At 47.2% G+C, this 115,343-nt stretch carries 105 protein-coding genes, 3 tRNA genes, 4 pseudogenes and 1 riboswitch (1 of these 113 running past the window's edge); of the genes and pseudogenes, 98 read left to right on the top strand and 14 right to left on the bottom strand.

Features of this window, described 5'->3' with window-relative positions; translation table 11 throughout:
• The 12 genes from AC4EVX_RS03805 to AC4EVX_RS03750 form a co-directional block, all read left to right on the top strand.
• On the top strand, positions 1-1,090 hold the final stretch of the coding sequence (locus AC4EVX_RS03805) for a hypothetical protein (protein WP_490159595.1). The gene continues 1,577 nt to the left of window position 1, outside the view; 1,090 of the gene's 2,667 nt are visible here — the last part of the coding sequence; its start codon lies off the left edge, out of view; its stop codon occupies positions 1,088-1,090.
• An 11-nt stretch (positions 1,091-1,101) separates the two neighbouring features.
• On the top strand, positions 1,102-1,509 hold the full coding sequence (locus tag AC4EVX_RS03800) for a hypothetical protein (protein WP_177977908.1): 408 nt from the start codon (positions 1,102-1,104) through the stop codon (positions 1,507-1,509).
• Between the two features lies 1 nt (position 1,510).
• On the top strand, positions 1,511-2,923 hold the full coding sequence (locus AC4EVX_RS03795; RefSeq protein WP_177977907.1) for a hypothetical protein: 1,413 nt from the start codon (positions 1,511-1,513) through the stop codon (positions 2,921-2,923).
• 31 nt (positions 2,924-2,954) lie between these two features.
• Positions 2,955-3,197, top strand: a complete 243-nt coding sequence (locus tag AC4EVX_RS03790; RefSeq protein WP_177977906.1) for a hypothetical protein — start codon at positions 2,955-2,957, stop codon at positions 3,195-3,197.
• Between the two features lie 112 nt (positions 3,198-3,309).
• Positions 3,310-3,627, top strand: a complete 318-nt coding sequence (locus AC4EVX_RS03785) for a TrbC/VirB2 family protein (RefSeq protein WP_177977905.1) — start codon at positions 3,310-3,312, stop codon at positions 3,625-3,627.
• Positions 3,628-3,639: 12 nt separating this feature from the next.
• Positions 3,640-3,966, top strand: a complete 327-nt coding sequence (locus AC4EVX_RS03780) for a hypothetical protein (RefSeq protein ID WP_177977904.1) — start codon at positions 3,640-3,642, stop codon at positions 3,964-3,966.
• A gap of 359 nt (positions 3,967-4,325) precedes the next feature.
• Positions 4,326-5,093: a M15 family metallopeptidase gene (locus AC4EVX_RS03775; protein WP_490159594.1), complete on the top strand. Its 768-nt coding sequence runs from the start codon at positions 4,326-4,328 to the stop codon at positions 5,091-5,093.
• 126 nt (positions 5,094-5,219) lie between these two features.
• Positions 5,220-5,477 (top strand): type II toxin-antitoxin system HicA family toxin, encoded by a 258-nt coding sequence (locus AC4EVX_RS03770; RefSeq protein WP_490159593.1) that lies wholly within the window; start codon positions 5,220-5,222, stop codon positions 5,475-5,477.
• On the top strand, positions 5,477-5,980 hold the full coding sequence (locus AC4EVX_RS03765; protein ID WP_490159592.1) for a type II toxin-antitoxin system HicB family antitoxin: 504 nt from the start codon (positions 5,477-5,479) through the stop codon (positions 5,978-5,980). Before AC4EVX_RS03770 ends, AC4EVX_RS03765 begins: the two co-directional genes overlap by 1 nt.
• 6 nt (positions 5,981-5,986) lie before the next feature.
• Positions 5,987-6,406, top strand: coding sequence for a hypothetical protein (locus AC4EVX_RS03760; protein WP_490159591.1), 420 nt, complete (start codon positions 5,987-5,989; stop codon positions 6,404-6,406).
• 367 nt (positions 6,407-6,773) lie between these two features.
• Positions 6,774-6,908: a hypothetical protein gene (locus AC4EVX_RS03755; protein WP_490159590.1), complete on the top strand. Its 135-nt coding sequence runs from the start codon at positions 6,774-6,776 to the stop codon at positions 6,906-6,908.
• 656 nt (positions 6,909-7,564) lie between these two features.
• Positions 7,565-9,700 carry a glycogen debranching protein gene (locus AC4EVX_RS03750; protein ID WP_490159589.1) on the top strand — a complete coding sequence of 712 codons (2,136 nt, stop codon included), beginning with the start codon at positions 7,565-7,567 and terminating at the stop codon, positions 9,698-9,700.
• Positions 9,701-9,927: 227 nt separating this feature from the next.
• Here AC4EVX_RS03750 and glgD read toward each other — a convergent pair whose 3' ends face one another.
• Positions 9,928-11,070 carry a glucose-1-phosphate adenylyltransferase subunit GlgD gene (gene glgD, locus AC4EVX_RS03745; RefSeq protein WP_177977901.1) on the bottom strand — a complete coding sequence of 381 codons (1,143 nt, stop codon included), beginning with the start codon at positions 11,068-11,070 and terminating at the stop codon, positions 9,928-9,930.
• Positions 11,064-12,272, bottom strand: coding sequence for a glucose-1-phosphate adenylyltransferase (locus tag AC4EVX_RS03740; RefSeq protein ID WP_177977900.1), 1,209 nt, complete (start codon positions 12,270-12,272; stop codon positions 11,064-11,066). The genes glgD and AC4EVX_RS03740 overlap by 7 nt, the downstream gene beginning before the upstream one ends.
• Positions 12,273-12,658: 386 nt before the next feature.
• Between AC4EVX_RS03740 and AC4EVX_RS03735 the strand changes: the two genes are divergently transcribed.
• The 13 genes from AC4EVX_RS03735 to AC4EVX_RS03675 all read left to right on the top strand — a co-directional run bounded on the left by AC4EVX_RS03735 (position 12,659) and on the right by AC4EVX_RS03675 (position 27,161).
• On the top strand, positions 12,659-13,522 hold the full coding sequence (locus tag AC4EVX_RS03735) for a DMT family transporter (RefSeq protein WP_490159588.1): 864 nt from the start codon (positions 12,659-12,661) through the stop codon (positions 13,520-13,522).
• 384 nt (positions 13,523-13,906) lie between these two features.
• Positions 13,907-15,631 carry a bifunctional lysylphosphatidylglycerol flippase/synthetase MprF gene (locus AC4EVX_RS03730; protein ID WP_490159587.1) on the top strand — a complete coding sequence of 575 codons (1,725 nt, stop codon included), beginning with the start codon at positions 13,907-13,909 and terminating at the stop codon, positions 15,629-15,631.
• A gap of 45 nt (positions 15,632-15,676) precedes the next feature.
• On the top strand, positions 15,677-16,510 hold the full coding sequence (locus AC4EVX_RS03725) for an alpha/beta fold hydrolase (RefSeq protein ID WP_177977898.1): 834 nt from the start codon (positions 15,677-15,679) through the stop codon (positions 16,508-16,510).
• 93 nt (positions 16,511-16,603) lie between these two features.
• Positions 16,604-16,921, top strand: coding sequence for a hypothetical protein (locus AC4EVX_RS03720; RefSeq protein ID WP_177977897.1), 318 nt, complete (start codon positions 16,604-16,606; stop codon positions 16,919-16,921).
• 189 nt (positions 16,922-17,110) lie between these two features.
• The gene (locus AC4EVX_RS03715) at positions 17,111-18,481 is read left to right on the top strand and encodes an MATE family efflux transporter (protein WP_490159586.1); all 1,371 of its coding nucleotides are present in this window, start codon (positions 17,111-17,113) and stop codon (positions 18,479-18,481) included.
• A gap of 121 nt (positions 18,482-18,602) precedes the next feature.
• A complete protein-coding gene (locus AC4EVX_RS03710) occupies positions 18,603-18,875 on the top strand; it encodes an acylphosphatase (protein WP_177976847.1) in 273 nt (90 codons plus the stop codon).
• 95 nt (positions 18,876-18,970) lie between these two features.
• Entirely contained in the window at positions 18,971-19,987 is a 1,017-nt protein-coding gene (locus AC4EVX_RS03705) for an alpha-hydroxy-acid oxidizing protein (RefSeq protein WP_490159585.1), read from the top strand.
• 292 nt (positions 19,988-20,279) lie between these two features.
• Positions 20,280-20,780 carry an acetolactate synthase small subunit gene (ilvN, locus tag AC4EVX_RS03700; RefSeq protein ID WP_177976846.1) on the top strand — a complete coding sequence of 167 codons (501 nt, stop codon included), beginning with the start codon at positions 20,280-20,282 and terminating at the stop codon, positions 20,778-20,780.
• 171 nt (positions 20,781-20,951) lie between these two features.
• Positions 20,952-21,974, top strand: coding sequence for a ketol-acid reductoisomerase (ilvC, locus tag AC4EVX_RS03695; RefSeq protein WP_308450588.1), 1,023 nt, complete (start codon positions 20,952-20,954; stop codon positions 21,972-21,974).
• Between the two features lie 299 nt (positions 21,975-22,273).
• Positions 22,274-23,857 carry a hydroxylamine reductase gene (gene hcp / locus AC4EVX_RS03690; RefSeq protein ID WP_177976850.1) on the top strand — a complete coding sequence of 528 codons (1,584 nt, stop codon included), beginning with the start codon at positions 22,274-22,276 and terminating at the stop codon, positions 23,855-23,857.
• A gap of 77 nt (positions 23,858-23,934) precedes the next feature.
• Entirely contained in the window at positions 23,935-24,267 is a 333-nt protein-coding gene (locus AC4EVX_RS03685; RefSeq protein ID WP_177976849.1) for a cupin domain-containing protein, read from the top strand.
• A gap of 468 nt (positions 24,268-24,735) precedes the next feature.
• Positions 24,736-25,716, top strand: a complete 981-nt coding sequence (locus tag AC4EVX_RS03680; protein ID WP_177976844.1) for an NAD(P)-dependent oxidoreductase — start codon at positions 24,736-24,738, stop codon at positions 25,714-25,716.
• A gap of 131 nt (positions 25,717-25,847) precedes the next feature.
• Positions 25,848-27,161 carry an aminotransferase class I/II-fold pyridoxal phosphate-dependent enzyme gene (locus AC4EVX_RS03675; RefSeq protein ID WP_177976843.1) on the top strand — a complete coding sequence of 438 codons (1,314 nt, stop codon included), beginning with the start codon at positions 25,848-25,850 and terminating at the stop codon, positions 27,159-27,161.
• 116 nt (positions 27,162-27,277) lie between these two features.
• Here AC4EVX_RS03675 and AC4EVX_RS03670 read toward each other — a convergent pair whose 3' ends face one another.
• The 3 genes and pseudogenes from AC4EVX_RS03670 to AC4EVX_RS03660 form a co-directional block, all read right to left on the bottom strand.
• A complete protein-coding gene (locus tag AC4EVX_RS03670) occupies positions 27,278-27,445 on the bottom strand; it encodes a hypothetical protein (RefSeq protein ID WP_308450563.1) in 168 nt (55 codons plus the stop codon).
• 30 nt (positions 27,446-27,475) lie between these two features.
• Positions 27,476-28,198, bottom strand: coding sequence for a GTP pyrophosphokinase (locus AC4EVX_RS03665; RefSeq protein ID WP_490159584.1), 723 nt, complete (start codon positions 28,196-28,198; stop codon positions 27,476-27,478).
• Between the two features lie 80 nt (positions 28,199-28,278).
• A pseudogene (locus AC4EVX_RS03660) lies at positions 28,279-28,617 on the bottom strand (response regulator); the annotation flags it as partial.
• Between the two features lie 484 nt (positions 28,618-29,101).
• Between AC4EVX_RS03660 and AC4EVX_RS03655 the strand changes: the two are divergent.
• The 25 genes and pseudogenes from AC4EVX_RS03655 (at position 29,102) to AC4EVX_RS03535 (ending at position 56,564) form a co-directional block, all read left to right on the top strand.
• Positions 29,102-30,175 (top strand): TRAP transporter substrate-binding protein, encoded by a 1,074-nt coding sequence (locus AC4EVX_RS03655; protein ID WP_490159583.1) that lies wholly within the window; start codon positions 29,102-29,104, stop codon positions 30,173-30,175.
• A gap of 86 nt (positions 30,176-30,261) precedes the next feature.
• Positions 30,262-31,356 (top strand): tryptophan--tRNA ligase, encoded by a 1,095-nt coding sequence (gene trpS, locus AC4EVX_RS03650; RefSeq protein ID WP_177977276.1) that lies wholly within the window; start codon positions 30,262-30,264, stop codon positions 31,354-31,356.
• 41 nt (positions 31,357-31,397) lie between these two features.
• Positions 31,398-31,621: riboswitch (cobalamin riboswitch) on the top strand.
• Positions 31,622-31,975: 354 nt separating this feature from the next.
• Entirely contained in the window at positions 31,976-33,007 is a 1,032-nt protein-coding gene (locus AC4EVX_RS03645; RefSeq protein WP_490159582.1) for a sirohydrochlorin cobaltochelatase, read from the top strand.
• Positions 33,008-33,290: 283 nt separating this feature from the next.
• Positions 33,291-34,274: a hypothetical protein gene (locus AC4EVX_RS03640; RefSeq protein WP_177977278.1), complete on the top strand. Its 984-nt coding sequence runs from the start codon at positions 33,291-33,293 to the stop codon at positions 34,272-34,274.
• Between the two features lie 117 nt (positions 34,275-34,391).
• Positions 34,392-35,594 carry an ABC transporter substrate-binding protein gene (locus tag AC4EVX_RS03635; RefSeq protein WP_490159581.1) on the top strand — a complete coding sequence of 401 codons (1,203 nt, stop codon included), beginning with the start codon at positions 34,392-34,394 and terminating at the stop codon, positions 35,592-35,594.
• Between the two features lie 112 nt (positions 35,595-35,706).
• Positions 35,707-36,747, top strand: a complete 1,041-nt coding sequence (locus tag AC4EVX_RS03630; protein ID WP_490159580.1) for a FecCD family ABC transporter permease — start codon at positions 35,707-35,709, stop codon at positions 36,745-36,747.
• A 194-nt stretch (positions 36,748-36,941) separates the two neighbouring features.
• Complete coding sequence (locus tag AC4EVX_RS03625) at positions 36,942-38,066, top strand: ABC transporter ATP-binding protein (protein ID WP_490159579.1); 1,125 nt, start codon at positions 36,942-36,944, stop codon at positions 38,064-38,066.
• A gap of 213 nt (positions 38,067-38,279) precedes the next feature.
• Positions 38,280-39,173 (top strand): SseB family protein, encoded by an 894-nt coding sequence (locus AC4EVX_RS03620; protein WP_490159578.1) that lies wholly within the window; start codon positions 38,280-38,282, stop codon positions 39,171-39,173.
• A 117-nt stretch (positions 39,174-39,290) separates the two neighbouring features.
• On the top strand, positions 39,291-40,205 hold the full coding sequence (locus AC4EVX_RS03615) for a patatin-like phospholipase family protein (RefSeq protein ID WP_490159577.1): 915 nt from the start codon (positions 39,291-39,293) through the stop codon (positions 40,203-40,205).
• A gap of 331 nt (positions 40,206-40,536) precedes the next feature.
• Positions 40,537-41,943 (top strand): L,D-transpeptidase family protein, encoded by a 1,407-nt coding sequence (locus AC4EVX_RS03610; RefSeq protein WP_490159576.1) that lies wholly within the window; start codon positions 40,537-40,539, stop codon positions 41,941-41,943.
• A gap of 178 nt (positions 41,944-42,121) precedes the next feature.
• A complete protein-coding gene (locus AC4EVX_RS03605; protein ID WP_490159575.1) occupies positions 42,122-44,089 on the top strand; it encodes a L,D-transpeptidase in 1,968 nt (655 codons plus the stop codon).
• A gap of 68 nt (positions 44,090-44,157) precedes the next feature.
• Positions 44,158-46,005: a VanW family protein gene (locus AC4EVX_RS03600; RefSeq protein ID WP_490159574.1), complete on the top strand. Its 1,848-nt coding sequence runs from the start codon at positions 44,158-44,160 to the stop codon at positions 46,003-46,005.
• Between the two features lie 249 nt (positions 46,006-46,254).
• Entirely contained in the window at positions 46,255-47,208 is a 954-nt protein-coding gene (locus AC4EVX_RS03595; protein ID WP_177977286.1) for a transporter substrate-binding domain-containing protein, read from the top strand.
• Between the two features lie 247 nt (positions 47,209-47,455).
• On the top strand, positions 47,456-48,253 hold the full coding sequence (locus tag AC4EVX_RS03590) for an amino acid ABC transporter permease (RefSeq protein ID WP_308450580.1): 798 nt from the start codon (positions 47,456-47,458) through the stop codon (positions 48,251-48,253).
• Positions 48,254-48,997 (top strand): amino acid ABC transporter ATP-binding protein, encoded by a 744-nt coding sequence (locus AC4EVX_RS03585; RefSeq protein WP_308450581.1) that lies wholly within the window; start codon positions 48,254-48,256, stop codon positions 48,995-48,997. It abuts the gene before it with no gap.
• A 178-nt stretch (positions 48,998-49,175) separates the two neighbouring features.
• Positions 49,176-49,364 (top strand): winged helix-turn-helix transcriptional regulator, encoded by a 189-nt coding sequence (locus AC4EVX_RS03580; RefSeq protein ID WP_490159573.1) that lies wholly within the window; start codon positions 49,176-49,178, stop codon positions 49,362-49,364.
• A gap of 63 nt (positions 49,365-49,427) precedes the next feature.
• A pseudogene (locus AC4EVX_RS03575) lies at positions 49,428-49,859 on the top strand (NifB/NifX family molybdenum-iron cluster-binding protein); the annotation flags it as partial.
• A gap of 446 nt (positions 49,860-50,305) precedes the next feature.
• Positions 50,306-51,901: pseudogene (locus tag AC4EVX_RS03570) on the top strand (AAA family ATPase).
• Between the two features lie 123 nt (positions 51,902-52,024).
• Complete coding sequence (locus AC4EVX_RS03565) at positions 52,025-52,450, top strand: N-acetyltransferase (RefSeq protein WP_490159572.1); 426 nt, start codon at positions 52,025-52,027, stop codon at positions 52,448-52,450.
• A gap of 132 nt (positions 52,451-52,582) precedes the next feature.
• On the top strand, positions 52,583-53,167 hold the full coding sequence (locus tag AC4EVX_RS03560; RefSeq protein ID WP_490159571.1) for a flavodoxin family protein: 585 nt from the start codon (positions 52,583-52,585) through the stop codon (positions 53,165-53,167).
• A 237-nt stretch (positions 53,168-53,404) separates the two neighbouring features.
• Positions 53,405-53,815 (top strand): IS200/IS605 family transposase, encoded by a 411-nt coding sequence (gene tnpA / locus AC4EVX_RS03555; protein WP_490159570.1) that lies wholly within the window; start codon positions 53,405-53,407, stop codon positions 53,813-53,815.
• Positions 53,766-54,944 (top strand): annotated as a pseudogene (locus AC4EVX_RS03550) (RNA-guided endonuclease TnpB family protein). Before tnpA ends, AC4EVX_RS03550 begins: the two are co-directional and overlap by 50 nt.
• A gap of 173 nt (positions 54,945-55,117) precedes the next feature.
• Positions 55,118-55,597 (top strand): pyridoxamine 5'-phosphate oxidase family protein, encoded by a 480-nt coding sequence (locus AC4EVX_RS03545; protein WP_490159569.1) that lies wholly within the window; start codon positions 55,118-55,120, stop codon positions 55,595-55,597.
• A gap of 14 nt (positions 55,598-55,611) precedes the next feature.
• The gene (locus AC4EVX_RS03540; RefSeq protein ID WP_308452053.1) at positions 55,612-55,974 is read left to right on the top strand and encodes a VOC family protein; all 363 of its coding nucleotides are present in this window, start codon (positions 55,612-55,614) and stop codon (positions 55,972-55,974) included.
• Between the two features lie 83 nt (positions 55,975-56,057).
• Positions 56,058-56,564: a GNAT family N-acetyltransferase gene (locus tag AC4EVX_RS03535; protein WP_308452054.1), complete on the top strand. Its 507-nt coding sequence runs from the start codon at positions 56,058-56,060 to the stop codon at positions 56,562-56,564.
• A 194-nt stretch (positions 56,565-56,758) separates the two neighbouring features.
• On the opposite strand, the gene uxaC is transcribed toward AC4EVX_RS03535, so the two are convergent.
• Entirely contained in the window at positions 56,759-58,174 is a 1,416-nt protein-coding gene (uxaC, locus tag AC4EVX_RS03530) for a glucuronate isomerase (protein WP_490159568.1), read from the bottom strand.
• 69 nt (positions 58,175-58,243) lie between these two features.
• Positions 58,244-59,293, bottom strand: coding sequence for a LacI family DNA-binding transcriptional regulator (locus AC4EVX_RS03525; RefSeq protein WP_490159567.1), 1,050 nt, complete (start codon positions 59,291-59,293; stop codon positions 58,244-58,246).
• 440 nt (positions 59,294-59,733) lie between these two features.
• Here AC4EVX_RS03525 and AC4EVX_RS03520 point away from each other — a divergent pair, with 440 nt between their 5' ends.
• The 6 genes from AC4EVX_RS03520 to AC4EVX_RS03495 all read left to right on the top strand — a co-directional run bounded on the left by AC4EVX_RS03520 (position 59,734) and on the right by AC4EVX_RS03495 (position 66,909).
• Positions 59,734-61,218 (top strand): UxaA family hydrolase, encoded by a 1,485-nt coding sequence (locus AC4EVX_RS03520; protein WP_432628923.1) that lies wholly within the window; start codon positions 59,734-59,736, stop codon positions 61,216-61,218.
• 90 nt (positions 61,219-61,308) lie between these two features.
• The gene (locus AC4EVX_RS03515) at positions 61,309-62,076 is read left to right on the top strand and encodes an IclR family transcriptional regulator (RefSeq protein ID WP_177978022.1); all 768 of its coding nucleotides are present in this window, start codon (positions 61,309-61,311) and stop codon (positions 62,074-62,076) included.
• Positions 62,077-62,254: 178 nt separating this feature from the next.
• On the top strand, positions 62,255-62,905 hold the full coding sequence (locus AC4EVX_RS03510; protein ID WP_177978021.1) for a bifunctional 2-keto-4-hydroxyglutarate aldolase/2-keto-3-deoxy-6-phosphogluconate aldolase: 651 nt from the start codon (positions 62,255-62,257) through the stop codon (positions 62,903-62,905).
• A 272-nt stretch (positions 62,906-63,177) separates the two neighbouring features.
• Complete coding sequence (locus tag AC4EVX_RS03505) at positions 63,178-64,209, top strand: PfkB family carbohydrate kinase (protein WP_177978020.1); 1,032 nt, start codon at positions 63,178-63,180, stop codon at positions 64,207-64,209.
• 308 nt (positions 64,210-64,517) lie between these two features.
• The gene (locus AC4EVX_RS03500) at positions 64,518-65,546 is read left to right on the top strand and encodes a sugar kinase (protein ID WP_490159624.1); all 1,029 of its coding nucleotides are present in this window, start codon (positions 64,518-64,520) and stop codon (positions 65,544-65,546) included.
• A 100-nt stretch (positions 65,547-65,646) separates the two neighbouring features.
• Positions 65,647-66,909, top strand: coding sequence for a diphosphate--fructose-6-phosphate 1-phosphotransferase (locus tag AC4EVX_RS03495; protein WP_177978018.1), 1,263 nt, complete (start codon positions 65,647-65,649; stop codon positions 66,907-66,909).
• 416 nt (positions 66,910-67,325) lie between these two features.
• Here AC4EVX_RS03495 and AC4EVX_RS03490 read toward each other — a convergent pair whose 3' ends face one another.
• Positions 67,326-67,742 carry a DUF5684 domain-containing protein gene (locus AC4EVX_RS03490; protein WP_490159566.1) on the bottom strand — a complete coding sequence of 139 codons (417 nt, stop codon included), beginning with the start codon at positions 67,740-67,742 and terminating at the stop codon, positions 67,326-67,328.
• A gap of 327 nt (positions 67,743-68,069) precedes the next feature.
• Here AC4EVX_RS03490 and AC4EVX_RS03485 point away from each other — a divergent pair, with 327 nt between their 5' ends.
• From AC4EVX_RS03485 to AC4EVX_RS03455, 7 genes are all read left to right on the top strand, one after another.
• Positions 68,070-69,509, top strand: coding sequence for a cell wall-binding protein (locus AC4EVX_RS03485; protein WP_177978016.1), 1,440 nt, complete (start codon positions 68,070-68,072; stop codon positions 69,507-69,509).
• A 367-nt stretch (positions 69,510-69,876) separates the two neighbouring features.
• Positions 69,877-70,092 (top strand): FeoA family protein, encoded by a 216-nt coding sequence (locus tag AC4EVX_RS03480; protein ID WP_177978015.1) that lies wholly within the window; start codon positions 69,877-69,879, stop codon positions 70,090-70,092.
• Between the two features lie 82 nt (positions 70,093-70,174).
• On the top strand, positions 70,175-70,399 hold the full coding sequence (locus AC4EVX_RS03475; protein ID WP_177978014.1) for a FeoA family protein: 225 nt from the start codon (positions 70,175-70,177) through the stop codon (positions 70,397-70,399).
• 64 nt (positions 70,400-70,463) lie between these two features.
• The gene (gene feoB, locus AC4EVX_RS03470; protein WP_177978013.1) at positions 70,464-72,644 is read left to right on the top strand and encodes a ferrous iron transport protein B; all 2,181 of its coding nucleotides are present in this window, start codon (positions 70,464-70,466) and stop codon (positions 72,642-72,644) included.
• Between the two features lie 133 nt (positions 72,645-72,777).
• Complete coding sequence (locus AC4EVX_RS03465; protein WP_177978012.1) at positions 72,778-72,969, top strand: hypothetical protein; 192 nt, start codon at positions 72,778-72,780, stop codon at positions 72,967-72,969.
• Positions 72,970-72,985: 16 nt separating this feature from the next.
• Positions 72,986-73,150, top strand: coding sequence for a hypothetical protein (locus tag AC4EVX_RS03460; protein WP_177977994.1), 165 nt, complete (start codon positions 72,986-72,988; stop codon positions 73,148-73,150).
• A 100-nt stretch (positions 73,151-73,250) separates the two neighbouring features.
• Complete coding sequence (locus AC4EVX_RS03455) at positions 73,251-73,613, top strand: cation transporter (protein ID WP_177978011.1); 363 nt, start codon at positions 73,251-73,253, stop codon at positions 73,611-73,613.
• A gap of 231 nt (positions 73,614-73,844) precedes the next feature.
• Here AC4EVX_RS03455 and AC4EVX_RS03450 read toward each other — a convergent pair whose 3' ends face one another.
• Positions 73,845-74,687, bottom strand: coding sequence for a MerR family transcriptional regulator (locus AC4EVX_RS03450; protein ID WP_490159565.1), 843 nt, complete (start codon positions 74,685-74,687; stop codon positions 73,845-73,847).
• Between the two features lie 295 nt (positions 74,688-74,982).
• Between AC4EVX_RS03450 and AC4EVX_RS03445 the strand changes: the two genes are divergently transcribed.
• The 6 genes from AC4EVX_RS03445 (at position 74,983) to AC4EVX_RS03420 (ending at position 79,658) form a co-directional block, all read left to right on the top strand.
• Positions 74,983-75,573: a DUF3793 family protein gene (locus AC4EVX_RS03445; RefSeq protein ID WP_177978009.1), complete on the top strand. Its 591-nt coding sequence runs from the start codon at positions 74,983-74,985 to the stop codon at positions 75,571-75,573.
• 37 nt (positions 75,574-75,610) lie between these two features.
• On the top strand, positions 75,611-76,039 hold the full coding sequence (locus tag AC4EVX_RS03440; RefSeq protein ID WP_490159564.1) for a flavodoxin: 429 nt from the start codon (positions 75,611-75,613) through the stop codon (positions 76,037-76,039).
• A gap of 408 nt (positions 76,040-76,447) precedes the next feature.
• Positions 76,448-76,717 carry a transcriptional repressor gene (locus AC4EVX_RS03435; RefSeq protein ID WP_308451125.1) on the top strand — a complete coding sequence of 90 codons (270 nt, stop codon included), beginning with the start codon at positions 76,448-76,450 and terminating at the stop codon, positions 76,715-76,717.
• Positions 76,718-76,958: 241 nt separating this feature from the next.
• Positions 76,959-77,345 (top strand): metal-dependent transcriptional regulator, encoded by a 387-nt coding sequence (locus tag AC4EVX_RS03430; RefSeq protein ID WP_177978006.1) that lies wholly within the window; start codon positions 76,959-76,961, stop codon positions 77,343-77,345.
• Between the two features lie 118 nt (positions 77,346-77,463).
• Positions 77,464-78,693 (top strand): CobW family GTP-binding protein, encoded by a 1,230-nt coding sequence (locus AC4EVX_RS03425; RefSeq protein WP_490159563.1) that lies wholly within the window; start codon positions 77,464-77,466, stop codon positions 78,691-78,693.
• Between the two features lie 14 nt (positions 78,694-78,707).
• On the top strand, positions 78,708-79,658 hold the full coding sequence (locus AC4EVX_RS03420) for a TIGR03943 family putative permease subunit (RefSeq protein WP_490159562.1): 951 nt from the start codon (positions 78,708-78,710) through the stop codon (positions 79,656-79,658).
• Positions 79,659-79,772: 114 nt separating this feature from the next.
• Here AC4EVX_RS03420 and arcC read toward each other — a convergent pair whose 3' ends face one another.
• Positions 79,773-80,711 carry a carbamate kinase gene (gene arcC / locus AC4EVX_RS03415; protein WP_490159561.1) on the bottom strand — a complete coding sequence of 313 codons (939 nt, stop codon included), beginning with the start codon at positions 80,709-80,711 and terminating at the stop codon, positions 79,773-79,775.
• Between the two features lie 233 nt (positions 80,712-80,944).
• On the opposite strand from arcC, the gene AC4EVX_RS03410 reads away from it, so the two are divergent.
• From AC4EVX_RS03410 to AC4EVX_RS03360, 11 genes are all read left to right on the top strand, one after another.
• Positions 80,945-81,784, top strand: a complete 840-nt coding sequence (locus tag AC4EVX_RS03410) for a CPBP family intramembrane glutamic endopeptidase (RefSeq protein WP_490159560.1) — start codon at positions 80,945-80,947, stop codon at positions 81,782-81,784.
• Between the two features lie 14 nt (positions 81,785-81,798).
• Complete coding sequence (locus tag AC4EVX_RS03405; RefSeq protein ID WP_177978001.1) at positions 81,799-82,818, top strand: glycosyltransferase family 2 protein; 1,020 nt, start codon at positions 81,799-81,801, stop codon at positions 82,816-82,818.
• 96 nt (positions 82,819-82,914) lie between these two features.
• Positions 82,915-82,987: transfer RNA gene (locus AC4EVX_RS03400), tRNA-Val, on the top strand.
• Positions 82,988-83,004: 17 nt separating this feature from the next.
• A tRNA-Met gene (locus AC4EVX_RS03395) sits at positions 83,005-83,078 on the top strand.
• Between the two features lie 239 nt (positions 83,079-83,317).
• Positions 83,318-83,971: a phosphatase PAP2 family protein gene (locus tag AC4EVX_RS03390; RefSeq protein ID WP_177978024.1), complete on the top strand. Its 654-nt coding sequence runs from the start codon at positions 83,318-83,320 to the stop codon at positions 83,969-83,971.
• A 139-nt stretch (positions 83,972-84,110) separates the two neighbouring features.
• On the top strand, positions 84,111-85,037 hold the full coding sequence (locus tag AC4EVX_RS03385; protein ID WP_177978000.1) for a YegS/Rv2252/BmrU family lipid kinase: 927 nt from the start codon (positions 84,111-84,113) through the stop codon (positions 85,035-85,037).
• Positions 85,038-85,173: 136 nt separating this feature from the next.
• Positions 85,174-85,710, top strand: coding sequence for a 2-C-methyl-D-erythritol 2,4-cyclodiphosphate synthase (ispF, locus tag AC4EVX_RS03380; protein WP_177977999.1), 537 nt, complete (start codon positions 85,174-85,176; stop codon positions 85,708-85,710).
• 198 nt (positions 85,711-85,908) lie between these two features.
• On the top strand, positions 85,909-87,318 hold the full coding sequence (gene cysS / locus AC4EVX_RS03375; protein ID WP_177977998.1) for a cysteine--tRNA ligase: 1,410 nt from the start codon (positions 85,909-85,911) through the stop codon (positions 87,316-87,318).
• 113 nt (positions 87,319-87,431) lie between these two features.
• Positions 87,432-87,881 carry a Mini-ribonuclease 3 gene (locus AC4EVX_RS03370; protein WP_177978023.1) on the top strand — a complete coding sequence of 150 codons (450 nt, stop codon included), beginning with the start codon at positions 87,432-87,434 and terminating at the stop codon, positions 87,879-87,881.
• Entirely contained in the window at positions 87,878-88,618 is a 741-nt protein-coding gene (gene rlmB / locus AC4EVX_RS03365) for a 23S rRNA (guanosine(2251)-2'-O)-methyltransferase RlmB (protein ID WP_177977997.1), read from the top strand. The genes AC4EVX_RS03370 and rlmB overlap by 4 nt, the downstream gene beginning before the upstream one ends.
• 178 nt (positions 88,619-88,796) lie before the next feature.
• Positions 88,797-89,744 (top strand): L-lactate dehydrogenase, encoded by a 948-nt coding sequence (locus tag AC4EVX_RS03360; protein WP_177977996.1) that lies wholly within the window; start codon positions 88,797-88,799, stop codon positions 89,742-89,744.
• Between the two features lie 6 nt (positions 89,745-89,750).
• Here the strand turns inward: AC4EVX_RS03360 and AC4EVX_RS03355 are convergent, their stop codons facing one another.
• Both AC4EVX_RS03355 and AC4EVX_RS03350 read right to left on the bottom strand, forming a co-directional pair.
• Positions 89,751-90,725: a DUF4397 domain-containing protein gene (locus tag AC4EVX_RS03355; RefSeq protein WP_177977995.1), complete on the bottom strand. Its 975-nt coding sequence runs from the start codon at positions 90,723-90,725 to the stop codon at positions 89,751-89,753.
• 113 nt (positions 90,726-90,838) lie between these two features.
• Positions 90,839-90,911, bottom strand: a tRNA-Thr gene (locus AC4EVX_RS03350).
• A gap of 147 nt (positions 90,912-91,058) precedes the next feature.
• Here AC4EVX_RS03350 and AC4EVX_RS03345 point away from each other — a divergent pair.
• Both AC4EVX_RS03345 and pdxR read left to right on the top strand, forming a co-directional pair.
• Positions 91,059-92,753, top strand: coding sequence for a glutamine--tRNA ligase/YqeY domain fusion protein (locus tag AC4EVX_RS03345; RefSeq protein ID WP_490159559.1), 1,695 nt, complete (start codon positions 91,059-91,061; stop codon positions 92,751-92,753).
• 168 nt (positions 92,754-92,921) lie between these two features.
• A complete protein-coding gene (gene pdxR, locus AC4EVX_RS03340; RefSeq protein WP_490159558.1) occupies positions 92,922-94,340 on the top strand; it encodes a MocR-like pyridoxine biosynthesis transcription factor PdxR in 1,419 nt (472 codons plus the stop codon).
• 101 nt (positions 94,341-94,441) lie between these two features.
• Here the strand turns inward: pdxR and AC4EVX_RS03335 are convergent, their stop codons facing one another.
• Entirely contained in the window at positions 94,442-95,371 is a 930-nt protein-coding gene (locus tag AC4EVX_RS03335) for an alpha/beta fold hydrolase (protein ID WP_490159557.1), read from the bottom strand.
• A 323-nt stretch (positions 95,372-95,694) separates the two neighbouring features.
• Positions 95,695-96,417, bottom strand: coding sequence for a hypothetical protein (locus AC4EVX_RS03330; protein WP_490159556.1), 723 nt, complete (start codon positions 96,415-96,417; stop codon positions 95,695-95,697).
• Positions 96,418-96,741: 324 nt separating this feature from the next.
• Here AC4EVX_RS03330 and AC4EVX_RS03325 point away from each other — a divergent pair, with 324 nt between their 5' ends.
• The 16 genes from AC4EVX_RS03325 to guaA form a co-directional block, all read left to right on the top strand.
• Entirely contained in the window at positions 96,742-97,026 is a 285-nt protein-coding gene (locus AC4EVX_RS03325; RefSeq protein WP_308451111.1) for a co-chaperone GroES, read from the top strand.
• Between the two features lie 143 nt (positions 97,027-97,169).
• Positions 97,170-98,792 (top strand): chaperonin GroEL, encoded by a 1,623-nt coding sequence (gene groL / locus AC4EVX_RS03320; protein ID WP_308451110.1) that lies wholly within the window; start codon positions 97,170-97,172, stop codon positions 98,790-98,792.
• 220 nt (positions 98,793-99,012) lie between these two features.
• Positions 99,013-99,510, top strand: coding sequence for a DUF6106 family protein (locus tag AC4EVX_RS03315; RefSeq protein WP_490159555.1), 498 nt, complete (start codon positions 99,013-99,015; stop codon positions 99,508-99,510).
• Positions 99,511-99,829: 319 nt separating this feature from the next.
• The gene (guaB, locus tag AC4EVX_RS03310; protein WP_432628895.1) at positions 99,830-101,284 is read left to right on the top strand and encodes an IMP dehydrogenase; all 1,455 of its coding nucleotides are present in this window, start codon (positions 99,830-99,832) and stop codon (positions 101,282-101,284) included.
• Between the two features lie 173 nt (positions 101,285-101,457).
• Entirely contained in the window at positions 101,458-102,306 is an 849-nt protein-coding gene (locus tag AC4EVX_RS03305) for a sugar phosphate isomerase/epimerase family protein (protein WP_308451107.1), read from the top strand.
• 156 nt (positions 102,307-102,462) lie between these two features.
• Positions 102,463-102,912 carry a hypothetical protein gene (locus AC4EVX_RS03300; protein WP_490159554.1) on the top strand — a complete coding sequence of 150 codons (450 nt, stop codon included), beginning with the start codon at positions 102,463-102,465 and terminating at the stop codon, positions 102,910-102,912.
• Positions 102,890-103,858 (top strand): ABC transporter permease, encoded by a 969-nt coding sequence (locus AC4EVX_RS03295; protein WP_490159623.1) that lies wholly within the window; start codon positions 102,890-102,892, stop codon positions 103,856-103,858. The genes AC4EVX_RS03300 and AC4EVX_RS03295 overlap by 23 nt, the downstream gene beginning before the upstream one ends.
• Positions 103,859-103,959: 101 nt before the next feature.
• Positions 103,960-104,847 carry a diadenylate cyclase CdaA gene (gene cdaA / locus AC4EVX_RS03290; protein ID WP_490159622.1) on the top strand — a complete coding sequence of 296 codons (888 nt, stop codon included), beginning with the start codon at positions 103,960-103,962 and terminating at the stop codon, positions 104,845-104,847.
• On the top strand, positions 104,825-106,192 hold the full coding sequence (locus tag AC4EVX_RS03285; RefSeq protein ID WP_490159553.1) for a CdaR family protein: 1,368 nt from the start codon (positions 104,825-104,827) through the stop codon (positions 106,190-106,192). The genes cdaA and AC4EVX_RS03285 overlap by 23 nt, the downstream gene beginning before the upstream one ends.
• A gap of 55 nt (positions 106,193-106,247) precedes the next feature.
• On the top strand, positions 106,248-106,514 hold the full coding sequence (locus AC4EVX_RS03280; RefSeq protein WP_308451103.1) for an HPr family phosphocarrier protein: 267 nt from the start codon (positions 106,248-106,250) through the stop codon (positions 106,512-106,514).
• Positions 106,515-106,697: 183 nt separating this feature from the next.
• Positions 106,698-108,407, top strand: coding sequence for a phosphoenolpyruvate--protein phosphotransferase (ptsP, locus tag AC4EVX_RS03275; RefSeq protein ID WP_490159552.1), 1,710 nt, complete (start codon positions 106,698-106,700; stop codon positions 108,405-108,407).
• 127 nt (positions 108,408-108,534) lie between these two features.
• Positions 108,535-109,824, top strand: coding sequence for an O-antigen polymerase (locus tag AC4EVX_RS03270; RefSeq protein WP_490159551.1), 1,290 nt, complete (start codon positions 108,535-108,537; stop codon positions 109,822-109,824).
• Between the two features lie 64 nt (positions 109,825-109,888).
• On the top strand, positions 109,889-111,085 hold the full coding sequence (locus tag AC4EVX_RS03265; protein ID WP_490159621.1) for a pyridoxal phosphate-dependent aminotransferase: 1,197 nt from the start codon (positions 109,889-109,891) through the stop codon (positions 111,083-111,085).
• 228 nt (positions 111,086-111,313) lie between these two features.
• Entirely contained in the window at positions 111,314-112,378 is a 1,065-nt protein-coding gene (gene hisC, locus AC4EVX_RS03260) for a histidinol-phosphate transaminase (RefSeq protein WP_490159550.1), read from the top strand.
• Between the two features lie 53 nt (positions 112,379-112,431).
• On the top strand, positions 112,432-113,568 hold the full coding sequence (gene ytvI, locus AC4EVX_RS03255; protein ID WP_490159549.1) for a sporulation integral membrane protein YtvI: 1,137 nt from the start codon (positions 112,432-112,434) through the stop codon (positions 113,566-113,568).
• 401 nt (positions 113,569-113,969) lie between these two features.
• Positions 113,970-115,343: glutamine-hydrolyzing GMP synthase (gene guaA / locus AC4EVX_RS03250; RefSeq protein ID WP_490159548.1), on the top strand; the 1,374-nt coding region annotated here is incomplete at its 3' end.

Genomic DNA, 115,343 nt, shown 5'->3' with positions numbered 1-115,343 from the left:
CACGATCGACTATCGTCCCACGGATGCCAATGGAGAATCTTTAGCCGGAAAGAAATATCCTCTCTACAACTGGGCGAGTCATGCATATCGTGAAATTATCGTGGATGCGATTCCGGCGGCGGATTTCACACCGCACATTTCTGCCTCAAAGGGAAGTGTAGGCGATGTTCTTGCTCTTACAGCGACTTACACACCTTCCAATGCAAATGGCGGGCTGGGAATTACATGGAAGTCTTCAGATGCAAGTAAGGTCAAGGTAGAAGGAAGTACAGCAACAATCTTGAGCGGAAACGATGGTGATGTTGTAACGATCACGGGAACTCTGGACAATGGAACACAGCACAGTGTAACGCTTACGATTATTGTAAGCTCCAATCCGTATGCATCCTATTATGGCTACTGGGACTTCCAGAATGGTAGCAGCTCCAATACAACCACAATCAAAAATTTGGTTACCGATGCAGATGACAATATTCTGGAAGGTATTGACGGAAGTACATCCGGCTATCTGACAACGGATGGATTGACTTTGGCAGATACATCAGCACTTCGTATTCCGGTGGTGAGTGGAATGCCTGATGGTATTGAAATCGGGATTGACTTTACACTGACAGATGATTCTTACAGCAGTCAGACGCTAAAGAATCGCACGTTTGTGGCATTGGTCAAAGGAAGCGTGAATGAATTGTCATTCGGTACAGAGAAATACGGAGTCGCATGGCCTGCATTGAGAGGTGTTCCGTCCACAAATGCAGCAGAAACAGAGCTTGGTTGGAGATATGCAACGGATTCCGGCGGTACGTCTCTTGGAAACTCCGGAACGTGGATTGCGAGAAGTACACTGCATCAGAACCTTCGTCTGCGTTTAAGTGCGACCGGAACCGGTGAGTTCGCTATGAAGGCGAATACCGATTCAAATTGGCGAACATGGGCATTGCCGACGTATGGAGGAGAGAATATTGCCTACCCGCGCTTCCAGAAAATCAAAGAGGCCTGCGATGCAATTCTGATCGGAAACCGCGCAGACATGGCGCATGCAGCGCCGGGGGTAGTCATCCATAGTGTATATATCAAGGAATACAATGGATAAGAGGTGATGACATGGCAGTAATAAGAAATGCACAGGTAGAAATAGATGGGGAAAAGCAGACCTTTCCCCTTGGCGCCCTTGCGGAAAATATTGTAGAAAGCCAAGAGCGTATGTTTGTAACTGCAACAGAAAAGAACAAATTAAACGCACGCCCCATAGAAATCACATTGCGCGCAAACGGCTGGACATATGCGTCTGGAATGTACGCGCAGACTGTATATAATTCAGAAATACAGGCAGAAGCAAACTACATTTTGGCGCGCACTGCGCAGGTTTTTACAGTGGACACATACAAGACTTATGAGAAAGCCTATGGTTTTGTATCCGCTGGAGTAGCACAGGCACTGAATGGAAGTGTCACTTTCGTGGCGTATAAAAAGCCGGAGATAGATTGTAATATACGTCTTATGGAGGTATAAAATGGGATATGTTTTAATGGGTGGCGGTGGAAACAATGCCGATCTGGATGCAATTACAGCCACAAAAGGAGATGTGCGGGCTGGAAAAGTGATTGTGGATCAGGACGGAGAGCCGGCAACAGGAACTCTCACAGATCGAGGCGCGTGGAGCTATACAGGTCTCTCCGGAGGAGCAACGGTGAAAATCCCTGCGGGAATCCACGATGGCAATGGAACTGTTACGGCGGCAGTTCCGGCAGATCTCGAATCACAGACACCAGGAACGGCAACATCTGCTAAAATTCTTGATGGAGAGACTGCGTGGGTAAAGGGAAAACAGCTTATTGGTTCCATGCCAAATAAGAAGGCATGGAGTAATACTGGAGTCAAAGCCGGGGCAGTCGTTACAATTCCTGAAGGTTATCATAATGGATCGGGAAAGATCAAAACGGATAGTTTAGAGTCACAGACTCCGGGAACAGCAACTGCTCCCAAGATCCTTACCGGAGAGACTGCATGGGTGGAAGGCGAGCAGATCACCGGCACAATGCCAGACCAAACGAACAAAGATTCTTTGGGAGGAATTAATAGCAATTATCCAAATGTGGCAATCCACAAGGGCACCCAGCCACAATTTACTCAACCAACGGGCGCCAATGCAGAGCGCATGTTTGCGCTTCGCCCAGATCGTGGCTACTGGAATGGAGATACATATGTTGCCGTTCCAGTACAGAGCAAGAGCGTTACACCAGCGACAGCACAGCAGGTTATATCTGCGGATTCCGGGAAGATTCTGGAAAAAGTTACTGTAAGTGCGATTCCGAATCAAAAAAATTACGGATATGGCGGTTTTGGAGAAGGAACGGATTATTATTCCATTAATTGCCTCCCGGAAGGATACTATCGAAAGATCAGTACAGGAGATTGGGAACCTGAGGCGCGTATTTCTAAGGCTACACTCAGATCTGCTTTGGGAGTTGTAGCGGGGAACATCAAAAAAGGTGCTAAGATTGCAGGAATTACGGGGACATGGGAGGGATACATAAGCGATCCGGTAGATCTTTGGAAAGATGGCATAAACAACGATGGAATGACGTTCGACAGTAACTGGGGTACTTCTGGAACGATTTTGTGGACGGCTCAGAACTACGCTTATGTTGCAACCAAGAAAACATATAATCTCAAAAAGTACAGTAAACTTAAGATTTGGACTTGGTATGACAGTAACCGAACAACACCGGAATCCGGAAATGTTTCTTTGTTAATAGCCGGAAACATCCCGTTTGTAAAGGATATGTATACTGTTGGTCAAGATTTCAACAGAAGTTCGGCGGCTGCATGGACAGAATTTGACCTGTCAGGACTGGCTTGCAATGCACAATTAAAAATCCGAATCAGTTGTGGAATTAATATTTCGCACATTCGTTTGGAATAAAAATCAAAAGAAAGAGAAGGAGAAAAACACTATGGAAAACAAAAATGAGAAGTTGCACAGAAATTGCAAGGTGCATGATGCAGAGCACTGCGATATCAATGATCACGATAACCTGAATCCGGAGTTCGATGATTGCGGTCATCGCGTCGGCGGAGATGGTCCGGACATGCACCGCGATCCCAATAAGTATTCTTCAGGTCTGGATATGAGTGTTCGACCGAAGAACGCGAATAAGGATCAGCATCCAGAGCAGGGACCGGCATACAAAAAATAATATGTAAAAAGAAAGCACCCGATCACGAGCCAAAGAGATCCGGGTGCTTTTTGAATGCAAAAAACTTCTTTTGCAATATTATAGCATGCTTTGCGAAAGGAGGCAAACGAAAGTGGACGAAGCAGTAAAGGTAGAGCTGGAAAGACTCCGCGACGAAGACAAGCGCCAGAATCACCGGATCGAAGAACTAGAGAAGATCAGCACTACAATTCAGGAGCTGGCGATCTCTGTCCACACGCTCGCACACGATATGGCGGGGATGCTGGCGGAGCAGAAGGAACAGGGTAACCGGTTGGATGCGTTGGAATCAGCACCGGGGAAAAAGTGGAACTCGGCAATGGATAAGATCATGGATACCATTATTGGCGCGTTGGTTGGTGCAATGATGACCGGAGTGATCGTTGTGGTTGCCCAGCAGTATATCAGATAGGAGATGATAAGCATGGATATGAATGTAGCAATGCAGTATGTTATGTATGCTCTGGCACTGGTCGGAGTAATGGCGTGTGTAGTGTCCGTGATTACACAGGTCGTGAAATCATGGCCGGGACTGGAGAAACTTCCAACATCAATGGTGGTAATTGTGTTGTCTTTGTGCCTGTGCCCGTTGGCATATGGATTTTGGACATGGTATAGCCACAGTTCTTTTGAATTACCACTGGCGGGATTATGTGTTATTGCTGGTTTCTTTGTGGCACTGGTGGCTATGGACGGCTGGGAGAGAGTCTCGGAAATTTGGAATCGGACAAAGTATAGTAAGAACGAGTAGAAAATAAGTGGAATACTGACGAAAAATATGATATGATGTAGAAGCTGTCGAACCTCCAGCAGAAAGGAGGTGAGCCTTATGGTAGAAATCCTTCTCACGTTTCTTGCTCCTATCGTAGCAAATGTAGTTAGCTACTACATATGCAAATGGCTGGATAAGGACAAATAGGCAGCAACAGCCTAAAACGGAATAGCTCACCGTAACGAGCAAGAAAACCCCAGAGGCGGCCACCTCTGGGGTTTTTGTTTTGCCTTATGGAACCTTCTCACGTTCCTTAGCTACCTACATCATATTCTATTTTCTCAAAAATGTCAATATTCCAAAGGATTTCATAAAATAAAAGAAAAGAGGACAAGACTATGCGAGATATTGCATTATGTCACCCGCGCCTTCAGAAGCTGGCAGCAGAGCTGATCCAGAAGTGTGCGGAGCAGGGCTTAAAGATCAAGATCGGAGAGACATTTCGTACGGTGGCGGAGCAGGACGCTCTCTATGCGCAGGGGCGCACGAAGCCGGGAAAGATTGTGACGAATGCACAGGGGACGAGTTACAGCTCTTATCACCAGTGGGGGACAGCGTTTGATATCTATCGAAATGATGGAAGCGGAGCCTATAACGAATCCAGCAAGTTCTTCGAGCGCGTCGGAGCGATCGGAGTTGCTCTCGGTCTGGAATGGGGCGGAAATTGGAAGAGCATCGTGGACAAGCCTCATTTTCAGTTGCCGGACTGGGGCAGTAGTACGAGCGGGATCAAGAAGCTCTATAAGACTCCGGACGAGTTCAAGAAAACGTGGGTTCCAGAGAACGTCAAGACCGGTTGGCAACAGGAAGATGGCGGTTGGCGGTTCTACTACCGAGACGGATTGGGAAACTACGTCCGGAACAACTGGTACTGTGACAACGGGGCGTGGTATTGGTTCGACGGTGCCGGCATGATGGTGCACGATGTCTGGTATCTGTACAATGGAGGCTGGTATTATCTGGGCGATGATGGAGTGATGCGGACCGGGCAGGTGACGGTGGACGGCAAGTGGTACTGCATGGATTCAGATGGGCGTATGATTACGGAGCCAATTACCCTTACTCCAGATCAGGATGGCGCGCTCCATTATTTAGGTATGGTATAATCTCAAACAGAATATATATTAAATAAAGATTAGTTACAAACTTAAGAGAATAGAAATTGACAAATTTTGATTTGTGTTCTATACTGCAACTATAAAATAGTTGCAAAGAGGTGAAGGCCTAAGGGAATGGGAAAATTGGAAAAAGCAAAAGAACGCTTAAAACAGATACCGCGGGATTACACATATATAGAAGCAAGAAATCTTTTGATAGCATTAGAATTTGAAGAATGGAATAAAGGAAAAACATCTGGTTCAAGAGTACAGTTTTATCGAAAAAGAGACAAGGCGATTATTGATTTACATAAGCCACATCCGCAAAATGAAATGAAAATGTATGCGATAAAACAATTGATGGAAAAATTAACTGATTATGGAGATTTATGATGAAAAATATACTTGAATATAAAGGTTATCATGCTAAAGTTGAAATAGACTTAGAAGATAATGTTTTATATGGAAAGATTGAGGGAATCAAAGATTTAGTAAATTTTGAAAGTGAATCTATTGAAAACCTCGAGAGTGAATTTCATAGTGCTGTTGATGATTATCTTGAATTTTGCAAAGAAGTTGGAAAAAATCCTGAAAAAGAATACAGCGGAACATTTAATGTAAGAATCGACCCTGAACTACACAAACAATTATCAGTGATGGCCTTAAAAAATAATGAATCGTTAAATCGAATAGTGGAAAAGGCTTTAAAAGCGTATGTGGATGACACATCTCGAACAAAAATAACATCGATAGAACAAAAAATAAGTATATTGTCAGATGTATTAACAGTGCAAAAAAGCCATTCTAAAATTGTAAATTCAGGAATAACAAATCCTCCAAAAACTATGATAGCCAATAGTGCTGCTATGAAATGTCTATATTTTAATAATAGGTGAAATGCTATGATCAAAAACTTAGAAGAATATTTTTTACCAGAACAAACATATTTTTTAAACAGTGTTAATTATAAGATTTTAGATAATGCCTCTCAAGATGGAGAAATAAAATGTATTGATAATATCAATACAAATGTGACTGATGATGGGGTTAGAGTTATTTTTACTAGAACATTAAAATTCACACCAGAATCTGTATTTGAGCTTAGTGTATCATTTGGTACTATTCTAAAGTTTAATGAAAAAAATAAAGATGAAATAAAATGGAATGATATAAGTTTAGCTAAAGAATTTAAAGATAACGGAGCTTTTGTATTACAAAATTTGTTGAACAGGACCTCTCTTTTGATTGCTGAAATTACGGCGTCATTTGGACAAATTCCGATAATTATACCTCCGATAATTGGTTCAGAAGAATTGTCATAATCAAACAGTAAGCTTATTATTCAGATCAAGATAGTACACTTCAGATGCCAGGACTGGCGAAGTAGAACGTCTGGACAAGTCTGCGGAAGCGTAAGATATGTGTATTATTTGTACATAATAAGGAAGAAAACCTTGTAAAATAAGGATTTTTAGTTTCCGTAGAGGAAGCAGCTAAGGCTGGCAAGTTCTAAAAACAACGGATTTAAGCCGTTTATAGAGATGTAGGCGATGGAGTAGAGCTGGATGGTTCTACTCCATTTTTTGTTTTTATAGGAGACATTTCTGTTGCAGAAAAAGTAAAGATGAGTTGCGAGACATAGCGTATTGATTTTATATGAAAATAAAGGTAGAATATTTAGGAGTGGATATGGCGGAGATACGCAATGGTGAGATCTATGAGGCGACAGAAATAAAAGATGATTCGCGCTATTATGGAGTTCTTGATCACTCTGGAGAATGGTATGCTTATCCGAAAACGCTGTTTGAAATTATCTCAGAGTAATGATAGCTTGTGGGGATTGCATACAGAAAATAGAAGGATAAAAAAAGATGAGAGAGATTGTTAAGTTTGGGTTGAGTGCATTGTCATGTTTTTTCTTTGCACGCGCATTTTTTAATTTGATGAAAATTCTGAAATATTTGTATGAAAAGAAAAAGGAAAATAGCTAAACTGAGTGTAAGTATAGAGGTAATAAAAAATGTAATTATTATCGCAGTCTCATTGATTCTGGGATATATTGCGCGGAAAATCTTTGAAAAACGCAGAGATAAAAATGGGTGTGAGTAGGGATGTGAAGTATAGGGATGAAAGCAGAGTGGGGTGAAGCAGAAAAGCGTGCTCTGAATGAGAAATTGAATCATCCTCAAAAACTTGTAAAATGTCCGCGCTGTGGAAGTGAGCTTGTTTATGAAAAGCGAGGGAATTCCATTGCAGTAGAGTGCAGAACGGCTCGATGTATTTATGGAGGAATCAGAGGTTTGTAAAAAAGGCTTCTGATTCCTATTTTTTGATTTGCATATCGAGAAAGCACTGGTAATGCAGTCTTTCGTGGATCTTTCGGCAGAAACTTGCCCGCACTCTCATAAAATGATAAAATAGAGGCATGCAGTTATATGCTCTGTGAGCGTTGACTTCAATAAATGAGGGGAGACTGGTAAATGAAGATTCAGAATCGAGAGATTATCCTGGATTATCCGATTCGCAATGAGGTAATGGGAAAAATTGCGGGTTATCACGTAAGACCAGGACTATTTGACATTAACGGAGCGATGGTGCTCGAGTGTGGTGTAAATTTTACGATCCACACGAGAAACGGCACAAGTTGTGAGCTTCTGCTGTTCCATCGCGGGGAGGAAGAGCCATTTGCCGTGCTTCCATTTCCGGAGGAATACAAAATCGGTGATGTATATTCGATGATTGTATTTGGATTACAGCCGGAAGAGTTTGAGTATGCATATCGGATTGACGGACCAAACAATCCGAAAGCAGGTCTTCTGTTTGACAAGAAAAATGTGCTTCTTGATCCGTATGCACGTTGTGTTGTGGGAAAAGAGCGCTGGGGAGAGAAGAAGAGCCGGGATTACCATGCCTGCGTGGTGCGCGACAACTTTGACTGGGGAGATATGTCACAGTCAAAGCGGGAGATGAGTGATCTGGTGATTTATGAGCTTCATGTGCGTGGCTTCACGCGCCATCATTCTTCCGGTGTACGTCATCCGGGAACGTTTGAGGGTCTCCGGGAAAAAATCCCGTATCTCAAGAGCCTTGGAGTCAATGCGGTTGAGCTGATGCCGATCTTTGAGTTTGATGAGATGCTTAACTCGAGAGAGGTCGATGGAAAGACGCTGTTGGAGTACTGGGGATACAATACGGTTTGCTTCTTTGCCCCGAATGCGAGCTATTCGTCCACCCATGTGGATGGAACAGAGGGCAAGGAACTCAAAGAATTGATTCGTCTTCTGCATGCAAATGGAATCGAAGTCATCCTTGATGTGGTCTTTAATCACACCGCAGAAGGAAATGAGAAGGGACCTTCTTTCTGCTTTAAGGGAATTGACAACAAGATTTATTACATGCTGACGCCGGACGGATATTACTATAATTTTAGTGGTTGTGGAAATACGCTTAACTGCAACAACCCGATCGTCCAGAATTTGATCCTTGAGTGTCTGCGCTATTGGACGGTTCGCTATCGTGTCGACGGATTCCGTTTTGATCTCGCAAGTATTCTTGGACGAAATGAGGACGGTTCCCCGATGAACAATCCGCCTCTTCTGCGAAGCCTTGCCTATGATCCGATTCTCGGAAATGTTAAGCTGATCGCGGAAGCGTGGGATGCCGGTGGTCTGTATCAGGTCGGAAGATTCCCTGCAAGTGGACGCTGGGCAGAATGGAACGGACGTTACCGCGACACGATCCGCGGATTCTTGAAGGGAGATAACTGGGAAGCCTGGGATGCCGCATGGAGAATTTCCGGTTCCGGTGATCTCTATGGCGGAGTGGCTTCAGATGACCATGCCGAATATGCCGGATACAACTCCTGTGTCAATTTCCTGACGTGTCACGATGGATTTACGCTGTATGATCTCTACGCCTACAATGGTAAGCACAATGAGGAAAACGGGTGGGATAACACGGATGGAGCAAATGACAATCGTAGCTGGAACTGTGGAGCAGAGGGCGACACCGACGACTGGCAGGTCAACCAGCTTCGCATGAGAATGATCCGAAATGCCTGTGCGGTTCTGATGTGCAGTCGCGGTACGCCGATGTTCCTTGCCGGAGATGAGTTTGGAAATACCCAGTATGGAAATAACAATGGCTACTGTCAGGACAGCGAGATTTCCTGGCTTGACTGGTCGTTGCTTGACAAAAATCCAAATCTGTTTGAGTTCTTCCGTTACATGATCCGGTTCCGTCACGATCATCCGGTAATCCGCAAACGCCTCCCGGATGCGGTCTGTGGAATGGAGCCGATTCGCTCTCACGAGGCAGATGCCTTGCGCCCGGGAAATATCTCCCACGACACGAGAACGCTGTGCGTGAGCTTTGCGGGATATGACAAGGATAAGGGAAGAGACGATATGGTCTACCTTGCAGTCAATACCTACTGGGAGGATGTGACGATCACGCTTCCGGATACGCGCAGAGCAGGTTTCTGGTATCTGTATGTGAACACTTACGGGGATGAACAGGGACGCTATTGCTATTCCGAGCAGGAAGCAGTCCGGATTGAGGGAACATTTACGATGCGCCCGCGTTCTGTGGCAGTATTCTCAGTCAGAACCTACTAGAGAAGAAATTTTGTATAAAAGTCTGAGACTTCAGAAATATAAGAAAAAGAATCATAGAAATGTAGAATTATAAAGGCAAAAAACTATAAAAAATAAAATTATAAAAACATAAAAATATAAAAACAAAACCGCTGTGAACCCTCACACAAATGAGAAGTATGAGAGGACACAGCGGTTTTTTTATGATAAATCACATATAAACTGCGATTATCAGATCTTATTTGGTTTTACACCGTCTGTCTCTTGGGAATAAATACCTGGAAGTCTCTATTTCCCTTGAGCTCTTTTCCGGCGGAGATCGTCACGTTCTTATCGGTGATGACGTAATCAAGATCAGCACCAGCTTCAACAACGGTATCCTGCATCAGCACACAGTTGCGAACGCGGGCACCCTTTGCGATCCGAACGCCTCTGAAGAGGATGGAATCCTCGACATCACCCTCAATCACACAACCATCGGCAGCCATGATGTTCTTTGCATTTGCACCGTTGATGTATCGGGTCGGGTTATCGTCACGAATCTTCGTGTAGATCGGGTTAGCGGAGAAGAGGGCATCGACATTGACGTCGTCGAGCATCTTCATGTTTTCCTCAAAGTAGCTCTTCATATCGGTGATGCGGGCAACGTATCCGTCGTAGCGGTATCCCTGAATATTCAGCTTGTTGACCTGAGGAGCGAGAATGTCGCGCTCGAAGTAGATGTATCCGCGCGCAAAAGCAACCTCAATCTGCTGAATCAGAAGCTCTCTGCTGAGAATGTAGATGTTCATGCCAAAGTTCTGGATTCCCTGCTCCTTGGAGTTCATGTAGATATTTCTCACACGACCGTTCTCAATAGCAAAGGTGTAGTAGAGAACATCGTCTGTGATCGGAGCGGAGAGAAGACCTGCTGGGATCGGCTCTTCCTTGTAAGCGATCGTGACATCAGCACCGCTCTCAATGTGCTTGTTGATGAAATCCTTGAAGTCAAAGTTTGCAACCATGTTCGTATCTGCCAGGATGACATACTTCTCTTTCTGGCGCTTTAAGTGGCTTAAGATGTTGGCAAGAGCCTGTACACGGCCGTTGTAGACGGAAACACCGCGCTCAGCGTAAGGCGGAACGATGTTCAGACCGCCGTTCTTGCGAACGAGATCGTAAGCACGACCGGAACCCAAATGGTCCATCAGGGACAGGTAGTTCTTGCGGACAACAACGGAGATGTTGTCAATTCCGCAGTTTGCCATGCTTGACAGGATGAAGTCAACCAGACGATAACGGCTGGCGAAAGGAATGGAAGCCATCAGGCGTTCTGCTACGAGATCCGGAACCAGAGCGTCGTATGAGTTTGGAAAAATGATGCCCAGAGCATCAGAGTTAGAATTTACCATTGTTCTTCACCATCCTTTACATCGTTGTTGATCATCGCCTTAGGGCCGATCTTTGCGTTTGCGCCGATCTTCACGCCGGAACCGATGGTTGCCACATTCTTCTCATCGCCAGATGGCATGTCGCCGACTACCGCATTCTCGCCGATCTCTACATTCTCAGCGATGATGGCATGACGTACCACAGCACCCGAACGGATCGTGGAACCACCCATGACAACAGAATCCTCAACCACAGCACCCGGTTCTACCTTGACACCGGAGAACAGGATGGAGTGCTTGACACCGCCCTCGATCCGGCAACCGTCTGTGATCATGGAGTTTGTGACAACAGCATTCTTTGCGATCTTGTGACCGGTCATACCGCTGTTACGGCTGTAAATCTTCCAGTTCTCATCGAACAGGTTGATACCGCTGTGCTCCGGATCGAGCACTTCCATGTTTGCTTCCCAGAGAGACGGGATGGTGCCTACGTCTTTCCAGTAGCCATCAAAATGATAAGCGTACATTCTGCGTCCGTCACGCAGGAGATTGGGGATGATATTATTACCGAAATCATTCTCAGAATTCGGATCGGCCTCGTCCTCGATCAGATATTTGCGCAGGATATCCCAGTTGAAAATGTAAATTCCCATCGATGCCAGGTTGGACTTCGGGTTCTTCGGCTTCTCCTGGAATTCGGTGATGCGGTCGTTCTCATCTGCAACCATCAGACCGAAACGGGAAGCATCCTCCCACGGAACCTCCATAACCGCAACACTGAATTCAGCGTTCTTTTCCTTGTGGAAACGAAGGAAATCACTGTAATCCTGTTTGCAGATCTGGTCACCGGAAAGAATAATCACATACTCGGGATTATAGCGCTCAATAAACGAAATATTCTGGTAAATTGCATTCGCAGTTCCCTTGTACCAGTCAGAGCCGGATGCCTTCTGATAAGGCGGGAGCACATGAACACCACCATAGAGACGGTCAAGGTCCCACGGCTGTCCATTGCCGATGTACTCGTTGAGAACCAGTGGCTGATACTGGGTCAGGATACCTACGGTGTCAATACCGGAATTTACGCAGTTGGAAAGCGGAAAGTCGATGATACGATATTTTCCGCCAAACGGAACTGCTGGTTTTGCCAGCTTCTGGGTCAGGGCATAAAGCCGGGAACCCTGGCCGCCAGCAAGAAGCATAGCAATCATTTCTTTGGCCATAAAATTTATCCCCCTCAAAATATTCGTGTATTCTCAGCCGTGCAAATCTTCCATGAGCCGTGTCGCTCAATAAAATCCGTCTGCGGATGCCTGTTAAAAAGACTCTGAGAACACATCTGTATGCGCATTTTTTATTTTTTGGAAAAATCATAAAAAGATCGCGCATAATGAGAATCACTCATATACAAATTGTACCATAAAAACGCAAAAAAAGACAGATGTTTTGTTAAATACAGGAAAGAAAATTTGTGGTATAATGCGAAAAGAGTTACACGGGTATCCTGCGGGATTTGCGGTTTCCCATGTTTCAATCTGGATCCCACTTGAATATCGTAACTTAAAAAAGACAAACGTCTATAAAATTTAAGAAAAGAGAGAGTAAAAAGATGAATTCAAAATACAGAGGAATCTGTTGCATTGTGTTTTCGGCGTTTTGTTTTTCACTGATGAGTGTGTTTATTCGCCTGGCGGGAGATCTGCCGTCGATGCAGAAGAGTCTGTTCCGCAACCTTGTGGCAGTCTTCTTTGCGATTGGGATCATGAAGAAACAAAAAGTGGGATTTTCCGGTGACAAGAAAAATCTCGGTCTGCTCGTGATCCGCTCCATGTTTGGAACGATGGGAATTCTTTGTAACTATTATGCAGTCGATCACCTTGTGTTGGCAGATGCCTCAATGCTCAATAAGATGGCACCGTTTTTTACTCTGCTCTTCAGCTTTGTTCTGTTGAGAGAAAAGATCAGCCTTGTTCAGGGACTTGCAGTCGCAGGCGCGTTTCTCGGAAGTCTTCTGATTCTGCGTCCGACCGGGTTTGATCTTACGAGACTTCCGGCTTTTGTCGGACTTCTCGGTGGAATGGGAGCGGGAATCGCCTATGCGTTTGTGCGTCTGCTCGGAACGAGGGAAGAGAAGGGACCGTTTATCGTCTTTTTCTTTTCCGCCTTCTCGGTGCTGATTCTGCTCCCGTTTGTGATTATGGGCTATCACCCGATGCAGTGGTGGCAACTTGGCAGTCTGCTTCTGGCAGGACTTGCGGCGACAGGGGGGCAGTTTGGAGTGACGATGGCATACTGTTATGCGCCGGCGCGCGAGATTTCGGTCTATGATTACTCTCAGATCATTTTTTCGACAATCTGGGGGTTTCTGTTCTTCGGACAGATTCCAGACGCAATGAGTCTGGCGGGATACGTCATCATCTGTGCGATGGGAATCTGGATCTTTGTGTACAATAAGAAAAAGGCGCAGGCATAAAAAGCCGGGCACTTTGATAACAAAAAAGACGACTGCGAGAAAGGAAAAGGAGTTCCATTCTGCGGTCGTCTTCGGATTTCAAAGGGAGGAGCCGGCAACCCGTTGTTGCCGGCAATTATGAAAAAAATTTTATCAAATAGTTGGTAGCTTCATTTGATGATCTTAGTATATCGAGAAATTGTGAAAGAAGTTTAGCGGAAGTATGGAATGTTTGTAACAGATTTATGAATAAAAAATGAACGCGAGAGCAGGAGAAAAGGAGACAACAGGAAGACAATAAACAGATAAAAAACAGGAAGAGAACAAATTAGAAAGATAGTAAATTAGAGAGATAACAGACCGACCATATGGATGTGCAAAGATGACGAGAGGTGAGTGATAACAGTGAAGCAGACAATTCGGATCAAAGTAGAAAATGGAATGATTCTGTTTCTGGCGGTACTTTCCGTGATCCTGTTCGGGTTGACGTTTGTGCCGGCATGGACAGTGGAGTATCGGGTAATGACGTTTCTTGAGATGGGAAGAATGGTGCAGAGAGCCTTCTCTGTCATTCTGTTTTTCCTGTCGTTTCAGCTGAAAAAGCGAAAACATTCGGCGTGGAAGATCACCGTCTTTGTCCTGATCTTAAGTTTACTGCGCTGTATGGCAGAACTGACGGAGAGTCCGACGCATCGGATTGCGTTCGTGATCAATGGACTTTTGCTGATTGGATTTTGCGTTTTTCGGACGGATTTCTGCTGTCCGGCATCGAAGCGATCGGGACAGCAGGCAATGGTGCTGTTTGGTGTTTCGCTTGCGGGAATCCTGATCAATGCGGGACTTGGCTATCATTATCTGAAACTTGCCGTACAGCCAAATGGCGGGAGTGTTTCGTTCTGGCAGAGTCTCTTAGAGGGCGCAGGGATGATTTTCGGAATGAGCGTAAGTCCGGTCACAAGCCCATGGGCGCAGAGGGCAGAACCTGTGATTTTCTGGTTCAGCTGGGGCTGTATGCTCGCCTCGGTGCTGTATGCGGTGAGACCGTGGCTTGAGGCTCCGTCGGATGGCCGGGACATCCAGCATGCGCGAACACTTTTGCATTTATATGGAAAAAATCCCTGCTCATATCTGACGCTTGAGGAGGATAAGACACTGTATTTCGGAAAGAGTGTCGACGGCGTGATTCCGTATGGAACCGTGGATGATACGGTGATTGTCAACGGAGATCCTATCTGTGCCGACGAGAATTTCGGCACTCTGCTCGCAGAGTTTCGGGAGTTCTGCCAAAAGAGTGCCTACAAGCTGTTCTTTCTGGGTTTGACGGACGACTATTTAGAGGAGTATAAAAAACAAGGTTTTGGAATCGTAAAAGCCGGTGAGGAGGCGCGGTTTAAGCTCGCTGACTACGAGATTTCCGGAAAAAAAGGTGCAAAGATGCGCATGAATATCAATCATGCGACGAAAGCCGGAATCACGATCAAGGAGTATCGCATCGGGGAGCAGAGAGATCCTGAGATTGAGGCGGGACTGACTCGAGTCAGCGATGAGTGGCTTTCTGAGAAAAAGAGCGGTCTTTTGACATTTACGATGGGAACGGTCGGTCTGGACAATCCGATGGATCGCCGTTATTTCTATGCGCAGACGGAAGCCGGGAAAATCGTGGCATTTGTTGTCTTCGTGCCGTTCATGGCAGGAAATGGATATATGGCAGATGTGACCCGCCACGGAAACGATGCACCTGGTGGAGTCATGGAGACGATCATTTATCAGGCATTTCAGGCATTTAAGGAAGAGGGGATCGAGTATGGAAGTCTCGGCGTTGCTCCTCTGACCGGACTTGACGAAAAAAGTGCAAATCCGATCGAGAAACTGCTTCGCTTTATCTATGACAATCTGAATGCGTGCTATGGATTTCGTGATCTCTATCGGGCAAAAGAAAAGTACAGCCCGACCGAGTGGGTGCCGTCCTACTATGCATACCTGCCGAAAGTACCGACACCTGATATGTTTTATGCGGTGGTAAAGATTCAGAATCCCCAGGGAGTCATGGATTATGTGCGGTCATTTTTGAAAGAGCGTTTTCAGAGAAAACAAGACAAAAAGGAAGAGAGAAAGCAGGAGAGCAAATAACGAGAGAATCGATATCGTTGGCAATGGAAGGGAAGATGCAGAGCGATGGGGAAAGATGAGATGGAAGATGAGATGAGAAGCGGAAAGTTTGAGACGGATGACGCAAGAATCTATTATGAGGTGCACGGGAGCGGAAGACCGATCGTCCTTCTTCATGGGAATGGAGAGTCCCACAAAATTTTTGAAAAGTATGCGATCTGGTTTGAAAAAAGGGGATTTCAGGTGATTTTGATGGACAGCAGAGGGCACGGTCATTCCCTATTAAAGAGAACGTCGAGTCTGGAATTTACGACTCAGGATATGGCGGGCGATGTCCTCAAGCTGCTCTGCCATCTCGGAATTGATCAGGTCACGCTTCTCGGATTCAGCGATGGGGCAAACATTGCACTGGAATTTGCCTCCCTCTATCCGAAGCAGACGACGGAAGTGATTGCGGTCAGTGGAAATGCGAAGCCGTGGGGGATGCTTCTGCCGTATTATCTGTTTGTCGGTGCAGAGTATGCGGTTGCCGGAATCATGAGGGAATTCTGTCAGGATAAGAGACAGCGCCAGAAATTTGACCGGAGCAGAATGCTCAACGGCTTGATGTTTCACTCTCCGGATTTGACGGAGGAGCGACTGGGGAAGATTCAGGCACCAACGCTGTTGATTGCCGGAACGAACGATGTGATCCGAGTCTCACACAGCCAGTGGATGCAACGCCAGATTCCGGGAAGTCGTCTGGTTCTGTTAAAGAAGGCGCGCCATGTAGATTTCCTGCACAAGAGAGAGCGTTATCTGAGAGTGATTGAGAGATTCTTAAAAGAGGAAGAGGGTACAGTTATAAGACAGAATAATATAAGACAGGATACAGGAAAGAGCGAAGCAAAGGCCGTGTAAGAGATAGATGCGAGAAAAGACTGTGAAAAAAGAATATGAGAGCGAAGAGTATAAAAAAGAGACCGTAAAAGAACAGGAAAGGAAATGACGGGGATGAGAGAGAATAAGAGCAAAAAAATTGACCTTCATGGAGATATTTCCATCCCGTATTTAAAGAAAAGCCGATTTACTGGAAGTTTCCGGGGAATGCGTTACCTTCTTGAGAAGGCGGAGCGGACGATCGAGGAGGCACAGGGAGAGGAGCCTGCAAAGACAGAAAACGTAATCTGTGCAGTGATCTGGCCGGAACCGTTTAATTATGAGATCACAGCAGACGAAAAAAAGCACAGCCAGGATTTTCCGTTTACGACGGAGGGAATCTGGGAGGCGGTTGCGTGGCTTAATGAGGAGCATGAGGCAGGTCATTTTTGAGTAAATTCGTAGATCAAGGGAAAAAATCAAAAATTTACACAAAAGAGACAGGAAAAGCCAAAAAGAAAAAACAAAAAGAAAAGTAAGAGTAAAGAAGAGACTAAGAAAAAATATTAAGAAGAGACATAAGAAGAAATTTAGAAGAGACAGGAATAGGTAGGAGAGATGGGTGCGGAAAATAGAAAAGAGATGAAACTGGAAAATAATCTTGACACGGATGATGTGAAAGGGCTTGTCTGGAGACTGGCGATTCCGTCGATGCTCGCACAGTTTGTCAGTGTGTTTTACAGCATTGTGGATCGAATGTACATAGGAAATATTCCACAGATCGGAGAGAGTGCGCTTGCGGGAGTCGGGATCTGTGGACCGATTGTGACACTGATTTCCTCGTTTGCATGTCTGATCGGAATCGGTGGTGCTCCGTTAATGAGCATTCGCCTCGGAGAGAAGAATGAGCGCTCGGCGAGGCAGATCCTTGCAAACTGTTTCCTGATGCTTCTTATTTTGTCAGCGGTTCTGACGGTGACGGCGCTTGCGCTCTCAGAAAAGATGCTTTGGTGGTTTGGCGCGGGAGAGAGAACCTTCACCTATGCCTACCAGTACATCACAATTTACCTGATCGGTACGGTTTTCGCACTGATGACGACGGGTATGAATCAGTTCATTATCTGTCAGGGCTTTGCAAAGATCGGAATGAAGGCGGTCGTGCTCGGCGCGATTGCAAATATTGTGCTGGACCCGCTGTTCATCTTTGGAGTGGGGATGGGTGTGCGCGGAGCGGCACTTGCAACGGTGCTCTCTCAGCTTGCGTCCTGCACCTATGTGCTGATATTTCTTTTTGGAAAGCGGGTGCCGATTCGCATCACGTTCGGGAATTACAGCTGGAAGGTCATGAAGCGGGTCATTAAGGTTGGTGCATCCCCGTGCATCATCATTGCGATGGATAATGTGTTGATCATCTCGATGAACACGGTGATTCAGAGACTTGGAGGTCCGACGCAGGGTGATACGCTGTTGACGTGTGCGACGATTGCACAGAGTTTCATGTTGATTGTGACAATGCCACTTGGGGGAATCACGAGTGGAACGCAGACGATTCTAGGCTACAATTTCGGTGCAAAGCGTCCAGACCGCATCTGGAAGGCGCAACAGCACATTTTGAAGATGGCATTGGGCTTTACGACGATCATGTTTTTGCTTTCGCAGTTGGTGCCGGGGCTGTTTGCACAGATTTTTACGAGAAATCCGGAGTACATTGAGCTGACGGCAAGAGCAATCCGGATCTCGGCACTTGCAGTGATTCCGCTTGCGGTGCAGTACACGATTGTGGATGGATTCACGGGAATGGGAATCGCACATATCGCAATCAGCCTGTCGCTGTTTCGGAAAGGAATCTATCTTGCGGGGGTGTTTGTGATTCCGCTTCTGTTTGGCATCACGAATGTATTCTGCACAGAGCCGGTGTCAGATATCATTTCTTCTGTCGTGTCGACGACGGTTTATCTGCTGTTGTTTAAGCGGGTTGTCGGAGATCCCTCAGCGGCAAAAAAGGCAAAATAGAAAACAGAGAAGAGAACGATCGAGAGGAGTGAAAAGCGAAAGAAGATCAAGAAGATCAAGAAACAAAAAGAAGGTCAGGAAGCAAAAAACAGAGAGATGAAACAGAGAGGGGGAAGGTTTGATGAAAACGGTGAGAAAGCATTTCTATTTTTCCGGTCGCGTGCAGGGAGTGGGATTTCGCTATCAGGCGACGCGGATTGCGCGGGGACTCGGGCTTTACGGCTGGGTACAAAATCTCTGGGATGGTCGTGTTGAGATGGAAGTGCAGGGGTCAGAACTCATGGTCTGGGAGCTGGTACGGCGTCTGAGACAGGAGCCGTATATCCAGATCGAGGATGTAGAGTCAGAGGATATTCCACTCAAAGACGAAAAGGGATTTTACATGGCAAATTAAAGAGATCAAATAATTAAAGCGATCAAACAATCAAATGACTAATTTGAGTTGAAAGAAAAGCGGGTTAAAAAATAAAAATCAGGAGGATTTGGGCAATGTTGACAAAGAAAGAGGTGCTTCTTCAGGCGAGGACTTGTCTGGGAAAATACTGTAAAGGATGCGAGATCTGTGACGGGCGGGCGTGCAGAAATCAGATTCCGGGACCGGGAGCAAAGGGCGTCGGAGATACGGCAATCCGCAACTACGAGAAGTGGAAGGAGATCCGTGTGCAGATGGATACGCTCTGTTCAAATCGCCCGGCTGACACAACATTTGAGCTGTTCGGAAAGAAATTTGCGTTTCCGTTTTTTGCAGGTCCGGTAGGAGCAGTCAACCTGCATTACGGAGAGAAATATAACGATGCAACCTACAATGACGTTCTCGTTCGCGCGTGTGCAAATGCAGGAATTTCGGCATTTACCGGTGACGGAACAGACCCGAATGTGATGATCTCAGCAACGCAGGCAGTAAAGCGTGCAGGTGGAATCGGAGTGCCGACGGTCAAGCCGTGGGATGCGCCGACCGTAGCGCAGAAGATGAAACTTGTGCGTGAGAGTGGGGCATTTGCGGTTGCAATGGATGTGGATGCAGCGGGACTTCCGTTTTTGAAAGACCGCAATCCACCGGCTGGCGCAAAGACAGTGGAGGAGCTTGGTGAAATCATCCGCGAGGCAGGACTGCCATTTATCGTGAAGGGAATCATGACGGTGCGCGGGGCAAGGAAAGCGAAGGAGGCAGGTGCATCTGCGATTGTCGTGTCAAATCACGGTGGCCGTGTGCTTGACCAGTGTCCGGCGACTGCAGAGGTTCTTCCGGAGATCGCAGAAGTTGTCGGAGACTCGATGAAAATTCTGGTGGATGGAGGAATCCGAACCGGAGTGGATCTGTTCAAGGCGCTTGCGCTTGGTGCTGATGGTGTTTTGATCTGTCGACCGTTTGTGACAGCCGTGTACGGCGGAGCAGAGGAGGGCGTTGAGGAACTCATCATCCGTCTCGGCGCAGAACTGAAGGATACGATGGCGATGTGTGGGGCAGGAAGTCTCGCAGAAATCACGAGAGATATGGTGCGTTGATCGAAATGACAGTGGATTGCCATCAGAATCCGTTGCTGTTTGCGCAACGCGGGAACAGAAACCTATAACCCTCAGGAATATCATACATTCCATTTTGAGAGTTGACAAAAAGGTACATGATTGTTATCATAAGAATTACGAATTGCATGCGAGGTCCGATAGAAGATCGACAATATAAAAACAGAAGATTAATAGAAAGATTAATATAGGAAATCGATATGTAATGGGCAAGCTGAGAATCCGATCTGTATTGGCAGTCGGAATGTCAGTTGACAGGAAAGGGTGAGAGCCGATGGATAGAATTGTTTTATCATTGCTGGTAGACAACACTTCCGGTGTACTGAGTCGCGTTGCGGGTCTGTTCAGTCGCCGGGGATATAATATCGAGAGTCTGACCGTTGGTGTTACGGCAGATGAGCGCTATTCCAGAATGACGGTGGTTTCCTATGGAGATCAGAGTGTTTTGGAACAGATTGAAAAACAGTTGCGTAAGCTGGAAGATGTCCGCGACATCAAAGAACTCAAGCCGGGTCATTCCGTTTACCGGGAACTGATCATGGTAAAGGTTCGGGCGAATGCAAATCAGCGTCAGGCAGTCAATGCGATCTCCAGCATTTTCCGTGCGACGATCGTGGATGTGGGAAAAGATTCCCTCACTGTTATGCTGACTGGTGATCAGTCCAAACTGGATGCCCTTATCAACCTGCTCGAGGATTATGAGATTCTGGAGCTTGCAAGAACTGGTCTGACGGGCCTTTCGAGAGGTTCCGATGACATCCGTTATCTGCCGTAAGCGCAGAGCGGACGGATTTCGACGGAAATGTTGATGAGACACGGCGAGATCCATGAGAGATGTTAGCGAGAAGGAATGCCAAAGACGGACAGAGAGACGCCGGTATGAATCCTTTTGCTTATAAAATTTTAAAAGAATTTAGATTCATATGTATTTCCAAGGAGGAAAAGAATCATGGCAAAGATTTATTATCAGGAAGATTGTAACTTATCCTTACTGGAGGGTAAGACGATTGCGATTATCGGCTACGGTAGCCAGGGACATGCACACGCATTAAACTTAAAGGATTCTGGATGCCACGTTATCATTGGTCTGTATGAGGGAAGTAAGTCCTGGGCAAAGGCTGAGAAGCAGGGCTTTGAAGTTTATACCGCAGCAGAGGCTGCAAAGAAGGCAGATATCATCATGATCCTGATCAACGATGAACTGCAGGCAGATATGTACAAGAGAGACATCGAGCCGAACCTGGAAGAGGGCAACATGCTGATGTTCGCTCATGGTTTCAACATTCATTTCGGATGCATCAACCCGCCGAAGAATGTCGATGTAACCATGATCGCTCCGAAGGCACCGGGTCATACGGTTCGTAGTGAGTATCAGGCAGGTAAGGGAACTCCGTGTCTGGTAGCTGTTGAGCAGGATTACACCGGCAAGGCACTGGAGAAGGCACTGGCTTACGGCCTGGGCATCGGCGGAGCAAGAGCAGGTCTGCTGGAGACTACCTTCCGTACCGAGACTGAGACCGATCTGTTCGGTGAGCAGGCAGTTCTGTGTGGCGGCGTTTGCGCTCTGATGCAGGCTGGTTTCGAGACTCTGGTTGAGGCTGGTTACGATCCGAAGAATGCATACTTCGAGTGCATCCATGAGATGAAGCTGATCGTAGACCTGATCTATCAGTCTGGTTTCGCTGGAATGCGTTACTCCATCTCCAATACTGCTGAGTACGGCGATTACATCACTGGACCGAAGCTGATCACCGCAGAGACCAAGAAGACCATGAAGAAGATCCTGACCGATATCCAGGATGGTACCTTCGCTAAGGAGTTCCTGCTTGACATGTCTCCGGCAGGTCGTCAGGTACACTTCAAGGCTATGAGAAAGCTGGCTTCCGAGCATCCGTCTGAGAAGGTTGGTGCAGAGATCCGTAAGCTGTACAGCTGGAACAACGAAGATGATAAGCTGATCAACAACTAATCTGAGCTGTTCATCTGAGAACAAAAACGAATAAGAAGATTTCTTCTACATAGGGAAAAGAGAGAGGCTTTGCAGGCAATTGTCCTGTGGAGTCTCTTTTTTTTCTGCTTTGTAACAACCGTTACGGATTTTTGATGGATTTTCGAGTATCCTGTATACGAACAGAGGAGAATACAGAGTACGAAAGCGGGTACAAAAGCCAGTAAAAAGCGAGTACAAAAGCAAGTGCAAAGGCAAGTATAGAGACGAATCAGGAACTGGCGAGTCATCAGATATGGAGGAAATTTTAAATGAATAAAATGTTTTGTTTTCAGTGTGAGCAGACCGCAGGATGCACCGGATGTACAGGAAATGCAGGAGTCTGTGGTAAAAGTGCGAATGTCGCAAATCTTCAGGATGAGCTGACCGGAGAGCTGATCGGTCTGGCCAAAGGGTGTTTTCATCATCCGGGTGATGAGCACACGACCGAGCTGATTGTGGAAGCCCTGTTTACGACAATCACGAATGTAAATTTCAATGAAGAGACTGTAAAAGAAATGATTGAGCGCGTGCGTCAGGAGAAGGCGAGAATCTCCCCAGGATGCATCACCTGTGCTTCCCGCTGTGGCGACACAGATGTGTATGAGATGAAGGCGATCTGGGAGACAGATGAGGATATTCGTTCATTAAAGTCGCTGATTCTGTTTGGAATTCGCGGAATGGCGGCTTATGCCTATCATGCAATGGTACTTGGATACCGCGATGAAACTGTTGATCAGTTCTTTGTGAAGGCGCTCGCTGTACTCGGTTATGAGCTTGAGATGGCAGATCTGCTTCCGGTTGTCCTTGAGGTCGGAGAGGTAAATCTGGCATGCATGGAACTTCTTGATAAGGCAAATCGCGAGAGTTTTGGCGATCCGAAGCCGGTGACGGTTCCGCTTTCCGTTGAGAAAGGACCGTTTATCGTGATCAGCGGTCACGATCTTCTTGATCTGAAACTTCTGCTGGAGCAGACAAAGGACAAGGGTATTAACATTTACACGCATGGGGAAATGCTCCCGGCGCATGGCTATCCGGAATTAAAGAAATATCCGCATCTGAAGGGGAATTTCGGAACGGCATGGCAGAACCAGCAGAAGGAGTTTGACAACATTCCGGCTCCGATTCTTTTCACGACAAATTGCCTGATGCCGGTGAAGAAGAGCTATGCGGATCGCGTGTTTACGACGGAGGTTGTCTCTTATCCGGAGATGAAGCACATCGGAAAAGATAAGGATTTCACACCGGTGATTGAGAAGGCTTTAGAGCTTGGCGGTTATCAGGAAGATCATGAGATGACCGGAATCAATGGCGGAAAGCAGGTGATGACCGGATTTGCGCATGGAACTGTGCTCTCAGTTGCAGATCAGGTTGTGGAGGCTGTAAAGGCAGGAAAGATCAGTCATTTCTTCCTTGTTGGAGGTTGTGATGGTGCGCGTCCGGGAAGAAATTACTACACGGATTTTGTGAAAAATACTCCGGCAGATTCGGTGATTCTGACGCTTGCGTGTGGAAAATACCGTTTCAATGATCTCGATCTCGGAGAAGTGGCGGGACTTCCGCGCATCATGGATATGGGACAGTGCAATGATGCGTACAGTGCGATTCGCGTGGCAATCGCGCTTGCGGAGGCATTTGAGTGTTCGGTTAATGAGCTTCCGTTATCGCTCGTATTGTCCTGGTATGAGCAGAAAGCGGTCTGCATTTTGCTGACCCTGCTTCATCTTGGAATTGAAAATATTCGACTTGGTCCGACTTTACCTGCATTTATTTCAAAGAATGTGTTAAACTATCTGGTGGAGAACTATCATATTGCGCCGACGACAACCGTAGAGGAAGATTTGAAGGCATTGCTGGGTCGCTAAAAATCAGAAGAAAATCCGCCAGATGGTCCGGGTGGACGGTAAAGAGAGAAGTCAATAACAAAAAAGGAGAAGGTATGATGGAAGAGAGAATGAAGAACATTAACAAGGCAGAGGTTTTAAGCCTGAAAGAGATGATTGCATATCAGGAGGGTCAGGTAGTCAGCCGTACCCTTGCACAGAACGATGCAGTCAGCCTGACGCTGTTTTCTTTCTGGAAAGGAGAGGAGATCAGCACGCATGAGTCCGGCGGAGATGCGATGGTACAGTGCCTTGACGGTGTTGGACGGATTACGATTGATGGTGTCGAGTATGAGCTTCATGAGGGAGAGACGATTGTGATGCCGGCGCGCCATCCGCATGCGGTGTATGGAAAAGAGAATTTTAAGATGCTGTTGACGGTGATCTTCTAAAAATTTATAGATTTATAGATTTATTGATTTATCGAGGCGCCGACGACGAGTAAAGTCAGGCAAACGCGCTCTCGCTCCGGGTTCAACGTAGCGGTGCATAAGACCGTAAAGGACACGGTCTAAGCACCGACGTTTCACACGGGTTTGCCTGCACTTTCTCGTCTTACGTCGCCGGCTAGTATAGACGTATAGGCTTTAAGTATTTGCAAAAATATTTCCCGCAAGTAGAAAATCTATTGCTGTTTGCGCACTGCGTAACCGGTAACGAAAAATCTGCTTGCGGGATTTTTTATGATAGGAAATGAAGTGAATTTCTTTCAAAAGAGGAGCTGTCAATTTGGGGCTTCCTGTGGTACGATGAGATTGATGAGAAATAAAATTTAACATACACTGAGCATGCAGACAATGTGCTACGAGAGATGGTTCGAGGAATATGTCTGGGTGAGACAGGGAAAGGACAGATTTGTTATGAAAATACTGCTCTATGAGGTACGAGAGGACGAGAAGGCAGACATTGCCAGAATTGCAAAGGAGTTAAAGGTTGAGGTTGTGGAAACTGGTGAGGTGCCGTCTTTGGAGAATGCGGGGATGGCAGAGGGCTGTGACGGCGTATCAATTCTCGGTCAGGGCACGATCGATGTTCCGCTTTTGGATGTATGGAAGAAACTGGGCGTGGAGTGTCTTTCGACGAGAACGATCGGATTTAACCATATTGATGTGGCATATGCGAAGAGCATTGGCATTCATGTGTGCAATGCAAGCTATGAGCCGGACGGAGTGTCAGACTTCACGATTATGATGATGCTGATGTGTCTGCGCAATTACAAGCAGGCGCTCTGGAGAGGTCAGGTCAACGACTTTGCACTGAAAGGACTGATGGGGCGCGAGCTTAAGCACATGACAGTCGGTGTGATCGGAACCGGAAAAATCGGTGCTCAGGTAATCCGTAGTCTGTCTGGATTTGGCTGTCGGATTTTGGCAGTTGACCCTTATGAGAAGGAGGAAGTGAAGAAGTATGCGACCTATGTGGATCGCGAGACCGTTTACCGCGAGGCAGATATCATCACACTTCATCTTCCGCTGACACCGGAAAATTATCATATGCTCGACCGTGAAACGATTGCGAAGATGAAGGATGGCGTGATCCTGATTAACTGCGCGCGCGGAGAGCTTGTGGATATCGATGCGCTTGTCGAGGGCATTGAGAGCGAGAAGATCGGAGCACTCGGTCTTGATACTGTTGAGGGCGAGGAGGGAATCATCCACGAGGATCACCGCATTGATATTCTGAAAAACAGAAACTGGTTCTATCTGCACCAGTTCCGCAACGTCATTTTCACTCCGCATATGGCATTCTATACAGATACCGCGGTTCGCAGTATGGTGGATTGTGGAATCCGGGGAATCGTGCAGATGAAAGAGGGAACACCCTGCCGAAATGAGTTATAGGTTTAATCTATAACTAGAGATCTGTTTTTTTCTATTAGACAGATTCTGGAAAGTTTGTTATTATCTCCTTGTAAGTTGATAGGAAATAAAGGAAACAAAAAATAGACCTGAACTTGAGGAGGAAATCAATTATGAGTAAAAAAGCATACGCAGACAGAAATTTAAAGTTTGAAACCTTACAGCTTCATGTAGGACAGGAACAGCCGGATGCAGTGACCGACGCAAGAGCCGTTCCAATTTACCAGACAACCTCCTATGTGTTCCGCAACTGTGATCACGCAGCAGCACGTTTTGGACTGGCAGATGCAGGTAACATTTATGGTCGTCTGACCAACCCGACCGAAGATGTATTCGAGCAGAGAGTTGCGGCTCTTGAGGGCGGTGTTGCAGCGCTGGCAGTTGCTTCCGGTGCAGCAGCAATCAGCTATACCTTCCAGAATCTGGCACATGCAGGCGATCACATCGTAGCAGCAAAGAACATCTACGGCGGTACCTACAACCTGTTAGCACATACTCTGAGTGAGTACGGCATCACGACCACTTTCGTAGATCCGTTCAATTATGAGGAAGTAGAGTCAGCCATTCAGGATAACACCAAGGCAATCCATGTAGAAACCCTTGGAAACCCGAACTCCGATGTTGTAGACATCGAGAGACTCGCAAACATTGCACATGCACACAAGATTCCGCTGGTAGTTGATAATACCTTTGCAACCCCGTATCTGGTACGTCCGATCGAGTACGGAGCAGACATCGTTGTTCACTCCGCAACTAAGTTCATCGGTGGTCACGGAAGCACTCTCGGCGGTGTGATCGTAGACAGCGGTAACTTCGACTGGGAGGCAAGCGGAAAGTTCCCGTCCTTAACCGAGCCGAACCCGAGCTATCACGGCGTCAGCTTCACAAAGGCAGTTGGCAAGGCAGCATTTGTGACAAAGATCCGTGCAGTCCTGCTGAGAGATACCGGCGCAACGATCGCTCCGATCAGCGCATGGATTCTGTTACAGGGTCTTGAGACTCTGTCTCTGAGAGTAGAGCGTCATGTGGAGAACGCACTGAAGGTTGTTCAGTATCTGAACAAGCATCCGCTTGTAGAGAAGGTTCATCATCCGTCTGTATCCGATGATCCGGAACAGCAGGCACTGTACAAGAAGTACTTCCCGAACGGTGGTGGTTCGATCTTCACCTTCGAGATCAAGGGTGGTGCAGAGAATGCGAAGAAGTTCATCGACAATCTGGAGCTCTTCTCTCTGCTTGCAAACGTAGCAGATGTGAAGTCTCTGGTCATCCATCCGGCATCCACAACCCATTCTCAGCTGAACGAGGATGAGCTGGCAGATCAGGGCATTACTCCGGCAACGATTCGTCTGTCCATCGGTACTGAGAATGTAGATGATATCATCGAGGATCTGGATGAGGCATTCAAGGTAGTTGCTGAGGCTTAATTACTTAGATGAACTCATATCCGTGATGTTTGTTTAGTCTGTATGAAAAAGTATGTTATCGTTTTATCTGCATAAATAAATAAGCATTAAAAAGCGTTTCGCTCTGAGGGGATCCCTCAAAGTGAAACGCTTTTTTCGTTTGCGATGATGACACCCGAGCCACAGCTCTTTGTCTCCTGAAACTGGGTCGTCCACGGACCACTGCGCCCGAACATATCAAAGTATCGCTGAACCTCCTGAACAGAGACATTTGTGATTGCCACGATTGTAAGTGTCTGTGCCATTGTTGTTGTCTCTTGTGTATTGTGATCTTGTCATGGTGACGAGCTCCTTTCTGAGCAATTTGAAAAATTATCGTCGATTAAATCCCGAATCGTCTGCATCGAGAGATCGATCGAGGCGATTTCATCGGCGCATCGTTTGAGTTCACTGCGAATCAGTGCCTCGTGAGTGATTTCGTGCTTGTACTTGAGCTGGTGTTCCAGACTCGCCCAGAAATCGATCGCGATCGTTCGAAGTTGAATCTCGGCAAAGAGTCCGTCTCCCGGTCCGTCGACAAGCTGAAAAATCAGATGATAACTCCGGTAGCCGTTCGGCTTCGGATAGGAAATGTAATCTTTCTGGTTGATGACGTTGAATTCCGGGCGCTCACAGAGCCAGCGTGCAAGTGCAAATACATCATCGGAGAACGAGCAGATCGCCCGAATTCCGATTGCATCCCGGACATTCGTGAGAGCAGACTCGCAGGTAAGCGGATAGCCGTGTTTTTTGAGCTTGTTTTTCATGCTCTCCGGCGATTTGATCCGGGAAGTGCAGTAGAGAACAGGGTGATACTTGTTGTCACTCTGATTGCCGGGTCGTGTATTTCCAGGGTAAGACTCGATGATTTTTGTGAGCTGTTCGGCAGTCGCCTGCATTGCAGAAAGGCGATCCCCATAAAAAGAGTTGGTGTCCGCACGATCCAGATCAGCGTTTGTCCCTGTATTTGTTTCGGTGTTTGTCTTGGTGTTTCCTCCTGCATTTGTCTCTGCGTTCATCTTGTGTTCCCTTCTTTCAATCTTTTACTTTTATCAGGTCTTGCTGACGGGACAGCCTGGAATCTGCACGGTGATCGTCAGCGGATTCGGGCGAGAAGTTCTTTTGAGGCAAACGGTTTTGTCAGATAGTCATTTGCGCCGAGGTCAAGTCCCTCAACCTTGTCATCGATCTCGGAACGTGCAGTCAGAAGAAGTACCGGAATCTGGTTCTGATGAGAACGGATCTGTTTGAGGACGGTGAGTCCGTCCATTTTCGGCATCATGATATCGAGAACGGCGCCGTCGTAACGCCCACTCGCCAAGGCATTCAGCGCCTCCTCCCCGTCGTAGACAGCATCCGCCTGGTAGCCGTTTCTCTCCAAGATTGTGATGATTGCTTTAGAAAGCGAATGCTCATCCTCCGCAAGCAGTAGTCTCATCGTTCTCATCCTCCCGTTTGTTTCTCTCTTATAATGTTTATTTATAATGTTAATAATTTTAACTGATACGTTACTTAATCTTAAAAGGAGTCTGTGATATTCTTGTGGAAATTTTGTGGTAATTCTGTGTACCGTAGATGTGAATGGATTAACATGTGGATCGTTTGAGAAAGAGTCGTAAACTTGTTAAGATTATGTTATAACTCAGAGTGGATGTCCCCCCTCCTCTTTAGGTGGGGTATCACAAGTCTTCTCAGGAGGGGAGACAATCCCCTTCTGAGTGATACGCTCCGCGAGGGTGCAAAGCGCCAGTGGCGCTTGTTATGCACCGACCGCAGTGGAACGAAGATGCGCACTCTGTTTCATAAATTTTGGTGAAATTCTTTCAACATTTGGAAGCGTAGCATATCGGATTTATGGTATAATTGGAATCATTGACAAATGGAAAGAAAAAAGAAGTGTAGAAGCAGAAGGAGAAAATGTGGTGGAGAGGCAGGAAAACGGAGACATGCGGAGTGGGAGATGTGAAGGAAAGAAAATTTGCAGATTTGCAGGCAGAATTTTCGGCGCAGTCAGCCTGCTTGGCGCATGTGCACTGCTCGCATCGTGTGGGGCAAAGAACAGGGAAAATACAGCGGTTGTGCCGGATTTTGTGTTGACGTATGCGGAGAATCAGGCGGAGGATTATCCGACGACTCAGGGTGCCTACGAATTCGCAAGACTGGTCGAGGAGCGGACCAGAGGAAAAATTCTCGTTCAGGTCAATGCGGGAGCGGTACTCGGCGATGAGCAGTCGGTGATTGAACAGCTCCAGTTCGGCGGAATTGATTTCACCCGTGCCTCCCTCTCTTCGGTCGGAGAATTCATTCCATCCGTAAATGTACTCCAGATGCCATACCTCTACAACAGTGCAGAACATATGTGGAAGGTGCTTGAGAGTGAGATCGGAGACCAGTTCCTTCATAACTTTGAGGGATATGGTCTTGTCGGACTTTCCTGGTATGATGCGGGAGCGCGAAATTTCTATACATCAGAAAAGCCGATTCGGACACCAGAAGATATGGTCGGAATGAAGATTCGAGTGCAGGAATCGGAACTGATGAGCCGGATGGTGGAGCTGATCGGCGCAGAGCCGGTACAGATGGCGTTTGCGAGTGTCTACTCAGCGCTTGAGACCGGAAAGATTGACGGAGCAGAGAACAACTGGCCGTCGTATCAGTCAGAGCGCCACTATGAGGTCGCCAAATATATGACGGTTGATGAGCATGCGCGAGTTCCGGAAGTGCAGATGATCTCGGAGAACACATGGAAGAAGCTGAGTCCCGAGTATCAGGAGATCATCCGTGAGTGTGCGAAGGAGTCCGCACTTTATGAGAGAAAACTCTGGGAGGAGAGAACGAAGCGCTCACGGGAGATTGTCGAAAAAGCTGGTTGTCAGGTGATTGAACTGACTCCGGAGGAAAAGTCTGCATTTCAGGAAAAAATGCTTCCGCTTTACAATGAGTATTGTGGGAAATATATGGATCTGATCGGTAAGATTGTGGAAGTGGGAAAATAAAATAACATTTGATCTTGCGCATATTTTGAGTATAATAAATAAGTAATTAGATTAGAGGAACTTAGAGGAACAAGGAGAAGAAACGAATGGCAAATAAAATTATTTTAACCGGTGACCGTCCGACGGGAAGACTGCATGTTGGACATTATGTGGGTTCTTTAAAGCGTCGTGTGGAGCTTCAGAATTCAGGTGAATTTGATAAGATCTTTATTATGATCGCAGATGCACAGGCGCTGACTGACAATGCGGACAACCCGGCAAAGGTGCGCAATAATATCATGGAGGTTGCACTGGATTATCTATCTGTCGGAATTGACCCGACAAAGTCGAATATTTTTGTTCAGTCCTATGTGACGGAGCTGACAGAGCTGACGTTCTACTATCAGAATCTGGTTACGGTTTCGAGACTTCAGAGAAATCCTACGGTAAAGGCAGAGATTCAGCTTCGCAATTTTGAGACAAGCATTCCGGTTGGATTCTTCTGCTATCCGATCAGCCAGGCGGCAGACATCACCGCATTCAAGGCGACAACAGTTCCGGTTGGTGAGGATCAGATGCCGATGATCGAGCAGACGAAGGAAATCGTTCACAAGTTTAATTCTGTATACGGAGAGACTCTCGTAGATCCGCAGATCCTGCTTCCGAGCAACAAGGCCTGCCTGCGTCTGCCGGGTACCGATGGAAAGGCAAAGATGAGCAAATCCCTTGGCAACTGCATCTATCTGTCTGAGACCGAGGAGGAAGTTCGCAAGAAGATCATGTCAATGTACACCGATCCGAACCACATCCGCGTCGAAGATCCGGGTTGCATCGAGGGCAACACGGTATTTACCTATCTGGATGCATTCTGCAATGACGATCATTTTGCAGAGTATCTTCCGGATTACAAGAACCTTCAGGAACTCAAGGATCACTACCAGAGAGGTGGTCTTGGTGATGTGAAGGTGAAGAAGTTCTTGAACAACGTCATGCAGGAAGAGCTTCGCCCGATCCGTGCGCGCAGAAAAGAGTATGAGAGCCGGATTGAGGATGTTTACGAGATTCTTCGCGAGGGAACCCGTGTGGCAAGAGAGACTGCAAGCCAGACTCTTGCAGAGGTAAAACATGCGATGAAGATCGATTACTTCGAGACTTCGGAGTTCTTGGAGGAGCAGAAGGCAAAATTCTCTGCTGAGAAATAAGGATTGTCTTTTGTGACATTCCGTGATAGGATAGAGCCAATATCTGATTAAGAGTAGCCGGTGCTGTCTGTAAGGGAACTTGCAGACAGGTAAAAGGGAAACAGGTGAAAGACCTGTGCGATCTCGTCACTGTGAGACTGGAGCGAAAAGACCAGAAAGCCACTGATAGAAAATTGGGAAGGCGGTCTTTTGCGTGGGGAATGACTGAACAGATGGATTCCTCAAACAGTTGAGCCAGGAAACCTGCCGGATGCTGGTACAGGAAAGATTTTCCAGATCACGAGGAATTGATCGTACCGACCTGAATGCAGCGTGAGATATACAGACCAGCAAAATGCTGGGCTACATGTACAAGAGAGATAATATCAGAATGAGAAAAGCGATGCGGACAGGTTTCTGACAGATACAGCGGAACATTCGGTTTCGGCTGTCGGTTTGGAAACCGGAATGCAAGCGGATGAGAGAGCTGTTATTTTGTTCAGAATCATTTTTTGTGGGAAACTTTTTCCTGTCTATTTCAAGTTAGTTGGATAGAGAGCAGAGCCTGAGAGAACGAGGACAAGAATCGTTAAATATTCAAAAGGCTCAGGACTTGCAGAAAAAAGGGAGGAAGAAAAGAATGAAACTGAAAAAAATGGCAGCTTTATTTGCAGTAGCAACGACGGTGGCAGTGGTAGCAGGATGCTCAAGCTCATCTAAGGAGACTACGGCAGAGACGACCGAGGCGCAGACGAGTGCGGAGGAGACCACTGCAGAGGAGACGACTGAGGCAGAGACCGCAGAGACCGAGGAAGAAGAGGAAGAGAACTACAATACCGGTGATGCTTCCAAGGATAATCCGAGAAATCAGGATGAGATCGGCGAGGATGAACTGATGGTAGTCAGCTTCGGAACGAGCTACAATGACAACCGTCGCATGACCGTTGGTGCAATCGAGGATGCGATCGAGAAGGCATCTCCGGATTATTCCGTTCGCCGTGCATTTACGAGCCAGATCATCATTGACCATGTAAAATCCCGTGACAACGAGATTATCGACAATGTGACCGAGGCACTTGACCGTGCAGAGAAGAATGGCGTAAAGAGACTTGTGATTCAGCCGACCCATTTGATGAATGGTCTGGAGTACACTGATCTTGTCAATGAGGTTGCAGAGCGTTCTGACGCATTTGAGAAAGTATCCATCGGCGAACCGCTTCTGACGAGCGATGAGGACTTTAAGGCTGTTATGACGGCGATCACCGAGGCAACTGCTGAGTACGATGACGGCGAGACCGCTATCTGCTTCATGGGTCACGGAACCGAGGCTGATTCCAACCAGATTTACGCAAAGATGCAGGATCTGCTGACGGAGTCTGGATATGAGAACTATTTTGTTGGTACTGTGGAGGCAACTCCGAGCCTTGAGGATGTTCTTGCAAAGGTTCAGGCAGGCGAGTACAAGAAAGTTGTTCTTGAGCCTCTGATGATCGTTGCAGGTGATCATGCAAACAACGATATGGCAGGCGATGAGGATGGTTCCTGGAAGAAGACCTTCGAGGATGCCGGTTATGAGGTAACTTGTTTGGTAAGAGGTCTCGGTGAGCTTGAGCCGATCCAGCAGTTGTTCGTACAGCATGCACAGGCAGCCGTTGACAATCTGGCAAAATAAAAAGCGGGTGTCGCAAGATGGCACAAGAGATTACAAAAAATGTGATCGGAAAAAATTAGATTAGAAAAAAGTCAGTCGAAGAAAGACCGGGACCGGGAAAAAACTGGTTATCGGTCTTTTTTCTTCATGGATTCCTGTTGAATTCTTCTTGAATGGATCGCTTCTCTCACATTTCCAATTACAAGACATCGGCAAGAAGAATCGGATATGGCAGTGTTTGCGAGAGTAAGAGAAATTTTAAGGAAAATATAAAAATTGAGAAAAGAAAAATGAGGAGAATATTATGAGAAAGAGATGGATGGCAAAGGCAATTTTGATGTGTGCGACAGCAACCGTGCTTGCAACCGGATGTGCAAAAAATGATACGGCAAACAAGATGGAGCAGACGAGCGGGACAGCGAATGCGGAGAGTGATAGCAGTTTAGAGGAGACGACAGAGGCAACGGCGCAGAGTGAGAACGCAGAAGCTGCGGATGCGGGTGTAGCATCCGGGGATGAAACTGTGGAGGCAAAGGAAGTTGTCGAGGATGGCATGGAGCCGGTATCCGCAGATCAGCTCAAGGAAGGCACTTATGAGGTGACCGTTGATTCGAGTTCGAGCATGTTTAAGGTGACGAAATGTGAACTCACAGTCAAAGATGGAGCGATGCAGGCAGTTATGACGATGAGCGGAAGCGGTTACGGAAAACTTTATCTTGGAAAAGCCGAGGAGGCGGTAAAGGCTGAGGAGAGCGAGATGATTCCGGCAGAGACTGCCGAGGATGGTTCCTGCACATTTACCGTGCCGGTTGAGGCGCTTGATGCGGGAATTGATTGCAGTGCATTCAGCAAGAAAAAAGAGAAATGGTACGACAGAGAGATTGTTTTCCGCGCAGATTCCCTTCCGTCTGAGGCATATGCGGATGGAACGGTTGTGACGGTGGAGAGCCTTGGGCTTGCAGATGGAACTTACACGGTTGAGGTGAGCATGCAGGGCGGATCAGGAAAGGTTTCGGTTGAGTCCCCGACTCATCTGACGGTAAAAGATGGAGTTGCAACTGCAGAGGTGATTTGGAGCAGTCCGAATTACGATTATATGAAGGTAAATGATGTGAAATATGATCGAATCGGTCAGGTCGGAGAGGGAGACAGTTCCATATTTGAAATTCCGATTGCTGAGTTTGATCGCAAGCTGGCAGTGCTCGCCGACACGGTTGCGATGAGCCAGCCTCATGAGATTTCCTATACCCTGACTTTTGATTCTGCCTCCCTGCGACAGGAGAATTAATCAGGACAATCGGGAATGAGAAATTGTATGGACAATCATATAAAAAAGCGAATGAAAAGACGTATGGAAAAGCGTATGGAAAAACGAATAGGAAATTGCAGGGAAAAGGAAAGTTTCATGCAGAGAAGGTTATCGATTTTTCTAATTGTGCTGACGCTGACGATTGGAACGGGAATTGCTCTGACCGGATGTGCAAAGAATGAAGATGCAGGGTCAAAATCGGCGGAGCAGGGAGCAAGATCACAGGAAGGAAGCACAGGAGTTTCTCAGGACTGGGAGACGATGACGCTTCAGGAGACGATGAATCTGCGCTATGCGACTCAGTTTTCAGTGGAGAAATATGAGGGCGGGTATGAAAAAATTGTGATCGGGGATGCAGATACCTATCTTGTTGTGCCGGAACAGGCAGAAATCCCGCAGAATGTACCGGAGAGGGTGACCGTGATCTGCCGTCCGCTCTCGAATATTTATCTGTCGGCGACGTCCGCGATGGATCTTTTTCGCAGTCTGGATGCGATTGATCAGGTGACGCTTTCTGGAACACAGGAGAGTGGATGGTATATTGAGGAGGCAAAGCAGGCGATGGAGTCGGGGGCGATGACTTATGCGGGAAAGTACAGTGCGCCTGATTATGAGCTGATTCTCTCAAAATCCTGTGATTTGGCGATTGAGTCTACGATGATTACCCATTCCCCTGAGGTGAAGGAACAGCTTCAAAAGCTCGGCATTCCGGTACTTGTGGAGCGATCAAGCTATGAGAAGAGCCCTCTCGGACGCATGGAGTGGATCAAACTTTACGGTGTTCTTCTCGGAAAAGAGGAGGAAGCAGAAGCGTGTTTTGAGGAAAAAGCCAAAGAGGTGGAGCAGGTTGTCGCGGAGCAGGCTTCGGGGAAAACGGCGACGTTTTTCTACATCAGCTCAAACGGCTATGCAAATGTCAGAAAACCTGGAGATTATATCTCAGAGATGATCCGGATGGCAGGTGGAATTCCGCTTCCTCAGAATATCGAGGACAATGGAAATGCACTTTCCACGATGAATATGCAGATGGAGGCATTTTATGCAGAGGCAAAAGATGCGGACTATCTAATTTACAACAGCACGATTGATGGGGAACTTGAAAGTCTCTCGGAGCTTCTCGCAAAGAGTAGTCTGCTTTCTGGATTTAAGGCGGTGAAAGAGGGGCATGTGTGGTGCACCGGAAAAAATATGTTTCAGGAGAGTATGGGACTTGGAGATATGATTCTCGATATGCACCGGCTGTTTACGGAGGAAGAACCAGATCCGGCGAAGATGACGTATCTGCATCCGTTGAAGTAAGAATGTAGGCGAGGACAAAGTGAACGTGGAGTGAAAATGTGAATCGATGAGCGTGTGTAACGTCGCCCTTTTTTATAGAGATTAAATAAAAAGTGACAGAGGAGATAACGAGATGAAACATATACAAGCGAGTTATTCATCAGAGGACAAGCAGAAACTTCGGGTGCAGATTTCGTATATCAGTCTGTTGGTGCTTCTGATTTTGCTTGTCTTCTGGAATATCAATGCCGGGAGTGTTCCTCTTTCACTATCGGAGATTCTCGGAATTTTGCTTGGAAATGAGGAAAATGAGGTCGCCTGCCATATTGTTTGGGATATTCGTCTCCCGCGTCTTCTTTCGGCAATGCTTCTCGGCGGAATTCTTTCAGTATCTGGATTTTTGCTTCAGACCTTTTTTGCAAACCCGATTGCCGGACCGTTTGTTCTTGGAATTTCTTCCGGGGCGAAGATGGTTGTCGCCCTTGTAATGATTATCTTTCTTGGAAGAGGAATAGCACTGGGATCGACGGCTCTGATCCTCTCTGCATTTATTGGATCACTGATCTCAATGGGATTTGTTCTCGTATGTTCTGGACGCGTGCGTTCGATGGCGATGCTTGTAGTCTGTGGAGTTATGATTGGATACATCTGCTCTGCAATCACAGATTTTGTCGTGACGTTTGCGGATGATGCAAAGATTGTAAATCTTCACAACTGGTCGATGGGAAGCTTTTCGGGAATCTCGTGGGAAAATGTCAGGGTAATCACTGTTGTGACGGTGCTTGGTATGGCGATGGCAATGTTGCTTGCAAAGCCGATTGGGGCATGTCAGCTCGGAGAGGAATATGCGAGAAGTATGGGTGTTAACATTCGGAGATTTCGTGTGGAGTTGATTTTGCTCTCAAGTATTCTCTCTGCCTGTGTTACAGCATTTGCAGGACCGATTTCCTTTGTCGGGATTGCAGTTCCCCAGCTTGTGCGCCGGATTTTCGGAACGTCGAAACCGCTGTTTGTGATTCCGGGATGTTTCTTTGGTGGAGCAGGATTCTGTTTACTCTGTGATTTGATTGCGCGGACGATCTTTGCGCCGACCGAACTCTCAATCAGTACTGTGACAGCAGTCTTTGGTGCGCCGGTTGTGATCTGGATGATGGTGAAGCGAACCCACAATTAATATGGTTTGGTTGGGAAAATAGTAGATTGAGGTTGTGCCGATGGAGCGAAGCGAAAAAAGCAGAGCACAAGGTGAAAAAGGCGAAGCGAAGAAAAAGCAGAGTGTAAAGAGAAAAGGTGGAGCGTGAAAAGAAAAAATACAACGTAAGAGAAAGATAGGGCAAGATTTAAAAGAGAGCAGAAAGGCAGTTACGCATGGAAAAATCATCGAAGAGTCCAGAAAATAAAATTCAAACCGAACAGATGGCGGTCGGATACGGTTCGCGCCCGTTAATCTCGGAGATTGCGCTTCAGGTTCGAACAGGGCAGATCGTGACACTGATCGGTCCAAACGGGACCGGCAAGTCGACGATCTTAAAGAGCGTGATCGGTCAGCTTCCTCTGCTTGGTGGCGTTGTTTATCTCGACGGAAGAAAGATGAGCATAATGTCCGCGTCGGAGACGGCAAAAAAGATGGCGGTGATGATGACGCAGAAAGTTCGCCCAGAGCAGATGACATGTCGGGATGTCGTTGAGGCAGGGCGCTATCCGTATACCGGAAGATTTGGAATTTTGACGCAGGCAGACCGACAAAAAGTGCTGGAGGCGATGGAGCTTGTCCACGCAAAAGATCTCGCAGACCGGGAATTTGCCAGAATCAGCGACGGACAGCGTCAGCGCGTTCTTCTTGCACGGGCGATTGCGCAGGAGCCGGAAATTCTCGTGCTTGACGAGCCGACGTCCTACCTTGATGTCAGCCACAAACTCGAACTTCTCGCACTCTTAAAAGAACTCGTGAAAAGTCGCGGGATTGCAGTGCTGATGTCTCTTCATGAACTGGATCTTGCAGAGCGAATCTCGGACTATATTGTCTGTGTGGGGCAGGAGCGGATTGAGCGGTGTGGGACGCCCGAGGAGATTTTCACCGATCAGAATATCACGCAGTTGTATCAGATTCAGCGGGGAACGTTCTGCGCGCAGACGGGAACCGTGGAGCTTGAGCGGCCAGAAGGAGACGGGACACCGGAGATTTTTGTAATCGGTGGAGGGGGATCGGCAATTTCGCTGTATCGCCGTTTGCAGAGACAGAATTTACCGTTTTTTGCAGGCGTGATTGCAGAAAATGATGTGGAATATCCGATTGCGCGGGCACTGTCGGCAAATCTCATTTTCTCTCCGGCATTTGAACCGATCGGAGATTCAGAATTTGCACAGGCAGTGGAATGCTTGAAGACCTGCCAGAGAGTATTCTGTACCGTTGAGCGGTTTGGCACGATGAATCACAGAAACCAGGAATTGAAAGATCTGGCGCAGAGTCTTGGAATTTTGGAGGATTTTTGAGGTTTCCGCACGCAGAGACAGATTTTCTGAACGGTAACTTTTTGAAAAAAATGGAATCAGGGCGCCGGACAGAAAGGATTTACAAAGCAAACGAAACCTTGTATAATGAAGCCATGCGTCCATAAAGAAACATACCAAACACATCAGAGTAGAGATTGTGAACGGATAGAGATGTTGTGGATGTGATAAAATATGGAGACAGGGAGATTAGCTATGAGTGACGAGAAGAACGTGGAGATTACAGAAGGAAAAAAAGAGCTTCTGATCAGACTGACAAAAGAAGAGGGGGAATTCTTTATTTTGATGTCTGCTTGTACCAGAGCTCCTTATGTAGAGTGTGATCCGGAAACCTTTGATGATGAGGTTATGATTTATTTTGACGAGCAGAGCGCAAAGGCAAAGACCGAGGAGCTGGCACAGAAGAAGATTCCGACAACGGTGCTGAAACTGGCATCTAAGCAGATGCTTCTGTTCTTTACCACTCTGTATACAATGGGTGTCAATGCTCTTCATCTGAGCTTTAACGGAGAAGAGACGACGATGCAGATTCAGGAGATCGTGAAGAAAAGAGATCAGAAGGAAGCGCCGGATGGCTCTGTATGGGTGGAGAACCCACAGCTTCATCTGACTGCTGTTTATTTTGCACAGGAGCTTCGCAGACCGGCAGAGGAGGATACGAAGGAGCGCCTCAAAGAGCTTCAGGAGGAGATGCTCGCAGACTTCCGCAAGAGCAGTCTGATCTTTGCAATTCAGAAGGATACAAATGCAACTCCGATGATTAAGCTCAAGGACGGCGAGAAATACCAGCCGGTATTTACCGATGTCTTAGAGTTCCGCAAATTCTGTCAGGATGACAGTTTCCGCCCGGTTATTGTGAAGGCAGAACAGCTTCCGAAGGTTCTTGATAAGGATGCAAAGGGTGTTATCTTAAATATGCTGGGAGTAAACCTTCCGCTCCAGATCACCCGTCCGATTCCGGTTATGAATGCTGTTCCGGCAAATGATCCGGCAGTCCTTGCAAAGGCAGCAGCAGATGCGGCAGCTACCGCAATCCGCGAGGCAAATGCCGAGAAGTCTGAGAAGAAGGACGACGAGGAAGAAAAGTAAAATCCGTTATCGTTTGTGCAGGACCAACGCATGAATTGTAACGAAAATCAGGCTCTTTTCACTGGATTCATGCATATTCTTTCATGGGAACAGTTACGTTGATATGGAGGGGTATGCATGAAATGCTGTAAAGGAGTTTTTGAGGGCGGAGGCGTGCGCGGAATCGCTCATGTCGGAGCTGCCTGTGAGATGGAACAGGAAGGCTACCGTTTTGAGTCTGTCGCGGGTTCTTCCGCGGGGGCTGTGGTCGCTGCGCTGATTGCGTCCGGTTATGAGTGCCGAGAACTGAAAAGAGAGATGGAGACACTGAATTACCGAAAGTTTCGTGGGCGGGATATGGTGGATAACTTCGGGACAGTGGGAAAACTGCTGTCCCTTCTCTTTTCTCTCGGCGTGTACAACAATCGGTACCTCGAAAAATGGATGGAGCAGGTACTTTCCGAACGGGGAATTCGGACATTTGGGGATCTTCACCGAAGAGGCAGAAGGCTGATCATTCCGGTCAGCGATCTGTCGATGCGTCGACTTTTGATTTTTCCCGATGATTTGAGTCTCTTGGGTTTGAATCCGGAGACCTTTCCTGTCGCGAGAGCGGTGCTTGCAAGTTCGAGCATCCCGGTTTTTTTTGAGCCGGTCTCTCTGCGGGATGCAAGGGGACGGGAGCATCTGCTTGTGGACGGAGGATTGCTCAGCAATTTTCCGATCTGGGCAATGGAGGCGGAGGAAGATCCGAACTGTCCGACTTTCGGATTTCAGTTTCTTGACTGGAATGAGGAGGCGGGAGCAGACTACTGGCTGGTAAAACGCAACCTGCCCGATTATCTGAGAGCACTCGTCTCGACCTGTATGGAAGCAATCGACAACAGCATGCGCCCGGAGGAGGATCAGAGACAGATTATCTGGATTTCCACGACGACGGGAAGCGGTTCGCGGGAGAAAACGATCCATGCGACCGATTTTGATTTGACGGCAGAGGACTGTGAGGGCTTGTTTGCGAATGGAGTGCAGGCAGTACAGAAGTATTTTGGTTAGTGTACACGGGTAGGCATTTTCTGAACTGAAAATGCCGTATGATGCAGTGGTGGTAGCAGATTTTGCCGATTTGGAATGCGAAGCATCGGCAAAATCTGTTACTGTTTGCGCAAGGCGTAAACGGTAAAGTATTTTGCAAATGATTAAGATATAACATTATAATATCTTATTAAATTTGTAAGATTTCTGTCGATGCTCTTCACTTGACGGGAAAGTTGGAGGACTTTATAATAAGGATAACTGTGCAGGAGAAAATTGGCGGAGATCCCAAAAGACTTCTCAAGACTCAAAGGCTCCAAATTAAGGCACGGTCAGAAAGCAGGTTTTGGATTTGATAAAACGAAGATGGAAGACGAATCTTTGCCGGATCATTTTGACAACGGCGTTTGGGCTGGCGGTGTCGATGACGGCGATGGCGGACGATTCGGCATTTGTTTCAGGCACTTCGGTCAACGGGCTTGGAATCGGCGGTATGACGGTGGAACAGGCAGGAGAGCATATCAGCAGTTTCTACTCCAGCAAATATCAGTTGAAGATAAAAGAGAGAGGCGGAAAGGAAGAGACGATAAACGGAGCTGACATCGGATTTGCGGTGGGACTTCCGGACGGATTTCTTCAGACGATCCTCGATCAGCAGAATGCATCCGGACGCGCATTTGGACCGGATGTGGACAATTCCAATCGAACCGAGATGGCAAATACATTTGATGAGCAGGCACTGACTGACAAGGTGAATGCACTGAATTGTCTGAGCGGAAGCGGGATTGTGACGACGGCGGACGCTTATATTTCCTCTTATCAGGAGGGACAGCCGTTTGAGATCGTTCCCGAGGTAAATGGAAACAACCTTTACCCGGATAAGGTTCTTGAGGCAGTGAAAAATGCAGTCACTTCTGGAAATTCAGAGGTTGACCTGGAAGCGTCCGGGTGTTATTATGCAGTCACAGTCACAAAAGATGATGAGAGACTCAAAAATCTCTGCGATACTCTCAATCAGGTTCGTGAGATGAGCATCACCTACGTGATTGGAGATCAGAGCGAGGTACTCGACTCTGCGACAATCTGTTCCTGGATTACGGGAACGGCTGATGGTCAGATTCAGATGAATCGCGATCAGGTCGCAGGATGGGTACAGACGCTTGCAGGAAAGTACAATACTGCGGGAACAACGCGCACCTTCCACACGGCGACGGGGCGCGATGTGAGCGTGAGCGGTCCTTACGGATGGAAGATTGACCAGAATGCGGAGACTGATGCATTGATCGGTATGATTCGCACGGGACAGACGCAGTCGAGAGAGCCACAGTATGCACAGACCGCAGTCGACCATTCCGCACAGGAGTGGGGTACGACTTACGTCGAGGTGGATTTGACCGGACAGCATGTTTACATGACGAAAGATGGAAGCGTTGTCTGGGATGCACCGTGCGTAACCGGAAATGTCTCAAAGAATTATACGACTCCGGCAGGTCTTTACAGCCTGACTTACAAGGAGAGAGACCGGGTTCTGCGTGGGGCAAAGAAGGCAGACGGAACGTATGAATATGAGAGTCCGGTTTCCTACTGGATGCCATTTAACGGCGGAATCGGATTCCATGATGCGACATGGAGAAGCAAGTTTGGCGGTACGATTTATCAGAACAGTGGAAGTCACGGTTGTGTGAACCTTCCGCCGGAGAAGGCAAAACTTCTCTATGATCTGGTGTATAAAGGAATTCCGGTTATCTGTTATCAGTAGAGACCGGGTCAGGGCATATTCTTTGTCGCCGGATTTTAGAAACGAGACAGAGCGGGATTGCTATGGGGGAATCGACCTGTGGCAGTTCCGCTTTTTGGAGCGTTTTGTGCAATATGAGTTTTGCGCAGTATGAGATGAGAATGCAGAAACGAAGGATAGATAAAAAGGAAGAAGAGATATGACAGACCAGAATGCAGGCACAGCGGAGGAGATCAGTATTCGCGGAAGAAGTCGGAGACGGGGAAGCGTAAAGCCAGAACAGGGACATACAGAGAAGCATACGGAGAAGATAGAGCGCGAAGAACGGACGAGACGTCAGACAAAGAGAGGGAAACATGCAGAGCCGGAATCATCTGGTTCGGAATCAGCAAAGATGACGGCTCAGATCCTGAATCCGGAATGGTCGGAGGAGGAAGACATCTCAGAGGCTGCAGGAGAGCGCAGGCAGATGCGGGCTCGAAGTCGCAGAAGAGGAAGTCAGAATGAGGAAACTCGCAACCGTTTGGAAAACAGCAATTCAGGCACAGATAATTCGAGTGCGGATGGACAGGCACGCCAGAGCGTGAGAAGAAGTCGTACACGACAGAGTGAGCCGACCCAGGTGAATACATTTGAAGCCTCGGCGGGGGGAGCTGTTGCGGTGGAGATGCCCCGCAGGGGAATGTCGCGAAGCCGGTCAGCGCGAGAGGAAGCACTTCGCCGTGAAGCGGAGGCAATGCGTCAGGAGACTGCGGTGGCTGATGAGGAGAAGACCTCCTCGATTTCCGGAAAGGCTATTTTGAAGGGACTCGGGATTGTTGCAGGAATTGCTCTTGTTGTCGCAGGCGGTGTCTATGTTGGACTTGCCCAGAAGTATAAGACCGTCTACTTCCCGAACACACGGATTAACGGCATCGATGCCTCCGGTCTGACTCCGGATCAGGTGAAGGAGCAGATTGAGGCGGGAATCAACCAGTACACGATCACGATTCGCGAGCGTGGAGATCAGACGGAACAGCTGAGCGGACCGCAGATTGACCTTCACCCGGTTTACGACGGAACCCTTGAGAAACTGATTGAGGATCAGAATCCTTATGTCTGGGGAAAATATCTGCGAACAGACCGCATTTTTACAATGGATACGATCGTCGCATTTGATGAGACGAAGATGGACGAGGTTTTCCACAGTCTGTCATGTATGGATCCGGAACAGGTTACTGCGCCGGTTGATGCGCACCGATCAGATTATATCAGCGGAACAGGGTATCAGGTTGTCGAGGAAGTGCAGGGAAATACGCTTGATGAGCAGTCGGCTCTCTCTGTGATTTCTGAGGCAATTATCGGGCTGAACGATGAGGTTTCGCTCGAGGATGCAGATGTTTATCTGAAACCGGCAATCACGTCTGACAATGAAGATTTACAGAACAAGGTTGCAATGTGGAACAAATATGTGGGCGCGAAGATCACCTACAAGTTTGGAAGTGCGCGTCAGACGCTTGACGGCGATACAATCAACACCTGGCTGTCAGATGATGGTGAGGGCAATCCGGTTCTGAGTTCCTCAAAGATTGTCGAGTATGTGGCGCAGATGGCAAAGGAGAGAAATACCGCTTATCAGCCAAAGACGCTCAAGACCACGACGGGTAAGACCGTGACAATCAAGGGACCGTATGGATGGAAGATCAATCAGGACGCGGAGGCCTCGACCTTGAGAGGACTGATTGAGGCGGGAGAGAAGCAGGAGCGCGAGCCTCAGTATTCGCAGAAAGCGGCTTCCCATGATGGAAACGATTACGGAAGTACTTATGTGGAGATCAACCTGACTGCCCAGCACCTCTACTTCTACAAGGGCGGAAGCCTTGTTGTCCAGTCGGATTTCGTGTCCGGAAATGAGTCGAAGGGATGGAGCACGCCGGCCGGAGCTTATCCGCTGACCTACAAGCAGAGAAATGCAACGCTCAAGGGCGAGAACTATTCGACACCGGTTTCTTATTGGATGCCATTCAATGGAGGAATTGGTCTGCACGATGCTTACTGGAGATCAAGTTTTGGAGGAACGATCTACAAGACAAACGGATCTCACGGATGCATCAACCTTCCGCCGGCAGTTGCAAAGACGATTTATGAAAATATTTCCGCCGGAACTGCGGTGCTGTGTTACCACTAGAAATTTATTTTCTAAGTTTAGTGTTATGAGTTTGTTTGTATAGAGATTTTTTGAGGAGAGAAACAGTTATGAAGAGAGAACCTGAGCGTGAAGGCAAATTTCGGTCGTCTTATCAGGGACCGAAGGTGCGCACAAAGAAGAAAAAGAGACGTAGTTCATCCGCAGTTGTTCTGGCAGGTGGAGCTGTTGTTGTGATGGCAGTTCTGATTGTCGGAGCAGTTGTCAAGGGAAGAAGCGGTGCTTCTTCACCGAAGGCAGTGACGACGGCGGAGAGCGGTGCAGAGAATGCAGAGGCAAAGACCTGCACCGCGCTGACGGTCAATGGAATCGCGTTAAACGGACTGACGAAGGAGGAGGCACTCGCGGAGATCGTAAAGAGCTATCCGTGGGCGATCCAGGTTAAGCAGGATGAGGAGAGCGAGGAGACCGAGGCAGTTCCGGATCTCACAAGAGAGTGGATCAGCGAGTGCCTGACCGATATTTATCAGGACGGAGCAACCGGTGAGCGTGAACTCGATGAGACAAAACTTCAGGAGCTTGTCGCAGATCAGGTTGCAACCTATGCAGAAAAGTGGGATAAGCAGGCAAAAAATGCCGTGATTGACCGTTACGATTCAGCGAATGGACAGTTTCTCTTCAGCGATGGATGTTCGGGATTGAAACTCAATGAGGAAAAGATGGTTTCCGACATCATGAGCGCAGTGAAGAACGGTCAGTTTGATGCAGTTGTTCAGGCAGAGTTTGGTGACAATGTTCAGAAGCTCACGATTGACGAGGCGCGCCAGAAGTATACGACGCTTGCAACATTCACGACGGAGACGACGGAGAATGAGAAGAGAAACACGAACGTTCGTCTGGCAGCAGAAGCACTCAACGGCACGATTGTCCAGCCGGGAGAGGAGTTCTCGTTCAATGCCATTGTCGGACAGCGCACACCGGAAAAGGGCTATCAGGAGGCAGCTGCCTACAACAGCGGAGAGGTTGTTCAGGAAGTCGGCGGAGGCGTCTGCCAGATGTCGAGCACACTCTACCGTGTCGTGTTTCAGGCAGGAATGGAAGTCACTTATCGACGTTCCCATACCTTTGAGCCGAACTATGTGACTCCGGGACAGGATGCGGCAATCAGCTGGGATTATCCGGACTTCCGTTTTGTAAATACATCCGAGTATCCGGTCGGTATTCTTGCAAGTTATTCAAACCGCAAGGCGACGGTTTCTCTCTACGGAATCCGTGTCCTGCCGGAGGGAGAGACCTGGGATCTTGTGTCTGAGAAGACGGAAGAGCTTGACCAGCCGGACCCGGTTTATGTCGAGGATGTTTCCCTGAAACCGGGAACCGAGAAGACCGTGAAAGCCGGAACGAGCGGAAGTCGTTGGGTTACCTACAAGGTTGTGTACCAGAACGGTCAGGAAGTCTCAAGAACCGAGGATCACTCTAAGGTTTATCAGGGACATTCCGCGGAGATTCACCGCAATACCGCAGGTGAAACCGGATCTGCGCTCAATGAGAGTCAGAGTGCCGGAGGCAGTGTGACAAATTCTTCAAATTCCACGAGCTCAACGAATACGACGAACACGAATACGACTCAGGAGCGTTCGGGGACGAAGAAGGAAACCACAGCGAAGTCGACTGAGGCAACGAAGGAGAACATAAAGGAAACCACAAAGGCAAAAGCAGCCAAGGAAGAGACGAAGGCAAAGCAGAAGGAGACGACAAAGGCGGAGACGAAAGCGGAAACAAAAGCGGAAACAAAAGCTGAGACAAAGGCAGAAACGAAGGCGGAGACAAAAGCCGAGACGAAAGCAGAAACCAAGGCTGAGACGACTTCTGCTCCGAAGGAGCCACAGGCAGAACAGCAGGCTCCGGGATCTGCACCGATTTCTTCGGATGTGCCGATCGTTCCACCGCTTTCTTAAAGAAAAAAGGTGTTCCTGTGCATGGATAGGCATTTTCTAAACGGAAATGCCGTATGATACAGGAACAAAACGGTAAAAATTACCTACTAGATTGATATAAAAAGGAATTGACAAACGTTTTTTAGGGTTGTATGATAGGTACAGTCAAAAACGGATTAAGGATGAGGGCAAGGGGGTCCCCGGGGAAGGGGATTTTCTTGCTCTCATTTTAAGTCCGGAGAGTAACAGAACGTTGAGGAGGATACAATTATGAAAAAGAATTTAAAAGTTCTGACTACAACCGCAGTTGCAGTCGTGGCAATGGCATCTTTGAGTGCCTGTGGTGGAAGTGCGACTTCTGCTACGACAGCTGAGACAAAGGCAGAGAGTGCAGATGCAAATGCAGAGAGCAGTGAGTCCGCAGAGACAGAGAAGAGCGCAGATGCAAAGGATGCCAAGGCAGATTCCGCAGACAAGAAAGTCTTGAAGGTAGCAATGGAGTGCGCATATGCACCGTACAACTGGACTCAGCCGGACGATTCCAACGGAGCTGTTCCGATCGCAGACAGCAACGAGTACGCTTATGGATACGATGTCATGATGGCAAAGAAGATCGCAGACGAGCTTGGATATGATTTACAGATCGTTCGTCTTGACTGGGATTCTCTGATTCCGGCTGTTCAGACTGGTCAGGTAGACTGCGTCATTGCAGGACAGTCGATCACGAAGGAGCGTCAGGAAGCAGTAGACTTCACTGATCCGTATTACTATGCAAGCATCGTTACACTGGTAAAGGCTGGCGGAAAGTATGAGAATGCAACGAGCGTTGCTGATCTGGCTGGCGCAACCTGCACCTCCCAGCAGAGCACGATCTGGTACACCGTATGTCTCCCGCAGATTCAGGACGCAAACATTCTGTCCGCTACCGCAAGCGCACCGGATATGCTGATGTCCCTCGAGGCAGACAAGTGTGACATCGTAGTTACCGATCAGCCGACCGGTAAGGGTGCTCTGGTTGCTTATCCGGACTTCAAGATGCTTGAGTTTGGTGGCGGGGATGACGATTTCCAGGTAAGCGATGAGGACATCAACATCGGCATCTCCTTAAAGAAGGGCAACACCGAGTTAAAGGATGCCATCAACGGCGTTCTGGCTACAATGGATAAGGATGATTACGCAAAGATGATGGACGAGGCAATTTCCGTTCAGCCTCTGGCAAACTAAGGAATTTTGAAGTTTAAATTTTTGAAACTTTTAAATTTTGGAATTTTGGAACGAAGGTAGATGTTTTGACGGCTCTGACGGCGAAGAAAGTCCTGTGCGGACTTCTTCGCCTTGTGTCGCCTTTGAGTGACTGGTTTATTTCAGAAGAAGAGTTCGGTAAAACAGTTTCAGTAAAATGATTTCAATAAAACAAGTTTGGTAAAGTTGCAGAAGAAAGAAAGCAGGAAAGTAAGGAGCGAAAATTACTATGCCAACAGACTTTTTAGGCCGTGTGATGGTCGTATTTCAGCGATATGGAATGTCTATGTTGCAGGGTGCAGGCGTCAGCCTGAAGATTGCAATCGTGGGCACGATCGTGGGATGTTTGATCGGATTTGCGGTAGGACTGGTGCAGACGATCCCGATGGAGGAGAAAGATTCCCTCGCAAAGAAGATTGTTCTGCGCGTATTCAAATTTATTTTAAATGTATATGTGGAGTTCTTCCGCGGTACGCCGATGATGGCGCAGGCGATGTTCATCTACTTTGGACTCTTCCCGCTCATGGGAATCAATCCGACGATGACACAGGCAGCGTATTTCATCCTCTCGATCAATACGGGTGCATACATGGCTGAGACGGTTCGTGGCGGTATTCTCTCCGTCGATCCGGGACAGACAGAGGGCGCAAAGGCGATCGGTATGACGCACGTTCAGACGATGATCTACGTCATTCTGCCACAGGCACTGCGCAACATCATGCCCCAGATCGGCAACAACCTGATCATTAACATTAAGGATAGCTGTGTGCTCTCCGTAATTGGTGTCGCAGAGCTTCTCTACAAGACGAAGGCGGCAGCGGGTGCACTTTACATGAACTTTGAGACTTACACGATCACGATGATCATGTATTTCATCATGACATTTGCATGTTCCCGTCTCCTGCGTTGGGTGGAGAACCGTATGGATGGTGCAGACAACTATGACTTAGCGACGACAGATACGCTGGCACACACGAGCGGAATGTACAGCTACGGCGACAAGACAAAGAAGAAGGAGGAAGAGTAAATGGCATCAGAACATGTATTGGAGATCAGCCACCTGAGCAAATCCTTCGGAAAGCACGTCGTTTTGCGTGACATCGATTTCACGGTAAATACCGGCGATGTGACCTGTATCATCGGTGCTTCTGGTTCCGGAAAATCCACGCTTCTGCGCTGTGTCAACATGCTTGAGACTCCGACAACCGGTGAGATCCTCTACCACGGCAACGACATCACAAGCCCGGGCGTCAACGTTCCGGCATACCGTTCCAAGGTCGGCATGGTGTTCCAGAGCTTTAACCTGTTTAACAACATGACAGTCCTTGAAAACTGTATCGTCGGTCAGACGAAAGTTCTGAAGAAGAACAAGGAAGAGGCAAAGAAGAACGCGATGAAGTACCTCGAGAAAGTCGGCATGGCACCGTACATCAACGCAAAGCCACGCCAGATTTCCGGTGGTCAGAAACAGCGTGTCGCAATCGCCCGTGCGCTTGCGATGGAGCCGGAGGTTCTGCTGTTCGACGAGCCGACTTCCGCACTTGACCCGCAGATGGTCGGGGAAGTGCTTGCCGTTATGCGCACACTCGCAAAAGAGGGTATCACGATGATTATTGTGACGCATGAGATGGCATTTGCCCGCGATGTCTCGAGCCACGTTGTTTTCATGGCAGACGGAGTCATCGAGGAGCAGGGCAAGCCAGAAGAGATCTTCGGTAACCCGCAGAAGGCAAAGACTCAGGAATTCTTGAGCAGATTTATTCAGGGATAACTTATTCAGAAATAATTTATTCAAAAATAAAGATTTTTAATTGGACGGATAAGTTGGTTTTGGGTTCATGTATAAATTTGGGATTTATGCGTGAACCCTATTTTTGTGGCACAATACCAGGAAAATCATGCTGAAAAACTAATACTAGGAAATTTAATAGCCACTTACAAATTTGCTAATGGAAGATAAAATCGTTGATAGAAAGTCTTATGATGAGATTCCCCATCGCGTGGAATATTCGCTGACGCAAAAAGGAAATTCCATCGTCCCGATTTTACAGAGCAGTTGTCAATGGTCGGATATATTTTATAAAGAAGATGGGGAAAATGAGATGGTGCAGTGCCAAAAGTGCGACCATCGCAGATAAAAACGGTTTCGCAATTCAGATTTGTAGTTTAAAATAGTGGTGGAAGAAACAGAAATATTAATAGAAAAAGAAGGAGAAGGAAAAATGAGAATTGGAGTAACTTACGAAAATGGAGAAATCTTTCAGCATTTTGGACACACAAGCCAGTTTAAGCTGTATGAGGTTGAGAATGGGGAAATCAAAGAGACGCAGATCATCGATACGAATGGTCAGGGACATGGAGCCTTAGCTTCATTTTTGACGAATGCAGGTGTTGAAGTGCTGATCTGCGGTGGAATTGGAGGCGGAGCACAAAATGCACTTGCCAGTGCAGGCATTCAGCTGTATGGTGGCGTGAGCGGAGATGCAGACGAGGCAGTGAAACATTATTTAGCAGGGGATTTAAGCTACAATCCGGATGTGCACTGCACCCATCATGAACATGCACATTCCTGCGGAGAGCATAAGTGTGGGGAAGAGAAACACGGATGCACAGGAAATAGAGGAAAGTGCTAAGGGAGTAGATTGTTCACTTTATAACCAGTTGTTCAATCAGATTCTTCTTTTTCCATACTTTTCTCTAACTTTATCATGTTTGAATTTCTGAAATGAGAGAACCATCGAGTAAACAGGGAAATTACGCGTAGCAATAAAAAAATGTTAAGTGTAGTTTTTTCTGTTTTATTTTCAGGTTCTATGTCAACAGTTAGAGTGGGATTTTTTGAAACTGTAATAGTCGACAAAAGATAGATATTTTTTCAAAGAATCTGATATGTTTTGTTGTATCACGTTTAATGTTTTTATTGCTTGTGATGTGAAAATCATTAAGTATTTCTATCTTAATTAAATTGTTGATTGCTTCTAGGGAGGCATTATTAGTTGGAGTTCTAGCACAAGACATTAATGTTAAAATCAAGATATCTTAACTTTTATTTTGTTTAGCATAGAAAGGGGCGGTGAAGGTGGGGCAGTTTGTAAATCCCGGAAATGGTGCGTTTCAGGTTGCACTCAATTCAGAGATCTATGTGGATAAGACCGGATTGCTGGAATATACGAATAAGGTGATGGACACAACTGCAAAATTTATTTGCAACAGCCGTCCGAGATGATTTGGAAAGACGATCACGGCGGATATGCTGACGGCATACTATTGCAGATCCTGTGACTCAGAGAGGATGTTTTCGGGATTAGAGATCAGCAAAAGTCCGGAGTTCAAAAAATATCTAAATGCATATGATGTGATTCACTTGGATATTCAGTGGTGCATGGAGTCCGCCGAGGGAGCGGAACATGTGCTTTCGTATATTTCGGAGAGAACCATCGCGGAATTAAGAGAAATTTACTCGCGTGAACTTCCAGAAGAAATTCGTACTCTGCCGGAGGCATTATCTAAGATTCATATGGCGACAGGAAGAAAATTTGTTGTTATCATCGATGAATGGGATGTTCTGATTCGTGATGAGGCGATGAATCAGAAAGTGCAGGAGGAGTATATTAATTTTCTGAGGGGAATGTTTAAGGGTTCTCTTCCAACTAACTATATTCAACTTGCATATTTGACAGGAATTCTTCCGATCAAGAAAGTGAAAACGCAGTCGGCTCTCAACAATTTTGATGAGTTTACGATGTTGGATGCAAGTGTGTTAGCGCCGTATGTCGGTTTTACGGAAGCGGAAGTGTTGGAACTCTGTGAGAGATACGGAAGAGATTTTTCTCAGGTGAAGCGTTGGTATGATGGATATCTGCTGGGAGATTATCAGATTTATAATCCGGTTGCGGTTGTAAAGCTGATGACGAAGGGCGGACGATTCAAAAGCTATTGGTCGGAAACCGGAAGCTATGAGGTGGTCGTTCCACTGATTAATCAAGATTTTGATGGACTCAAAACAGCAGTTCTTGAAATGCTTGCGGGGACATCGGTGAAAGTTCAGGTAAAATTCTTTCAGAATGATACAGTGAACTTTAAAAATAAGGATGATGTCATCACGTATTTGATTCATTTGGGGTATCTTGGATATAATGAGCAGACACAGACGGCATTTGTTCCAAATGAAGAGATCCGTCAGGAACTTACAGTTGCAGTGGAGAGCACTCGCTGGAATGAATTTTTTGTGTTTCAGAGAGAGTCAGCAGAGCTTCTGGAAGCGACGCTTGAGATGGATGAGGAAGCTGTCGCAGAGGGGATCGAGAAGATCCATATGGAGTATGCATCTGCAATCCAGTATAACAATGAGAATTCTCTGAGCAGTGTGTTGACAATTGCATATTTGAGTGCGATGCAGTACTATTTTAAGCCGATTAGAGAGCTTCCTAATGGAAGAGGATTTGCAGATTTTGTCTTTCTTCCAAAACCAGAATATGTGCAGGATTACCCGGCTCTTGTCGTAGAGCTAAAATGGAATCAAAATGCACAGACAGCATTGGATCAGATTCGAGATAAGAAATATCCGACATCGATCGAGACGTATGCGGGAGATATTTTGTTGGTTGGGATCAATTACGATAAGAAGCGTAAAGAGCACCAGTGCCGGATTGAACCGTATATAAGAGAAAAGTAAAAAACTGAAAATGGTGGATGAATAAGATAGGGCTAATGTATAAACTTGAAAATTTGTACGTTAGCCCTGTTTTTTATGATATTATGAAAGAAATAATCGAAAATTGCGGAGACGGTGCCTATTATGATTCGAAAATTACAAAAAGCGGACATAAATAAAGTTGCAGATATATGGTTGGATACTAATATAAAAGCACATGATTTTATTTCTGCTCAATACTGGAAAAACAATTTTAAATTAGTAAAAGAAATGTTGCCACAGGCAGAGGTTTATGTGTATGAGAATGATAAAGAAATACAAGGCTTTGTAGGAATGAACAAGGAATATGTTGAGGGCATTTTTATTTCTGATAAAATGCAATCGCAGGGTATAGGTAAAATTCTGCTAAATTATGCAAAGGATAAAAGAAACAAATTACTCTTGAATGTATACCAGAAAAATGCACGGGCAATATCCTTTTATCAAAGAGAGGGTTTTAAAATTCAGTTTGAAAGTTTGGATGAAGCTACTGGGGAAAAAGATTATGTAATGGCATGGAAACGAAAATAGATTAAGCAAACATCTTTACTACAAAACAGCTTCATTGTCAGATAAAAAATTTTGCTTTTGAAGCTGTTTTATTTTATCTTCTTGTTATTGAGAACGAGAAATAGTAAAATAACAATAAAAACGGAGTGAGCCATGAAGAAAATACTGGTAATCTTGGGTGGGGGTCGTCCAAAGGGAAATACAAGGCAGTTGGTAGATGCATTTATGCAGGGGGATAGCGATGCCGGACATGAGGTAGAACTCATATCGCTTAATAAGATTGAGGTAAAAGGCTGTATCGGCTGTAATGCCTGCCGTTATGGAAAGCCATGTATCCAGAAAGACGGATTTAACGATCTCGTTCCGAAAATAAAGGAAGCCGACATGATTGCATTTGCATCTCCGTTATTATTTTGGACAATATCCTCTAAGCTGAAAGCATTTATCGAGAGATTTTATTGTATCGCAGAAGAAGATCCAAATCCGCCACTCGGTCGATATGAAAAATATCCGGTTAAGGATGCCGTCTTGCTGATGACTTCCGCCGATGATCTGTTCTGGACATATGAGCAGGCGGTATCTTATTACAAGTTTGCTGTGATCAATTATATTGGTTTTTGTGACAAGGGAATGTTGCTCGCGGGTGGATGTGGTGACACGAATGGAAGACCGCAGATTGATAAGACGAACCATTTGAGCGAGGCATATCAGTTTGGAAAAAACATTTATGCAGAGTAGTGGAGAAGCGCAGTAATTTTGATGGGAAGATGTCAGCAGAGCTGACCAGAATTACGCGCCAAGTCTCAGCGAGCGTCGGCTTGAATTTAACACACCGTGAGCAAGAAATCCCCCACCTCTAAACAAATGTGTAGGTGGGGGGATGAATTGCGAGATACACGGCGTTGACTTTTATTTTTGGTCATATTATAATCTTCTTATCATTCAGTCGTAATTGAGATAAGAGGTATTTATAAAATGAATCTTGACACGAATAATCATTCAGTATTTTTATTAAATTATCATCTGATTATGTGCATTAAGTATCGAAATAAAGTGATTGATAATCCGATTTCGAATCGCTTAAAAGAGATTTTTGAGTATATAGCACCGAACTATCATATCGAATTAGAAGAGTGGAACCATGATCTTGATCATGTTCACATTTTGTTTCGAGGACAGCTAAATACTGAAATCAGTAAATTTATTAATGCATATAAATCCGCAAGTAGTCGTCTCATTAAGAAAGAATTTCCTATGATAAGAAAGTCTTTATGGAAAGAGATGTTTTGGTCACAAAGTTATTGTCTGCTTACAACGGGAGGTGCAACCGTAGAAATTGTTAGAGAATACATCCAATCGCAGGGGAAAAAAAGGAAAAGCAAATAAAGCAATTAAATATCGACTGTATCCGACAAAAGAACAAGCAGAACTTTTTGCAAAAACATTTGGTTGTTGCCGAAAGGTTTATAATCTTATGCTTACGGATGAGAAAGAATCCTATGAAAAAACAGGAAAATTTGTGACGGTTACGCCAGTAAAATATAAAAAAGAATATCCATACCTGAAAGAGGTAGACAGCCTGGCATTAGCGAATAAGCAGTTGGATTTACAGGCAGCACTTCGGAATTGTTTTAGTAAGACGCGAAAAAAGAAAAATGGATTTCCGAAATATAAATCAGCAAAACATAGCAGAAAATCCTATACGACAAATAATCAAAAAGGGACGATTGCTTTGTATGAGAAAGAACTGAAATTACCAAAAGTCGGAAAAATAAAAGCAGTTATTCATAGAAAACCAAAAGAAGGATGGCAGATAAAATCCGCTACCATTTCACAGGAATCCGATGGAAGTTTTTTTGCCTCTGTTTTGTTTGAATTTGATCCGCCTGTTTGTGATTATGTAGCAGATCTGGAAAATGTGATTGGTCTGGATTATGCGTCAAATGGTCTGTATGTGGATCACAATGGTCAAATTGGAAGTAATCACAAATAGTATAGAGAAAGTCAGGAGAAACTTGCAAAAGAACAGAGAAAACTTTCTCGAAAAGTGGGGTCTAAAAAGAATGAAACAAAATCGAAGAATTATTTGAAACAATTGAAAAAGATCAATAAGATTCACAGACATATTGCCAATCAGCGTCTCGATCATTTACATAAGAAATCAACTGAGATAGCCAATCAGTATGATGTCGTATGTGTAGAAAGTCTAAACCTGAGAGCAATGTCGAATAAAGGATTTGGAAACGGAAAGGCGACGCTTGATAATGGATATGGAATGTTTCTTTCGATGCTTGAGTATAAATTATCCGATCGCAAGAAATATTTTGTGAAAGTAGACAAATGGTATCCAAGTTCCCAAATTTGCCATTGTTGTGGATATCAAAATCCACTGTTAAAAGACTTGAGAATTCGCGAATGGGATTGTCCAAACTGTAATCATCATCATAAAAGGGATATCAATGCTGCAATCAATATTCGAAAGGAAGGCTTACGAATCTTAAAAGAAAGCGCATAAACGATAAATGGGACATAGTAGGGATGGAATCAGCCCGAACTTAACGCCGGTGGACATTGTGTAAGACGTTTGGTGTATTTTGCTACATCGAACGCAGTAGTGGTTGAAGTAGGAAGCTCCGACTTCTTTAAGTCGGGGTAATTCACAATTTGACTGGATTGGAGGAAAAAAGAATGTTTCGAGAAATGCGTAGAAAGAAAAAGGAAATGGATAGAAGTCTGGCGGAGTCTCTTTTGGAAAAAAGCCGGAGAGGTGTCCTTGCGGTAAATGGGGATGATGGTTATCCATATGCGATTCCGGTCAATTATTATTATGATAGAGAGAATCAGAAAATTTATTTTCACGGGGCGCGTGAAGGACATAAAGCCGATGCTCTGAGGGCGAATGATAAGGTGTGTTTCACCGTTTACGGAAATGAGAAGATCAAAAAAGAAGAAGCCTGGGCGCCGTTTGTGCAGAGTACGGTTGTGTTTGGCAGATGCCATCTGCTTGAAACAGGTGAGAAGGCGATGACATTGTTAAAACAGTTGGCAATGAAATACTATCCGACGGAACAGCTGGTTGATGAGGAAATTGCCCGACTTGAAAAAGCAGTACAGGTTTTTGAAATTGAGATTGAACACATGAGTGGCAAAGAGATACAGGAGCGCTAGATAGGATAAATAAAATGAAATTAAAAAATATTTTGATTGTCGTGAAAGACATCGAAAGATCGAGACAGTTTTATCACGATCTGTTCGGGCTTGATCGAATCGTTGACAATGATGGAAATATGATCTTGATGGATGGACTTGTGCTTCAGGATGAGAAGATCTGGCGGGAGTTTTTGGGAAAAGAGGTCATCCCGAGAAACAATGCCTGTGAATTGTATTTTGAAGAGAATGATTTGGAGGCGTTTGTTGAAAAACTGGAACGATTGTATCCGGAGGTGCAGTATGTCAACCGGCTCACGGCGCACAGCTGGGGGCAGAAGATGGTTCGCTTTTATGATCTGGATGGAAATTTGATTGAGGTGAGAACGCCTGAATGAAGAAGGATAAGATTTCTAGGAACAACAAAGCAGATGAACGATGAGAATGGTTTAGAATTCGTGGAGGACATATAAATACAGAGATGCTTAAACTTGTTAAATACAGCGCAGAATTTACAACTCAGTTAATCGATATGATGGATGAATGGACGGCGACAAACGAAAAAATTGTTCCGTGGGCGATTTGCAGATGTGATTATCACAATACGGATCAATATATGGAAAGTCTTGGGGAAAATGCGGTACCTGAGGGATTTGTGCCGGATTCTACGTTCTTCTGTCTTGACACGGAGAGAAATATTTTTGTCGGTGCAGTTAATATTCGGCATTATTTAAACGATAAATTGCGTTTCAGCGGTGGACATATTGGCGATGGAATTCGTCCGAGTGAGCGCGGAAAAGGTCTTGGCACAGAGATGATTGCACTGGCTCTTGAGGAATGTCGGAAACTTGGAATTTCTGAGGTGCTGATGTGCTGTAAAAAAACCAACCTTGCCTCGGCAAGAACGATTGAGAAAAATGGCGGCGTGCTGGAAAATGAAGTACTGGATGATGGAGTTTCTGTCCTTCGATATTGGATAAAACTGTAATGAAAAATGGTAAAATTAAAACAGCTAACATCTTAGGGAAAAGAAAATAAAAAATAGAATAAAGACAGAAACAACCAAAAAGAACCCGCCCACCATCCAGGTGAACGGGTTCTTCTCTTTTGAAACGTCTTAATTTTTTTCGACAGTATTGACCGTATTAAGAGTATTTAACTTCTAAACTTACTCAATAAAACTTACTCAACAGTCTTTAAATCAAAACCAAAGTACTTCACTGCGTTGTTGTAGCAGATGCCCTTTACGATCTTCTCAAGAGCCTTCTGGTCATCCGGATACTCACCGTTGTCTACCCAGCTTCCGAGCAGTTCGCACATTACACGGCGGAAGTACTCGTGACGGGTGTAGGACAGGAAGCTTCTGGAGTCGGTCAGCATACCGATGAAGTTGCCGAGGCATCCAAGGTTTGCAAGGCTGGTCATCTGGTTGGTCATACCTACCTTGTGATCGTTGAACCACCAAGCAGAACCGTGCTGGAGCTTGCCTGCTGCGGAGGTATCCTGGAAGCATCCGATGATCGTGCCGATTACAGCGTCATCGTTCGGGTTCAGAGAGTACAGAATGGTTCTCGGGATCTCGTTGGTTGCGCTCAGTGCGTTCAGGAAGTCAGCGGTCTGAGCTGCCGGAGCGTAGTTGTTGATGCAGTCGTATCCGGTATCCGGTCCGAGCTGTTTGTACATGTAAGCGTTGTTATCGCGCTTGCAACCGTAGTGGATCTGCATAGCCCAGTCATACTTGTGATACTGCTTTGCAAGGAACATCATGAATGCAGTCTTGTACTTGAGCATCTCCTCCTGGGTAACTTCCTGGCCGGACAGCTTCTTTGCGATGATTGCATCGATCTCAGCGTCGGTTGCCGGAACGTAAACGATGAAGTCCAGACCGTGGTCAGATACGCTGCATCCCATGGAAGTGAAGAACTGCATACGATTGTCGATTGCGCTCTTTAAGGAAGCGAAATCCTTAACCTCAACACCGCTCACCTCAGACAGCTTCTGCATGTAGGAAGCGTACTCCGGCTTCTCGATGTTGGTAGCCTTGTCCGGTCTCCATGCCGGCAGAACCTGTACGTCGAAGGTCGGATCCTCTTTGATGACTTTGTGCCACTCAAGAGAGTCGATCGGATCATCGGTGGTGCAGATCAGGGTTACGTTGGAAGCCTTGATCAGGCTACGAACAGTCCACTTGTTCTTTAACTGCTCGTTACACAGGTTCCAAACTTCCTCAGCGGTATCTCCGCACAGATGTCCGGTGTAACCGAAGTAACGCTGTAATTCCAGATGGCTCCAGTGATACAGCGGGTTGCCGATCAGCTTCTCCATGGTCTCAGCCCATTTCTGGAACTTCTCACGATCAGAAGCATCACCGGTGATGTACTTCTCATCTACGCCGTTGGAACGCATCTGACGCCACTTGTAGTGGTCACCGCCGAGCCAAACCTGAGTGATGTTCTCGAACTTGCGGTCCTCAGCGATCTCTCTCGGGTTGATGTGGCAGTGGTAGTCGAGAATCGGCATATTCTCTGCGTAGTTGTGGAATAATGCCTGTGCAGACTCGCTTGAGAGAAGAAAATCCTTGTCCATAAACTGTTTCATTGGAAAAATCCTCCTTAAATGAATATAGTAGATAGATACAACTTACAACTTTTTAAATCCTAAAACTTTTTAAAATTTTGTTGTTGCTCTTTTTATCAAATCGGCGGCAATCGTAGTCCGACTGGGTACGTTGACACCGTTGAAAACGCCCATAAGGGTATTGATTGTGGCAGTGCAGAGTGCCTCCACCTTACTGTCGATCGAGGTAAGCTCCGGATCGGTACAGATCGCATATGTCGAATTGTTGTATCCGACAATGCTCAAATCGTCTGGAATCTTGAGATCTTGCATGTGAGCATACTTGATTGCGCCGACTGCAAGAGTGTCGTCCGAGGTCATCACGGCATCGAAGACAAGGTCATCCTTGGCGAGCTCAAGAAGAAGATCGCGGGCACAGATCACATCTTTCTCACACTGGTGGATGTATTCCGGTCGAACCGGAAGACCGTGTCCGGTGAGTGCATCGCGGTACCCCTTCATCTTGTTCGTTCCACTGAAGGAATTGCTCGTATAAAGGTAGACAATCTTTCGACATCCGGAGGCGATGAGCTGACCGGTTGCCTTGTGAACCGCCATGCGATCGTCGCAGACGGTGCTGTAAATGTTGTCTCCTTCGAGATAACCATTGACGAGCATGATCGGAATCTCCTGTGCGCCATCAATGATATAGGTATTGTCCTTGACTTTCGGTTCAATGAATTTAGAACCTGCAAGGATGATCGCGTCCACTTTCTTGGAACGGAGCAGATTGAAATACTGCTGTTTGGTCTCGAGAGAGTTGCCTGTACAGCAGAGAATGGAGTCGTATCCATTCACACGCAGTTCGCGTTCAAGGTAGTAGATTGCATGTGCGAGATATGGATCTGAGGAATCCGAACACATGATACCTATGGTTTTGATGGAGCCAAGCCCCAGTCCCCTTGCAAATACGTTCGGTGTATATCCCAGCTCGTTCATGACGGCGTGTACCCGCGCCCGGGTTTTTTCGCTGACATTGGGATTGCCGTTGAGAACCCGGGAGACAGTAGCGATGGACACTCCGGCTTTTTTCGATACGTCATAAATGTTCATCCGTCTTTCCTCCCTAGTTTTCTGTAAGTGCTTACAAGCTAGTACCATTATAACCGTCAAAATGAAATAATGCAAGTGGTTATGAGAGGTTTTATGGAATTTATTTGAAAAAAATTAAAGATTCCATCTTGACTTATAGGGAGAGTTTAGGTAGAATAATTGTAAGCACTTACAAAAACAAGGCGAGTGTCTGGATCTCTTGAAATGAGACCTTAAAAGATCTTAATTTGAGGAGTGCAGGATGACACCAAAGATGACACCGAAAGTATAAAGCTGAAAACATGAAATGAAAACATGAAAGCAGTAAAGCAGCAAAAAAGTGGTAAAGCTGGTAAAGCATTAAGGTGCTTTAAGGTACTAAAAAACATTAAAAGTAAGCAGCAAATTAAGAGGTAAAGAAGTAAAAAAAGAAGAAACGAAGAAACGCCAAAACAGAAACACGAAAAACAAAAAAGAAACACCAAAAGAGATAGATAAGGAGAAGAGTTATGCAGGATTTTATCAGAATCAATGAGAACGATAATGTCGCAGTTGCACTTCGTCCGATTGCGAAAGGCGAACAGCTCACGGTCGGTCAGTACAATGTGACGACGCAGGAGGATATCCCGCAGGGTCATAAGTTTGCATTAAAGCCGATCGAGCAGGGCAGTGAGGTTATTAAGTACGGTTTCCGCATCGGTTACACGAAGGAAGCAGTTCCGGCAGGTGGCTGGGTACATGTACACAACTTAAAGACCGCTCTGGGTGATCTGCTTGAGTACCAGTATCATCCGGTTGCTTCTACTTTGAAAGAGTCCGAGCATGCATATTTTGACGGATATCGCCGTACCGATGGAAAAGTCGGTGTAAGAAACGAGATCTGGATCATCCCGACCGTTGGCTGTGTCAACAGCATCGCACAGGCACTTGAGCGTCAGGCAAAGAAACTGATCGGTGGCAATGTCGAGGATGTCATTGCGTTTACCCATCCTTATGGATGTTCCCAGATGGGAGATGACCAGGAGCACACCCGTACTGTTCTGGCTGATATGATTCATCATCCGAACGCAGGTGGTGTTCTCGTTCTCGGTCTCGGCTGTGAGAACAGCAACATTCCGCTGTTAAAAGAGCAGTATATCGGCGAGTACGACGATCAGCGTGTGAAGTTCCTTCAGTGCCAGGACGTTGAGGACGAGCAGGAAGAGGCTATGAAACTGCTTGAGGAGCTGGCTGTCTATGTAAATGGCTTTTCCAGAGAGAAGATCGACGCAAGCGAGCTGATCATCGGTATGAAGTGTGGCGGTTCTGACGGTCTGTCCGGAATCACCGCAAACCCGACGGTTGGTGCATTCTCCGATCTTTTGATCTCCAAGGGCGGTACGACGATTCTGACTGAGGTGCCGGAGATGTTTGGTGCAGAGACCCTTCTGATGGATCGCTGTGCAACTCCGGAGCTGTTTGACAAGACCGTTCATCTGATCAACGACTTTAAGAACTACTTCAAGAGCCACAACCAGACGATCTACGAGAACCCGTCTCCGGGTAACAAGAAGGGCGGTATCTCCACTCTGGAGGATAAGTCCCTCGGATGTACCCAGAAGTCCGGAAGTGCTCCGGTTAAGGGTGTACTCGCATACGGTGAGCAGGTAAAGGAGAAAGGTCTGAATCTGCTGTCTGCACCGGGCAATGACCTCGTTGCTTCCACTGCACTCGCAGTATCCGGCGCACAGATCGTTCTGTTCACAACCGGTCGCGGAACTCCGTTTGCATCTCCGGTTCCGACTGTCAAGATTTCGAGCAACTCCAAGCTGGCTGGTCACAAGGAAAATTGGATTGACTTTAATGCCGGACGTATGGTAGAAGATAAGAGTAAGGAAGAGCTTGCACAGGATCTGTTTAACTATGTGCTGGCAGTTGCTTCAGGTAAGAAAGTAAAGGCAGAGGAGGCCGGCTTCCACGATATGGCGATCTTCAAGCAGGGTGTAACGCTGTAAGATTGTTACTTTATCATTGCTGTTTTATTCCAATGATAATCGATCCCGATTGATTGCTCCTGCCCCTGCCACAGAAAGGCGTGACAGAATATGAAACTGAATAGAACGACCCAGAGGACTGTCGAGATCCTCAAACTGGTATCAAAGAATCCGGAAGGCATCACTCTGGATGACATCTGTGAAAAATTGGAACTTCCGAAGACGAGTGCCTATGACATTGTGACGACTCTTGCGGAGATGGGAATGGTCAATGTGGACCGCGGTCAGAGACAGCGGTATACGATTGGTCTGACTGCGTACCGGATTGGAATCAATTATACCAACAACCTGGATTTTATCAGTGTGATTGAGCCAGAACTGCGCGCATTTGCGAAGGAAGTCGGCAAGACGGTCTTTTTCGGGGTGCGTTCTGATCACGATGTCGTCTATATCTGTAAGGCAGAGCCGGAGAATCCGATCATCACGACGGCGACTGTCGGAACGAAGAATCCGATGTACTGCACCTCGCTTGGAAAGGCGATCCTCGCGTTCAGTGATGAGGAGACGGTGCGTCAGGTGATCAACCGGATCAAATTCCGCCAGAAGACCGATCGGACGATCATGGACCGAGCGTCCCTGCTTGCAGAGCTTGATCGCGTGCGCCAGAACGGCTATGCGTTTGATGCGCGCGAGATGGAAGAACATATGGAGTGTGTCGGTGCGCCTGTCTTTGGACCGGATGGAAGTGTCGCAGGAGCAATCAGTGTATCAAGCCTGTACAAGCCGACGGAGAACTATGAACTCCTCGGAAAAATGGTCTCTGAAAAGGCACAGGAGGTCTCGAAAAGACTCGGTTTTATCGGTTCTGTGCGCAGGTAAAAATTCCCAGATACGGGCAGAATAGAAAAAGATAAGAAGTAAGACAGAAAAAGATAAAAATAAGTAGATTTCCTGTTGACAAATGGGAAAGAAACTATTAGAATTCAAGTATAGAAATCGCAAATGTGAAACGAATTCGCATATACGAATAAATGAAACCAAGAAAAGGAGAACTATCATGAAAAAAGAGCAGGTATTAGCAAGACTGAAAGAAGATTGTCTGGTAGCAGTTGTTCGTGCAAAGAACCTGGAGCAGGGCGAGAAGGTTGTTGACGCAATCATCGCCGGCGGAATCAACTTCATCGAGATCACCATGACTATGGACGAGGGCAACCCGGTTGACTTCATCGCAGCTATGGCTAAGAAGTACAAGGACAACGACAAGGTTGTAATCGGTGCAGGTACCGTTCTTGATCCGGAGACTGCAAGACAGGTTATCCTGGCTGGTGCAAACTACGTTGTAAGCCCGGGCCTGAACGTTGAGACCATCAAGCTGTGCAACCGTTACAGAGTACCGATGCTTCCGGGCGTTATGACTCCTACCGAGGCAATTACCGCTCTTGAGGCTGGATGCGACGTTATCAAGATCTTCCCGGGCAACATTGTAGGACCGGCAGCAATCAGCTCCTTCCGTGGACCGCTTCCGCAGGGCGAGTTCATGCCGAGTGGCGGTGTTGATGTAGACAACGTAGACAAGTGGATCAACGCAGGTGCATACGCAGTAGGTACCGGAAGCAGCCTGACCAAGGGTGCTAAGACCGGCGACTTCGCAGCAGTAACTGCAAAGGCTCAGGAGTTCGTTGCAGCAGTAGCAGCAGCACGTAAGTAATTTACATTTATAACACGTTTATAAATCGGTAAGATTTATTTATCTGAGATTCAGTATTCGTATTTGCGGATTATTCGATAAAGGATTTGGATTCACTTTGGATACCGCGCCTGCTCTGAGAAATCGGATCGGACGCGGTCATTCATGGGAAATCATCACAAAGCGAATTAGTATAAATCAATTAGTACAAAACAATTGGTTTAAAACAAAAAGAGCAATAAAGCAATAAAAAGAGTAATAGAAGAAAAAATAAAAAATAAGGAGACACAAAAATGGCAAAAGTAGTAACCATGGGTGAGATCATGCTGAGACTTTCCACCCCGAATAATGAGAAATTTATCCAGGCAGACGAGTTCGATGTAAACTACGGTGGCGGTGAGGCTAACGTAGCAGTATCTCTGGCTAACTATGGTCATGATGTAGATTTCGTTACCGCTGTTCCGTCCAACCCGATCGGTGACTGCGCAGTAGCAGCTCTGAGAAAGTACAATGTAGGAACCAAGCACATCGCAAGAAGCGGTGAGAGACTGGGTATCTACTTCCTTGAGACCGGTTCTGCAATGAGAGCTTCCAACGTTGTTTACGATCGTGCACACAGCTCCATCTCTACCGCTACTCCGGACGAGTTCGATTTCGACGAGATCTTCAAGGATGCAGACTGGTTCCACTTCACCGGAATTACCCCGGCTGTAAGCGACGCTGCAATCGAGCTGACCGAGGCTGCTTTAAAGGCTGCTAAGGCTCACGGCGTAACCGTATCTGTTGACTTAAACTTCCGTAAGAAACTGTGGTCTTCCGAGAAGGCTCAGAAGGTTATGACCAACCTGATGCAGTATGTTGACGTTTGCATCGGTAACGAGGAGGATGCAGAGAAGGTTCTTGGCTTCAAGCCGGGCAACACCGATGTTACCTCCGGTGAGCTGGAGCTGGCTGGTTATGTAGATATCTTCAACCAGATGGCTGACAAGTTCGGATTCAAGTACATCATCAGCTCCCTGCGTGAGAGCCACAGCGCTTCCGACAACGGCTGGTCTGCTTGCATCATGGATGGTAAGACCCGTGAGTTCTATCACTCCAGAAAGTACCGCATCGCTCCGATCGTTGACCGTGTAGGTGGCGGAGATTCCTTCGCTGGTGGTCTGATCTGCGGTCTGGTAGATGGCAAGAACATGAAGGATGCTCTGGAGTTCGCAGTAGCTGCATCTGCTCTGAAGCACACCATCCCGGGCGACTTCAACCTTGTTAGCCGTGCAGATGTTGACAATCTGGCAGGTGGCGACGGTTCAGGTCGTGTTCAGAGATAATTAAAGTTCACAGGGACTTTTAAATTCATTGGGGATTCCTTTGGAATTCACAGAGAGTTTTTGGGGTATTCGTTATTTTATAAATAAAAGATTGATATACTGACATCGTAGATAAATGGCTAATTTCCGTAACAGGAATTAGCCATTTTATCTATCAGAATTCTTCAGAATTCGTTTGATTTTTTGGGGATTCTTTTTGGACTCTTTCCAAAGTTCAGAGTTCTTTGTCAGATCATGAGTTCCATACACAGCAGAACAGAATACAGAACAGAATTTAAGAAAGCGCAAAAGCGCCGGAGGGCAAAATGATGGAGAACACAAGCGATTTTGATTTGCTGACACTTGGACAGGTGCTTCTTCGCCTGTCACCGCCAAACAATGAGCGTCTTGTTCGCGGAGATACCTTTATCAAGCAGGTCGGAGGTGCAGAGCTGAATGTGGCAGTTGGAGTTTCTCTGCTTGGACTTCACACCGGAGTCATTTCCAAACTTCCGTCTCATGATATCGGAACTTTCATGAAAGGAAAAATCCGTTCTTATGGCATCAGCGATGACTATTTCATTTATGATAAGTCACCGAATGCCCGTGTCGGAATCTACTACTACGAGAGTGGAGCTTACCCGAGAAAGCCGAAGGTTATCTATGACCGTATCGGAAGCTCATTCTACTCCCTCGACATCAGCGAGATCCCGGAGGATGTCTATACGGCAACGCGTTGCTTCCACACGAGTGGAATCACGCTGGCTCTCAGCCCGAAGATCCGGGAGACAACGATTGAGATGATCAAGCGTTTCAAGGCAACCGGAACGATTGTTTCGTTTGATGTCAACTTCCGCGGAAACCTGTGGAGCGGAGAGGAAGCAAAGGCATGCATCGAGCAGATCCTGCCGTATGTGGACATTTTCTTCTGCTCAGAGGATACCGCACGTCTGACATTCAAGAAGACTGGCACAGCAAAAGAGATGATGAAGAGCTTTACCGAGGACTATCCGATCTCGATTGTGGCATCGACTCAGCGCGTGGTACACAGCCCGAAGCGTCATGATTTCGGCTCTGTTGTCTATGATGCGAAGAATGATCGCTACTACGAGGAGGAGCCATACCGCGATATTGAGGTTGTGGATCGAATCGGAAGCGGAGATGCTTATATTTCAGGCGCTCTCTATGGTCTGCTCTCGAGTGACTTTGATTGTGAGCGTGCAATGCAGTACGGCAACGCGACGAGTTCTGTGAAGAATACGATTCCAGGCGATCTTCCGTCCTCTGATCTTGAGGAGATTGAGACGATCATCAAGGCACACCAGAGCACGGGACCACAGCTTGAGATGGCACGCTAGAGTAATAAGGGGACTCATAGCGTGAAAAAAGAAAGACAGTATGGGAAAAGTTTAAAATAAGGGATAAGGCAATAAAAAAAGATAATGGGGGAACAATTTTATGAAGACATTTAAGGGTCAAATCAGAGGCAATGTAATCGTAGGACAGTCCGGTGGACCGACCGCAGTAATCAACTCCAGCCTTGCAGGTGTATTTAAGACTGCAAAGGATCGCGGAGCAGGAAAGGTGTACGGTATGCTTCACGGTGTTCAGGGACTGCTTGAAGAGAAGGTTGTAGATCTGTCTGAGCATATCAGAAGCGATCTCGACATCGATCTGTTAAAGCGTACTCCGTCTGCATTCCTCGGCTCCTGCCGTTACAAACTGCCGGAGATCAAGGATGATCGTGCTGTCTATGACAAGATTTTTGAGATTCTGGACAAGCTGGGCGTGGACTACTTCTTCTACATCGGTGGAAATGATTCGATGGATACGATCAAGAAGCTGTCTGATTATGCAATCTTAAATGGAAGCAAGATCCGCTTCATGGGTGTTCCGAAGACGATTGATAATGACCTTGCAGTGACTGACCACACTCCGGGATTCGGAAGTGCTGCAAAGTACATCGCTTCGATCGCAAAGGAAGTTATTCGCGATGGTCTGGTATATGATCAGCAGAACGTTACCCTGATCGAGATCATGGGACGAAATGCAGGATGGCTGACCGGAGCTGCTGCACTGGCAACCGGTGAGGACTGTGAAGGTCCGGATATGCTCTTCCTGCCGGAGATCACCTTTGATGTGGATGCATTCATGAAGAAGGTGGCTGAGATCCACAAGAAGAAGAAATCTGTCGTAATTGCAATCTCAGAGGGTGTCAAGGTGGCAGATGGACGTTATGTCTGCGAGCTGACCGACAACATCGACTATGTGGATGCATTCGGTCATCGTCAGCTGACAGGAACGGCTCGTTTCCTTGCTGAGAAGATCTCTAAGGAAGTTGGCTGTAAGACGAGAGCAATCGAGTTCAACTCTCTTCAGCGTTGTGCTTCCCATATCGTAGGTCGTGTGGATATCACCGAGGCTTATCAGGTAGGTGGAGCTGCTGTAAAGGCTGCTTTCGAGGGTGAGACCGGCAAGATGGTTATCTTAAAGCGTGTCTCCGATGATCCGTATCTGTGCGTAACCGATATCTATGATGTTCACAAGATTGCGAATGTCGAGAAGAAGGTTCCGAGAGAGTGGATCAATGAGGCTGGTGACTATGTGACCGATGAGTTCCTTGACTATGTGCGCCCGCTGATTCAGGCGGAGCTGACCCCGATGATGGTTGATGGACTTCCGCGTCATCTGCGTCTTGAGGATATTGCGTATAAGAAGTAAGAGTTTTTGATTTCTGAAGCTCTAAAGAGAAATTTGGAGAAGAGGAAATAAGACAAAGAATGTAAGACAAAAAATATAAAATATAAAAAAGAAGCTGTTTTGTGATTCGCCACTGAGTTGTGAGGGATCGCAGAACAGCTTTTTTTGTTGATTTGTGTTGCACCGAAACTTGCGTTATATGCTCCGACGGCGAGTAAAGCCCTGCAAACGCGCTCTCGCTCCGGGTTCGACGTAGTGGTGCATAAGGCTGTAAATGACACAGCCTAAGCACCAACGTCTCACACGGGTTTGCAGGTGCTTTCTCGCCTTTCGTCGCCTTGTTACTTAGTAATGTACGCTTTCAGTTTTGGTGCAGATTTGTTTGATCGTCGACAGGTGCTACTTCTACAACGTTTTAAGTCGACGCTTTCGGAAATTTAGTGCGCCCCCTGGTACTGGTTGTCGCTGAATCCAAGGATCAGCAGGAAGATCGGGTTTAAGAACACCAGACCGACAGCGAACAGGACTCCGCGTCCAAATGCCTCTGCGAGCTTGTAGAGGGCGGTCAGCTGGATCACGGCGAGAATCAGGGAGATCACATAGCTGAGGTTCTCAGCGGAGCCTCCGATCATCGAGAGGCTTCCTGTGATCAGAGAGAGTGCAAGTGAGACAAAGAACATCCTTGTATTCCAGGTGAGCTTGTACTGAACGTAGGTGTTGTAAACCGGGATCAGGGACTTCCAACCGGCTTCCCCTGCCTTTGTGAAAATGCGCCAGTATGCGACGACATTCAAGATATACCAGCAGATCACAAAAACTGCCACTATGGCAAAAACTGCTATCATTCCATCCATAAGCAAAAGTTCCTTTCCATTTCCCATAGACTTGGATCAAATTTTGATCGAGGATTTTTCTGTAAAAATTAGAAAACTTTCTATCTACTAATCTGAATTATACAGGAAACCCCTTACAGCGTCAAGCAAACACAATTTTTACGTCTGCCTTACGAAGTTACGGGGGACTTACGAATTATTACGAAAGTATTACATCGCTTGACCTTGGAATCGTTCCAAGGTGTACAGTGAGTTTATCACAGAGAACAAGTGATAGCAAACAATAAAAAGTAGAAAGAGAGAAAAAAGTCGCGATTAGCGTATGGAAATGGAAGGGAGAATATAGACATGAAATTAAAAAATAAAAAGAAAATCTTGATTCCGCTGGCAGTAGCAACGATGACGATTGGAGCTTCGATGACTTCATTTGCGGCTTATAGCTGGCAGAATGCAGATGGAACCTGGCATTACTATGATTCAGATGGCAATCTGGCGACGGAGTCCTGGAAGAAATCCGGCAACAACTGGTATTGGCTCGATGAGAACGGCGATATGGCGACCGACACACTGGTTGAGGTGGATGATGAGCACTATTACGTCGATGAGAACGGTGTGCAGGTGAAGAACCAGTGGAGAGAGCTTGACAATGACGATGACAGCGAGGACGCTTCTGATACCGCATGGTATTATTTTGGACCGAATGGAAAGGCGTACAAGGCAGGCGATTCCGGAAAAACGACGTTTAAGAGCATTGTGACGGCGAGCGGTGCGACAAAGAAGTATGCGTTTGATGATCAGGGAAGAATGCTCTACGGCTGGGTCAACGAGTCCTCGGAGCGTCAGACGGGAGATGACGCGTGGAAAGAGGGTGTCTACTATCTCGGAGATGCCGGTGATGGTGCGCTCAGAGATAACCAGTGGGCGAAGATTGATGTTGTCGATGACGAGCAGGAGGATGATGATTTCCAGGATTATTACTGGTTCTACTTTAAGAGCAACGGTAAGAAGACTGTGGACACGACGAAGAAAATCAATGGAAAGAAGTACCGCTTCACAGAGAACGGAAATGCGATCTTCAACTGGTATGCAACCCCGTCTGAGGCGACTCCGGCATCGGCAAGCAACATGTTTTACAGTCAGCCGTCGGATAGCTGGCTGAGCATTGGCTGGTTCTACACCGTTCCGGGTGAGAATGTGGATTCAGAAGCGCACGATGCCGATGAGGCACACTGGTTCTATGCCGATAAAGACGGAGATCTGACGGTAAGCCAGATCAAAAAGATCAATGGCTACTATTATGGATTTGACGAGCATGGAGAGATGCTTGACGGTTTGTACAAGCTGAGTGTGGATGGAAGAACGATTGTTTCCTACGAGGAGATTGAGAGTGAGAGCGATCTTCCGGAAGCAGATGAAGCCTGGGATGTCTACTACTTTGGAGGAAGCTCCAAGGAGGGAGCACTGAAGACGGGAACCGCTTCGATTACCCTAGATGGAGAGACTTACAAATACAGCTTTAAGAAGTCCGGTGATGAGAGAGGAAAGGGCATTGATGGATTCGATGACGGCTATCTCTACATCAAGGGTCAGCTCCAGAAGGCAGATTCGGATGAGAAGCTCAAAGTTGTGACTTACGAGGATGAGGATTACCTTGTAAATACTTCCGGTAAGATTCAGAAGAGCAAGAAGAATATCAAGGATGCCGACGATTACTATTACTGCACAGACAGCAACGGTGTAGTGACCTACAAGGACAGCGAAAAGTGGAAGGCAGATGCTGATAAGTAAGAGTGATCAGATCATATCGCTTAGATAAATTTTTTAGACAATGGCAATCGATGCTTGGAGAAATTTGGCACATCATCGATATAAGTTTTGCACAACCATCCTTTTAAAATGTAACAAAATTAAAATTCCTATCACATAAAACAAAAAAAACAGGTTTTCGGCGGAAAAAATTCTGCTGGAAGCCTGTTTTTTTGCATCTGATTCTGTATTTGAGGGTCATTTATAAAAAAAATATAAAATATTTTTCAAAAAAGTTGTTGACGGCTAACATTAGTTAGCGTATACTAATTAGACGAAAGAGTTATCTGGTGCTAACGTAGTAGTAATAAAACACGTAGAACAAGATACATAGGAGAGGAGAAGAGAAATGCCACTGACAATGATGCAGACCGGCGAAGTACATAAGATTCGCAAGGTCGGTGGAAGCGATGACACGAAGAGATTTCTTTCTAATCTCGGATTTGTCGTTGGAGCAGAAGTAACTGTCGTATCCGCAATCGGAGGCAACATGATTGTAAATATCAAAGATTCAAGAGTTGCCATTAATCAGGATATGGCGCGCCACATTATGATGGAGATGTAATCGAGTTAATCAGTCATCCGTCATAGGGAATGGAAAAGCGTTGTATTATAAAGATGAGTTTTCAGGAAAGGAGATAATCACGATGACTTTAGGTGATGCAGCAGTAGGCAGTACCGTAATCGTTGCGAAAATTACCGGTGATGCCGCTTACAAACGCCGTATTATGGATATGGGTATCACAAAAGGAAGCGAGCTTTATATCAGAAAAGTAGCTCCTCTGGGAGATCCTGTTGAGATTACTGTAAGAGGCTATGAGCTTTCAGTAAGAAAAAATGATGCTCAGTGCGTAGAAGTAAAGGCGAAATAAAAACTGAGCGATTCATTCAAAAGAAAAGCACAGGAACGAGCGCAATGCTCATGGAGGGAAAGAAATGGCAATTAAAATCGCACTCGCGGGCAACCCGAACTGTGGTAAGACAACCCTGTTCAATGCTCTGACCGGTGCCAACCAGTATGTTGGTAACTGGCCGGGTGTTACCGTTGAGAAAAAAGAAGGTAAACTGAAGAAGGGCAAACATGACGATGTTATCGTTACAGACCTTCCGGGTATCTATTCCATGTCTCCGTACACACTGGAGGAGGTAGTAACCCGTGACTATGTTCTGAAAGATGATCCGGATGTAATCGTTGATCTGGTTGATGCAACCAACATCGAGAGAAACCTGTATCTGACCACCCAGTTGATCGAGACTGGTGTTCCGGTTGTAATCGCTCTGAACATGACCGATCTTCTCGCAAAGAGAGGAATCAAGATTGATGTAGAGCGTCTGTCCATGCTCTTAAACTGCCCGATCGTAGAGATCTCTGCTCTGAAGCAGACCGGTCTTGATAAGCTGATCGACGAGGCAGTGAAGACCGCAAAGAAGAAGGAAGTAGATCTTCCGAAGGAGATCTTCTCCAAGGAATTAGAGAGTGCAGTTGACAAGGTTGAGGCTGTTCTTCCGGAGTCTATCACTGATGACAAGAAGAGATGGTACGCAATCAAGTTCCTTGAGAACGATGAGAAGATCGTTGCATCTGTAAAGCTGTCCGATTCCGGAAAGAAAGTTGTAGATGAGACGAGAACTGCTTTTGAGAAAGAGCATGACGATGATATGGAGAGTATCGTAACCGACGGACGTTACAGCTTCATCCAGAAGATCGTTTCTTCCAGTGTGAAGAAGGGCAAGGAGAAGATGACGACCTCCGATAAGATCGACCAGATCGTTACGAACCGTATCCTCGGTATCCCGATCTTCGTTGCTGTTATGTTCGTTGTTTACTACATATCCGTTTCCACAGTCGGAACCCTGGTTACTGACTGGACGAACGATACCTTTGTCGGTGCTATTCAGGAAATCGCAACTGGATTCCTTGAGAATGCCGGCGCCGGCGACCTTGTAGTCAGCCTTGTTGTTGACGGTATCATCGGCGGACTTGGAGCAGTACTTGGATTCATGCCTCAGATGGCAATCCTCTTCCTCTTCCTGTCCATCCTTGAGGACTGTGGATACATGGTTCGTATCGCATTCGTTATGGACCGCGTATTCCGTCACTTCGGACTGTCCGGTAAGAGCTTCATCCCGTTACTGATTTCCTCCGGATGTGGTATCCCGGGAATCATGGCATCTAAGACGATCGAGCAGGATAATGACCGTCGTCTGACAATTATGACTGCAACCTTTGTTCCGTGTGGTGCAAAGCTCCCGGTTATCGCTCTGATGGGCGGTGTTATGGCTGGTTATGTAACTGGCTGGGATGTTGCAGGTCTGATGACCCCGATCATGTACTTCGTGGGTATCATCGCAGTTTTAGTTGCAGCAATCATGTTAAAGAAGACCAAGCCGTTCTCCGGTAAGCCGGCTCCGTTCGTAATGGAGCTCCCGCAGTACCACATTCCGTCTGCAAGAACCGTACTGCTTCACGTTTGGGAGAGACTGAAAGGCTTCATGATCAAGGCAGGTACCATCCTGTTCCTGGCTTGCGTAGTAATGTGGATTCTGAGTACCTTCGGTGTTCAGGATGGCGCATTCGGAATGGTTGAGGATTCCGCTGACAGCCTGATGGCTATCGTTGGCGGTGCAATCGCTCCGTTGTTTGCTCCTCTTGGTTGGGGCGAGTGGCAGCCGGTTGCAGCAGCAATCTCCGGCTTCAGTGCAAAAGAGGGTATCGTTTCCACGATGGGAGTACTTGCAAATGTTGCTGGTGATGTTGAGGATGCAGATACCGTTGCAACCGGTGTTGGCATGTGGTTCCCGACTGCAATCAGCGGTTTCAGCTTCCTGCTGTTCAACCTGCTTGATTCCCCGTGTCTGGCAGCAATCTCCACGATGGCTCAGCAGATGCAGGATCGCAAGTGGTTCTGGTTTGCAATTCTGTTCCAGAACATCTTTGCTTACGCAGTAACTCTGGTTGTATATCAGCTTGGCAGTGTTCTGTGTGGCGGTGCATTTGGTATTGGTACGATCGCAGCACTCATTGTTCTGGCATTCATGCTGTTCATGCTGTTCCGTCCGGACCCGTACAAGGATCAGAAGACTTACTCCAAGAGATCTGTACAGTCTGCATCATAATAACAGGTAGAAAAATAGGATTTTTGCTCGTGACTGTGAAGGTACTGAACAGTTATGAAAACGATTTTTTAAGTGGGAGCTGGGTGCAGAAATGTGCCCGGCTTCTCTGCACAAAAAAAGGAGGCGCATCAAAATGGCTGATATTCTTGTGATGGCAGTTGTACTTGCTTACTGTGGTCTGGTCATTTACTGGAAGAAGACGGGCGCACTCGGTGACAGCTGTGGCGGTAGCTGTGGAAGCGGTGGCTGTTCCGGCTGTGGCGGTAGCTGTTCTTCGTGCGGAGGAGCCTGCCATTCGCACGCTCCAAAGAAATTCCATAAATAAAGGATAGGGATCGAAAATGGGAAATTCAACAGGTTCCATGTTTTATATGGTACTCATCTTCATTGTGCTCTATGTGGCAGGTGTTGCAATTTATGGCGGATTTAAGGCGTTCCAGAAATGGAGAGAGCAGATCCGTGACCGCAAATTCCGGAGTGAAGAACAGGGCAGATCACAGAAGTAGAGGTACTGTACACAGGCAGGAATTTTCTGAATAGGAAATTTCGTAAGATACAGTAATGATAATAAAGATAAAAACAGTATAGTAGTATAGAGGCAGAAAAATGGCAAATGCAATTATCATTGTGGTTCTGCTTGTGATTGCAATTTTTGCAGTGAGAGGAACCATGAAACATATGAGAGGCGAGAGTTCCTGTTGTGGAGGTGGCTCCGCAGAGCTTCCGGCAGAGGAGAAGAAGTTAGAAAATCCGGTGATCGGAAAGATGACGGTTCATATCAAGGGAATGTCCTGCCAGCACTGTGTAAATCGTGTGACGGAGGTGATCAACAAGATTGACGGAGCTTCCGCAAAAGTCAATCTCAGGCACGGAGAGGCGATTGTTTCTTATGATCGAAAGATCGATTCCGCAGATGTGAAGGCCCGCGTGGAGAGAGCCGGTTATGAAGTGACTTCGATTGAGGAGTAATGTCCTTTTTTTATTTCATAGGATTGGGGTGCAAAGCGCCAGTGGCGCTTATTATGCACCGACCGCAGTGGAACAAAGATGCGCACTCGGCGCAGGAGCAGATGGTTGCCGAAGCACATTCTTAAAAAAACCTTTCTAAAAAAACAACAACAGACAGTTCCAAAGATCGATCTGTATGGCAGGTGGTGTGAGTGTGCCGTGGAGAGATCAGAGGAGCTGTCTGTTTTTGTTTCACTTCTGGGCTACGGGGAGATAGAGCTGGAGCTCGTAGAAAATCTGCTCCTCATGCTCGCTTTTTCCGATGAAGGTGCAGTAAAGCTCAGGACCAGGAGTCAGTCCCTGGGCTTTTGCGGTGTCGAGGAGGGCGCGCACCTGTTCTTCCGGTGGAAGGCGTTTCCTGGAGTTTGAGAAGGCGCAGAGGCAGGGGAAGGATTCGATGAGAGGAGTCGAAGTCTCGGAGAACGGATATTCAACGAAATCGCGGAATTCCTTCTTTAAGATCATCAGACTCTTCTGATAGTGGAGATTGATTTCATCGCCATCCCGGTTCCAGGCGTAAGAGTCAAAGACGTACATCATGTCAAGCCCCGGATAGCGGGAGGCGAGGCGAAACCACTGTGTGATCCCCTCCGAGAAGCCTGTTTCCGGGAGAATGACATAGGAGGCAGGAAAGTCCTTGGCGATGATCTCTTCGCTGTGACGGTGGATCAGTTCGTAGTCTTCAAGACTCATTTGAAGGCGGGCAATTGCGCGCTGGTGTTCGCGGATTTCTTCTTTCTCTCTTGCAAGCTGTTCTCTCATCCGACAGATCTTTGACTGATCGGAGGAGAATTCCTGAAATCCGAGAGCAATCTTATCAAGTCCCAGTCCCATCTTTCGCTGATAGAGGATGGAGATCAGTCGTCCGAGGTCTTCCTCTGTGTAGTAGCGATAGCCGTTGTCTTCTTTCTTTGAGGGGAGAAGCCCTCGTTTTTCATAGTATCGCAGGCTGTCCCGGCTCATTCCGATAATCTCCGCGACATCCCCGATGCGATATTTTGTCTGTGGCAAGTCTGTTATATTTTCGATATTCATAACAAGTCCTCTCTTGTGAAAAAACGAATTCTTTTTGATGGAATAAAAATGAAAGATTCTGTAAAACATATATCAGGAAATCAGAAGAAAATCAATACGGGTAAGAAAACGTTAAGAAAGAGTAAGAATAAGAAGATATAAGAAGTAAGAAGATACTCTCTAACGATTAGATTTTCTCAGTTGAGAAAATGTGGCGGATAAGAGTGTTGACGCACGAGTTAGCTTATGCTAACATATATCCATCCGAACAGGAGAGAAAAACCAAACGGAGAAGAAATGAACAGGAGGAACCGATATGCCGGTTGAGACGATGCTTTCTTTTTTAAATAACTGTACGCCGGAAGCAAAATTGGGCTTTCAGGTTGTGACGCAGTGTGCACCGGTTTTAAAGGGAGTCAAGATGTCAAATCTGATTTCTGTGAAGCAGGGAAGCTGGTTGAAGATCCGTGCATATCTCAAGAAGAGCAGAATTGTCTGCGTGCCTTTGTACTCGGATGGAGTGAAGGAAGTCCTGTTTTTATATCGCTTTGACCGTCTGCGGACTCATCTGTGTCAGGAGAAAATACGAAAGTTCTTATATCGATATGGATATACCTGTTTTGACGTCGGCTCGGTGTTAAAGAGACTGAGAGAGAGATACCGGCTGTACGCACAGGCAAGGGGAGAGTTCCCACATGAGTTAGGAGTTCTTCTCGAGTATCCGCTTGAGGATGTGGAGGGATTTATTGAGAATGCCGGTCAGAACAGTCTGGCATCGAGATACTGGAAAGTCTACCACAACCCACAGGAGGCGGAGAGAACCTTCCGTGTCTACGACGAGGCAAAGGAGCAGGCCATGCAGGAGATCATGAATGGCTATGCGCTCGGTCAGGTTGCAGTTTCTTAAATTATAAATAAAAGAATCAAAAAAGGAGAGAACAGAAATGAAGGATGTTTATGTAGTATACTGGAGCAGTACCGGAAATACCCAGGCAATGGCAGAGGCAGTTGGCGCAGGCGCAGAGTCCGCTGGAGCAACCGCTCATGTTGTTGAGGTAGCAAGCGCAGATGCAAGCGCACTGAAGGATGTACCGGCATTTGCTCTCGGCGCATCTGCAATGGGTGCTGAGGAGCTGGATTCCGAGATGGATGATTTCGTAACTCAGGTAGAGGCATTTGCAAGCGGAAAGACGATCGCTCTGTTCGGCTCCTATGACTGGGGTGACGGCGAGTGGATTCGCACCTGGACCAGCCGTATGGAAGAGGCAGGTGCTAAGGTAATCGGCGGAGAGGATTGCATTGCAAATCTGACTCCGGATGATGAGGCTCTTGACAAGTGCAAGGCAATCGGTGCTGAGCTTGCAAACCTGTAATCAATCATAAAACAAGTATAAGACAGTAGTTTGTCTGTGCAGACAGTCCGGGGAAAAGTCCGTGAAAACGGAGGAAGACCGGAGCAGTTTGCAAAAGATTGGAAATGAAGAATCGAGCGGTCAGATTTTTCTGCGGGAATACGCAGGATGAGTCTGCCCGCTCTTTTTTAGGCTTTTTATGAAGAAAAATGTGCAGCTGTACTTTTGAAAAAAATGGGAAAAAATGAAAAAAATCAGCTTGACTTTTCAAAAGAGTTAGCGTATGATAACTATGAAAATGATAATCAGTCTCAAATAAGACTGAGAAACGTTGATAAAGAGGAAACAATTAGAAGCGTTATCTAAAAGTAAAACGTATTTTCGCAAATACACGAATATTTACAAAAAGGGAGAAGAAGGAGGTAAAACATGTCTGTCGAGACTAAGAAAGGATTTATTATACAGGAATTAAAGAAGAACGGGTGTAGAATTACCAGTCAGAGACAACTGCTGATTGATATCATTCTTCAGGATGAATGTAGCTGCTGCAAGGAAATTTATTATCGCGCAGCAAAGCATGATCCGACGATCGGAATGGCAACGGTTTACCGCCTGGTGAAGACACTTGAGGAGGCAGGACTGATTCAGCGCAAGAACATGTATCGAATTGACTGTACCAATGCAGTGGCAACCGCATAGAGGTTTTCGGAAGATTAAGAATGATTAAGAATGGGAGAATCGTTGCTGGATGTGGGTAAGAATTTTCAAGAAAAGAAAATTTGATAGAGTGCAGGAATGAGAAACCATATAGGGATGAAAAAAAGAAACGGAATTTCTGAGGGAACGGAGATTCCGTTTTTCTTTTTCTTTCATTACACCACTAGACGGAACGGGAAAATTCGTATATGATAGTAGCTAGTATGATGCGGGAGGGATTTGAATGCACGAATCAGGAGAAAATTATCTGGAAACAATACTGATCTTGAAAGAGCGAAAGGGGACGGTTCGCTCGATAGATATTGCGCGTGAGCTGAATTTCAGTAAGCCGAGTGTCAGCCGTGCAATGGGAATACTCAGAGAAGATGGATTTATTGAGATGGAGCCGTCAGGTGGGATCATACTGACACCGGAAGGTCTCGCAAAGGCGGAAGCTGTTTATGGTCGTCATCGTCTTCTGACTGCATTTTTGCAGGAGGTGACCGGGGTTCCGAAGGAGCAGGCGGAGGCAAATGCATGTCGAATGGAACACATTCTTGATCAGGATGTTGTCGACGGAATCAACCGCTATATGATTGAGCGAGAAGAGAAGGAAAAGAAGAATCCTTAAGAATTTAATTTCCTGAACGGTAATCACAAAACAGAATCTGTAAAATCCGAAATGAGACGGAAACTTGACTTTCCGTCCATTTTGTGAGAAAATAATCATTTGGAAAGAAGGCAGAATCATGACAAAGATTGATATTATCTCCGGTTTCCTTGGAGCCGGAAAAACAACATTTATTAAAAAACTTTTAAAAGAGGCAATTGCTGGTGAGCAGGTTGTTCTGATTGAGAATGAGTTTGGTGAGATCGGAATCGACGGCGGATTCCTGAAGGATTCCGGTATTGAGATCCGTGAGATGAACTCCGGATGCATCTGCTGTTCTCTGGTAGGTGACTTCGGAAAATCTCTCGAGGAAGTTCTGACGAAGTATCAGCCGGATCGCGTGATCATTGAACCGTCAGGTGTAGGCAAGCTGTCTGACGTCATGAACGCAGTTCGTGACGTTGCCAAGAATCTGGAAGTGAAGCTGAACAGCGCCGTTACGATTGTAGATGCTTGCAAGTGCAAGATGTACATGAAGAACTTCGGTGAGTTCTTCAACAACCAGGTTGAGAATGCCGGAACGATCGTTCTGAGCCGTACCGATGTTGCAGATGCAAAGAAGGTAGAGGCAGATGTAAAGATGCTTCGTGAGCAGAACCCGAACGCGACGATCGTGACAACCCCGGTAGAACAGCTCGGCGGTGCACAGCTTCTGGAACTGATCGAGAAGCCGGATACGATGATGGAAGAGCTGATGGCACAGGCAAAGGCTCAGTTTGAGGAGCATCATCACCATCATCACGATGATGACGACGAGTGCGGATGTGGATGCGGACATGATCATCATGACCATCACGACCATCACGACCATGACCATGATCATGACGATCACGATCATGAGGAGCATGAGCATCATCACCATCATCACGATGATGACGACGAGTGCGGATGTGGATGCGGACATGACCATCACGACCACGACCATGATCATGATGACCACGATCATGAGGAGCATGAGCATCATCATCATCACGACCATGATGGCGAGTGCGGATGCGGACATGATCATCACCATCATCATGCAGATGAGGTCTTCACAAGCTGGGGCATGGAGACCACGATTCCTTGTACAAAGGCAGATCTGGAGGCAATTCTTGATGAGCTTGCTTACGGAAATGGCTACGGCGATGTTCTGCGTGCAAAGGGTATGCTTCCGAACAGTGAGAAGCAGGGCGAGTGGTTCTACTTTGATCTGGTACCGGAGGAGTATGAGATCCGTACCGGAGCACCGGATTACACTGGAAAAGTGTGCGTAATTGGTGCAAAGCTGAAGGAAGACGAGCTGAACAAGGCATTTAAGAAAAATTAAAACAGGAGTAATCAATGGGACCGACGATTGACGATGGCATTATGCCAGTATTTCTGATTAACGGATTTCTGGAAGCCGGAAAAACCGAATTTCTCTCTTTTACGATGGAGCAGGACTATTTTCAGGCAGAGGGCAAGACTCTTCTGATTGTCTGCGAGGAGGGAGAAAATGAGTACGATGAGGAACTGCTGAAGAAGACCCGGACTTCCGTTGTCTATGTGGACAGTCTTGAGGAGATGAATCCGGAGCGTTTGACCGAACTGGAACTTCTCTACAATCCGGAGCGTGTTCTGATCGAGTGGAACGGTATGTGGAATCAGGATGATTTAAAACTGCCGAATGACTGGAATCTCTATCAGCAGATCACGATCGTAGATATGACGACCTTCGATCTCTATGCGAAGAATATGAAGTCTCTTCTGGCTGCAATGGTACGCAATTCTGAGCTGATCATTTGCAACCGCTGTGACGGTATTGAGGATCTTGACCGCTATAAGCGTCTGCTCAAGTCGATGAACACGAAGTGCGAGATTGTCTTTGAGGATGAGAACGGTGAGATCAATGAGATCTCCGAGGAAGATCTTCCTTACGATGTCAATGCACCGGTGATCGAGATCAAGCCGGAGGACTACGGAATTTGGTACATCGATTGTATGGATAAGCCGGATCGCTATGTGGGCAAGGTTGTGGAGTTTACCGGAATGGTACTGAAATCCCCGAATTTCCCGAAGAACTATTTTGTTCCGGGACGTATGGCGATGACCTGCTGTGCAGAGGATATGACGTTCCTCGGCTATATCTGCAAGGCGAAAGAGGCAAAGAATCTGGAGACGAAGCAGTGGGTGAAGGTTCGCGCGAGAGTGGAGCTGGAATTCTGGCAGGATTACGACGGCAAGGGACCGGTGCTCTATGCAGAGTCCGTTGAGCTGGCACAGCCGATCAAGGATGTTGTACAGTTCGGCTAAACCTAAAGAAACGTGCCGGTAAGCGCGTGAGAAATGCATAAATAAAAATACCACGTTTGATGAATGAGATCAGACGTGGTATTTTTGTGTAATAGAACGAATTTGGTTGATTTGTTATTCGATCGTGGTTCCGGCGTGTCCGCTGATGCTGTCCTGAGCGTGCTCCATCGAGGTAATGATCGCATTACGACCCTTTCCAGCCTTGATGAAGGAGAGAGCAGCCTCTACCTTCGGAAGCATGGAAGCGCTCTCGAACTGACCCTGGCGGATGTATTCCTCAGCCTCAGCGACAGTCATGCGCTCGATCGGCTTTGCATCCGAGGTGCCGTAGTTGAGCATGACGTTGTCAACGGTGGTGACGAGCATCAGTACATCGGCGTCGACTTCCTTTGCGAGAAGTCCACTTGTCAGATCTTTCTCGATGACAGCACTTGCGCCCTTTAAGTTGGAACCCTGCTCAAGAACCGGGATACCGCCACCGCCACAGGAGATGACGATCTGGTCTGCGTCGAGCAGAGCGCGGATAGCATCGATCTCTACGATCGCAACCGGCTTCGGGGAGGAGACGATTCTCTGGAATCCCTTTTCCGGAACCTCGGTCACATAGTTGCCCTTAGCCTCCTCGGCATCGGCTTCCTCTCTTGTCATGTAACGACCGATCTTCTTAATCGGGTTATAGAAAGACTCATCATAAGGATCTACCATAACCTGAGTCAGGATCGTGGAAACTGGTTTGTAGATTCCACGTCTGAGCAGTTCGGAGCGGATTCCGCTCTGTAAATCGTATCCGATATAACCCTGGCTCATAGCAGAGCAGACAGACATCGGAGCCGGTGTATATCCCTCATTTACGTGATTCTTGCACAGTTCATTCATTGCGGTATGAATCATGCCAACCTGCGGAGCGTTGCTGTGTACGATCGCAACCTGCCAGCCATTCTGAATAAAATCTGCGATTACCCGAGCGGTCGGGCCTACTGCTGCCTTCTGCTCAGGAAGATTCGTTCCCAGTGCGTTGTGGCCAAGGGCCATGACGATTCTTTTCTTTGCCATATGCATACCTCTTTCTGCGGAGATCCGGCGTCTTCTGCGGAATATGAAATATTATTAATGAATTTTATGGATGAAACATCTTGCCGGCGTAAATTATAAGAATATTATAGTGTTTCTACTGGAAAAAAGCAACCAATTTGTGTTATACTGACCGCAGTGTTACTGTACACAGGCAGAAATTTTCTGACTGGAAAATTTCGTATGATACCGTGGAGAAAAACACAAAGAAACAAATGGGAGGATTTGATGTGGAGGGGATGCGCCGTTTTCTGAGCCTGGCATGGAAAATGTTTGGATCACTTTTGCTGTATGAAATGGCTGTATGGCTGGTGATGGAGGGCTGGAACCTGGCAACCGGAGCAGAGCCGACCGCGCGTGATGTCCTTCCTCTAACCGCTCTGGCGGGAGGAATCACTGCAATCGGAGTTGGGTTTTGGTACAGAAAAATCGAACAAAGAGAGCAGACGAAGCAAATAGAGCAAGCAGGGCAGACAGAGCGAGTTCCAAGCAGTGGAATGAAAATTGGGATGAAAAGGCAGAATGTGATCTGGCTTCTGCTTGCGGGTTTTGGAATCTGTCTGTGTCTGAATCACCTTTTGCTCCTCCTTCCGATTCCGAAGGCGGGATACCAGGCGACATCAGAACTTTTGTATCAGCCTGTGATTGGGATGCAGGTGATCTGTACCGGAATTGTGATTCCGTTTACAGAGGAGCTTATTTTTCGGGGAATGGCATATAGAAGCCTTCGCCGGGAACTGCCGTTTGCGGGAGCGGCAGTGATTTCAGCCGTATATTTTGGGCTGTTTCATGGAAATCTGATTCAGGGAATCTATGCCTGTCTGATGGGAGTTTTTCTTGCAGGAGCATATGAACTGGGCGGGTTGAGAGATGCCTGGATTTTTCACGGAACAGCGAATCTGACGGCGATTTTTTTGACAATGCTTGATCTTGATCGGAGAATTTCTTCAGGATTTGGGATGGCAGTCACTGCGGTAGTCGGAGGAATTCTGACGGCAATCGCATTTTATCAGATGGGGAAGGACAGGAGAACTGAGATTCCCCATGAAAGATGAAAGGAATTTAAATTATGAAATTATTATCCATAGCAATTCCATGCTACAATTCGGAGGCATATATGCGTCACTGTATCGATACCCTGCTTCCGGGAGGAGATGAAGTCGAGATTCTGATTGTGGACGACGGTTCTACAAAGGACCACACGGCACAGATTGCGGATGAGTATGAGGCAAGGTACCCGGGAATCTGCCGGGCAATCCATCAGGAAAACGGTGGCCACGGAGAGGCCGTCAATGCGGGACTTCGCGCTGCAACCGGTATTTATTTCAAGGTTGTGGACAGCGATGACTGGGTCAATGAGGAGGCATATGCACAGGTGCTTCAGACACTCCGCGAGTTTGTTATGGGAAAACAGACCCTTGACATGCTGATCACCAACTTTGTCTATGAAAAGCAGGGGGCAAAGCACAAGCGCGTGATGCAGTACAAGACGGCACTTCCGAAGCGTCAGCTCTGCGGATGGAACGATGTGAAGGTCTTCATGCTGGGACAGTATATTCTGATGCATTCGGTGATTTACCGCACGGAGATGCTCAGAGAGTGCGGTCTGGAGCTTCCGAAGCACACGTTCTATGTGGATAACCTCTTTGTGTTCCAGCCACTTCCGTATGTGAAGACGTTCTATTACCTGGATGTGAACTTCTACCGCTATTTCATCGGAAGATCCGATCAGTCGGTCAATGAGCAGGTTATGATCGGACGAATCGATCAGCAGATTCGTGTGACCCGTCTGATGCTTGACAGCTATGAGAAGGCAAAGATCACGAGCTTCAAACTGCGTCATTATATGGTGCGCTATCTCGAGATCATGATGACGATCTGCTCGATTCTTGCGATCAAGTCCGGAAGCGATGAGAACATGGAGAAGAAGAAACAGCTGTGGCAGGATTTAAGAAAGACCGATCTTCCGCTGTTTATGCGCCTGCGCTGGGGATTCCTTGGACAGAGCATGAATCTGCCGGGAAAGAGCGGACGCACGGTGTCGATCGCCGGATACAAGATCAGCCAGAAGTTCTTTGGATTTAATTAATTTATTAAAAAAGTTGTGTAAAAAGTCTTGACAATTAGCACAATGATTGTTATACTATGGAAGCAGTCTTGAGTGAGACACTTAAGACTGCAATATGGGGTCTTAGCTCAGCTGGGAGAGCATCTGCCTTACAAGCAGAGGGTCATAGGTTCGAGCCCTATAGGCCCCATACTTTTTCTTTTATATGGCGGAATAGCTCAGTTGGCTAGAGCATACGGTTCATACCCGTAGTGTCGAGAGTTCGAATCTCCCTTCCGCTATGATTTGGGAAGCACTTGCAAAATGGCAGGTGCTTTTTTCGTTTCTTAACTTTTTAGAAACTACCTTGTACAGGGAAAATGGTTGTGATATAATCCGAGAAAGTTAAGTTTGTAAAGTTTAAAAGATAAAGAAAAGATATGGAAAGAGTTTGTCAGGAAGTTGTGATGGGACAGGAAGGGAGGCCATCATGTTTGATTGGGGAAAGAAATCCAGAAAGGCAAAACAAGTGAAAATGTTTTTGAAAAATCTGGTAAAAAAATATGGGCATGTCTGGGTAATGGGATATATCCTGATTTATCTGCCGTGGTTTTATTATCTGGAGAGAACGGTATCCGGAGATTATATCGTGACTCATGCGGGTCTGGATGATCTCATTCCATTTAATGAGTACTTTATTGTGCCGTATCTGCTCTGGTTTTTGTATGTGTCGGGAGCGGTCCTGTTTTTCTTTTTCACGAGCAGGGAAGAATATTATCGGATCTGCACGTTTCTGTTTGGAGGAATGACGATCAGCCTGCTGATCTGCACCTTTTTCCCGAACGGAACGGATGTGAGAGTGGCGGTAGATCCCAACAAGAATATTTTCTGCTGGCTTGTGCAGAAGATTCATGAGGCAGATACACCGACGAATGTATTTCCGAGTATTCATGCCTACAACTCGCTGGGGGTTCATTTTGCGGTGTGCAACAGCCGGGTGCTCAAGGGAAAGAAGTGGGTTCGCAGAGGTTCTCTCGTGCTCATGGTTTCGATCTGTATGGCGACAGTATTTTTAAAACAGCATTCGGTGATTGACGTTCTCGGAGCATTTATTTTGGGATATGTCCTGTATCCGTTTGTCTACGGTTCCGTTTACGCAGAAAACAAATCCGAGCGCCAGAAAGTCATTGGATAATAAAAGTCAGATAATAAAAATGTGTGAGAGGGGAGTCTCTGAGGAATCGGAGGCTCCCCTGTTCAATTCATAGAAATTTTCTTAGGAGTTTTCTGATTTTTATGATATACTAAAGGATAGTAATTACTGGGAGGTTTTCATGTACTATTTTATCGTAAATCCGAAAGCCCGCAGAGGCATCGGACAAAAGGTATGGAATAGGCTGGAACAGGAGATCCAAAAGTACGGAATTGACTATGAAGTGTACATCACGAAACAACCGGGAGACGCTAGAACATTTACACAACAGTTGACAGAAGAGAGCCGGGAACCGCACACGATCATTGCCGTCGGCGGGGACGGAACATTCAATGAAATTTTAAATGGACTTTCTTTTTGCAGTGGAGTTACTTTAGGATATATTCCTGCCGGAACGGGAAACGATCTGGCGAGAAGCCTTCGCTTCCCGAAAAGTCCGGAGCGCTGTTTGAAAAAAATTTTAAATCCAAAATATCACAGCTACATGGATTATGGAATCCTTTCTTACGGGGAGAATGAACCGGAGTATCGAAGATTTCTGATCAGCAGTGGAATCGGTCTGGATGCGGCGATTTGCCACAAAAGACTTGAATTTATGAAGCACAGTGGAATTTCGCTTTTGCGACCGGGACGGCTGGGATATTTTCTGATTGCATTGATTGAACTGATTCGGGTCAAACCGACACGCGGATATATTGTGCTTGACGGGGCGAGAAGAATTGAGTTTAATCATATCTGTACGATCTCGGCGCATATTCATCCGTTTGATTGCGGAGGAGTGCGGGTTGCGCCAAAGGCATCTTACAACGACGGTTTCCTTGAAGTGCGTGTCGTGCACAATGCCCACCGAAGAGATCTGTTTAGCGCGCTCTTAGATGCGATGTTTGGCTGGAAGGGCAAGCGCCGTGGTGTGCGTCATTATCAGTGCCGGGAACTTTTGATTCATGTGGATCGTCCGCTCCCGGTTCATACGGATGGAGAAAGCTGCCTGTTCCAGACGGATCTTCATCTTCGATGTGTGGAGAAAAAGCTTCGGATGATCATATAAGAGCTGATCATATGAGAAATGATTCAAGTCGACGCTCGCAAAGACTTGGATTTGGCGAGAAGAGTCTTTGGGTCAGAATAAGGGGAATGGCGAGACGAACGAGAACGATAGTGATAGTAAGGAGAGAAGAAAGAAAATGCGAATTGGACAGGGATATGATGTGCACAGACTGGTAGAGGGACGCAAATTGATTCTTGGAGGAGTGACGATTCCGTATGAGAAGGGACTTCTCGGTCACTCGGATGCAGATGTTCTGGTGCACGCAGTGATGGATGCGCTTCTCGGCGCAGGAGCACTCGGGGATATCGGACAGCATTTTCCGGATACCGATCCGGCATATGAAGGAATTTCAAGTATTGAACTTCTGAAAAAGGTCGGAGAGCTGCTTGAGGAGAACGGATATGTGATTGAGAACATCGATGCGACGATCATTGCACAACGTCCGAAGCTGGCTTCGTATCGCCCGCAGATGGCAGAGAACATCGCAAAGGCACTTCACATTGAGGTGAGTCAGGTCAGCGTCAAGGCGACGACCGAGGAGGGACTTGGATTCACCGGAACGGGTGAGGGCATTTCCTCTCAGGCGATTGCACTGCTTGCAAAGGGCAGGGAGCTGGCTGTCGATGACCGGGAACAGGGGCGTGCCTGTAGCTGTCCGGGATGTCAGGGGTAAGAGCACCCAGGATCAGAATACCAGAGATCAGAATATCAAAGATCAGGAAGTTGTTCGGTCGCGTGCAGGACCGAACTGAGACGGGAAAGGAAGGTTTCTGTTCAGGCTCGGAGATTTGGGCTCAGGGAAGTTTTTGAGAAGAATGAATGAAACCTTCTGTGTGGTACAGGAACAGAAAAATTGAGTGAGGAGAAAAATATGAAAATTTATAACACCTTATCAAAGAGAAAAGAAGAATTTGTGCCGATCGAGCCGGGAAAGGTAAGAATGTATGTGTGCGGACCGACTGTATACAATTTCATTCACATTGGAAATGCACGTCCGATGATTGTGTTTGATACCGTTCGCAGATATTTTGAGTATAAGGGATACGAGGTCAACTACGTTTCCAACTTTACCGACGTCGATGATAAGATCATCAAGAAGGCAAACGAGGAGGGTGTTGACGCAGAGACGATTTCCACCCGCTATATCGCAGAGTGCAAGAAGGATATGGCAGATATGAACGTGAAGCCGGCGACGACTCATCCGCAGGCGACGAAGGAGATCCCAGGAATGCTTGATATGATCGGCACGCTGATTGAGAAGGGACATGCCTATGTCGCAAAGGACGGAACCGTTTACTTCCGCACCCGTTCTTTTAAGAATTACGGAGAGCTCTCCCACAAGAATCTCGATGAGATGCAGTCAGGTCTTCGTGAGCTGAAGGTTACCGGTGAGGAGAACAAGGAGGATTCCTCCGATTTTGTGCTCTGGAAACCGAAAAAGGACGGAGAGCCGTACTGGGATTCCGCATGGTGCAAGGGTCGTCCGGGCTGGCATATTGAGTGCTCTGTCATGGCAAAGCGTTACCTCGGCGATCAGATCGATATCCATGCCGGCGGCGAGGACCTTGTGTTCCCGCATCATGAGAACGAGATCGCACAGTCTGAGTGTGCAAACGGCGTAAAGTTTGCAAATTACTGGATGCACAATGCATTTTTAAACATTGACAACAAGAAGATGTCCAAGTCTCTCGGCAACTTCTTCACCGTTCGCGAGATCGGCGAGAAATATGATCTTCAGGTGCTTCGTTTCTTCATGCTGAGTGCGCATTACCGCAGTCCGCTGAACTTCAGCGCCGATCTGATGGAGTCCGCAAAAAATGGTCTTGAGCGTATCCTGACCGCAGTAGAGCGCGTCAAGGAGTTGGCAGGAAAGGCAGAGGGAGCCGATCTGAGCGAGGAGGAGAAGGCTTTTGAGCAGAATGTAAATGAGCTTGTCGGCAAGTTTGAGTCCGCAATGGATGATGATTTCAACACTGCAGATGCGATTTCCGCTCTGTTTGAGCTGGTAAAACTTGCAAATACGACTGTGACGGAAAACAGCTCCAAGGCTTATGCAGAGCTTGTGAAGACAGAGCTTGAGAAACTCTGCGAGGTTCTCGGAATTGTGACTGAGCGTCATCATGAGGCACTCGATGAGGAGATCGAGAAGATGATCGCTGACCGTCAGCAGGCAAGAAAGGATCGCAACTTCGCACTGGCAGATGAGATTCGCCAGAAACTGCTCGACATGGGCATCATCCTTGAAGATACCAGAGAGGGTGTAAAATGGAAGAGAGCGTAAAGAAAGAAACTCAAACGGCAGAAAAGGAAAACCGGACGGCAGAGAAAATGGTACAGAGTCCGACTGTGCAGGAGAAGAACGTGATGGGGCAGAACGCAGTGGCTCAGATGGAGATGGAGCAGACCGCTCTTGAACAGCAGGTTCAGGCAAATCTCACAGAGATGCTTGCACTTCCGAAAATGGATGTGCGGACATATTCTCCGCTTGTTCTCGCCTACATCGGGGACGCGGTCTATGAGATTCTTGTCCGTACCCGCGTTGTCAGCCACGGAAGTATGCAGGTCAACAAGATGCACAAGAAGAGTGCAAGCCTCGTGAAGGCAGAGACGCAGGCAAATCTTGCGAAACTTCTGATGGATGATCTGACACCCGAGGAGTCTGCGGTTTATCGCCGTGGACGAAATGCGCGCTCTGCGACGATGGCAAAGCATGCGACGATGATTGACTATCGGATGGCGACCGGATTTGAGGCTTTGATGGGATATTTATACCTGATGGGGCGCTATGACCGCGTGCTCAAACTGGTGCACGACGGATTTGAGAAAATAGGAGAAATTGAATGAGATACGAGGAATTTACAATAGAGGGCAGAAATGCAGTTCTGGAGGCATTTCGTGCCGGAAGACCGATTGACAAGCTGTTTGTCCAGGATGGTTGTAAGGACGGTCCGGTGCAGACGATTGTGCGAGAGGCGAGAAAACACGACACTGTGATCCAGTTTGTTGCAAGAGAGCGTCTCGATCAGATGTCCGATACTGGAAAGCATCAGGGTGTGATCGCCTATGCGGCAGCCTATGAGTATGCGGAGGTTGAGGATATTTTGAAACTTGCAGAGGAGAAGGGCGAACCGCCGTTTATCTTCCTGCTTGACGGAATCGAAGATCCGCACAACCTCGGAGCAATCATCCGTACCGCAAACCTTGCCGGAGCACACGGAGTCATCATTCCGAAGCACCGCGCAAGCGGTCTGACGGCGACGGTTGCCCGCACCTCAGCAGGAGCTCTCAACTACACGCCGGTTGCCCGCGTGACAAACCTGGCAAACACGATCGAGGATCTGAAAAAGCGCGGTCTGTGGTTTGTCTGCGCTGATATGGGCGGTGAGCTGATGTACAAGCTGAACCTCAAAGGGCCGATCGGTCTTGTGATCGGAAACGAGGGAAATGGGGTCGGTAAACTTGTCCGTGAGAAATGCGATATGATTGCGTCGATCCCGATGAAGGGCGATATCGATTCTCTGAATGCATCTGTCGCAGCGGGTGTGCTTGCCTACGAGATTGTGCGCCAGAGAATGAATTAATAAATGAGTCAAACTGGCGCATGGACAGCAAACAGACAGTCAAACTGGCGCATGAATCAATCATAAATGCGTACACTATTCTCATGTAAGAAAAAGCAAACGAATGCAAAACGGGACAGGAATTTAAAACCGGTAAATGGAACTGGGAAATTCGTGTTTTCGGGGACAGGAGGACGGCATGAGAATAGACAATCGAAAAGTGGGATTGATTGGAACCGGAATGGTGGGAATGAGTTATGCATACAGCATGCTGAATCAGAATGCCTGCGAGGAGCTGGTTCTGATTGATCTGGATAAAAAACGCGCAGAAGGCGAGGCGATGGATTTGAACCATGGTCTCGCCTTTTCCGGTTCTCATATGAAGATCTATGCGGGAGAGTATGAGGACTGTGCGGACGCAGACATTGTGGCGATCTGTGCGGGCGTCGCCCAGAAGCCCGGAGAGACGCGCCTCGATCTCTTAAAGCGCAACCGCGAGGTCTTTCGCTCGATCATTGAGCCGGTAACGGCTTCTGGATTTAGTGGAATTTTTCTTGTCGCAACAAATCCGGTCGATGTGATGACACGCGTGACCTGTGACCTCTCCGGGTTTCCGCCGGAGCGCGTGATTGGAACAGGAACTGCGCTTGATACGGCGCGCCTTCGATATATGCTCGGAGAAACGCTTCGCGTCGATCCCCGCAACATCCACGCCTATGTGATCGGGGAGCACGGGGACAGTGAGTTTGTGCCGTGGAGTCAGGCGATGTTTGCAACGCGCTCGATCGAGGAGATTGTCGCAGGCGACGAGAGTCCGATTCGGATGGAAGATCTTGAGCGGATCTCTGAGGAGGTCAGGGAGTCCGCATACCGGATCATCGAGGCGAAGCGAGCGACGTATTACGGCATCGGCATGGCGATGACAAGGATCACGCGTGCACTGTTTGGAAATGAGAACAGTGTGCTCACGGTATCTGCTCTCTTAAACGGCGAGTACGGGCAGCGGGGAGTCTTCGCCGGAGTCCCGTGTATCTTAAATCAGAATGGTGTGAGACGGGTGCTTGAGCTTGATCTGACAGACACAGAGCGGGAGAAGCTCGCAGAGTCGTGTGAGATTCTCAGAGAGAGCTACCGGGGACTGGAGTGAGGAAACTTAACTCTCGAGAGTGATCGTCTGAAGTGAGTAGTCCGACCAGGTGTTTCCGATCAGATACGTTGTATAATTTCGTCCAGAGCGGATTGTCTGCGGGAAGGAGAGTACCGGTTGCCCCCCGATTACAGCTTCGTTTTCGGAGACTCCGATGATCAGCATTGGGAGTTCCTGCATGAAGGTGTAGGACGAGGTGGCAGAGACGAAGAGCAGATAAGTGCCTGCCATCGCCTGCTTATAGGCGGAGATATTCTGGAACGCGATTCTGCGGAAAACCGCATCTCCGTTTTCAGTCAGCAGATCGAAGCGGGAACCACTGTAAGACATATTTGCGAAGCGAAAACATCCGTAGCCGGATGGAAGATTCTGACAGCCGTTGTCACTTGCCTGCACGAGGCTTAAGCCACCGGATGAGGAATCGGTGAGAATGACCGTATTTTTCTGACCCGCGGAGAATGGAAGGTTCTGTTGAAGCAGAATCGAGCGAATTCCCGTGGCACGGCGCACGGTGATTGTGTGGAACCCGTCTCTGATCCACTCGTAATTGGTGTTGTTTCCAAAGCGTGAGCGATCCGCATAGATATTTCCGTCGATGTAGATCGTGACAGGAAACGTGTTTGTGGACGCATTCAGGAAGCGCACCTGACAGTAGGAGCTTGAGAGATTCGAGGGGGGAAAGGAAAACGGTGGCGTTGTCGGGCGAAGTCCGAAGTTTGGCAGAATGATCCCGATATTTCCGGTGTTATTTCCTCCGTCTCCGGGATAGGCAGGACCGACCTCAAATTTATCCGGAAGAGGAGTCGTCAGATCGTAATCGTAATAGGCAGTTTCTGGTGAGGAAAAGGAAACTTTGGATGATCCGTTTCCCATAGATTCATTTGAGGAAGTGTTTGGCGAAGTCGGAGTCATCTCCGAAAATTGGTCGGAAGAAGAGACTCCCTCCGGAATTTCATTGTAGTGGGTATCGTTTTCAGCCATAAAAAAGCCTCGCTGTTTTTTACTTTACAGTATGAGTGGCAAGGCAGGTGGGTGAACAGAAAATTTTTTAAAACAACAAAAAAACCCTTGATTTACAAGGGCTTCTCACTTAAAGCTGCTGACGGGAATCGGACCCGTGACCTCCGCACTACCAATGCGACGCTCTACCGACTGAGCCACAGCAGCATTTTCAATTTTGATTCAGTGGCTTGCTGAACCTTGGATATATTATCATACTCTCAGAGGTTTGTCAAGCAAAAAAAAGATCTTTTCTTAATTCAAAAAATGTGATATGCTAATGGCTAATAATGGAGAGTTTTCGGAGGTCGATTTATGGAGAATGAGAAGACGGCAGTTACGCCGGAAGAGAAAGAAGTAGTTTCCAAGAATTTTATTGAGCAGGAGATCGAGAAAGATTTAGCGGAGGGCGTTTACGATCATGTCCAGACCCGTTTCCCGCCGGAGCCGAACGGCTATCTGCATATCGGACATGCAAAGTCGATTCTGCTGAACTATGGACTGGCAAAGCAGTACGGTGGAAAGTTCAACCTGCGTTTTGATGATACCAACCCGACGAAGGAGAAGACGGAATTCGTAGATTCCATCATGGCAGACGTAAAGTGGCTCGGTGCAGATTTTGAGGACAGACTGTTCTTTGCATCGAATTACTTCCAGAAGATGTACGAGTGTGCCGTTCTCCTGATCAAGAAGGGAAAGGCTTTCGTCTGTGATCTGTCTGCGGATCAGATTCGTGAGTACCGCGGTGACTTTACGACACCGGGTAAGGAGAGCCCGTACCGCAACCGTAGCGTTGAGGAAAACCTGCGCCTGTTCGAGGAGATGAAGGAAGGCAAGTACAAGGACGGAGAGAAAGTTCTGCGTGCGAAGATCGATATGTCATCTCCGAACATCAACATGAGAGATCCGGTTATCTACCGTGTCGCCCATATGCATCATCACAACACCGGCGATGCATGGTGCATCTATCCAATGTACGATTTCGCTCATCCGATCGAGGATGCGATTGAGCACATCACCCATTCGATCTGTACACTGGAGTTCGAGGATCATCGCCCGCTGTACGACTGGGTTGTCCGCGAGTGTGAGTTTGAGAACCCACCGCGCCAGATTGAGTTTGCAAAGCTGTATCTGACGAATGTTGTAACCGGAAAGCGTTACATCAAGAAGCTCGTTGAGGACAAGATCGTGGATGGCTGGGATGACCCGCGTCTGGTTTCGATTGCAGCTCTGCGCCGTCGTGGTTACACACCGGAGTCCATCAAGATGTTCGTTGAGATGGTCGGCGTTTCCAAGGCAAACAGCTCTGTTGACTCTGCAATGCTTGAGTATTGTATTCGTGAGGACTTAAAGCTCAAGAGATCCCGTATGATGGCGATCCTTGATCCGGTGAAGCTGGTGATCGACAACTATCCGGAAGGTCAGACTGAGATGATGGAGGTTCCGAACAACCTCGAGAATCCGGAGCTTGGATCGAGAATGGTTCCGTTTGGAAGAGAGCTTTACATTGAGCGTGAGGACTTCATGGAGGAGCCACCGCGCAAATACTTCCGTCTGTTCCCGGGCAATGAGGTGCGTCTGATGAGCGCATACTTTGTGACCTGTACCGGATTTGAGAAGGATGAGAACGGCAATGTCACCGTGATCCATGCAACCTATGATCCGGAGACAAGAAGCGGTTCCGGTTTCAATGCGCGCAAGGTTAAGGGAACGATCCACTGGGTTTGCGCAGAGACCGCAAAGAAGGTAGAGTGCCGTCTGTATGAGAACATCGTTGACGAGGAGAAGGGCAAGCTGAACGAGGATGGTTCTCTGAATCTGAATCCGAACTCCCTGACGATCCTCAAGGACTGCTATGTGGAGCCGGCTCTTGCTGAGGCAAAGCCGTATGAGAGCTTCCAGTTTGTCCGCAACGGATATTTCTGTGCAGACTGCAAGGACAGCAATCCGGGTCAGCCGGTATTTAACCGAATCGTATCCTTGAAGAGCTCCTTTAAGATTCAGAAATAAGAGTTAAAAATAAGAGTTTACGGGGGACAGGCGTATCTTGCGTCTGTCCTCTTTCTGACTGATGGAAAAGAAAACGATCACAGGAAAAAGAATGGTAAGAATGACAAGAACGATAAGAATGATATAAGAAAAAAGTGTCAGAGGAAAGAGAATGGGAGGAGGACGAACATGGATCTTCTGATTCCGCTGGATTCCCAGCTGAAAAAACCGCTCTATGAACAGATTTATGCACACATCCGCAGGGAGATTCGAGAAGGAAATCTTCGTATGGGAGAGCGCCTTCCGTCGACACGGACGCTTGCGACGCATCTGAAAGTCAGCCGTAGCACAACGCAGATGGCATACGATCAGCTTCTTGCGGAAGGATATATTGAAGCGCGCCCGTATCGGGGCATCTATGTTGCACAGATGGAGGAGCTTGTCGAGGTTGAGACACCGGTCTGCGTCGAGGAGGGGACGGATGGATTTCTGGAGGCAAGGGAGAGCAAAGAGGAGGAAAATCTGGTCAATTTTTCTCCGAGAGGAATCGATCTGGAAAGTTTTCCGTATAACGTTTGGAGAAAACTCTCCCGCAACACGCTTGTGAATGACAACCGTGAGATGTTCCTCTCCGGCGATCATCAGGGCGAAAATGGTCTGCGCGAGGCGATTCGCTCATATCTGCACTCTGCGCGAGGCGTGAACTGTCGGGCGGAGCAGATCATCATCGGTGCCGGAAGTGAGTATCTGCTGATTCTGCTCTCACAGATTCTCGGAAAAAACCGGACGATCGCGATGGAGAATCCCACTTACAAGCAGGCATATCGCGTTCTTCACAGCCTGGATTATCCAGTCTGTCCGGTGGATATGGACGGATTTGGGATGATTCCCGAGCTTTTGGAGCAAAGCAGGGCAGATGTCGCCTATGTCATGCCGTCCCACCAGTTTCCGACAGGTGCAGTCATGTCAGTCGGTCGCAGACAGGAGATGCTTCGCTGGGCTCTTGCGGGGAAGGATCGCTATCTGATTGAGGACGATTACGACAGTGAGTTTCGTTATCGCGGAAAACCGATTCCTGCGCTTCAGGGAATGGATCGTGCAGGCAGAGTGATTTATATCGGAACGTTCTCAAAGTGCATTGCACCGGCGATTCGAGTCAGCTATCTCGTGCTTCCGGAACAGCTCTTAAAGAAATACAAATCGCAGACGGGATTCTATGCGTCCACAGTATCGCGGATTGATCAGAATATCTTGTACCAGTTTTTGTCACAGGGATATTTTGAGCGTCATTTGAATCGAATGCGTGCGATTTACCGTGCAAAGCATGATGCGATGCTCACGGCACTCAGACCGCTTGAGAAGGAATTTGAGATTCATGGAGAGTATGCCGGGATTCACATTCTGCTGACAAGCAGAAGCGGAAGATCAGAGGAAGATCTGATTCGGCGAGCAGAGAATGCCCGCGTGAAAGTGTATGGACTCAGCGGATATTTCATTTATCCGAAGCACAACCATCGACCGGCGACGATTGTGCTCGGATATGCCAGTCTCAACTTAGAGGAGATCGAGACAGGTGTAAAGACTCTGATCGAATGCTGGAAATCTTAAGAATTCTTATTTTTATCTTCTTATGAGGTAGGATGTTGAAGTCATGAGAATTCTTATTCTTTTTTGTTTTTATGAGGTGAGATCTAGGTGTGGGACGTTCCTCAGGTTTCCAGAACGTCGTCCATGAAATCGATGATTCCCTGCTCGACATAGTCTTTGATTGTGCTGTAATTGTGGATCTCGTGGCGGTAGCCGGAGTAAACTTCGGTGCGCACTGCGTGTCCGGTCTCGCACAGCCAGTTGCTGACTTCATAAATGCCTTTTCCGTATTCGCCAACCGGGTCCTGATCTCCGCCGATGTTGTAGATTGGAAGCTCCTTTGGAATCTGGGATGCCCAGTCGGTTCCCTCGATGGAGGTCATCATCTGGGTAAAGTAGAGCAGGGCACGGTTGCTCGTCGGTTTCGTGAACGCGTCAAACGGATCTTCTGCGTGATCTTTCTGGACATATGGATCAGCGCAGATCCACTCATTTCCGATCGAGACTTCACCACAGCGCTCGCACATCCAGCCGAGGAGACCGGCAGAGAATGCAGGATCGGATTCCTCTCCGTGTCCTTCTGCGACCACTTTCTCGAGTGCTTTCTGAGCCTCGCGTGCCCTGCGGAAAATTCCGGTTGTTCCGCAGATCGTAGCTCCGGCAAGTTCACTGCCATAGTGAGCCATGTAGTCACGTGTGATAAAGGACCCCATGCTGTGTCCGAAGAGGAAATAGGGCAGATCCGGGTATTTCTCGCAGACAAGGTTGTGGAGGGTGTGTTCATCCTCCATCATCGTGTGGAACCCCTTGTCGCCCCAGTCACCCCAGATTCCGCTGACCATCGCAGTCTTTCCGTGACCGACATGATCGTCGGCAGATACGATGTAGCCTGCGTCGAGAAAGGCAGAGATCATATGAATGTATCGTCTCGAATGTTCTCCGAATCCGTGGATCAGCTGAACAATTCCCTTCGGCTTGGTTGCGGGAACGTAGATCCAGCCCTGCACATAGTCACGCTCATTGTAAGAAAGAAAACTCACTTCATGTAACATCGCAATACCTCCTTCATCAATCAATCAAATAAAACAACCCCCGAAATACATCGTCAGAAATATCTCGTCATCTGAATGTATCTTTGTATAAATTATACAGCTAATATGCCAACAAATCAATTATTGACAGCTTTTTGACGGAAATAAAAAACAGACTTCAGGAATGAAGGAAGGTGAGATCAAACCTGAAGTCTGTCAGAGACTTTTTATCTGTTTCAATTATAGATGCTAGATCATATTTCGATGATAAATCGTATTTCAATTACAAATAGGATTTCGATGATAAATGATGTTTCGTTTCAGTTGCTGCTCATCCGATAATCCTATTCAGCGTCTTTGTCGTCTTCTTCTGTATTCTTGGTGTCCTCACCGGTCACATACTCGACGGCATCCTCGGCGTCCTCATCTGCCGATGTTCCGGACTTCTTGATCTCTTCAGCGAGGTGGTCGGTGACCGTCTCCGTCACATCTGCGGTGTGCTCGATCGCGTCGGTGGCGCTGTCCGCAACATCGACAACGAGATCTTCTGCCTTCTCCGTGGCAGACTCAGCGAGATCCTCAGCCTTCTCGACTGCGGTCTCCGCAAATTCCTTGACCTTCTCAGCCGTGTCGCCTGCCTTGATGATGATATCCTCAGCGGTATCGCCGGCAACTTCCTCGACCGTCTCCTTGACTTCGCTTGCAGTGGATTTGGCAGCGGAAGCAGTGTCGGAAGCGACACCGACGGCATCTCTTGCCGTATCAGTTACAATCGTAGCGACATCGCGAACCACATTGCGGGCAGCGCTCGCAGCATCCTTCGTGGCATTGATCATATCGCCGGCAGCTACAAGAAACTCATCCTTGTCTGCATGAAGGGATACATAATTACGGCTCATCGTGCTGTCCGGAACCGGGGTATCCTCCTCATCATCTTCAAAATCATGAAAATCTTTGTCCAGTTCCTTATTGAAGGAATGATACTTCTTTAAGTAAGAAATTCCTGCTGCTGCGGCACCGGCAACAGCAGTGAGAGCCATCAGCTTTCCTAATCCTTTTTTTGACATACCCGTTCTCCTTTCTGCGGCCGGACTGCTGGTTCCACATAAAAATGAAATAATTTCCGAGATTATAAACCGAAACTATTTTCTGAAATCTCTGAATTCGATGGAAAATATGCAGTGGTTTCGTACTTTCAGCCGTCTTTAAAGAATATTGTAATACGAATATGGGAAAAAAGAAAGGGGACAACGATAAAAAATTTATAAAATTAGCACTCAACTATTGACAGTGCTAACAATGCGTGGTATAAATGGTATTGTGAATCGAAAGAGAGATCGAAGCAAGATCTCATGAATGAAAAAGCAGCGAAAAATAAGGAGGAATCATCCATGAAGTTAGTACCATTATTTGATCGTGTTGTATTAAAACAGCTTGTAGCAGAGGAGACGACAAAGTCCGGTATCGTACTTCCGGGTCAGGCAAAAGAGAAACCACAGCAGGCTGAGGTTGTTGCAGTTGGTCCTGGCGGTGTGGTTGATGGCAAAGAAGTTGCAATGCAGGTTAAGGTTGGCGACAAGGTAATCTACTCCAAGTACTCAGGCACTGAGGTTGAGCTGGATGATGAGAAGTATGTTGTTGTAAAGCAGAACGACATTCTGGCTGTTATCGAGTAATTAGAAATAGAAATTAGGGAGATTCGATTTGAATTTCAGATCGAATTGCCAGGTTTATGTTAGATTTGATTTTATTTCCAGCTTTGTTTCCGAATTTTGCGGAAGCGGGATAAAAAGATGGATCATATTGGAGGAATGAAATTATGGCAAAGCAGATTAAATATGGCGTAGATGCCAGAAAAGCTCTGGAAGCAGGTGTGAATCAGTTAGCAGATACCGTTCGTGTGACGATCGGACCGAAGGGACGCAACGTTGTTCTTGACAAGTCTTTCGGCGCTCCGCTGATCACCAACGATGGTGTGACGATCGCAAAGGAGATTGAGCTGGAAGATCCGTTTGAGAACATGGGTGCACAGCTGGTAAAGGAAGTTGCAACCAAGACCAACGATGTCGCTGGTGATGGTACCACGACCGCAACCGTTCTGGCACAGGCTATGATCAATGAGGGAATGAAGAATCTGGCAGCAGGTGCAAACCCAATCGTTTTAAGAAAGGGTATGAAGAAGGCAACTGAGGCTGCTGTTGAGGCAATCCAGAAGATGAGCCAGCCGATCGAAGGTCGTCCGAGCATCGCAAGAGTAGCAGCAATCTCCGCAGCAGATGATGCAGTTGGTGAGATGGTAGCAGATGCAATGGAGAAGGTTTCCAAGGATGGCGTTATCACCATCGAGGAGTCCAAGACCATGAAGACCGAGCTGGATCTTGTAGAAGGTATGCAGTTTGACCGTGGTTATATCTCTGCTTACATGTGCACCGATATGGATAAAATGGAAGCAGTTCTGGACGATCCGTACATCCTGATTACCGATAAGAAGATTTCCAACATTCAGGAGATCCTGCCGATTCTGGAGAAGATCGTACAGTCCGGTTCTAAGCTGTTGATCGTTGCTGAGGATATCGAGGGCGAGGCACTGACCACCCTGATCGTCAACAAGCTGAGAGGAACCTTCTCCGTAGTAGGTGTCAAGGCACCGGGTTACGGCGACAGAAGAAAAGAGATGCTGAAGGATCTCGCAATCCTGACCGGTGGACAGGTAATTTCCGAGGAGCTTGGTCTGGAACTGAAGGATACGACAATGGAACAGCTTGGTCGTGCAAAGTCTGTTAAGGTACAGAAAGAGAACACGATCATCGTTGACGGCTGTGGCAATAAGGATGATATCTCCGCAAGAGTTGCTCAGATCCGCGCACAGATCGGCGAGACCACTTCTGAGTTCGATAAGGAGAAATTACAGGAGAGACTGGCTAAGCTGGCAGGCGGCGTAGCAGTCATCCGTGTAGGTGCTGCAACCGAGACTGAGATGAAGGAAGCAAAGCTCCGTATGGAGGATGCTCTGTCTGCTGCAAGAGCAGCTGTTGAGGAAGGCATCATCGCTGGTGGTGGTTCCGCATACATCCACGCAATCGAGATGATCAAGGATCAGGTTGAGGCTCTTGAGGGCGATGAGAAGACCGGTGGTAAGATCATCCTGAAGGCACTGGAGGCTCCGCTGTTCCACATTGCAGCAAACGCAGGTCTGGAAGGCTCCGTTATCATCAACAAGGTAAAAGAGTCTCCGGTAGGAACTGGTTTTGATGCATACAAAGAGGAGTATGTAGATATGATTAAGGCAGGTATTCTGGATCCGGCAAAGGTAACCAGAAGCGCACTGCAGAATGCTACGAGCGTAGCATCTACCCTGTTGACAACTGAATCCGTAGTTGCTAATATTAAAGAAGAAACCCCTGCAATGCCGGCAGGTGGCGGTATGGGCGGAATGATGTAATACAGGGCAGAGCCAGAACAAAAGCTGTCTAATAGGGAGAGCTGCCAGGATTTAGTCCGGCAGTTCTCCTTTTTTTGTTTCATGAGATTTTTTATTCATTTCTATGGAGGATTTATTCCATAAAAAGATCTTTCCAAACAAAAAACATTCCGCACAAGAATCGCGATCTTTAAAAGATAAAGAAAAAGGCAAATAACTTTAAGAAAGGAGTTCGCTTCCTATGAACGAATCCTACGCAGAACATCTCATTTCGAGAAAAAGTCCATTCTATGCACCAATCCTTACAATTGTGCTTGGGTTGTGTACGGCAGTTTCCGTTTTTTTTGCCATGACGACGGGCGTGCTCGCCGTGATTCTCATGTTTGGATTTGGCTTTCTTACCTATCTCTGTCACAGAAATACCCATGTTGAATATGAATATTTATACGTTGACAAGATGCTCTCGATCGACATCATCCTCGGCAAATCCAAGAGAAAAAAAGGATATGAGTGCACGATGGATGAGATCCAGGTGATCGCGCCGGAGGGCTCGGATCGCCTGAATAATTATGGAACGATACAAAAGACGCTCGATTACACCTCTCACGACGGAAAGACAAAGCCGTATGTGGCGATTGTCGAGTCGAGTGGAACGACGATCAAGCTGATTTTTGAACCGGATGAGAAGATGCTTAAGTGCTTCCGCCAGACGGCTCCGCAGAAGACATTTTTACAGTAATTGATCTGCTCTGAGAGAACAGGATACCGGTATTATATTGCTTCAAGTTGACGCTTGCGCAGAATTGGCGCGTGATACCGGTCAGTGGGCTGTCTGGATTTATAAGAAGATTTTAAATTATTTATAAGAAACAGAAAATTGCGAATAATCAAACATTTTAGACAAAAAGAATTCGCTCAATTCTGATGAAAAAAAAGATTTGACAATCAGAAAGTTTTTTGTTAGACTAGGTAACTAATAACACGGAGTAAGCATCTCCTTACTGGGTACAGGAACGTTGCTTACCCTGAAAAAAACGAAAGAAAGAGAGGAAATGATAATGGGTACAATTATTGGTGACGGCATTACATTTGATGACGTTCTTCTCGTACCATCTTATTCACAGGTTATCCCGAATCAGGTAGATCTGACGACTTACCTGACCAAGAAAATCAAGCTGAATATTCCGCTGATGAGTGCTGGTATGGATACAGTTACGGAGCACCGCATGGCGATCGCTATGGCACGTCAGGGAGGTATCGGCATTATACACAAAAATATGTCGATTGAAGCTCAGGCGGAAGAAGTCGATAAGGTAAAGAGATCTGAGAACGGTGTCATCACAGACCCATTTTTCCTTTCTCCGGAGCACACACTCAAGGATGCAGATGAGCTGATGGGCAAGTTCCGCATCTCCGGTGTTCCGATCACAGAAGGACGTAAGCTGGTGGGAATCATCACCAACCGTGATCTGAAGTTCGAGGAGGATTTCAGCAAGAAGATTCGTGAGTGCATGACTTCCAAGAATCTTGTAACTGCAAAGGAAGGCATTACTCTGATGGAGGCAAAGCGCATCCTTGCAAAGGCAAGAGTTGAGAAACTGCCGATCGTCGATGATGATTTCAACCTCAAGGGTCTGATCACGATCAAGGATATTGAGAAGCAGATCAAGTATCCGCTGTCTGCAAAGGATGCACAGGGTCGTCTGCTCTGCGGAGCTGCACTCGGCATCACCGCAAATGTTCTCGACCGCGTAGAGGCTCTGATGAAGGCACACGTTGACGTAGTTGTGCTTGACTCCGCTCACGGTCATTCTCAGAACGTTTTGAACTGCGTTCGCATGATCAAGGAGAAATATCCGGATCTTCAGGTTATCGCAGGAAACGTTGCAACTGGCGAAGCAACCAAGGCTCTGATCGAGGCTGGTGTAGACGCAGTTAAGGTTGGTATCGGACCTGGTTCCATCTGTACGACCCGTGTCGTTGCAGGTATCGGTGTTCCGCAGATCACCGCTGTTATGGACTGCTACGCAGTTGCAAAGGAATATGGAATCCCGATCATCGCAGATGGAGGAATCAAGTACTCCGGAGACATCACGAAGGCGATTGCAGCCGGCGGTAATGTCTGCATGATGGGTAGCCTGTTCGCAGGTTGCGACGAGAGCCCGGGCTCTTTTGAGCTGTATCAGGGAAGAAAATACAAAGTATACCGTGGCATGGGTTCGATCGCAGCAATGGAGAATGGCAGTAAGGACCGTTACTTCCAGTCCGACGCAAAGAAGCTCGTTCCGGAAGGCGTTGAGGGACGTGTTGCATACAAGGGTATGGTAGAGGATACCGTATTCCAGATGCTTGGTGGTCTTCGCGCAGGAATGGGATACTGCGGAGCAAAGGATATCCCGACTCTTCAGGAGACCGGTAAGTTCGTGAAGATCTCTGCCGCAGCTCTGAGAGAGAGCCATCCGCATGATATTCACATCACAAAAGAGGCTCCGAACTATAGCGTAGATGAATAAAGTTTTGAATGAAAAAGATACCGTCGTGTTTGACACGGCGGTATCTTTTTTTTCTTTTTTATGTTATACTGTCCACGAAGGTTATTGTTCAGATGCAGGCACTTATGAAACTGAAAGTGCCGTAAGATAACATGGTGGTAAAAAATAGAAAAATCAGGAGAGGATAATATTTTATGGAAAGAATGAATTGCGGAATGCGTTGCCACGACCTGTGCGCAAAGGCAGATATCGATACGGTACTTGATACGGTGAAGGAGAATGGAATTCATCAGATTCAGCTCGCATTCGGAAAGTCGATTTCGGGATTTGATTTTGCACCTGGTCATTATTCCCCGGGAATGGCACACATGATTGCCGAGAAGTTAAAGGAGCGCGACATCCATGTGGCAGTGCTTGGCTGTTACATCAATCCGATTCATCCGGACAGGGAAGTGCGTCAGGCTTCGATCGCAAAATTTATTGAGCATCTGAAATACGCAAAGATCATCGGTGCAGATCTTGTCGGAACGGAGACCGGACGTTACAGCCGAGATTTCTCTGTTGTTCCGGAGACCTACACCGAGGAGAGCTATCAGATTTTCCTCGATACGATGGGACAGATTGTCCGCGCGGCAGAGAAACTCGGTGCGACTGTCGGCGTCGAAGCTGTTCACGATCACACGCTCTGCACTCCGGATAAAATGCGCCGTTTCCTCGATGACATCGATTCTCCGAATGTGGAGGCGATTCTCGATCCGGTAAACTTAATCAGTGCAGAGAACTACAAGGAACAGGATGCTGTGATTGCGCGTGCTCTTGAGCTTTACGGTGACCGCGTGAGCATGCTCCACATCAAGGATTTCCGCATGGAGAACGGCGAGCCGGAGTTTGAGCATGTCGGAGATGGTCTCTTCCATTATCAGCCGATTCTCTCGTGGCTCAAGAAGGAAAAACCGTATGTGACGATGCTTTTGGAGAATTCCAACAAGGAGCGCTATCACAGTGATGTCGCTTTCCTGAAAAAGATTTACGATGAGGCTTAAGTGCCAAGTGCATCACAACAAAAAATGTTGCTGTTTGCAAGGCGTGTGAACACTAACACAGGAATGGAATTTGATGCAATTTTCGGACTCATCCACTGGCGCAGACCCTGCAATTATGATATACTTTAATACGATCTAAAAAATAAAGGATGAATTATGCTGAACGAGGACAAGATTAAACTGATGACGGGAATTTCTTTCTTTGAAAAACGAGAGGGAAAGCACATTTGTCCCGCTAACCGGTACTTCATGAGCGACTACATCAGCAGTCGGATGTTACACGCATTCTTTTCGTATACCTTCTGTTACTTCCTGGTGGCGGTGATCTGGATGCTTTACAGCATGGAGTCGCTTCTCGATACGGCAAGCCTGGATCTTGTGATGAAGCATGTGCGCAGTGCCTGTGTGTTTTATGTGATCGGGCTTGTTGGATATCTGGCGATTGCCGTTCATGTCGCGAAGAGCCGGTATGAGTATGCTCGGCGCGGAATGAAGGTATATGTTGCAAAACTGAGACGTCTGGAGAAACGGTATGAGTTTCAGAGCCGGACGAAAGAACTGACGAAGGAGGGTAGCCGACATGATGATGCTACTACTCGAACTTAAAGAACGGCTGAAGGCATTTTATGGAGGATATGCGACGCTGACAGACGGGATTGTGAAGTTCGTCTTTACGCTGACAGCGCTGATCCTGCTGAATCAGAATATCGGATTTCAGACGCAGTTAAAAGAAATCTGGGTTACCCCGCTTCTTGCACTGCTCGGCGCGTTTCTGCCTTATGGGGCAATCAGCCTTCTGATGGCGGGAGTGATGCTTGCGCATATTTATGCAGTGTCTTTGGAGATTATGCTTTTGACGACGGCGATTCTCGTGATCATCGCACTGCTGTACTATGGATTCCAGCCGGGAGACAGTTTCTGGCTGGTTCTGACACCGATGGCGATTCTCTTAAAGATTCCGCTTGCAGTTCCTCTGCTTGCGGGTCTTTCGGGAAGTCTGCTTGCGATTATTCCAGTCAGCTGTGGCGTCATGATTTCCTATATTCTGCTGTATGTGAAGCAGAATGCGGGAGTGCTTACGAATGATGCCTCCGTGGATCTTGCACAGAAGTATGTGCAGATCATCCGGGCATTGATGGGAAACCGTGAGATATTTGTGATGATGGGCGCCTGTGCGGTGGGAATTCTGGTTGTCTATCTGATTCGGAATCGCTCTGTGAATTATGCATGGATGCTTGCAATCATGTTTGGGACGATCGCACAGCTGACTGTTGTGTTTGCGGGAGATTATCTCTTCAATGTCTCATTTCCGATCGGAGAGATCGTGATCGGGACATTGATTTCGATTTTTCTCGCATTGATTTATCATTTTTTTGTATTCTCGGTCGATTACACGAGAACCGAGTATACGCATTTTGAAGACGATGACTACGTTTACTATGTGAAGGCAGTGCCGAAGCTGACGGTCTCTCAGCCGGAGATCCGGGTTCAGCGGATGAACAATCCGGGGAGAAAACACCGGATACGCCGTGAGGAGATAGAACGGGAGTAGAACCCGTTACCGTTTGTGCAGAGCATGAACGGTAACGAGTGAGCGGAACGGACTGCACAGATAAAATAGGACGGGGAAAGAGAGGCATAGATATGGCGGGCATGATCCAGAATCTGGGAGCGGCTTTTGACGGTGCGCGGTCCTGGCTCTCCTTCTTGCCAAGGATTTCAATATCAAGTTTGGCAGAGATCATTATTCTTGGAATCCTGGTGTATTATGCACTGCTGTGGTTCAAGAGCACACGGGCATGGTATCTGCTGAGAGGCATCGCCATGATTCTGATTTTTGTACTTCTGGCAGCTTTGTTCCATTTTGATACAATCCTATGGCTCATGGAGAGGACAGGAAGTATTGCTGTGATGGCGCTGGTAATTATCTTCCAGCCGGAGATGAGAAAGGCGCTCGAACAGCTTGGAAGCAAGAATCTGATTTCTGAGTGGTTTTCCTTTGATGACGGCAAGGAGAACACCGGATTCACCGACCGGACGGTCAATGAGATCGTGAAGGCGACATTTGAGATGGCGAAGGTGAAGACAGGTGCGCTGATCGTAATTGAGCGCAACATGCCACTCAAGGAGATCGAGCGAACCGGAATCGAGATCAACGGAGTGGTCAGCAGTCAGCTTCTGATCAATATTTTTGAACACAATACTCCGCTTCACGACGGAGCTGTGATTGTCCGGGGCAACCGGGTGGCGGCGGCGACCTGTTATCTGCCACTCTCCGACAACATGGAGATCAGCAAGGATCTCGGAACACGCCATCGTGCGGCAGTCGGAATCAGTGAGGTGACAGACAGCATCACAGTTGTTGTATCGGAGGAGACAGGAAGAGTCTCCCTCGTTGAGGCAGGCTCCCTGCGACACATTCCGGACGCTGAGACCTTGCGTGTCTCGCTCGCAGGAATGGAGGAGCGGACAGACACCGGAACCAACCGGTTTATGATTTGGAAGGGAAAACGTAAGAATGAAAGAAAAACTAATAAATAATCTCGGTTTAAAAATTCTTTCGATCTTTGTGGCGTTTTTTGTCTGGCTGGTGGTAATGAATGTGTCCAATCCGATGGTTGATGACAGCAAAGAGGTGCCTTTAGAGATCAAGAATGAGCAGGTGCTGACCTCTGCGGGAAGAACGTATGAGATCAGCGGAAAAAATACGGTGACCGTCCGATATGAGACGCACACGAGAGATTCCTATCGGGTTCAGGCTTCTGATTTTCGCGCCTACATCGATCTGGCAGATCTCTACGATGTGACCGGATCGGTTCCGGTCAATATTGAGATCGTCAACAACAAAAGCCTGATTTACAGTGCTGAGGCGCGACCGGGCGTTGTTCGCGTTGTGACGGAGGAACTTCAGTCAAAACCGTTTGACATTCAGGTTCGGGAGATTGGAACGGAGATGGACGGTTACGCGATCAGCGAGGTCAAGCTCTCCCCGTCGAAAGTGACACTCGAGGGACCGGTTTCTCAGGTTGGACTGATCAGCCGGGTCGGTGTAGAGATCGACAAAACCGGACTCAGCGCAGACCGCAAGGGAACCGCGAAGCTCGTCTTTTACGATGCAAACGGCAATTCGCTGATGGACAGCGGAAAGATCGACCGGATTCAGGTCGACTCCCCGGAGGTTGAATATCAGCTGACCGTCGACAAGGTAAAAGAACTTCAACTGGATTTTGAGGTGACAGGAAGCGCGGGAACCGGATACCAGTATGTCGGAGTGACGAGCAGTGTCAAGAACGTCAAGGTCAACGGATCGAAAGATACTCTTGCTGATCTGACGAAGATCACGATTCCGGCGACAGAACTCGATGTGAGCGGAGCGACTGCGGATAAGGTGGTCACGATCAACCTGACTTCTTATCTTCCGGAAGGTGTGACGCTTGCCGAGTCGGAGAGTCCAACCGTGGAAGTACGCCTGAGAGTCGAGAAGTTGATCAACCGCACAATCATGCTGACGGAGAGCGACATTTCACTCACCGGACAGTCTGACAATATGACTTATCGCCTGAATCCGACCCAGATCGATGTGACGATTCAGGGTCTTGCAGAAAATATCAATGGCGTTGTGGCATCCCAGCTCGGAGCTTCCCTGAATCTTTCGGGAATGACAGCGGGAAGCAACCGCGGAGTTTTAAAGTTTGCGGACAGCAGTGCGTATCGGATTGTCTCTTACACGGTATTTACAGTGGAGGTCTCCTCCCAGGCTCCGGTGATGATTATCGGAACTTCCCCGGCGGAGACGGAGAGTGCGGAGACGGGGTCACCGACGGGCGGACAGAATGAGACGGCAGAATCATCCGGAGTTGCGACGGAGAGCAGTGCCCAGGATTGATGAAAACAGATAGAATCATGGATGAAATTGATAAAAGAGAAAGAGGAACACAGCAGTGATAAGCAGAAACGTTACGATTAAAAATGCGTCTGGTCTGCATCTGCGTCCGACAGGGATGCTCTGCAACGAGGCGATTCGATACAAATCTTCGATAAAATTCAAGTCTGGAAATGGAAATGAGACAAATGCAAAGAGTGTGCTCAGCGTTTTGGGGGCATGCGTCAAATGTGGAGATCAGATTGAGTTTGTCTGTGACGGACCGGACGAGGAAGAGGCGATGGAAGCGATGATTCGCCTCGTCGAGAGCGGTTTAGGGGAATAAAAAGACCGCCGGTTTCGCCGGATTTTTAAGGCTTTATTTTATAGGTTTTTTATCTTTGCGTGTATCTCCGGGGGGAGAAAAGCTGAGTGTGGTCGCAGAGGAACAAAAGAAACATTCAGAACCTCATTCCGATGGAGTTTCACATATAAAATAAAAGGTTTAATTAATAAGGAGGAAAAAGGTATGTTTAAGGGAACAAATGCATCTTCCGGAATCGGTATCGGAAAAGCAGTGATTGTGGAAGAGGCAGAGTTAGTCATCAAGAGAGAGGCTGTCGCAGACAAGACCGCAGAGGTTGAGCGTTTTAAGGGGGCGCTTGACAAGACAATGAAGGATACGGAGCGCATGGCAGCAGATTTGGCTACGAGAGTAGGGGAGAAAGAAGCCGAGATTATGCAGGGTCATCTGATGCTTCTGATGGACCCGATGCTGACCGGGGAGATCGAGAATACGATCACCGGCGAGGGCATTTGCAGTGAGTATGCGATTGAGCAGGTCTGCACAACTTATGCAGATATGTTCGCTTCCATGGATGATGAGCTGATGCAGCAGCGTGCAACCGATATGCGCGACATCAAGACCCGTATGCAGAGAGTTCTTCTCGGTGTCGAGTCTGTGGACATCTCCGCACTTCCGGAGGGAAGCATTCTCGTCGCAAAGGATCTGACTCCGTCGATGACCGCAGGCATCAACCCGAAGCATGTGACGGGTATTGTGACCGAGCTTGGCGGAAAGACTTCCCACAGCGCAATTCTTGCGCGCGCACTGGAGATTCCGGCAGTTGTTGCAGTTACAGACTTTTTGAAGAAGGTGGCAAATGGCGATACCGTTGTTCTCGACGGTTCTGAGGGCGTTGTTTATGTGAACCCGACTGCAGAGGTGGAGCAGGAGTACAGCGCAAAGCGCGAGAAATTCCTGAAGGAAAAGAAAGAACTTGAGCAGTACATCGGAAAGCCGACCGTGACGAAGGATGGTGTGACGATCGAGCTTGTCGCAAACATCGGAAAGCCGGAGGATGTCGAGAAGGTTTTACAGTACGACGCAGAGGGTATCGGTCTGTTCCGTACCGAGTTCCTTTTCATGGACCGCGTCGCAATGCCGACCGAGGAGGAGCAGTTTGAGGCTTATAAGACCGTCGCAGAGAAGATGGAGGGCAAGCCGGTTATCATTCGTACCCTCGACATCGGCGGTGACAAGGAGATCCCGTATATGGGTCTTGAGAAGGATGAGAACCCATTCTTAGGCTACCGTGCAATCCGTTTCTGCTTAGACAGAAAGGATGACGTTTACCGCCCACAGTTGAGAGCACTCCTGCGAGCAAGTGCTTACGGAAATATCCGCATCATGATCCCGATGGTGACCTGTCTTGACGAGTACCGCGAGGCAAAGGCTCTGATCGAGGAGATCAAGAAGGAGTTGGACGGCGAGGGAATCGCTTACAAGAAGGATATTCAGGTTGGCATCATGGTTGAGACCGCAGCCGCTTCCCTGATGGCAGATGCATTTGCGAAGGAAGTAGACTTCTTCAGCATTGGAACGAACGATCTGACGCAGTACACGATGTCCGTAGACCGCGGAAATGACAAGGTATCCTATCTCTACTCTCCGTTAAATCCGGCGGTTCTGCGCAGTATCAAGCGCGTCATCACCTGCGCAAGAGAGGCTGGCATCATGGTCGGCATGTGCGGTGAGGCGGCGAGCGATCCGATGATGATTCCGCTTCTGCTGGCATTTGGTCTGAATGAGTTCAGCATGAGTGCATCTGCAATCCTGTATTCGAGAAAGCTGATCACGAATTACAGCATCGAGGAACTTCAGGCAGTCGCAGATAAGGCGATGAGCTTTGTGACGGTGAAAGAAGTTGAGGATTACATGCGGGCATTTATTGGATAAGTGAGACAAGGAGAGTCCGCAGATGCGGGCTCTCTTTCTACACGTCCCATTATGCGACGAAGATGGCTGGACACCAACACAGCGAAAGAAAAATACATACAAACAAGATGGGATGGAAGAGGAAACGATGATAGTTTATTTGATTTGTTACGTTGTCAGTTTTATTCTGGCGAGATTTGGAATTTATCTGCTGTCCGGAGCAGTAATGATTGGATCGGCGTGTTGGCTGTACTATTCGGAGTACCGAAAGACGCGGAACCTGATTCATCTGCGTGCGCTCTTCTCGCTTTTCTGGGTGGGAGGCGAGGGTATCGCGTGCCTGAAGTTAAGCAGGCTTCAGACAGACTGGTCGGTGATGACATGGATCTGTCTCGCACTTGCCTACATCGGATTCTGGGTAGTCTTTGAGATTCTGACCCAGATTTACGGCTCCGGTCACGACCACTACGGACGCTGGAGAGGATACACCGGAAACCCGGCACCGGTCTTTCACATGATCTGCGGACTGACCGTAGTTTCTGCGCTGGCATTTGCGAGTGAGGCAGTTGTTCTCGGATATGTGCCGTTTCTGGTTCGCGGTGTTCCGCATGCATACTCAGAGTTTCATCTGACTGGTATTCACTACATCACAGTATCGTGTGTGCTCATCCCCTCTCTGACCGTTTTGTATTTTCATATGGCGAGAGGACGTGAGAGCAGTCGGTGTGCAGTGACGGCGATTGTGATGACGCTGATCTCTCTGTTGATTCCGATTCTCTGTGTCTCCAGATTTCAGTTTATTTTTGCGGTGGTGCTGGCGACGTTTACCTATATCTCGCTTCAGAAGCTCTTTCAGCCTGAGTATCTCCTGATCCTGTTTGTGGTGATCATTCCGGTATATCTGATTTTGACTGTGGCGAGAAGTCATGATGTCGTTTACTTAAACGGCATTTTTGAGATGAAATGGGAGCACATGCCGATTTTCATCACCCAGCCGTACATGTACATTGCAAACAACTATGACAATTTCAACTGTCTGGTGGAATCTCTGACAACTCATTCCATGGGAATGAAGGGACTGTTTCCGCTTTGGGCACTGACGGGACTCAAATTTTTCTTCCCGCAGTTGATTAATTTCCCGATTTTTGTGGATAAGAAGGAACTGACAACGCTGACGATGTTTTACGATGCCTACTATGACTTCGGATGGATCGGAGTGCTGGTTTTCTCCTGCCTGCTGGGATTTGTCGCCTATCTGCTTGTTGTGAAACTGCGAGAGATGCACAATCCGATGGGGTATCTGCTTTATGCACAGATGGGGGCTTATCTGATGTTATCGTTTTTTACCACCTGGTTTTCCAATACAACGACCTGGTTTTATCTGATTGTAACGGGAATTCTGGCGGTTTATTATCATATCAGCGAACACCGGCGATAAAGACAAAATAAAAGAAATGAAAAGAAATACGCAGGAATGGGCGCGGGAAGGAGAATATATTATGATGATTTCTGAGAAAATGAAACCACTTGTGGCAAATAATTCGGTGATCCGAGTTATGTTTGAGGAGGGCAAACGTCTGGCATCCATTTATGGAGCCGAGAATGTTTATGATTTCAGTCTGGGAAATCCGAACGTTCCAGCACCGAAAGAGGTGAATGAGGCGATTGTGGAGACCCTGATGGAGGAGGAATCGACGTTTGTTCACGGTTACATGAGCAATGCCGGTTATGAGGATGTGCGTGCGACGATTGCCGATTCTCTGAATCAGCGCTTCGGCACTGCATTTCACCAGAATAACATTCTGATGACAGTCGGCGCGGCGAGTGGTCTGAATGTGATCTTAAAAACGATTCTGAATCCGGGCGATCAGGTTATTGCGTTTGCCCCGTATTTCGTGGAGTACGGCGGATATGTCAGAAACTACGACGGAGAGCTCGTTGTCGTTTCCCCGAATACCGTTGACTTCCAGCCGAACCTTGACGAGTTCGTCGAGAAGATCAACGAGAAGACGAAGGCAGTTATCATCAACACGCCGAACAACCCGACCGGTGTCGTTTACTCCGATGCAACCCTGACCAGACTTGGTGAGATCCTCAGAGAGAAGGAAAAAGAGTTTGGAACCGAGATTGTGCTGATCTCCGATGAGCCGTACCGCGAGCTCGCATACGATGGTGTGGAAGTGCCGTATGTGACGAAATACTATGCAAATACCGTTGTCTGCTATTCTTACAGCAAGTCCCTGTCCCTTCCGGGTGAGCGAATCGGTTATCTTGTGATTCCGGATGAGATGAAAGACAGCGCAGAGGTCTTCACCGCTGCAACGATCGCAAACCGTGTAAACGGCTGTGTCAATGCGCCGTCGCTGATGCAAAGAGTTATCAAGCGTTGCATTGAGAAGGGAGCAAGTGTCAATCTTGAGGCCTATGACCGCAACCGCAATCGTCTCTACGAGGGACTGCGCGAGTGTGGATTTACCTGCATCAAACCGGAGGGTGCTTTCTACCTGTTTGTGAAGTCCCCGATTCCGGATGAGAAAGAATTCTGTGCAACCGCTCAGAAGTACAACCTTCTGCTCGTTCCGGGAAGCTCGTTTGCATGTCCGGGGTATGTGCGCATCGCGTACTGCGTATCCTATGAGCAGATCGAGCGCTCAATGCCGGCATTTGAGAAACTGGCACAGGAATATAAGCTGAAATAAGGAGTATAAGCGAAAGTAAGCGAAAATAAGCAAAAGTAAGCCGTGAGAATGGCACTGTAAAAATAGAACTGTAAAAATAGAGTTGTGGCAACAGAGCTGTATGAACAGGGCTATGAGAACAGGACTGTGACAACAGGGCTGTAAGGTCAGAACTGTGAGAGCAGATAGATAATAAATGCGATAGGCGAGATGTAAAAAAGATGTGAGCCGACAGGAGGAGAACAGAAGATGAAAGCTTGGGAGAAAAATATACGAAAAGTAGTTCCTTATGTTCCGGGAGAACAGCCGAAGGGAGATCGCCTGATCAAACTGAATACGAATGAGAATCCTTATCCGCCAGCACCGGGCGTACAGAAAGCAATGAGAGAGATGGATTATGACCGCTTCCGTAAATATCCGGACCCGGCAGTTACCGATCTCGTGCATGCTCTTGCAGAGTATTACGACCTTGGAGATGATCAGATTTTTGTCGGTGTGGGTTCTGACGATGTGATTGCAATGGCATTTATGACCTTTTTCAATTCAGAAAAGCCGGTGCTTTTCCCGGATGTCAGCTATTCGTTTTACAAGGTGTGGGCGGATCTGTTCCAGATTCCGTTTGAGACACCGGCTCTGGATGAGGATTTTCGGATTCGTCCGGAGGACTACTATCGTGAGAATGGCGGTGTGATCTTCCCGAACCCGAATGCACCGACGGGACTGCTTCTGTCGCTGGACGCAGTGGAAGATATTTTGAAGCACAATCAGGATGTCGTTGTGATTGTGGATGAGGCTTACGTTGATTTCGGCGGGGAGAGCGCAAGAACGTTACTCGACAGGTATGAAAATCTGCTTGTCGTGCAGACATTCAGCAAATCCCGCTCAATGGCAGGAATGAGAATCGGTTTTGCGATGGGTCATCCGGATCTGATCAAGGCGCTGAACGATGTGAAGTATTCCTACAATTCTTATACAATGAACATGCCGTCCCAGATTCTCGGTGTGGAAGCTGTGAAGGATGATGCATACTTCAAGGAGACACTCGCAAAGATCATCGATACGAGAGAGTGGTCGAAGCTGAAACTTCGCGAACTCGGATTTTCCTTCCCGGATTCCAAGTCAAACTTCATTTTTGCGACACATGAGCGCGTGCCGGCAGAGAAGATTTTTGAGGCGCTGAAGGCGGAGCAGATCTATGTGCGCTACTTCAAACAGCCGAGACTCGACAATTATCTGCGAATCACGATCGGCACAAGAGAAGAGATGGAAGCACTGTTTGCATTTCTTGGAGAGTTTTTGGCTATTGCACACTAGAAAGGTATAACTCAGAGTGGATGCGCAGGAAAAGATTGAGAGAAGGTGGCAGAATGGAAGACTGGAAGAAGAAATATCTCAGACTGATTTTAAATCTTACAATTCCGATTGTGGAGATTCTGGCAGTCTGTCTGCTGGGTCCCAGACTTTTAAAGTTTTTTTTGCCCTTTGTGATCGGGTGGATCATTGCGCTTATTGCAAATCCGCTTGTGAAATTTTTGGAGCGGAGAGTGCGACTTGTTCGCCGTCACAGTTCCGTGTTGATTGTGATAGCCGTACTTGCGCTGATTATCGGGCTTGGATATGGGATTATTTCCTGGCTTGTGATGCAGGCGATTGATCTCGGAAAACATTTGCCGGAGCTGTATCGACAGGCAGTTGAGGAAGCAAATGCGATTACTCTGCGATTTGCTCATGTATTTGCGCTTCTTCCTGATAATATACAGGATTCGTGGCAGGAATTTACCGGAAATGTGGGCGCGACGCTCAGCATTCTCGTTCAGAAAATGGCATCTCCGACTGTGGAAGTGGCAGGAAACGTCGCGATGAAGATTCCGAATATTCTCGTGAGTGTGATCATGACGATTCTCTCCGCCTATTTTTTTATTGCAGAGCAGGAAAAGGTCATTGATTTCTGGAAAAAGTATATCCCAGAGGGCGGAAGTCGTTATTGGAATCATTTGAAAGAAGAAACGAAACGGCTGATTGGCGGATATTTTCTCGCACAGTTTAAGATCATGTTTGTTGTTGCCGTGATTCTTGCAGTGGGATTTCTCGTGCTCGGCGTGCACTATGCAGTTCTACTTGGAATTCTGATCGCAATTCTTGATTTTCTTCCATTGTTTGGAACGGGAACGGTGCTGATTCCGTGGGCGATCATCAAATTACTTGCGGGCGAGTATGCGCTGGCGATGGGTTTTGCCTTGCTCTATGTGCTGACTCAGGTTGTGCGCCAGATTGTACAGCCGAAGATTGTCGGCGACACGATGGGATTTCCTCCTCTGATGACGCTCGTGTTTCTATATCTGGGATTTAAGTTTCGCGGAATTTCCGGAATGATTCTTGCAGTCCCGATCGGAATTCTGATTATGAATCTTTACAAGTTTGGCGCATTTGATGAGATGATTGCGAGTGCAAAGACGTTGATGAAGGAGATTCAGAGATTTCGGAAATCCGGTAAAGAAAAGTGAGGGCAATTGTTTGTGATGAATTAAGTTATTGGAACAAGCCTTAAGATCGCATTATCATCAACGTATCTATCATGTAAAGTTAGAGTGATTTATGATGGAGCATGAATTTGAAGCGTTGCTACCACTGTATCATACGGCATTTTCAGCTCAGAAAATGCCTACCCGTGTACGGTAACAGTTATAATAACGAGAACGAAGTATAAATGAGAATCCCTCTTGTATCCGCGGGATAAATTATGTATAATGTTTGGGAGAGCAGAATCCGGATGCGGTGTATCATGGCAGATTCTGCTTGTCGCAACAAAAGAGCTATATGTTAAGCAACAAACAGTAGTAAAGTAGTAAATGAGAAAATGCCGGGCGTTTTGACGACCGGACAAATACCAGGAGGAAGACAACTCGTGAACAGAGAGAAAATCATTGTGATCGATTTTGGTGGCCAGTACAATCAGTTAGTGGCACGCCGGGTCCGGGAATGTAATGTGTACTGTGAAATTTATTCCTACAAGACCAGCATCGAGAAAATTAAAGAGATGAACCCGAAGGGCATTATCCTTACCGGTGGTCCGAACAGTTGCTATGAGGAAGGTGCAGCAACTTGCAGCAAGGAACTGTTTGAACTTGGAGTTCCGGTTCTGGGACTGTGCTACGGCGCACAGCTGATGATGCATGTTCTTGGCGGACATGTATGCAAGGCTCCTGTTCGTGAGTATGGAAAGATCGAAGTGACCGTAGATCAGAGCAGTGCTCTGTTTGGTGATGTTTCCGAGAAGACGATCTGCTGGATGAGCCACAACGATTACATCGAGGAGAAAGCACCGGGATTTAAGATCATCGCTCATACCCCGGACTGCCCGGTAGCAGCTGCGGAGTGTGCAGAGAAGAATCTGTATGCAATCCAGTTCCATCCGGAGGTTCTTCACACCGTAGAGGGAACAAAGATGCTGTCCAACTTCGTATACAAAGTCTGCGGATGTGCAGGCGACTGGAAGATGGATCACTTCGTTGAGCATACCGTAAAGGCTCTGCGCGAGAAGGTAGGCGACGGAAAGGTGCTTTGTGCGCTCTCCGGTGGTGTAGACTCCTCCGTTGCAGCGGTTATGCTGGCAAAGGCAGTCGGCGATCAGCTGACTTGTGTATTCGTAGATCACGGCCTTCTGCGCAAGAACGAGGGCGATGAGGTAGAGGAAGTATTTGGACCGAACGGTCCGTACAAGCTGAACTTCATCCGTGTCAACGCACAGGATCGTTTCTATGCAAAGCTCAAAGGCGTAGAGGAGCCGGAGCACAAGCGTAAGATCATCGGTGAAGAGTTCATCCGTGTCTTCGAGGAAGAGGCAAAGAAAATCGGAAAGGTAGATTTTCTTGTTCAGGGAACGATTTACCCGGACGTTGTAGAAAGTGGACTGGGCGGAGAATCCGCAGTCATCAAGTCCCACCACAATGTCGGAGGACTTCCTGACTATGTTGATTTCAAGGAGATCATCGAGCCGTTACGCGACCTGTTCAAGGATGAGGTTCGTAAGGCAGGACTGGAGCTTGGCATTCCGGAGAAACTTGTTTACCGTCAGCCGTTCCCGGGTCCGGGTCTTGGAATCCGTATCATCGGCGAGGTAACCGCTGAGAAGGTAAAGATGGTTCAGGAAGCAGATGCGATTTACCGCGAGGAGATTGCAAAGGCAGGACTTGACCGCGGAATCGGTCAGTACTTTGCAGCCCTGACCAATATGCGTTCCGTAGGCGTTATGGGCGATGAGAGAACCTATGATTACGCC

The sequence above is a fragment of the Brotaphodocola sp. genome (assembly GCF_983179755.1).
This window is presented reverse-complemented; position numbering and strand designations above follow the sequence as displayed.

Bases quoted from the DNA above. Each gene is read 5' to 3' on its own strand.
- AC4EVX_RS03345 (WP_490159559.1), top strand. From the start codon at position 91,059: ATGGAGAATGAGAAGACGGCAGTTACGCCGGAAGAGAAAGAAGTAGTT.
- AC4EVX_RS03560 (WP_490159571.1), top strand. From the start codon at position 52,583: ATGAAGAAAATACTGGTAATCTTGGGTGGGGGTCGTCCAAAGGGAAAT.
- guaB (WP_432628895.1), top strand. From the start codon at position 99,830: ATGGGTACAATTATTGGTGACGGCATTACATTTGATGACGTTCTTCTC.
- AC4EVX_RS03580 (WP_490159573.1), top strand. From the start codon at position 49,176: ATGGAAGATAAAATCGTTGATAGAAAGTCTTATGATGAGATTCCCCAT.
- AC4EVX_RS03565 (WP_490159572.1), top strand. From the start codon at position 52,025: ATGATTCGAAAATTACAAAAAGCGGACATAAATAAAGTTGCAGATATA.
- AC4EVX_RS03460 (WP_177977994.1), top strand. From the start codon at position 72,986: ATGGGAAATTCAACAGGTTCCATGTTTTATATGGTACTCATCTTCATT.
- AC4EVX_RS03685 (WP_177976849.1), top strand. From the start codon at position 23,935: ATGGAAGAGAGAATGAAGAACATTAACAAGGCAGAGGTTTTAAGCCTG.
- AC4EVX_RS03585 (WP_308450581.1), top strand. From the start codon at position 48,254: ATGGCATCAGAACATGTATTGGAGATCAGCCACCTGAGCAAATCCTTC.
- AC4EVX_RS03515 (WP_177978022.1), top strand. From the start codon at position 61,309: ATGAAACTGAATAGAACGACCCAGAGGACTGTCGAGATCCTCAAACTG.
- AC4EVX_RS03480 (WP_177978015.1), top strand. From the start codon at position 69,877: ATGCCACTGACAATGATGCAGACCGGCGAAGTACATAAGATTCGCAAG.
- AC4EVX_RS03370 (WP_177978023.1), top strand. From the start codon at position 87,432: ATGGAGCAGACCGCTCTTGAACAGCAGGTTCAGGCAAATCTCACAGAG.
- tnpA (WP_490159570.1), top strand. From the start codon at position 53,405: ATGAATCTTGACACGAATAATCATTCAGTATTTTTATTAAATTATCAT.
- AC4EVX_RS03615 (WP_490159577.1), top strand. From the start codon at position 39,291: ATGAAATGCTGTAAAGGAGTTTTTGAGGGCGGAGGCGTGCGCGGAATC.
- AC4EVX_RS03760 (WP_490159591.1), top strand. From the start codon at position 5,987: ATGATCAAAAACTTAGAAGAATATTTTTTACCAGAACAAACATATTTT.
- AC4EVX_RS03300 (WP_490159554.1), top strand. From the start codon at position 102,463: ATGCTGAACGAGGACAAGATTAAACTGATGACGGGAATTTCTTTCTTT.
- AC4EVX_RS03630 (WP_490159580.1), top strand. From the start codon at position 35,707: ATGAAACATATACAAGCGAGTTATTCATCAGAGGACAAGCAGAAACTT.
- AC4EVX_RS03705 (WP_490159585.1), top strand. From the start codon at position 18,971: ATGTTGACAAAGAAAGAGGTGCTTCTTCAGGCGAGGACTTGTCTGGGA.
- AC4EVX_RS03645 (WP_490159582.1), top strand. From the start codon at position 31,976: ATGAAACTGAAAAAAATGGCAGCTTTATTTGCAGTAGCAACGACGGTG.
- rlmB (WP_177977997.1), top strand. From the start codon at position 87,878: ATGAGATACGAGGAATTTACAATAGAGGGCAGAAATGCAGTTCTGGAG.
- AC4EVX_RS03440 (WP_490159564.1), top strand. From the start codon at position 75,611: ATGAAGGATGTTTATGTAGTATACTGGAGCAGTACCGGAAATACCCAG.
- AC4EVX_RS03420 (WP_490159562.1), top strand. From the start codon at position 78,708: ATGGGACCGACGATTGACGATGGCATTATGCCAGTATTTCTGATTAAC.
- AC4EVX_RS03495 (WP_177978018.1), top strand. From the start codon at position 65,647: ATGAAGACATTTAAGGGTCAAATCAGAGGCAATGTAATCGTAGGACAG.
- AC4EVX_RS03710 (WP_177976847.1), top strand. From the start codon at position 18,603: ATGAAAACGGTGAGAAAGCATTTCTATTTTTCCGGTCGCGTGCAGGGA.
- AC4EVX_RS03500 (WP_490159624.1), top strand. From the start codon at position 64,518: ATGGAGAACACAAGCGATTTTGATTTGCTGACACTTGGACAGGTGCTT.
- AC4EVX_RS03385 (WP_177978000.1), top strand. From the start codon at position 84,111: ATGTACTATTTTATCGTAAATCCGAAAGCCCGCAGAGGCATCGGACAA.
- AC4EVX_RS03435 (WP_308451125.1), top strand. From the start codon at position 76,448: ATGTCTGTCGAGACTAAGAAAGGATTTATTATACAGGAATTAAAGAAG.
- ptsP (WP_490159552.1), top strand. From the start codon at position 106,698: ATGTTTAAGGGAACAAATGCATCTTCCGGAATCGGTATCGGAAAAGCA.
- AC4EVX_RS03305 (WP_308451107.1), top strand. From the start codon at position 101,458: ATGGAAAGAATGAATTGCGGAATGCGTTGCCACGACCTGTGCGCAAAG.
- AC4EVX_RS03455 (WP_177978011.1), top strand. From the start codon at position 73,251: ATGGCAAATGCAATTATCATTGTGGTTCTGCTTGTGATTGCAATTTTT.
- AC4EVX_RS03750 (WP_490159589.1), top strand. From the start codon at position 7,565: ATGAAGATTCAGAATCGAGAGATTATCCTGGATTATCCGATTCGCAAT.
- pdxR (WP_490159558.1), top strand. From the start codon at position 92,922: ATGGATCTTCTGATTCCGCTGGATTCCCAGCTGAAAAAACCGCTCTAT.
- ilvN (WP_177976846.1), top strand. From the start codon at position 20,280: ATGGATAGAATTGTTTTATCATTGCTGGTAGACAACACTTCCGGTGTA.
- AC4EVX_RS03740 (WP_177977900.1), bottom strand. From the start codon at position 12,272: ATGGCCAAAGAAATGATTGCTATGCTTCTTGCTGGCGGCCAGGGTTCC.
- AC4EVX_RS03315 (WP_490159555.1), top strand. From the start codon at position 99,013: ATGAACGAATCCTACGCAGAACATCTCATTTCGAGAAAAAGTCCATTC.
- AC4EVX_RS03770 (WP_490159593.1), top strand. From the start codon at position 5,220: ATGGGAAAATTGGAAAAAGCAAAAGAACGCTTAAAACAGATACCGCGG.
- AC4EVX_RS03355 (WP_177977995.1), bottom strand. From the start codon at position 90,725: ATGGCTGAAAACGATACCCACTACAATGAAATTCCGGAGGGAGTCTCT.
- AC4EVX_RS03795 (WP_177977907.1), top strand. From the start codon at position 1,511: ATGGGATATGTTTTAATGGGTGGCGGTGGAAACAATGCCGATCTGGAT.
- AC4EVX_RS03625 (WP_490159579.1), top strand. From the start codon at position 36,942: ATGGAAAAATCATCGAAGAGTCCAGAAAATAAAATTCAAACCGAACAG.
- AC4EVX_RS03265 (WP_490159621.1), top strand. From the start codon at position 109,889: ATGATTTCTGAGAAAATGAAACCACTTGTGGCAAATAATTCGGTGATC.
- AC4EVX_RS03285 (WP_490159553.1), top strand. From the start codon at position 104,825: ATGAAAGAAAAACTAATAAATAATCTCGGTTTAAAAATTCTTTCGATC.
- AC4EVX_RS03780 (WP_177977904.1), top strand. From the start codon at position 3,640: ATGGATATGAATGTAGCAATGCAGTATGTTATGTATGCTCTGGCACTG.
- AC4EVX_RS03525 (WP_490159567.1), bottom strand. From the start codon at position 59,293: ATGGTACTAGCTTGTAAGCACTTACAGAAAACTAGGGAGGAAAGACGG.
- AC4EVX_RS03670 (WP_308450563.1), bottom strand. From the start codon at position 27,445: ATGGCACAGACACTTACAATCGTGGCAATCACAAATGTCTCTGTTCAG.
- AC4EVX_RS03325 (WP_308451111.1), top strand. From the start codon at position 96,742: ATGAAGTTAGTACCATTATTTGATCGTGTTGTATTAAAACAGCTTGTA.
- AC4EVX_RS03335 (WP_490159557.1), bottom strand. From the start codon at position 95,371: ATGTTACATGAAGTGAGTTTTCTTTCTTACAATGAGCGTGACTATGTG.
- glgD (WP_177977901.1), bottom strand. From the start codon at position 11,070: ATGGTAAATTCTAACTCTGATGCTCTGGGCATCATTTTTCCAAACTCA.
- AC4EVX_RS03765 (WP_490159592.1), top strand. From the start codon at position 5,477: ATGAAAAATATACTTGAATATAAAGGTTATCATGCTAAAGTTGAAATA.
- AC4EVX_RS03360 (WP_177977996.1), top strand. From the start codon at position 88,797: ATGAGAATAGACAATCGAAAAGTGGGATTGATTGGAACCGGAATGGTG.
- AC4EVX_RS03595 (WP_177977286.1), top strand. From the start codon at position 46,255: ATGAAAAAGAATTTAAAAGTTCTGACTACAACCGCAGTTGCAGTCGTG.
- AC4EVX_RS03605 (WP_490159575.1), top strand. From the start codon at position 42,122: ATGACAGACCAGAATGCAGGCACAGCGGAGGAGATCAGTATTCGCGGA.
- AC4EVX_RS03640 (WP_177977278.1), top strand. From the start codon at position 33,291: ATGAGAAAGAGATGGATGGCAAAGGCAATTTTGATGTGTGCGACAGCA.
- AC4EVX_RS03775 (WP_490159594.1), top strand. From the start codon at position 4,326: ATGCGAGATATTGCATTATGTCACCCGCGCCTTCAGAAGCTGGCAGCA.
- ispF (WP_177977999.1), top strand. From the start codon at position 85,174: ATGCGAATTGGACAGGGATATGATGTGCACAGACTGGTAGAGGGACGC.
- AC4EVX_RS03680 (WP_177976844.1), top strand. From the start codon at position 24,736: ATGAAAATACTGCTCTATGAGGTACGAGAGGACGAGAAGGCAGACATT.
- AC4EVX_RS03430 (WP_177978006.1), top strand. From the start codon at position 76,959: ATGCACGAATCAGGAGAAAATTATCTGGAAACAATACTGATCTTGAAA.
- AC4EVX_RS03540 (WP_308452053.1), top strand. From the start codon at position 55,612: ATGAAATTAAAAAATATTTTGATTGTCGTGAAAGACATCGAAAGATCG.
- AC4EVX_RS03600 (WP_490159574.1), top strand. From the start codon at position 44,158: ATGAAGAGAGAACCTGAGCGTGAAGGCAAATTTCGGTCGTCTTATCAG.
- AC4EVX_RS03790 (WP_177977906.1), top strand. From the start codon at position 2,955: ATGGAAAACAAAAATGAGAAGTTGCACAGAAATTGCAAGGTGCATGAT.
- groL (WP_308451110.1), top strand. From the start codon at position 97,170: ATGGCAAAGCAGATTAAATATGGCGTAGATGCCAGAAAAGCTCTGGAA.
- AC4EVX_RS03535 (WP_308452054.1), top strand. From the start codon at position 56,058: ATGCTTAAACTTGTTAAATACAGCGCAGAATTTACAACTCAGTTAATC.
- AC4EVX_RS03520 (WP_432628923.1), top strand. From the start codon at position 59,734: ATGCAGGATTTTATCAGAATCAATGAGAACGATAATGTCGCAGTTGCA.
- AC4EVX_RS03620 (WP_490159578.1), top strand. From the start codon at position 38,280: ATGAGTGACGAGAAGAACGTGGAGATTACAGAAGGAAAAAAAGAGCTT.
- ytvI (WP_490159549.1), top strand. From the start codon at position 112,432: ATGGAAGACTGGAAGAAGAAATATCTCAGACTGATTTTAAATCTTACA.
- AC4EVX_RS03465 (WP_177978012.1), top strand. From the start codon at position 72,778: ATGGCTGATATTCTTGTGATGGCAGTTGTACTTGCTTACTGTGGTCTG.
- AC4EVX_RS03445 (WP_177978009.1), top strand. From the start codon at position 74,983: ATGCCGGTTGAGACGATGCTTTCTTTTTTAAATAACTGTACGCCGGAA.
- AC4EVX_RS03510 (WP_177978021.1), top strand. From the start codon at position 62,255: ATGAAAAAAGAGCAGGTATTAGCAAGACTGAAAGAAGATTGTCTGGTA.
- AC4EVX_RS03665 (WP_490159584.1), bottom strand. From the start codon at position 28,198: ATGAACGCAGAGACAAATGCAGGAGGAAACACCAAGACAAACACCGAA.
- AC4EVX_RS03450 (WP_490159565.1), bottom strand. From the start codon at position 74,687: ATGAATATCGAAAATATAACAGACTTGCCACAGACAAAATATCGCATC.
- AC4EVX_RS03735 (WP_490159588.1), top strand. From the start codon at position 12,659: ATGAATTCAAAATACAGAGGAATCTGTTGCATTGTGTTTTCGGCGTTT.
- AC4EVX_RS03720 (WP_177977897.1), top strand. From the start codon at position 16,604: ATGAGAGAGAATAAGAGCAAAAAAATTGACCTTCATGGAGATATTTCC.
- feoB (WP_177978013.1), top strand. From the start codon at position 70,464: ATGGCAATTAAAATCGCACTCGCGGGCAACCCGAACTGTGGTAAGACA.
- AC4EVX_RS03425 (WP_490159563.1), top strand. From the start codon at position 77,464: ATGACAAAGATTGATATTATCTCCGGTTTCCTTGGAGCCGGAAAAACA.
- uxaC (WP_490159568.1), bottom strand. From the start codon at position 58,174: ATGAAACAGTTTATGGACAAGGATTTTCTTCTCTCAAGCGAGTCTGCA.
- hcp (WP_177976850.1), top strand. From the start codon at position 22,274: ATGTTTTGTTTTCAGTGTGAGCAGACCGCAGGATGCACCGGATGTACA.
- cdaA (WP_490159622.1), top strand. From the start codon at position 103,960: ATGATCCAGAATCTGGGAGCGGCTTTTGACGGTGCGCGGTCCTGGCTC.
- AC4EVX_RS03475 (WP_177978014.1), top strand. From the start codon at position 70,175: ATGACTTTAGGTGATGCAGCAGTAGGCAGTACCGTAATCGTTGCGAAA.
- AC4EVX_RS03590 (WP_308450580.1), top strand. From the start codon at position 47,456: ATGCCAACAGACTTTTTAGGCCGTGTGATGGTCGTATTTCAGCGATAT.
- AC4EVX_RS03725 (WP_177977898.1), top strand. From the start codon at position 15,677: ATGGGGAAAGATGAGATGGAAGATGAGATGAGAAGCGGAAAGTTTGAG.
- hisC (WP_490159550.1), top strand. From the start codon at position 111,314: ATGAAAGCTTGGGAGAAAAATATACGAAAAGTAGTTCCTTATGTTCCG.
- AC4EVX_RS03485 (WP_177978016.1), top strand. From the start codon at position 68,070: ATGAAATTAAAAAATAAAAAGAAAATCTTGATTCCGCTGGCAGTAGCA.
- AC4EVX_RS03545 (WP_490159569.1), top strand. From the start codon at position 55,118: ATGTTTCGAGAAATGCGTAGAAAGAAAAAGGAAATGGATAGAAGTCTG.
- AC4EVX_RS03675 (WP_177976843.1), top strand. From the start codon at position 25,848: ATGAGTAAAAAAGCATACGCAGACAGAAATTTAAAGTTTGAAACCTTA.
- cysS (WP_177977998.1), top strand. From the start codon at position 85,909: ATGAAAATTTATAACACCTTATCAAAGAGAAAAGAAGAATTTGTGCCG.
- AC4EVX_RS03505 (WP_177978020.1), top strand. From the start codon at position 63,178: ATGGCAAAAGTAGTAACCATGGGTGAGATCATGCTGAGACTTTCCACC.
- AC4EVX_RS03330 (WP_490159556.1), bottom strand. From the start codon at position 96,417: ATGTCAAAAAAAGGATTAGGAAAGCTGATGGCTCTCACTGCTGTTGCC.
- AC4EVX_RS03405 (WP_177978001.1), top strand. From the start codon at position 81,799: ATGAAATTATTATCCATAGCAATTCCATGCTACAATTCGGAGGCATAT.
- AC4EVX_RS03490 (WP_490159566.1), bottom strand. From the start codon at position 67,742: ATGGATGGAATGATAGCAGTTTTTGCCATAGTGGCAGTTTTTGTGATC.
- AC4EVX_RS03715 (WP_490159586.1), top strand. From the start codon at position 17,111: ATGAAACTGGAAAATAATCTTGACACGGATGATGTGAAAGGGCTTGTC.
- trpS (WP_177977276.1), top strand. From the start codon at position 30,262: ATGGCAAATAAAATTATTTTAACCGGTGACCGTCCGACGGGAAGACTG.
- AC4EVX_RS03410 (WP_490159560.1), top strand. From the start codon at position 80,945: ATGGGAGGATTTGATGTGGAGGGGATGCGCCGTTTTCTGAGCCTGGCA.
- arcC (WP_490159561.1), bottom strand. From the start codon at position 80,711: ATGGCAAAGAAAAGAATCGTCATGGCCCTTGGCCACAACGCACTGGGA.
- AC4EVX_RS03755 (WP_490159590.1), top strand. From the start codon at position 6,774: ATGGCGGAGATACGCAATGGTGAGATCTATGAGGCGACAGAAATAAAA.
- AC4EVX_RS03635 (WP_490159581.1), top strand. From the start codon at position 34,392: ATGCAGAGAAGGTTATCGATTTTTCTAATTGTGCTGACGCTGACGATT.
- AC4EVX_RS03800 (WP_177977908.1), top strand. From the start codon at position 1,102: ATGGCAGTAATAAGAAATGCACAGGTAGAAATAGATGGGGAAAAGCAG.
- AC4EVX_RS03270 (WP_490159551.1), top strand. From the start codon at position 108,535: ATGATAGTTTATTTGATTTGTTACGTTGTCAGTTTTATTCTGGCGAGA.
- AC4EVX_RS03295 (WP_490159623.1), top strand. From the start codon at position 102,890: ATGATGCTACTACTCGAACTTAAAGAACGGCTGAAGGCATTTTATGGA.